General features: G+C 43.7%; 111 protein-coding genes, 2 pseudogenes and 1 other annotated feature (2 of these 114 running past the window's edge). Of the genes and pseudogenes, 84 read left to right on the top strand and 29 right to left on the bottom strand.

Translation table 11 applies throughout. The features are described from left to right. The 6 genes from ACHZES_RS19005 to ACHZES_RS19030 form a co-directional block, all read left to right on the top strand. Window positions 1–406: the 3' portion of a purine-nucleoside phosphorylase gene (locus ACHZES_RS19005; protein WP_154522783.1), read on the top strand. 425 nt of this gene lie to the left of the window's left edge; the window shows 406 of its 831 coding nt (coding positions 426–831); its start codon lies beyond the left edge, outside the window; the stop codon is at window positions 404–406. Between the two features lie 16 nt (window positions 407–422). After that, a complete protein-coding gene (gene ade / locus ACHZES_RS19010) occupies window positions 423–2,174 on the top strand; it encodes an adenine deaminase (RefSeq protein WP_395546252.1) in 1,752 nt (583 codons plus the stop codon). Between the two features lie 109 nt (window positions 2,175–2,283). Next, window positions 2,284–2,523 (top strand): (2Fe-2S) ferredoxin domain-containing protein, encoded by a 240-nt coding sequence (locus ACHZES_RS19015; protein WP_038278606.1) that lies wholly within the window; start codon window positions 2,284–2,286, stop codon window positions 2,521–2,523. A 2-nt stretch (window positions 2,524–2,525) separates the two neighbouring features. Then, window positions 2,526–4,256 carry a [Fe-Fe] hydrogenase large subunit C-terminal domain-containing protein gene (locus tag ACHZES_RS19020; protein WP_395546253.1) on the top strand — a complete coding sequence of 577 codons (1,731 nt, stop codon included), beginning with the start codon at window positions 2,526–2,528 and terminating at the stop codon, window positions 4,254–4,256. Continuing rightward, window positions 4,256–5,437 carry a SpoIIE family protein phosphatase gene (locus ACHZES_RS19025; protein WP_154522789.1) on the top strand — a complete coding sequence of 394 codons (1,182 nt, stop codon included), beginning with the start codon at window positions 4,256–4,258 and terminating at the stop codon, window positions 5,435–5,437. Before ACHZES_RS19020 ends, ACHZES_RS19025 begins: the two co-directional genes overlap by 1 nt. 55 nt (window positions 5,438–5,492) lie before the next feature. Beyond that, on the top strand, window positions 5,493–6,944 hold the full coding sequence (locus ACHZES_RS19030) for a 4Fe-4S dicluster domain-containing protein (RefSeq protein WP_089995257.1): 1,452 nt from the start codon (window positions 5,493–5,495) through the stop codon (window positions 6,942–6,944). A gap of 54 nt (window positions 6,945–6,998) precedes the next feature. On the opposite strand, the gene ACHZES_RS19035 is transcribed toward ACHZES_RS19030, so the two are convergent. Together ACHZES_RS19035 and ACHZES_RS19040 are read right to left on the bottom strand one after the other, a co-directional pair. After that, on the bottom strand, window positions 6,999–7,244 hold the full coding sequence (locus ACHZES_RS19035) for a spore coat protein (protein WP_038278596.1): 246 nt from the start codon (window positions 7,242–7,244) through the stop codon (window positions 6,999–7,001). Window positions 7,245–7,257: 13 nt separating this feature from the next. Continuing rightward, window positions 7,258–7,431, bottom strand: coding sequence for a hypothetical protein (locus ACHZES_RS19040; RefSeq protein ID WP_166429699.1), 174 nt, complete (start codon window positions 7,429–7,431; stop codon window positions 7,258–7,260). Between the two features lie 110 nt (window positions 7,432–7,541). On the opposite strand from ACHZES_RS19040, the gene ACHZES_RS19045 reads away from it, so the two are divergent. Then, window positions 7,542–7,670, top strand: a complete 129-nt coding sequence (locus ACHZES_RS19045; RefSeq protein ID WP_278245560.1) for a hypothetical protein — start codon at window positions 7,542–7,544, stop codon at window positions 7,668–7,670. Window positions 7,671–7,686: 16 nt separating this feature from the next. Further along, the gene (locus ACHZES_RS19050) at window positions 7,687–8,526 is read left to right on the top strand and encodes a sugar phosphate isomerase/epimerase family protein (protein ID WP_395546255.1); all 840 of its coding nucleotides are present in this window, start codon (window positions 7,687–7,689) and stop codon (window positions 8,524–8,526) included. 137 nt (window positions 8,527–8,663) lie between these two features. Here the strand turns inward: ACHZES_RS19050 and ACHZES_RS19055 are convergent, their stop codons facing one another. The 5 genes from ACHZES_RS19055 to ACHZES_RS19075 are packed head-to-tail and all read right to left on the bottom strand — an operon-like array spanning window position 8,664 to window position 13,697. Further along, window positions 8,664–10,409, bottom strand: coding sequence for an NADH-dependent [FeFe] hydrogenase, group A6 (locus ACHZES_RS19055; RefSeq protein ID WP_395546256.1), 1,746 nt, complete (start codon window positions 10,407–10,409; stop codon window positions 8,664–8,666). A gap of 17 nt (window positions 10,410–10,426) precedes the next feature. Beyond that, on the bottom strand, window positions 10,427–12,214 hold the full coding sequence (gene nuoF / locus ACHZES_RS19060; protein WP_154522795.1) for an NADH-quinone oxidoreductase subunit NuoF: 1,788 nt from the start codon (window positions 12,212–12,214) through the stop codon (window positions 10,427–10,429). Between the two features lie 12 nt (window positions 12,215–12,226). Beyond that, window positions 12,227–12,604 carry a ferredoxin gene (locus ACHZES_RS19065; protein WP_038278585.1) on the bottom strand — a complete coding sequence of 126 codons (378 nt, stop codon included), beginning with the start codon at window positions 12,602–12,604 and terminating at the stop codon, window positions 12,227–12,229. A gap of 34 nt (window positions 12,605–12,638) precedes the next feature. Further along, window positions 12,639–13,196: an ATP-binding protein gene (locus ACHZES_RS19070; RefSeq protein WP_154522798.1), complete on the bottom strand. Its 558-nt coding sequence runs from the start codon at window positions 13,194–13,196 to the stop codon at window positions 12,639–12,641. Between the two features lie 6 nt (window positions 13,197–13,202). Next, on the bottom strand, window positions 13,203–13,697 hold the full coding sequence (locus tag ACHZES_RS19075; protein WP_038278583.1) for an NAD(P)H-dependent oxidoreductase subunit E: 495 nt from the start codon (window positions 13,695–13,697) through the stop codon (window positions 13,203–13,205). Between the two features lie 235 nt (window positions 13,698–13,932). Between ACHZES_RS19075 and ACHZES_RS19080 the strand changes: the two genes are divergently transcribed. The 10 genes from ACHZES_RS19080 to ACHZES_RS19125 all read left to right on the top strand — a co-directional run bounded on the left by ACHZES_RS19080 (window position 13,933) and on the right by ACHZES_RS19125 (window position 22,021). Continuing rightward, window positions 13,933–14,280 (top strand): DRTGG domain-containing protein, encoded by a 348-nt coding sequence (locus ACHZES_RS19080; RefSeq protein WP_038278581.1) that lies wholly within the window; start codon window positions 13,933–13,935, stop codon window positions 14,278–14,280. After that, window positions 14,280–14,702, top strand: coding sequence for an ATP-binding protein (locus ACHZES_RS19085; RefSeq protein ID WP_089995274.1), 423 nt, complete (start codon window positions 14,280–14,282; stop codon window positions 14,700–14,702). The genes ACHZES_RS19080 and ACHZES_RS19085 overlap by 1 nt, the downstream gene beginning before the upstream one ends. A gap of 78 nt (window positions 14,703–14,780) precedes the next feature. Further along, window positions 14,781–16,193 carry a [Fe-Fe] hydrogenase large subunit C-terminal domain-containing protein gene (locus ACHZES_RS19090; RefSeq protein ID WP_038278575.1) on the top strand — a complete coding sequence of 471 codons (1,413 nt, stop codon included), beginning with the start codon at window positions 14,781–14,783 and terminating at the stop codon, window positions 16,191–16,193. Beyond that, window positions 16,171–16,521 (top strand): DRTGG domain protein, encoded by a 351-nt coding sequence (locus ACHZES_RS19095; RefSeq protein ID WP_038278573.1) that lies wholly within the window; start codon window positions 16,171–16,173, stop codon window positions 16,519–16,521. Before ACHZES_RS19090 ends, ACHZES_RS19095 begins: the two co-directional genes overlap by 23 nt. Continuing rightward, complete coding sequence (locus tag ACHZES_RS19100; RefSeq protein WP_038278571.1) at window positions 16,502–17,218, top strand: PHP domain-containing protein; 717 nt, start codon at window positions 16,502–16,504, stop codon at window positions 17,216–17,218. Before ACHZES_RS19095 ends, ACHZES_RS19100 begins: the two co-directional genes overlap by 20 nt. A 146-nt stretch (window positions 17,219–17,364) precedes the next feature. Beyond that, window positions 17,365–18,324, top strand: a complete 960-nt coding sequence (locus ACHZES_RS19105; protein WP_395546257.1) for a polysaccharide deacetylase family protein — start codon at window positions 17,365–17,367, stop codon at window positions 18,322–18,324. A 298-nt stretch (window positions 18,325–18,622) separates the two neighbouring features. Then, a complete protein-coding gene (locus ACHZES_RS19110) occupies window positions 18,623–18,997 on the top strand; it encodes a GntR family transcriptional regulator (RefSeq protein ID WP_038278565.1) in 375 nt (124 codons plus the stop codon). After that, window positions 18,994–19,701, top strand: coding sequence for an ABC transporter ATP-binding protein (locus ACHZES_RS19115; protein ID WP_038278563.1), 708 nt, complete (start codon window positions 18,994–18,996; stop codon window positions 19,699–19,701). The genes ACHZES_RS19110 and ACHZES_RS19115 overlap by 4 nt, the downstream gene beginning before the upstream one ends. A 17-nt stretch (window positions 19,702–19,718) precedes the next feature. After that, window positions 19,719–20,591: a hypothetical protein gene (locus tag ACHZES_RS19120; RefSeq protein WP_038278560.1), complete on the top strand. Its 873-nt coding sequence runs from the start codon at window positions 19,719–19,721 to the stop codon at window positions 20,589–20,591. A 290-nt stretch (window positions 20,592–20,881) separates the two neighbouring features. Next, window positions 20,882–22,021, top strand: coding sequence for an aldo/keto reductase (locus ACHZES_RS19125; protein WP_038278558.1), 1,140 nt, complete (start codon window positions 20,882–20,884; stop codon window positions 22,019–22,021). A gap of 67 nt (window positions 22,022–22,088) precedes the next feature. Here the strand turns inward: ACHZES_RS19125 and ACHZES_RS19130 are convergent, their stop codons facing one another. Genes ACHZES_RS19130 through ACHZES_RS19140 form a run of 3 tightly spaced genes read right to left on the bottom strand, consistent with a single transcriptional unit; the run spans window position 22,089 to window position 24,258 of the window. Then, complete coding sequence (locus ACHZES_RS19130; protein WP_154522807.1) at window positions 22,089–23,294, bottom strand: class I SAM-dependent rRNA methyltransferase; 1,206 nt, start codon at window positions 23,292–23,294, stop codon at window positions 22,089–22,091. Window positions 23,295–23,308: 14 nt separating this feature from the next. Further along, entirely contained in the window at window positions 23,309–23,830 is a 522-nt protein-coding gene (locus ACHZES_RS19135) for a hypothetical protein (protein ID WP_038278555.1), read from the bottom strand. Continuing rightward, window positions 23,830–24,258, bottom strand: coding sequence for a DUF4430 domain-containing protein (locus ACHZES_RS19140; RefSeq protein WP_038278710.1), 429 nt, complete (start codon window positions 24,256–24,258; stop codon window positions 23,830–23,832). The genes ACHZES_RS19135 and ACHZES_RS19140 overlap by 1 nt, the downstream gene beginning before the upstream one ends. A gap of 147 nt (window positions 24,259–24,405) precedes the next feature. On the opposite strand from ACHZES_RS19140, the gene ACHZES_RS19145 reads away from it, so the two are divergent. The 5 genes from ACHZES_RS19145 (at window position 24,406) to ACHZES_RS19165 (ending at window position 28,032) form a co-directional block, all read left to right on the top strand. Then, entirely contained in the window at window positions 24,406–25,023 is a 618-nt protein-coding gene (locus tag ACHZES_RS19145; RefSeq protein ID WP_395546258.1) for a hypothetical protein, read from the top strand. A 71-nt stretch (window positions 25,024–25,094) separates the two neighbouring features. Further along, window positions 25,095–25,703 (top strand): imidazole glycerol phosphate synthase subunit HisH, encoded by a 609-nt coding sequence (gene hisH / locus ACHZES_RS19150; RefSeq protein ID WP_154522813.1) that lies wholly within the window; start codon window positions 25,095–25,097, stop codon window positions 25,701–25,703. An 11-nt stretch (window positions 25,704–25,714) separates the two neighbouring features. Continuing rightward, entirely contained in the window at window positions 25,715–26,476 is a 762-nt protein-coding gene (hisF, locus tag ACHZES_RS19155) for an imidazole glycerol phosphate synthase subunit HisF (protein WP_395546260.1), read from the top strand. A 29-nt stretch (window positions 26,477–26,505) separates the two neighbouring features. After that, window positions 26,506–27,180 (top strand): uracil-DNA glycosylase, encoded by a 675-nt coding sequence (gene ung, locus ACHZES_RS19160; RefSeq protein ID WP_038278547.1) that lies wholly within the window; start codon window positions 26,506–26,508, stop codon window positions 27,178–27,180. Between the two features lie 18 nt (window positions 27,181–27,198). Continuing rightward, the gene (locus ACHZES_RS19165) at window positions 27,199–28,032 is read left to right on the top strand and encodes an undecaprenyl-diphosphate phosphatase (protein WP_154522819.1); all 834 of its coding nucleotides are present in this window, start codon (window positions 27,199–27,201) and stop codon (window positions 28,030–28,032) included. A gap of 90 nt (window positions 28,033–28,122) precedes the next feature. Here ACHZES_RS19165 and ACHZES_RS19170 read toward each other — a convergent pair whose 3' ends face one another. Both ACHZES_RS19170 and ACHZES_RS19175 read right to left on the bottom strand, forming a co-directional pair. Next, complete coding sequence (locus ACHZES_RS19170; protein WP_038278542.1) at window positions 28,123–28,368, bottom strand: HPr family phosphocarrier protein; 246 nt, start codon at window positions 28,366–28,368, stop codon at window positions 28,123–28,125. Window positions 28,369–28,634: 266 nt separating this feature from the next. Next, the gene (locus ACHZES_RS19175; protein ID WP_154522822.1) at window positions 28,635–29,663 is read right to left on the bottom strand and encodes a 3-deoxy-7-phosphoheptulonate synthase; all 1,029 of its coding nucleotides are present in this window, start codon (window positions 29,661–29,663) and stop codon (window positions 28,635–28,637) included. Window positions 29,664–29,836: 173 nt separating this feature from the next. On the opposite strand from ACHZES_RS19175, the gene ACHZES_RS19180 reads away from it, so the two are divergent. The 7 genes from ACHZES_RS19180 (at window position 29,837) to ACHZES_RS19210 (ending at window position 37,196) form a co-directional block, all read left to right on the top strand. Further along, window positions 29,837–30,124, top strand: a complete 288-nt coding sequence (locus tag ACHZES_RS19180; RefSeq protein WP_154522825.1) for a hypothetical protein — start codon at window positions 29,837–29,839, stop codon at window positions 30,122–30,124. Window positions 30,125–30,127: 3 nt separating this feature from the next. After that, window positions 30,128–30,937: a MurR/RpiR family transcriptional regulator gene (locus ACHZES_RS19185; RefSeq protein WP_286173348.1), complete on the top strand. Its 810-nt coding sequence runs from the start codon at window positions 30,128–30,130 to the stop codon at window positions 30,935–30,937. Window positions 30,938–31,125: 188 nt separating this feature from the next. After that, on the top strand, window positions 31,126–32,718 hold the full coding sequence (locus ACHZES_RS19190) for a PTS transporter subunit EIIC (protein WP_038278536.1): 1,593 nt from the start codon (window positions 31,126–31,128) through the stop codon (window positions 32,716–32,718). 34 nt (window positions 32,719–32,752) lie between these two features. Then, window positions 32,753–34,078: a 6-phospho-alpha-glucosidase gene (locus tag ACHZES_RS19195; protein ID WP_395546263.1), complete on the top strand. Its 1,326-nt coding sequence runs from the start codon at window positions 32,753–32,755 to the stop codon at window positions 34,076–34,078. Window positions 34,079–34,459: 381 nt separating this feature from the next. After that, complete coding sequence (locus ACHZES_RS19200) at window positions 34,460–35,254, top strand: MurR/RpiR family transcriptional regulator (protein ID WP_395546264.1); 795 nt, start codon at window positions 34,460–34,462, stop codon at window positions 35,252–35,254. A 447-nt stretch (window positions 35,255–35,701) separates the two neighbouring features. Continuing rightward, window positions 35,702–36,601 (top strand): GNAT family N-acetyltransferase, encoded by a 900-nt coding sequence (locus tag ACHZES_RS19205; protein ID WP_395546266.1) that lies wholly within the window; start codon window positions 35,702–35,704, stop codon window positions 36,599–36,601. An 85-nt stretch (window positions 36,602–36,686) separates the two neighbouring features. Further along, window positions 36,687–37,196 carry a GNAT family N-acetyltransferase gene (locus tag ACHZES_RS19210; protein WP_051835045.1) on the top strand — a complete coding sequence of 170 codons (510 nt, stop codon included), beginning with the start codon at window positions 36,687–36,689 and terminating at the stop codon, window positions 37,194–37,196. Window positions 37,197–37,351: 155 nt separating this feature from the next. Here ACHZES_RS19210 and ACHZES_RS19215 read toward each other — a convergent pair whose 3' ends face one another. Then, on the bottom strand, window positions 37,352–38,560 hold the full coding sequence (locus tag ACHZES_RS19215; RefSeq protein ID WP_395546267.1) for a winged helix-turn-helix domain-containing protein: 1,209 nt from the start codon (window positions 38,558–38,560) through the stop codon (window positions 37,352–37,354). A 180-nt stretch (window positions 38,561–38,740) separates the two neighbouring features. Next, window positions 38,741–38,997: a binding site (T-box leader), on the top strand. Between the two features lie 39 nt (window positions 38,998–39,036). On the opposite strand from ACHZES_RS19215, the gene tyrS reads away from it, so the two are divergent. After that, the gene (tyrS, locus tag ACHZES_RS19220; RefSeq protein WP_038278509.1) at window positions 39,037–40,260 is read left to right on the top strand and encodes a tyrosine--tRNA ligase; all 1,224 of its coding nucleotides are present in this window, start codon (window positions 39,037–39,039) and stop codon (window positions 40,258–40,260) included. A gap of 41 nt (window positions 40,261–40,301) precedes the next feature. On the opposite strand, the gene ACHZES_RS19225 is transcribed toward tyrS, so the two are convergent. Next, window positions 40,302–41,633 (bottom strand): HD domain-containing phosphohydrolase, encoded by a 1,332-nt coding sequence (locus ACHZES_RS19225; protein WP_395546268.1) that lies wholly within the window; start codon window positions 41,631–41,633, stop codon window positions 40,302–40,304. Window positions 41,634–41,844: 211 nt separating this feature from the next. On the opposite strand from ACHZES_RS19225, the gene treR reads away from it, so the two are divergent. The 3 genes from treR to treC all read left to right on the top strand — a co-directional run bounded on the left by treR (window position 41,845) and on the right by treC (window position 45,789). Next, complete coding sequence (gene treR, locus ACHZES_RS19230) at window positions 41,845–42,558, top strand: trehalose operon repressor (protein WP_038278507.1); 714 nt, start codon at window positions 41,845–41,847, stop codon at window positions 42,556–42,558. A 162-nt stretch (window positions 42,559–42,720) separates the two neighbouring features. Beyond that, window positions 42,721–44,130 (top strand): PTS system trehalose-specific EIIBC component, encoded by a 1,410-nt coding sequence (gene treP, locus ACHZES_RS19235; RefSeq protein ID WP_038278697.1) that lies wholly within the window; start codon window positions 42,721–42,723, stop codon window positions 44,128–44,130. Continuing rightward, complete coding sequence (treC, locus tag ACHZES_RS19240) at window positions 44,131–45,789, top strand: alpha,alpha-phosphotrehalase (RefSeq protein ID WP_395546269.1); 1,659 nt, start codon at window positions 44,131–44,133, stop codon at window positions 45,787–45,789. Here treC and ACHZES_RS19245 read toward each other — a convergent pair. Genes ACHZES_RS19245 through ACHZES_RS19255 form a run of 3 tightly spaced genes read right to left on the bottom strand, consistent with a single transcriptional unit; the run spans window position 45,786 to window position 48,337 of the window. Further along, the gene (locus ACHZES_RS19245; RefSeq protein ID WP_038278502.1) at window positions 45,786–46,349 is read right to left on the bottom strand and encodes a manganese efflux pump MntP family protein; all 564 of its coding nucleotides are present in this window, start codon (window positions 46,347–46,349) and stop codon (window positions 45,786–45,788) included. The two genes, treC and ACHZES_RS19245, sit on opposite strands and share 4 nt — an antisense overlap. A 39-nt stretch (window positions 46,350–46,388) precedes the next feature. After that, complete coding sequence (locus tag ACHZES_RS19250) at window positions 46,389–46,910, bottom strand: NYN domain-containing protein (RefSeq protein ID WP_038278500.1); 522 nt, start codon at window positions 46,908–46,910, stop codon at window positions 46,389–46,391. A gap of 56 nt (window positions 46,911–46,966) precedes the next feature. Beyond that, window positions 46,967–48,337, bottom strand: a complete 1,371-nt coding sequence (locus ACHZES_RS19255; protein ID WP_038278498.1) for an MATE family efflux transporter — start codon at window positions 48,335–48,337, stop codon at window positions 46,967–46,969. 629 nt (window positions 48,338–48,966) lie between these two features. Between ACHZES_RS19255 and aspS the strand changes: the two genes are divergently transcribed. From aspS to ACHZES_RS19280, 5 genes are all read left to right on the top strand, one after another. Beyond that, on the top strand, window positions 48,967–50,298 hold the full coding sequence (aspS, locus tag ACHZES_RS19260; RefSeq protein WP_395546270.1) for an aspartate--tRNA(Asn) ligase: 1,332 nt from the start codon (window positions 48,967–48,969) through the stop codon (window positions 50,296–50,298). Window positions 50,299–50,423: 125 nt separating this feature from the next. Then, window positions 50,424–50,717: an Asp-tRNA(Asn)/Glu-tRNA(Gln) amidotransferase subunit GatC gene (gatC, locus tag ACHZES_RS19265; RefSeq protein ID WP_395546271.1), complete on the top strand. Its 294-nt coding sequence runs from the start codon at window positions 50,424–50,426 to the stop codon at window positions 50,715–50,717. 12 nt (window positions 50,718–50,729) lie between these two features. Continuing rightward, window positions 50,730–52,226 (top strand): Asp-tRNA(Asn)/Glu-tRNA(Gln) amidotransferase subunit GatA, encoded by a 1,497-nt coding sequence (gene gatA / locus ACHZES_RS19270; protein ID WP_038278493.1) that lies wholly within the window; start codon window positions 50,730–50,732, stop codon window positions 52,224–52,226. Next, on the top strand, window positions 52,227–53,660 hold the full coding sequence (gene gatB, locus ACHZES_RS19275) for an Asp-tRNA(Asn)/Glu-tRNA(Gln) amidotransferase subunit GatB (protein ID WP_038278491.1): 1,434 nt from the start codon (window positions 52,227–52,229) through the stop codon (window positions 53,658–53,660). It abuts the gene before it with no gap. 31 nt (window positions 53,661–53,691) lie between these two features. Then, window positions 53,692–54,978: an aminotransferase class I/II-fold pyridoxal phosphate-dependent enzyme gene (locus ACHZES_RS19280; protein WP_038278488.1), complete on the top strand. Its 1,287-nt coding sequence runs from the start codon at window positions 53,692–53,694 to the stop codon at window positions 54,976–54,978. A 65-nt stretch (window positions 54,979–55,043) separates the two neighbouring features. Here the strand turns inward: ACHZES_RS19280 and apgM are convergent, their stop codons facing one another. The 3 genes from apgM to ACHZES_RS19295 are packed head-to-tail and all read right to left on the bottom strand — an operon-like array spanning window position 55,044 to window position 58,566. Then, window positions 55,044–56,297, bottom strand: coding sequence for a 2,3-bisphosphoglycerate-independent phosphoglycerate mutase (gene apgM, locus ACHZES_RS19285; RefSeq protein WP_395546272.1), 1,254 nt, complete (start codon window positions 56,295–56,297; stop codon window positions 55,044–55,046). Between the two features lie 24 nt (window positions 56,298–56,321). Beyond that, window positions 56,322–57,059: a hypothetical protein gene (locus ACHZES_RS19290; RefSeq protein ID WP_395546273.1), complete on the bottom strand. Its 738-nt coding sequence runs from the start codon at window positions 57,057–57,059 to the stop codon at window positions 56,322–56,324. A 19-nt stretch (window positions 57,060–57,078) separates the two neighbouring features. Beyond that, window positions 57,079–58,566, bottom strand: a complete 1,488-nt coding sequence (locus ACHZES_RS19295) for an SLC13 family permease (RefSeq protein WP_395546274.1) — start codon at window positions 58,564–58,566, stop codon at window positions 57,079–57,081. 242 nt (window positions 58,567–58,808) lie between these two features. Here ACHZES_RS19295 and ACHZES_RS19300 point away from each other — a divergent pair, with 242 nt between their 5' ends. Continuing rightward, window positions 58,809–59,696, top strand: a complete 888-nt coding sequence (locus ACHZES_RS19300) for a LysR family transcriptional regulator (protein ID WP_195841109.1) — start codon at window positions 58,809–58,811, stop codon at window positions 59,694–59,696. Window positions 59,697–59,734: 38 nt separating this feature from the next. Here the strand turns inward: ACHZES_RS19300 and ACHZES_RS19305 are convergent, their stop codons facing one another. The 4 genes from ACHZES_RS19305 to ACHZES_RS19320 all read right to left on the bottom strand — a co-directional run bounded on the left by ACHZES_RS19305 (window position 59,735) and on the right by ACHZES_RS19320 (window position 63,036). After that, window positions 59,735–60,613 (bottom strand): LysR family transcriptional regulator, encoded by an 879-nt coding sequence (locus ACHZES_RS19305; RefSeq protein ID WP_395546275.1) that lies wholly within the window; start codon window positions 60,611–60,613, stop codon window positions 59,735–59,737. 99 nt (window positions 60,614–60,712) lie between these two features. Further along, complete coding sequence (locus ACHZES_RS19310) at window positions 60,713–61,261, bottom strand: GNAT family N-acetyltransferase (RefSeq protein ID WP_154522872.1); 549 nt, start codon at window positions 61,259–61,261, stop codon at window positions 60,713–60,715. Window positions 61,262–61,347: 86 nt separating this feature from the next. Further along, window positions 61,348–62,544 carry an NADP-dependent isocitrate dehydrogenase gene (locus ACHZES_RS19315; RefSeq protein ID WP_154522874.1) on the bottom strand — a complete coding sequence of 399 codons (1,197 nt, stop codon included), beginning with the start codon at window positions 62,542–62,544 and terminating at the stop codon, window positions 61,348–61,350. A 72-nt stretch (window positions 62,545–62,616) separates the two neighbouring features. Continuing rightward, window positions 62,617–63,036, bottom strand: coding sequence for a metal-dependent transcriptional regulator (locus tag ACHZES_RS19320; protein ID WP_395546276.1), 420 nt, complete (start codon window positions 63,034–63,036; stop codon window positions 62,617–62,619). Between the two features lie 187 nt (window positions 63,037–63,223). Between ACHZES_RS19320 and ACHZES_RS19325 the strand changes: the two genes are divergently transcribed. From ACHZES_RS19325 to ACHZES_RS19335, 3 genes are all read left to right on the top strand, one after another. Further along, window positions 63,224–66,064 carry a penicillin-binding transpeptidase domain-containing protein gene (locus tag ACHZES_RS19325; protein ID WP_395546277.1) on the top strand — a complete coding sequence of 947 codons (2,841 nt, stop codon included), beginning with the start codon at window positions 63,224–63,226 and terminating at the stop codon, window positions 66,062–66,064. Between the two features lie 13 nt (window positions 66,065–66,077). Continuing rightward, window positions 66,078–68,195, top strand: a complete 2,118-nt coding sequence (locus ACHZES_RS19330; RefSeq protein ID WP_395546278.1) for a penicillin-binding transpeptidase domain-containing protein — start codon at window positions 66,078–66,080, stop codon at window positions 68,193–68,195. A gap of 395 nt (window positions 68,196–68,590) precedes the next feature. Continuing rightward, window positions 68,591–69,040: a hypothetical protein gene (locus tag ACHZES_RS19335; RefSeq protein ID WP_395546279.1), complete on the top strand. Its 450-nt coding sequence runs from the start codon at window positions 68,591–68,593 to the stop codon at window positions 69,038–69,040. Between the two features lie 14 nt (window positions 69,041–69,054). On the opposite strand, the gene ACHZES_RS19340 is transcribed toward ACHZES_RS19335, so the two are convergent. After that, window positions 69,055–69,348: a hypothetical protein gene (locus tag ACHZES_RS19340; protein WP_395546281.1), complete on the bottom strand. Its 294-nt coding sequence runs from the start codon at window positions 69,346–69,348 to the stop codon at window positions 69,055–69,057. 255 nt (window positions 69,349–69,603) lie between these two features. Between ACHZES_RS19340 and ACHZES_RS19345 the strand changes: the two genes are divergently transcribed. The 12 genes from ACHZES_RS19345 (at window position 69,604) to ACHZES_RS19400 (ending at window position 83,411) form a co-directional block, all read left to right on the top strand. Further along, the gene (locus ACHZES_RS19345; RefSeq protein WP_395546282.1) at window positions 69,604–70,659 is read left to right on the top strand and encodes a cohesin domain-containing protein; all 1,056 of its coding nucleotides are present in this window, start codon (window positions 69,604–69,606) and stop codon (window positions 70,657–70,659) included. A gap of 16 nt (window positions 70,660–70,675) precedes the next feature. After that, window positions 70,676–76,123 carry an RHS repeat-associated core domain-containing protein gene (locus ACHZES_RS19350; protein ID WP_395546283.1) on the top strand — a complete coding sequence of 1,816 codons (5,448 nt, stop codon included), beginning with the start codon at window positions 70,676–70,678 and terminating at the stop codon, window positions 76,121–76,123. Between the two features lie 71 nt (window positions 76,124–76,194). After that, window positions 76,195–76,875, top strand: coding sequence for a hypothetical protein (locus tag ACHZES_RS19355; RefSeq protein WP_395546284.1), 681 nt, complete (start codon window positions 76,195–76,197; stop codon window positions 76,873–76,875). Window positions 76,876–77,194: 319 nt separating this feature from the next. After that, window positions 77,195–77,332 (top strand): hypothetical protein, encoded by a 138-nt coding sequence (locus tag ACHZES_RS19360; protein WP_395546285.1) that lies wholly within the window; start codon window positions 77,195–77,197, stop codon window positions 77,330–77,332. Beyond that, entirely contained in the window at window positions 77,302–77,451 is a 150-nt protein-coding gene (locus ACHZES_RS19365; RefSeq protein WP_395546286.1) for a hypothetical protein, read from the top strand. Before ACHZES_RS19360 ends, ACHZES_RS19365 begins: the two co-directional genes overlap by 31 nt. Window positions 77,452–77,560: 109 nt before the next feature. After that, on the top strand, window positions 77,561–77,776 hold the full coding sequence (locus ACHZES_RS19370; RefSeq protein ID WP_395546287.1) for a hypothetical protein: 216 nt from the start codon (window positions 77,561–77,563) through the stop codon (window positions 77,774–77,776). A 652-nt stretch (window positions 77,777–78,428) separates the two neighbouring features. Further along, window positions 78,429–78,863: a hypothetical protein gene (locus ACHZES_RS19375; protein WP_395546288.1), complete on the top strand. Its 435-nt coding sequence runs from the start codon at window positions 78,429–78,431 to the stop codon at window positions 78,861–78,863. A 1,288-nt stretch (window positions 78,864–80,151) separates the two neighbouring features. Further along, on the top strand, window positions 80,152–80,589 hold the full coding sequence (locus ACHZES_RS19380; protein WP_395546289.1) for a hypothetical protein: 438 nt from the start codon (window positions 80,152–80,154) through the stop codon (window positions 80,587–80,589). A 166-nt stretch (window positions 80,590–80,755) separates the two neighbouring features. After that, a complete protein-coding gene (locus ACHZES_RS19385; RefSeq protein ID WP_395546290.1) occupies window positions 80,756–81,043 on the top strand; it encodes a hypothetical protein in 288 nt (95 codons plus the stop codon). 238 nt (window positions 81,044–81,281) lie between these two features. Then, window positions 81,282–81,542 (top strand): DUF1871 family protein, encoded by a 261-nt coding sequence (locus ACHZES_RS19390; protein ID WP_395546291.1) that lies wholly within the window; start codon window positions 81,282–81,284, stop codon window positions 81,540–81,542. 397 nt (window positions 81,543–81,939) lie between these two features. Next, window positions 81,940–82,419 carry an RNA polymerase sigma factor gene (locus ACHZES_RS19395; RefSeq protein WP_395546292.1) on the top strand — a complete coding sequence of 160 codons (480 nt, stop codon included), beginning with the start codon at window positions 81,940–81,942 and terminating at the stop codon, window positions 82,417–82,419. After that, window positions 82,416–83,411: a zf-HC2 domain-containing protein gene (locus ACHZES_RS19400; protein WP_395546293.1), complete on the top strand. Its 996-nt coding sequence runs from the start codon at window positions 82,416–82,418 to the stop codon at window positions 83,409–83,411. The genes ACHZES_RS19395 and ACHZES_RS19400 overlap by 4 nt, the downstream gene beginning before the upstream one ends. A 157-nt stretch (window positions 83,412–83,568) precedes the next feature. Here the strand turns inward: ACHZES_RS19400 and ACHZES_RS19405 are convergent, their stop codons facing one another. Both ACHZES_RS19405 and ACHZES_RS19410 read right to left on the bottom strand, forming a co-directional pair. Further along, the gene (locus ACHZES_RS19405; protein WP_395546294.1) at window positions 83,569–85,359 is read right to left on the bottom strand and encodes a BlaR1 family beta-lactam sensor/signal transducer; all 1,791 of its coding nucleotides are present in this window, start codon (window positions 85,357–85,359) and stop codon (window positions 83,569–83,571) included. A 2-nt stretch (window positions 85,360–85,361) separates the two neighbouring features. Next, window positions 85,362–85,745, bottom strand: coding sequence for a BlaI/MecI/CopY family transcriptional regulator (locus ACHZES_RS19410; protein ID WP_025234720.1), 384 nt, complete (start codon window positions 85,743–85,745; stop codon window positions 85,362–85,364). Window positions 85,746–85,955: 210 nt separating this feature from the next. On the opposite strand from ACHZES_RS19410, the gene ACHZES_RS19415 reads away from it, so the two are divergent. The 9 genes from ACHZES_RS19415 to ACHZES_RS19455 all read left to right on the top strand — a co-directional run bounded on the left by ACHZES_RS19415 (window position 85,956) and on the right by ACHZES_RS19455 (window position 98,039). Beyond that, entirely contained in the window at window positions 85,956–87,398 is a 1,443-nt protein-coding gene (locus ACHZES_RS19415) for an ABC transporter substrate-binding protein (protein ID WP_395546295.1), read from the top strand. A 109-nt stretch (window positions 87,399–87,507) separates the two neighbouring features. Continuing rightward, window positions 87,508–88,401 (top strand): carbohydrate ABC transporter permease, encoded by an 894-nt coding sequence (locus ACHZES_RS19420; protein ID WP_038278438.1) that lies wholly within the window; start codon window positions 87,508–87,510, stop codon window positions 88,399–88,401. Window positions 88,402–88,413: 12 nt separating this feature from the next. Next, entirely contained in the window at window positions 88,414–89,277 is an 864-nt protein-coding gene (locus ACHZES_RS19425; RefSeq protein ID WP_154522913.1) for a carbohydrate ABC transporter permease, read from the top strand. Window positions 89,278–89,340: 63 nt separating this feature from the next. Further along, window positions 89,341–91,164 carry a histidine kinase gene (locus ACHZES_RS19430; RefSeq protein ID WP_395546296.1) on the top strand — a complete coding sequence of 608 codons (1,824 nt, stop codon included), beginning with the start codon at window positions 89,341–89,343 and terminating at the stop codon, window positions 91,162–91,164. After that, window positions 91,164–92,759, top strand: a complete 1,596-nt coding sequence (locus tag ACHZES_RS19435) for a response regulator (RefSeq protein ID WP_395546297.1) — start codon at window positions 91,164–91,166, stop codon at window positions 92,757–92,759. Before ACHZES_RS19430 ends, ACHZES_RS19435 begins: the two co-directional genes overlap by 1 nt. 14 nt (window positions 92,760–92,773) lie before the next feature. After that, window positions 92,774–94,771, top strand: coding sequence for a heparinase II/III family protein (locus ACHZES_RS19440; RefSeq protein ID WP_395546299.1), 1,998 nt, complete (start codon window positions 92,774–92,776; stop codon window positions 94,769–94,771). A gap of 153 nt (window positions 94,772–94,924) precedes the next feature. Further along, the gene (locus ACHZES_RS19445; protein WP_084719495.1) at window positions 94,925–95,227 is read left to right on the top strand and encodes a FeoA family protein; all 303 of its coding nucleotides are present in this window, start codon (window positions 94,925–94,927) and stop codon (window positions 95,225–95,227) included. 2 nt (window positions 95,228–95,229) lie between these two features. Continuing rightward, window positions 95,230–96,537 carry a FeoB small GTPase domain-containing protein gene (locus ACHZES_RS19450; protein ID WP_395546300.1) on the top strand — a complete coding sequence of 436 codons (1,308 nt, stop codon included), beginning with the start codon at window positions 95,230–95,232 and terminating at the stop codon, window positions 96,535–96,537. A 170-nt stretch (window positions 96,538–96,707) separates the two neighbouring features. Further along, entirely contained in the window at window positions 96,708–98,039 is a 1,332-nt protein-coding gene (locus ACHZES_RS19455) for a cytochrome c biogenesis protein CcdA (RefSeq protein ID WP_038278430.1), read from the top strand. 73 nt (window positions 98,040–98,112) lie between these two features. Here the strand turns inward: ACHZES_RS19455 and ACHZES_RS19460 are convergent, their stop codons facing one another. Next, a complete protein-coding gene (locus ACHZES_RS19460) occupies window positions 98,113–98,820 on the bottom strand; it encodes a FadR/GntR family transcriptional regulator (protein WP_395546301.1) in 708 nt (235 codons plus the stop codon). Window positions 98,821–99,105: 285 nt separating this feature from the next. Between ACHZES_RS19460 and ilvD the strand changes: the two genes are divergently transcribed. The 9 genes and pseudogenes from ilvD to ACHZES_RS19505 all read left to right on the top strand — a co-directional run bounded on the left by ilvD (window position 99,106) and on the right by ACHZES_RS19505 (window position 105,816). After that, window positions 99,106–100,821: a dihydroxy-acid dehydratase gene (gene ilvD / locus ACHZES_RS19465; protein WP_395546302.1), complete on the top strand. Its 1,716-nt coding sequence runs from the start codon at window positions 99,106–99,108 to the stop codon at window positions 100,819–100,821. Window positions 100,822–100,930: 109 nt separating this feature from the next. After that, window positions 100,931–101,074, top strand: a complete 144-nt coding sequence (locus ACHZES_RS19470; protein ID WP_395546303.1) for a hypothetical protein — start codon at window positions 100,931–100,933, stop codon at window positions 101,072–101,074. Next, complete coding sequence (locus ACHZES_RS19475) at window positions 101,071–101,205, top strand: hypothetical protein (RefSeq protein WP_395546304.1); 135 nt, start codon at window positions 101,071–101,073, stop codon at window positions 101,203–101,205. Before ACHZES_RS19470 ends, ACHZES_RS19475 begins: the two co-directional genes overlap by 4 nt. Window positions 101,206–101,274: 69 nt before the next feature. Further along, window positions 101,275–101,745, top strand: coding sequence for a methylated-DNA--[protein]-cysteine S-methyltransferase (locus ACHZES_RS19480; protein WP_395546305.1), 471 nt, complete (start codon window positions 101,275–101,277; stop codon window positions 101,743–101,745). Further along, complete coding sequence (locus ACHZES_RS19485; protein ID WP_395546306.1) at window positions 101,732–102,355, top strand: DNA-3-methyladenine glycosylase family protein; 624 nt, start codon at window positions 101,732–101,734, stop codon at window positions 102,353–102,355. Before ACHZES_RS19480 ends, ACHZES_RS19485 begins: the two co-directional genes overlap by 14 nt. Before the next feature lie 16 nt (window positions 102,356–102,371). Continuing rightward, window positions 102,372–102,935 carry a bifunctional transcriptional activator/DNA repair enzyme AdaA gene (locus ACHZES_RS19490; protein ID WP_154522952.1) on the top strand — a complete coding sequence of 188 codons (564 nt, stop codon included), beginning with the start codon at window positions 102,372–102,374 and terminating at the stop codon, window positions 102,933–102,935. Window positions 102,936–102,999: 64 nt separating this feature from the next. Then, complete coding sequence (locus tag ACHZES_RS19495; RefSeq protein ID WP_395546307.1) at window positions 103,000–104,664, top strand: recombinase family protein; 1,665 nt, start codon at window positions 103,000–103,002, stop codon at window positions 104,662–104,664. A gap of 12 nt (window positions 104,665–104,676) precedes the next feature. Then, window positions 104,677–105,522 (top strand): annotated as a pseudogene (locus ACHZES_RS19500) (nucleoside recognition domain-containing protein); the annotation flags it as partial. Between the two features lie 66 nt (window positions 105,523–105,588). Further along, a complete protein-coding gene (locus tag ACHZES_RS19505) occupies window positions 105,589–105,816 on the top strand; it encodes a hypothetical protein (protein WP_038278404.1) in 228 nt (75 codons plus the stop codon). Between the two features lie 53 nt (window positions 105,817–105,869). Here the strand turns inward: ACHZES_RS19505 and ACHZES_RS19510 are convergent, their stop codons facing one another. After that, window positions 105,870–106,268, bottom strand: a complete 399-nt coding sequence (locus ACHZES_RS19510; RefSeq protein ID WP_038278402.1) for a bacteriohemerythrin — start codon at window positions 106,266–106,268, stop codon at window positions 105,870–105,872. A 240-nt stretch (window positions 106,269–106,508) separates the two neighbouring features. On the opposite strand from ACHZES_RS19510, the gene ACHZES_RS19515 reads away from it, so the two are divergent. The 11 genes and pseudogenes from ACHZES_RS19515 to ACHZES_RS19565 form a co-directional block, all read left to right on the top strand. Beyond that, window positions 106,509–107,297 (top strand): pseudouridine synthase, encoded by a 789-nt coding sequence (locus ACHZES_RS19515; RefSeq protein ID WP_038278400.1) that lies wholly within the window; start codon window positions 106,509–106,511, stop codon window positions 107,295–107,297. Beyond that, complete coding sequence (ligA, locus tag ACHZES_RS19520) at window positions 107,287–109,245, top strand: NAD-dependent DNA ligase LigA (protein WP_395546308.1); 1,959 nt, start codon at window positions 107,287–107,289, stop codon at window positions 109,243–109,245. The genes ACHZES_RS19515 and ligA overlap by 11 nt, the downstream gene beginning before the upstream one ends. A gap of 3 nt (window positions 109,246–109,248) precedes the next feature. Further along, window positions 109,249–110,166, top strand: coding sequence for a homoserine O-succinyltransferase (gene metA / locus ACHZES_RS19525; RefSeq protein WP_154522961.1), 918 nt, complete (start codon window positions 109,249–109,251; stop codon window positions 110,164–110,166). A gap of 359 nt (window positions 110,167–110,525) precedes the next feature. Continuing rightward, entirely contained in the window at window positions 110,526–110,762 is a 237-nt protein-coding gene (locus ACHZES_RS19530) for a hypothetical protein (protein ID WP_154522964.1), read from the top strand. Between the two features lie 122 nt (window positions 110,763–110,884). Next, complete coding sequence (locus ACHZES_RS19535; protein ID WP_395546309.1) at window positions 110,885–111,097, top strand: hypothetical protein; 213 nt, start codon at window positions 110,885–110,887, stop codon at window positions 111,095–111,097. A 240-nt stretch (window positions 111,098–111,337) separates the two neighbouring features. Then, entirely contained in the window at window positions 111,338–111,664 is a 327-nt protein-coding gene (locus tag ACHZES_RS19540) for a hypothetical protein (RefSeq protein WP_395546310.1), read from the top strand. Between the two features lie 352 nt (window positions 111,665–112,016). Beyond that, window positions 112,017–112,574: a class I SAM-dependent methyltransferase gene (locus ACHZES_RS19545; protein WP_395546311.1), complete on the top strand. Its 558-nt coding sequence runs from the start codon at window positions 112,017–112,019 to the stop codon at window positions 112,572–112,574. 158 nt (window positions 112,575–112,732) lie between these two features. After that, window positions 112,733–113,050, top strand: a pseudogene (tnpA, locus tag ACHZES_RS19550) (IS200/IS605 family transposase); the annotation flags it as partial. A 1-nt stretch (window position 113,051) separates the two neighbouring features. Beyond that, window positions 113,052–114,137: an RNA-guided endonuclease TnpB family protein gene (locus ACHZES_RS19555; RefSeq protein ID WP_404820260.1), complete on the top strand. Its 1,086-nt coding sequence runs from the start codon at window positions 113,052–113,054 to the stop codon at window positions 114,135–114,137. Between the two features lie 385 nt (window positions 114,138–114,522). After that, window positions 114,523–115,080 (top strand): DUF3267 domain-containing protein, encoded by a 558-nt coding sequence (locus ACHZES_RS19560; protein ID WP_395546314.1) that lies wholly within the window; start codon window positions 114,523–114,525, stop codon window positions 115,078–115,080. Window positions 115,081–115,168: 88 nt separating this feature from the next. After that, window positions 115,169–115,343, top strand: the 5' portion of a protein-coding gene (locus ACHZES_RS19565; protein WP_395546315.1) for a hypothetical protein. 311 nt of this gene lie beyond the right edge of the window; the window shows 175 of its 486 coding nt (coding positions 1–175); the start codon lies at window positions 115,169–115,171; its stop codon lies beyond the right edge, outside the window.

A 115,343-nucleotide genomic window follows, 5' to 3' on the forward strand; every position in this document is an offset into this window, starting at 1 on the left:
AATTGGGGCAAATTTAGAAGAGCTGGGACCCAGATTCCCGGATATGAGTGATGTTTACAGCAGAGAGCTTCAGCAGATCATCAGAGAGGCAGCAGGAGAAGAAGAGATCGGCCTTAGAGAGGGTATTTACATGCAGCTTTCCGGCCCGGCATATGAATCTCCGGCAGAAGTTCAAATGTGCCGCATTCTGGGAGCTGATGCGGTAGGAATGAGCACAGCTTGTGAAGCGGTTGCGGCAAACCACATGGGGATGAAGGTTTGCGGCATTTCCTGTATTACCAATATGGCCTGCGGCATTACGGACCAGCCATTAAGCCATGGAGAGGTACAAGAGACAGCAGATAGGGTTGCACCTTTGTTTAAAAGGCTGATAACGGCTTCTATCACCAAAATCGCGGGCAAATAAAAGGAGGAGTTTTCTTATGGATCGGATGTTAGCAGAACGGGTTTTGGCAGCATCAGGGGCGAAAAAGGCGTCCCTGGTGCTAAAGAATGCCAGGGTGGTCAATGTCTTTACGGCTGAACTGGAAAATGGAGATATTGCCATCGAGGATGGTTACATAGTAGGAGTGGGAGAATATGAGGGACAGACAGAGATCGAGCTGGGGGGCTCGGTTGTTTGTCCTGGACTGATTGACGGTCATATTCACCTGGAAAGCTCCATGGTTGCTCCGGGAGAGTTTGAGCGTTCTGTGGTGCCTCATGGGACTCAGGCGGTCATTACGGATCCTCACGAGATTGCCAATGTGGCAGGTGCGGAAGGAATCCGGTTTATGATGGAGCGGACTAAGGGACTTACCCTTGACGTATATTTTATGCTCCCTTCCTGTGTACCGGCAACAGGCCTTGATGAATCGGGGGCTGTTCTGGCGGCTGAGAATCTTTCACCGCTCTATGAAGAGGAACGGGTGCTGGGCCTTGCGGAGCTTATGAACTCCTACGGAACCGTAAGGGCAGACAGAGGGATCCTTGATAAGGTAGAGGAGGCCAGGAACAGAAATCTTCTGATCGACGGTCATGCTCCCGGTCTTTCCGGTAAGGAATTAAATGCCTATGTGACCGCTGGAGTGCAGTCGGACCATGAATGCTCCGATTGGGAAGAGGCCGTGGAAAAGCTTAAAAGAGGCCAGTGGATCATGATCCGGGAGGGTACGGCAGCCAGGAATTTAAATGCTCTCATGCCTCTGTTTAAAGAGCCTTATTATCACCGCTGCATGCTGGTCACCGATGATAAGCATCCGGGGGATTTAATCCGGCTGGGTCATTTGGACTATATTATAAAAAAGGCAATTAGCCTGGGAGCTGATCCGGTTCAAGCTGTCATGATGGCATCCTTTCATCCGGCCCAATTTTTTGGACTTCGGGATGTAGGAGCCGTTGCACCGGGATATAAGGCAAACTTCATTGTTGTTTCCGATCTCAATGAATTTGAGGTAAAACAAGTATATAAAAACGGAAAGCTGGTAGCGGAAAACGGAGCAATGAAGGAGGAAATTCTTGCGGCTGAACAGCGAAGTGTGGAAACGCCTGTCAGAGTGGGCGATTCCTTCCATTTAGACGAGATTCATCCGGAAGATTTCCATATAAAGAAAAAAGGCAATACCATCCGGGTACTTTGTCTCACTCCCGGAGAGCTGACTACCAAATCCCTTTTGGCTCCATGGGTAGAAAAGGAAGGGGTCGCTCCCGGCGTCAGCTTAGAGCAGGACATTGTGAAAATGGCAGTGCTGGAACGCCATCACAATACCGGTCATATGGGACTTGGCTTTTTAGGCGGGTATGGCTTAAAACGGGGAGCAGTGGCCACCAGCATTGCCCACGATTCCCATAACCTGATTGTTGCGGGAACCAATGATGAAGATATGGCTCTTGCTACCAACATCGTGAGGAAGAACCGGGGAGGCCTGGCAGTCGTAGCGGAAGGGAAGCTTTTGGGAGAGCTGCCTCTTCCTATCGCAGGACTTATGAGTGAAGAGCCGGCTGAGTGGGTGGATGAAAGGCTTGAGGAGTTAAAAACCCAGACAAGAAGCCTTGGAATTGGGGACAGCATCGATCCTTTCATGACCCTTGCCTTTGCAAGCCTTCCGGTTATTCCGGAGCTGAGGCTGAATACATATGGCCTTATTGATGTAGAGAAGCAGGAGATTGTGGAGACAATTATTTCCTGTATGTGAAAAAGAACAGGAAATCGGTAAAAAAAGATTGATAGAAATATAACGATGTGCGATAATATTTCAAAAGGGCAATCAAATGTAAGGTACAAAATTTGGAGGGAGAATATTCATGAGAGTAACAATATGTATAGGGAGCGCATGCCATTTAAAGGGTTCCAGAGATATCATCGCACAGCTGCAGACCCTTGTGAAGGAAAACCATCTGGAGGATAAGGTGGATTTAAACGGGTCATTTTGCTGCGGTGATTGTGTAAATGGCGTCTGTGTGACCGTGGAGGGTCAATTATACTCGTTAAAACCAGAAGATACAAAGGAGTTTTTTGACAAAGAGATCATGGGGAGGCTGTAATCATGGGGATCATTGATTTCAAGGCTACTAAATGCAAACATTGCTATAAATGTATTCGTAATTGCGAAGTCAAAGCTGTCATGATTAAAGATGAGCGGGCTGAAATTATGCCGGATAAGTGCATTTTATGCGGTAAATGCATGCAGGTATGTCCACAGTCGGCAAAAACTCTCATAAGTGATCTGGATCTGGTGAAGAGTTACATTGACGCAGGGATCCGGACGGTTATTTCCCTGGCACCGTCTTATATGGGACTGTTAAACTATAAGACCATCGGCCAGGTTAACGGTGCACTGCGGAAGCTGGGATTTTATGACGTAAGGGAGACTTCGGAGGGAGCGGCAGTTGTAACAGCGGAATATGCCAGGCTTTTGAGTGAAGGGAAGATGGAGAATATCATCACCACCTGCTGCCCCAGCGTCAATGATTTGATAGAGATTTATTACCCCCAGCTGATTCCATATATGGCTCCTGTGGTATCTCCTATGATTGCCCATGGAAAGATGTTAAAAAAAGAACTGGGACCTGAGGTAAAGGTGGTTTTCCTTGGACCGTGCATTGCTAAGAAAAAGGAGGCCGGAGACCCTCGCCATGATGGCTATATTGATGCTGTCCTGAATTTCAATGATATTTCCAGGTGGCTTTCTGAAGAGGAAATCACCATTGAAGATTGCGAGGATGTCCCATTTGCAAGCGACCCCAAAGTCAACCGCCTTTATCCGGTTACCAATGGAGTGGTAAATTCTGTTCTGGCCACGGAAGAGGAGCGGGATGGATATCGGAAGTTTTATGTTCATGGATGCCTTAACTGTATGGATTTGTGCGAAAGCATGCTGCGGGGAGGCATTAAGGGCTGTTTTATTGAGATGAATATGTGCTCCGGCGGCTGCATCAAGGGTCCCACCGTAGAGGACGAGAACGTATCCAGATTCAAGATCAAGCTGGATATGGAGGAAACCATTGAAAAGGAACCGGTGCCAAAAGAGGCGCTGGCCCCTGTTATGGAGCGTATCTCCTTTCGAAAGCTGTTCCTGGACCGCGCTCCTAAAGATGTTATGCCTACGGAAGCACAGATCCAGGAAATATTAAAAATGACCGGAAAGACCAGGCCGGAGGATGAATTAAACTGCGGCGCCTGTGGTTATTCCACCTGCCGGGAAAAGGCTATAGCCGTTTTTCAGAAAAAGGCAGAGCTTAATATGTGCATTCCATTTATGCATGAAAAATCAGAATCATTATCCAATCTCGTGATGCAGACCTCTCCCAATATTGTTCTTATTGTGGATAAAGATATGAAAATTTTAGAGTATTCTGCTGTGGGAGAAAAATATTTCGGGAAAACCAGGCAGGAAGCTTTAACCATGTATTTATATGAACTCATTGATCCTTCGGATTTCCAGTGGGTTTATAATTCTCACCAAAAGATCCATGGAAAAAAGGTGACTTATGGGGAATACCATATTTCTACTCTGCAAAATATTCTATACATTGAAAAAGAAGATGTGGTATTAGCTACCTTCATCGATATTACCAAAGAAGAAGAACAGGCAATGCAGGACTACGAAAGGAAACTGGAAACCATTGCCCTGGCGCAGAAGGTCATTCACAAGCAGATGATGGTGGCTCAGGAAATTGCCGGTCTCTTAGGGGAAACTACAGCGGAGACCAAGACTACCTTAACAAAGCTTTGCAAATCCTTATTGGATGAGGGAAGTGAAAGTGAGGTTAAGTGATGGGAGTTACCGTAGATGTTGCATACACAAGTCTGAATAAATTCAAAGAAGTTTTATGCGGAGATAAGGTTGAACTTTTGCAGACTGAGGATTCCAATATTATGATTCTTGCCGACGGGATGGGCAGCGGGGTAAAGGCCAATATTCTGGCAACCATGACCTCCAAGATTCTTGGAACCATGTTCCTAAACGGTGCGACCCTGGAAGAGTGTGTGGAAACCATTGTGGAGACCCTTCCGGTATGCCAGGTGCGTCAAGTGGCTTATTCGACCTTCAGCATCCTTCAGGTGTTTCATGACGGTGAAGCTTATCTGGTGGAATTTGATAATCCCGGCTGTATCTTCATCAGGGATGGGAACCTTGTTTCCATACCCCGAAATGTCAGGGTCATCCGGGATAAAAAGATCAATGAGTACCGTTTTAAAGTGAAAAAGGGAGATGCGCTGATTCTCATGAGTGACGGGACCATCCATGCAGGAGTGGGGAAACTTCTGAATTTTGGCTGGTTGTGGGAGGATGTCGCTTCCTATGCAGTGAAGCAGTACCGTCTGACCATATCCGCAGCTCGTCTAGCTACTACATTGACCGGTGCCTGTGATGAACTGTATCAGCACCGTCCCGGCGATGATACCACGGTTGCCGTTATGAGGATCATTGACCGCAAGCCGGTGCATTTGATGACAGGCCCACCCAAAAAGCCAGAGGACGACTGCGTTATGGTGAATGACTTCCTGTCAGGAGATGATACCGCTAAGAAAGTCGTCTGCGGAGGGACCAGTGCCAATATTGTTTCCAGGGTGACTGAAAAGGAGCTGTCGGTTTCCTTAAATTACGATGATCCGGACATTCCGCCAATCGCTTATATTGAAGGAATTGAGCTGGTTACGGAAGGTGTTTTGACTTTAAATAAAGTACTGAAGCTTTTAAGGCGTTATGTGAAGAATGAATCTGTCACAGAGGAGTTTTTCCTGGAGCTGGATAAGCCAAACGGTGCTTCCATGGTAGCGAAGATGATCATTGAGGATTGTACGGAGCTACAATTATACGTGGGAATGGCCATTAACAGCGCTTATCAGAATCCTGGCCTGCCCTTTGATTTGGGGATCCGCCAGAATCTTGTGGAGCAGTTAAAGCATGTAGTGGAAGAAATGGGGAAAAGGGTTACGGTAACCTATTATTGAATTTGGATAGATATTCACACAGCCACGAAACGTGGAAGTTCTAAGGAGGAAAAATATGGCAACAAATGATGCGACATTACTTCGCATAAAGCATCAGGTTTTAAATGAAGTGGCGAAACTTGCATGGGAGGGTAAACTGGAAGAGAAGAGAAATGAGATACCTTATAATATCATTCCAGGTCCCAAGGCCCAGTTCCGCTGCTGCATTTACAGGGAACGGGAAATCATCAGAGAGAGAATCCGCTTAGCGGAAGGTCTCTGCCCCAGCGGAAGGGATACCAAGAACGTGGTCCAGGTAATCAGCTCTGCCTGTGAAGACTGTCCCATCGCCCGGTATGTGGTAACCGATAACTGCCAGCTGTGTATGGGTAAGGCGTGCCAGAGTTCCTGTAATTTTGGTGCCATCAGCATGGGACGTGATCGTGCCTATATTGATCCTGATAAATGCAAGGAATGCGGAAAGTGTTCCCAGGCATGTCCTTATAACGCCATTGCAGATCTGACACGTCCATGTAAGAAAAGCTGTCCTGTGGATGCCATCACCATGGATGAAAACGGCATTGTAGTTATTGACGAGAGCAAATGCATTCAGTGCGGAGCCTGCATTCATGGCTGTCCCTTTGGTGCGATTGATTCCAAGACATTCCTGGTGGATGTCATTAACCTTATTAATGCCGGGAAACGGGTGGTTGCTATGGTCGCTCCGGCTACGGAAGGCCAGTATGGTCCGGAAATCACCATGGCAAGCTGGAGAACTGCTTTAAAGAAAATCGGTTTCCAGGATATGATCGAGGTTGCCTTAGGCGGCGATTTAACCGCTGCCGCTGAAGCAGCGGAATGGGCGGAAGCTTATAAAGAGGGCAGAAAGATGACTACATCCTGCTGTCCGGCATTTGTGAATATGATTAAACAGCATTATCCTATGCTCCTTGAGAATATGTCCACTACCGTATCCCCTATGTGCGCTGTATCCAGGATGCTGAAAGAAAAGGACCCGGAGACAATCACCGTATTCATAGGACCGTGTATTGCAAAGAAAAGCGAAACTCTGGACTTAAATATTAAGGACAATGCAGACTATGCCCTGACCCTTGGAGAAATTCAGGCAATGATGGCATCAAAGGGTGTAGAGCTTGAGCCGGAAGAAAACACCTACCAGGCAGGATCTGTATTTGGTAAGCGTTTTGGTAATGGCGGCGGTGTGACTGCAGCTGTTTTAGAATGTTTAAAAGAGTCTGGAGAAAGTACGGATATCGAAGTCCTTAAATGCAATGGGGCGGCTGAGTGCAAGAAGGCTCTGATGCTTCTTAAGATTGGCAGGCTTCCTGGGGACTTCATAGAAGGAATGGCATGTGTGGGTGGCTGTGTAGGCGGCCCCAGCAGGCATAAGAGTGAGAATGAAGCAAAGAAAGCCCGTGATTTGCTGATCAAACAGGCGGATGGAAGAGAAGTTCATGAGAACTTACGGAACCAGGGCCTTGAAGAAGTGGCAATGCACAGACATTAACAAAAAGGCTATGGATGCTCCCCTTTTTATTGGGAACATCCATAGCTTTTTTATTTACATTCCTGCGAACTGGCTTTTAACTTTCGTAAGTTTCTGCTGTTCTGCCTGATCTGTAGTGTACCATCCCTTTGCGGACATTTTCTTGTAGATATCGCCCTGCATGCACAGGCTGTCGCTTAGTGCGGTATCAAATGCCTGATGTACGTTCATCGTAGGGGATTCGATGGTTCCATGCAGGTATAAGTCACACACACCTTTTGTGGTGTGGAGCAGGTTTTCCATAATACACTTGTCATCCATATGTGATTCCTCCTTACACTAAGTTGTAGAAGCTGTCAAAAATCTGCTGGTGCTTCTGCATAAGCTGCTGCGCACAAGCTTTTAATTCAGGATCCTGTAGATTCTGCGCTGCTTGCTGGCATTGGGTTTTCAAAAATTGCTCATGGCCAAGAGCATCTTCGATATAAGTTAATTCCTTTGGGCTCATATAATATTCCCTCCATTGTTATACTATCTTTCGAAGTGATTTCCCGGAAGACAGTATTAATATGGACGTTTTATGGAAATCCATGCATAACGGCGGAAATAATTGCTGCCATGGCAATTACTTCTTTTGTTTTTGAATGGAATGACTTTATGGCCGCTTATTTATTTAAGTACGACCGAGAAACAGACGATACAACTTATAATAAGGCTCTTATTGCTACCAGCGGTCTGAAGGGCTAGAAGAAGGGAGAGAAACATGAAATATTCCGTATTTACCGTAGAGCTTCCGGATATGACGATAGAGGAAGCTCTCAAAAAAATGAAAGAGTATGGCTATGACGGTGTGGATTTCAGAGTAACGGAAATAAAAGAGGAGTTTGCCAAGGAGCCGCCGTCTTACTGGAAAAACAATTACTGCACCGTGGATATAAACACGGTGGAAGAAAAGGCGGAGGAATTGAAGGCTCTGGCGGACAAATACGGCTTAGAAGTCAATGCGCTTGCTTCTTATCTTACATGTACGGATGACATTGATAAAATTACCTCCGTTATGAGGGCTGCAAAAAAGATGGGAGCTGGGAGGATCCGTGTGAATGCCCCCAAATATGACCCTGAAAAGGGCTATAAGCAGGTGTTTGAAGAAGCGCTCCAGGGCTTTCGGAGAGTAGAAGAAAAAGCAAAGGAAACAGGAATAAAAGCGCACTTTGAAATGCACCACGGAACAATTACTCCTTCCGCATCTGCGGCATACGCACTTGCTAAAAACTTTGATCCAAACTACATAGGCGTTATCTATGATACAGGAAATATCATATACGAAGGCCTGGAAGAATATCAGATGGCTCTGGAAATTCTGGGGGACTACTTGGACCTTGTTCATATTAAAAATGCCTGTTGGCTGAAAAAGGGAGAGAAATACGGAGCAGACTGGGCGTCCTTTTCCGATGGGTATGCGGATTTTCCTAAATTTTTTAAAGCTTTAGAAGCAGTAGGCTATGATGGTTATGTGACTTTTGAGGATTTTTCAGGCAAGGAAAGCTCGGATGAGAAACTTAAAAACAATATTATTTTCATAAAAGAGATCGTCGGCCAATAAATCCAAATTAAGAATAAAGCCCTTTCGGCGGAATGGACCGGAGTAAGGTATAAAAAATGAGCTTTGATAATGGTTTAAAGACCATTCAAAGCTCATTTTTATACATTCATTTGCAGAAGTTCTTTTTATACAACAGTTTAGATTTCGTTGATTCTTCTCTTTACGTAGGTTGTATGAAGCAGGTGATGAGCCTTTTCACTTCCTGGCTCTCCAAGGTAGGTCTCGTACAATTCTTTGATTGCAGGATTCTCGTGAGACTTACGAATGGTCTTGGCAGCATCTTCATCATAAAGAACCTTGGCACGCAGGGCCCGGATATCCGTTGTATTGTGTACAAAGCCAGGCTGCTGAGGCTGGCCGCCGCCGTTTACACATCCGCCGGGGCATCCCATGATTTCGATAAAGTGATAATTTGCCTCTCCGGATTTTACCCGGTTAAGGAGTTCTCTTGCATTGCCGAGGCCGGAGGCTACTGCAACATTTACATCCATATCGTCTACACGGTAGGTAGCTTCCTTAATTCCCTCTGTTCCACGAACATCGGCGAAGTCAGGTCTTTCAAGCTCTTCTCCGGTCAGGGTTTCTACAGCAGTTCTTAAGGCTGCTTCCATAACACCGCCGGTGGCTCCGAAGATAACTGCTGCTCCGGTACCAAGGCCTAAAGGTGTGTCAAATTCTTCGTCAGGAAGCTCTGTGAACCGGATTCCTGCCTGCTTGATCATTCTAGCCAGCTCTCTGGTGGTCATGGAATAATCTACGTCAGGAGAACCGTTGGCATCCTGGTCATCTCTTCCGATTTCGAATTTCTTAGCGGTACATGGCATTACGCTGACGGATACAATATCCTCAGGTTTCAGTCCCATCTTTTCTGCGTAGTAGGATTTAGCAATGGCGCCAAACATCTGCTGCGGAGATTTACAGGAGGATAAATTCTCTGTCATATCCGGGAAGTAGTGCTCACAGTATTTGATCCATCCTGGAGAACAGGAGGTGATCATCGGAAGAACGCCGCCGTTTTGTACACGGTCAATGAATTCATGTGCTTCTTCCATAATGGTTAAATCGGCGCTGAAGTTGGTATCAAATACCTTGTCAAAGCCCAGTCTTCTTAATGCGGCAACCATCTGGCCTTCCACATTGGTTCCGATGGAATAACCGAATTCTTCTCCAAGGGCTGCACGTACAGCAGGAGCGGTCTGAATGATCACATGCTTTGACCGGTCTGCAATGGCAGCAGCCACTTCGTCAATGCTGCTCTTCTCATAGAGAGCGCCTGTAGGACAGACAGCAATACACTGGCCGCAGGATACACAGCTCGTTTCACCCAGTCCCATGTCAAAAGCGGAACCGATAATGGTAGCAAATCCACGCTCATTAGGACCGATTACGCCGATTCCCTGAACCTTTTCACAGACTGCAGAACAGCGGCGGCACAGGATGCATTTGCTGTTGTCACGTACCATATGAGCTGCACTTTCATCAGGGGTAGAAGGTGTTTTTGCTCCATCGTAATAATCATCCACATCAACGCCCAGTTCCTTACATAAGGTCTGTAATTCGCAGTTTCCGCTGCGGACACAGGAGAGACAGGAACGGTCGTGATTGGAAAGGATCAGCTGAAGTGTTTTCTTTCTGTAGTCACGAAGCTTCGGTGTATTGGTCCATACTTCCATGCCCGGATTGATGGGGTATACGCAGGAAGCAGCTAATTTGCCGCCGTTAATCTCAACGGTACAGATACGGCAGGCAGCGATTTCATTCATATCTTTTAAAAAGCATAAAGTCGGTATCTCAACATGGGCCAGTCTGGCAGCTTCCAGGATGGTGGAGCCTGCTGGAGCGCTTACGTCCATGCCATTGATTTTTATTGTGATATTCTCCATGATCCAATTTCCCTCCATTATTTCTTGTAAACAGCGTCAAACTTACATTTCTCCATACATACGCCGCACTTGATACACTTCTCAGGATCAATGACATGTGGGTTCTTAACGGAACCGGAGATCGCGTTAACCGGACAATTTCTTGCACAAAGGGTACAGCCCTTACATTTCTCTGCATCAATGTGGTAGGAGAGAAGCGCTTTGCACACACCGGACGGACATGTCTTATCGATAATATGGGCATTGTATTCGTCGCGGAAGAACTTAAGGGTTGACAGAACCGGGTTTGGTGCTGTCTGGCCAAGGCCGCAGGCTGAGTTTTCTTTTACGTAGTAGCACAGCTCTTCCAGACGGTCTAAATCTTCCAGCTTTGCCTGTCCCTTGGTGATCTTATCGAGAATCTCAAGCATACGCTTTGTTCCGATCCGGCATGGGGTACATTTTCCGCAGGATTCTTCAACGGTGAATTCAAGGAAGAATTTTGCAATATCGACCATACAGTCAGTTTCATCCATAACGATCAGACCGCCGGAACCCATCATGGAGCCGATTGCAATTAAGTTGTCGTAATCAATAGGAATATCGTAATGTTCTACAGGGATACAGCCGCCGGATGGTCCGCCGGTTTGAGCAGCCTTGAACTTCTTGCCGTTTGGAATGCCGCCGCCGATTTCTTCGATGATCTCACGGAGAGTAGTTCCCATAGGAACTTCTACCAGTCCTGTGTTATGGATCTTTCCGCCTAAAGCGAATACCTTTGTTCCCTTGGATTTCTCAGTACCCATGGAAGCAAACCATTCGGATCCGTGTAAGATGATCTGTGGAATATTTGCATAAGTTTCAACATTATTTAAAATGGTTGGTTTGCCGAATAAACCTTTCTGAGCCGGGAACGGAGGACGTGGTCTTGGTTCTCCACGGTTGCCTTCGATGGAAACCATAAGGGCGGTCTCTTCGCCGCATACGAATGCACCGGCACCTAAACGAAGGTCAATGTTAAAGGAGAATCCGGATCCAAAGATATCATCTCCTAAAAGCTCCATCTCTTTGGCCTGGTTAATAGCGATCTTTAAACGCTGCACGGCGATGGGATACTCAGCGCGTACGTAGATGTAACCCTGGGAAGCGCCGATGGCATAGCCGGCAATGGTCATGGCCTCCAAAAGAGCATGAGGATCACCCTCTAATACGGAACGGTCCATGAATGCGCCTGGGTCGCCTTCGTCTGCATTACAACAGACATACTTCTGATCTGCGTCGTTTTGCTTAGCCAGTTTCCATTTGAGGCCGGTGGGGAAGCCTGCGCCGCCTCGTCCTCTTAAGCCGCTGTCTAAGAGAGTCTGGATTACATCGTCGGGAGTCATCTCGGTAAGAACCTTACCTAGAGCCTGATATCCGCCGGTACCAATGTATTCTTCAATTTCTTCCGGGTTGATGACACCACAGTTGCGCAAAGCGATTCTGTGCTGTTTTTTATAGAAATCTGTATCACTTAAGGCCTTGATGCCTGCCGGAGTTACAGTCTCATCATAAAGTAGTCTTTCCACCGGACGTCCTTTTAATAAGTGTTCGGTTACGATTTCAGTAATATCATCTTCCTTTACCATTGCATAGAAGGTGGCATCCGGGTAAATGATCATGATCGGGCCTAATGCACAAAGGCCGTGGCATCCGGTCTGTACAACGGATACTTCCTGGTCCAGACCCTGATTCTTTAACTCATCTCTTAATTTAACCATAATCTGCTGGCTTCCAGAGGAAGTACATCCTGTGCCGCCGCAAACTAATACATGTGAACGATACATCCTGTTTCCTCCTTATTTGATGTCAGCTGAAGCTAACGTATAGTTTTGAACAATGTGGCCACCCAGTAAATGCTCTTTATAAACTTCTTCTGCTTTTTCCGGGGTCATATTGATATAAGTAATTTTTTCTTTACCGGGTTCCAGAATTTCAACGATCGGTTCATACTGACATAAGCCGATGCATCCGGTCTGGGTAACAGAAAAACGATCCGTCATATTGTTTTCCTGAACCAGGTTTGATAATGTATTAAGAACAGGTCTAGCACCGCTGGCAATTCCGCATGTAGCCATGCCGACCAGAATGCGGGTACGTCCGTGATCTTCACCACGCATACTGACTTGACCCTGCATCTTTTCCCGAATTGCTTTTAATTCTTCAAGAGTCTTCATGTTATTCCTCCAATTCAACTTTGATCCGACGGGCCTATATGGCCGCGCCTCCATCTGTTTCCAATTTGTTTTCACTGAGATATTCCTTTATATAAGCCGATACCTCCGGAGTATCAAAGGGGATATCCCCTAAAATTTCGCGGAAAGCTCTGGTATCCAGCTCAAATGACGCTTGATTGTAACGATAGATATAGAGAAAATCTGTGTCTGGATGGCAGGTGATAAGGGTTTCTATGGTACTGTTTATATCACCAAGTGGCATACGGTCGATATGGGATAGTCCGAAAACAGCGGTTACTACCGTGCCGGTACCCAACTCTGACTCAATGGAAAAACTTCCGCCTGTGCTTTCCGCCGCATATTTAAAAAACGGAACGCCAAGGCCCACTTTTCTGGTTCCTCTTGTGGTAAAAAAAGGATCGGTCACTTGAAGTGCCTGCTCCTTTGTCATGCCGCAGCCGTTGTCCTCAATGGTGACAATCAGTTTGTCTGCAGCTGTTTCGACGGAAACAAGAATGGTAACCAGGGTAGCCCCTGCCCGTGTGGAGTTTTCCGCCACGTCCAGGATATTTAAAGAAATCTCTGTCATCATAATTTTCTATTCGTACTTTGCAAGAATGTCATGAATATCGTTTGTGGTCAGCCTACCGTAAACATCCCCGTTCACCATCATGACGGGAGCCAGTCCGCAGGCACCTACGCAGCGGCAGGAATCAAGGGAGAACTTTCCATCCGGTGTACACTCGCCGTTGGTAATCCCAAGGATTTCCTCAAGCTTATGGAAGATGTCTCCGGAACCCTTTACATAGCAAGCAGTTCCTAGACAGACAGATATCTGGTACTTGCCCTTTGGCTGAAGTGCAAACTGGGCATAAAAAGTTGCAACACCATAAATTTTCTCAAGCGGGATACCCGTTTCGTCAGAAATCATGGTCTGGACTTCGATTGGAAGATAGCCATAAATCTCCTGTGCCTTTTGCATGATCGGCATGAGAGATCCTTTTGTGTCTTTGAGCAGGGCGATTGCTTCCTTTAAAGCAGCTTCCTGCTCCTTGGTCCCGTTAAACTGGACGCCTTGTGTTTTACAAGCCATTTTATAACCTCCTTATATGTTGCTTATGCAATGTAACTGATATTTTATCATGTTATGAATGAAAAATCTATAGTTTCGGCAACATTCGATAAAAAAATAACAATCCTTCCGTGGAATCTTTCTATACCTGGCGACCAATTTATGTTATAATGGTCAATAATGATATGAATTGTTTGAATAGTGCGAATCAATGGACCCAAAAGGCATGGTAAGAAGAGGAAAGGGGAGCGTCAATATGACAGTAAGGGATGTAAGAGATAAACTGGGGGCCAAGGTGCTGGCAGGAGAGAATCATCTGGATGAGGAGGTAAGGAGTGCCTGCGGATCTGATATGATGAGTGATGTGCTGGCATTTTCCAAAGATCATTCGGTCCTTCTTACGGGACTTTGCAATCCTCAGGTGATCCGTACAGCAGAGATGCTTGACATTGTCTGTATCGTATTTGTCAGAGGCAAGAAGCCGGATGAGTCCATGCTTTTGATGGCGGAGGAGCGAGGAATCATTATCCTTTCCACCGGACATCGTATGTTCTCGGCCTGCGGCCTGCTTTATGAGGCAGGACTTCACGGAGGTGCGATTTGATGACGGATATGATAACGTTTCACTACAGGATTTCACCTGATGATTTTACAAGAGCAGGAGAAGCCAGCAGTGATGTGAAAAGCAAGCTGAAAAAGATGGGGGTCACCCCGGAAGCGGTGCGCAAGGTGGCCATTGCCATGTATGAAGGGGAGATCAACATGGTGATCCACGCGCAAGGGGGAGAGATAACCGTTAACATAACGACGGACCGGATCGAGATGATCCTGGCTGATGTGGGCCCAGGAATACCAGATGTTGGTCTGGCTATGCAGGCAGGATATTCTACTGCGCCGGATGCAGTGCGTTCCCTGGGCTTTGGAGCTGGAATGGGGCTTCCGAATATGAAAAAATATTCGGACGAGATGGAGATCGATACAGTAATAGGAAAAGGAACGACCATTCATATGATGGTTAATATATAAGATGCTTCTTCTTCTAAAGAAATGGTGCTAAGGCATAGGTAAGTGGAATACGGGTTTACATGGAAATGAGGTAAAAAGGTGGATAAATTTTATCATTCGGTAAGGCTTGATGAAGAGCTTTGCATGGGGTGTATCAATTGCATCAAACGGTGCCCTACTCAGGCCATCAGGGTGAGAAACGGTAAGGCACAGATCAACAGTAAATTCTGCATTGACTGCGGGGAGTGCATCCGGGTATGCCCTCACCATGCAAAACATGCCACATATGACAAGCTGGAGGCTTTAAAACAGTATGAATATACGGTAGCATTGCCGCCGCCATCCCTATACAGCCAGTTTAACAATCTGGATGATGTGAATATTGTCTTAAATGCTCTTCTTATGATGGGGTTTGATGATGTATTTGAAGTAAGCGCGGCGGCGGAACTGGTAAGCGAGGCTACCAGGGAATATTTAAGCGAAAATCCGGACAAACTTCCGGCCATCAGCACCGCCTGCCCTTCCGTGGTACGGCTCATAAGGGTCAAGTTCCCAAACCTGATCCCAAACCTCCTGCCATTAAATCCTCCGGTGGAGGTAGCTGCCATCCTTGCAGCCCAAAAAGCAATGGAAAAAACCGGACTTGATAGGGATAAGATCGGGATCATTTTCATTTCCCCCTGTCCGTCCAAGGTGACCTATGTGAAATCTCCACTGGGCACGGAACATAGTGAAGTGAATAAGGTACTTGCCATAAAGGATTTATATCCCCGGCTTTTAACCTGTATGAAGGCAGTTGGAGATGATCCGCCGGAAATTGGGACTTCGGGCAAAATCGGAGTCAGCTGGGGGCGCAGCGGAGGAGAGGCAAGCGGCCTGTTTACCGAGGATTACCTGGCAGCAGATGGCATTGAAAATGTCATAAGGGTCCTGGAGGATATGGAGGACCAGAAATTCACGAACTTAAAATTTGTGGAACTAAGCGCCTGCAACGGAGGCTGCGTAGGCGGTGTGCTCACGGTAGAAAACCCATATGTCGCGGAGGTAAAGCTGAAACGGCTTCGAAAGTATATGCCTGTGGCAAGGAGCCATATGCAGGCAGGGGCTGAGGAACTGGTAAAGTGGACCAAGGAGGTTCACTATGAGCCGGTATTTAATTTAGGTGAAACTATGATGGAAAGCTTTGCAAGGCTTAATCAGGTGGAACGGCTTTTAAAGAAACTTCCTGGCTTAGATTGCGGTTCCTGCGGTGCACCTACCTGCAAAGCCCTGGCCGAGGACATTGTGCGGGGAGAAGCGGTGGAATCGGACTGTGTTTATTTCCTCAGGGACAATGTGCATAAGCTGGCGGAGGAAGTTTCCAGGCTGGCCTCTGATATCGTGGAAGGCGACAGAGACAGCTATGAGAAATTTAAGGTCATGACAAAATATATCGAGAGAATTTCTGATGAAATGACTCAGCTTGACAGAAAAGAAGGGAGGAAGCGCAATGACAGTAAAGGAACTGATTGACAGTAATTTATTTGAAGTAATAAATATAGGCGAAGCACTTGACCGTGAGATCAAAAAGCCGTTTTGCTGTGATTTATTAAGCATTGCTATGGGAAGAGCAGCAGAGGGGTGCGCATGGGTAACGGTGATGGGAAATGTAAATACCCTTGCGGTAGCTTCACTTGCCGATGCTGCCTGTGTGGTCATGGCAGAAGGAACTGCTCTTGACGAAGCGGCTGTGAAAAAGGCGGCGGACCAGGAGATCACGGTTTTAAAAACAGAGCTGCCCATCTTTGAGGCTGCCCTGTTGATCTATCAAAGGCTTCCCCATGATGAACTTAACCTATGATCTTCACATCCATTCCTGCTTATCACCGTGCGGGGATGATGATATGACTCCGGCAAATATTGTTGGGATGGCTGCCTTAAAAGGGCTTGACGTGATTGCGGTAACGGATCACAATTCCTGTAAAAATTGTCCGGCTGTGTTACATTTTGCAAAGGAATATGGGATTGTTGCCTTGCCGGGTATGGAAGTCTGTACATCGGAGGAAGTGCATGCGGTATGCCTGTTTTCTGACCTTGATAAGGCTATGGCGTTTGATGAATATGTGTATGATCGGTTGATGGCATTTCCAAATAAGGAGGAAATATTTGGAAAGCAGCAGATATATAATAAGGAAGATGTCCTCTGCGGAACCGTGCCTAATCTTCTTATTAACAGCGTGGAAATTTCTTTTGACCAGTTATGGGACTTAGTCCGGTCCTATGGAGGCGCCATGTTTCCGGCCCATATCGACAAGTCTGCCAACAGCCTTCTCTCAAACTTAGGCTTTATTCCTCCAGACAGTCAGTTTGCGACGGCGGAGGTAAAGGACCTTACAAAGCTTCATGAACTTAAGAAAAAGAACCCTTATCTGGAGGGATGCCGGATCATCAGCAATTCCGATGCTCATTATTTGGAGGACATTCATGAGCCAAGGTTAACGATCGAAGCAGAGGAAAAAAGCATGGATGCAGTGGTCCGCGCGCTTCTGTACCGATAGACTTTTTTATTAAGTTTGGAAATTTTCTTCCAATTTTCTCCTATTTCCTGTATAGTAGTGGTTAGTAACAGGAAAAAACCCTACAGGTAGTATATCTGTATGTCCGGAAAGCACGGACAAAATAAAGGGGAAAGGAGAGATGTAACATGAAAAAACTATTACAATTGGGCTTCGGTCTTATGATCGTGGCACTTGTGACAGCGTTCGTACCTGCAACACCGTTTCCTTCCATGGCGGATGAAACGGCATCGGGCCAGGCGGCACCGGAAGTACGGAATGACTGGATAGATGAAAACCTGGGACCAGGTGTGGCCAGGTGGGTAGATGGGAATGGTAATATTTCAGAACAACCGGGAAAGCACACGGAGGATGGAGCCGGTGACGAGAGCCAGAGCAACGCGGAGGGCCAGGACTTAAATACCGGGACTGCACAAGAAGGGCAGCAGGAGTCCGATTCACAGGAGAGCCAGGAACAGGCAGCCGAAGGACGTCAGATCGACCCTTCAAGGCCCATGGTGGCTTTAACCTTTGATGATGGGCCATTTGCTTCCGTGGGAAATCAGATTATGGATTGTCTGGCGCAGTACGGTGGAAAAGCTACATTTTTTGTGGTGGGAAACCGTGTTTCCGCTTATGGGGCGGAACTGCAGCGCATGGTTGCGGAAGGGCATGAAATCGGAAATCACACCTACGAGCACAAAAATTTGACCAAGCTAAGCGCAGCCCAGGTCCAAAGCCAGATCAACCTTTGCAATGATGTGGTACAAGCTGCCAGCGGTGTCAGGCCTTCCCTGGTAAGACCTCCGGGAGGAGCAAGAAACGGCACCGTCCTTGCAAATGTACAAGCTCCTGTGATTATGTGGAGTATAGATACACGGGACTGGAAGACTCGAAATGCCGGTAAAACGGTAAATGCGGTGATGAGCCAGGTACGGGATGGAGACATCGTCCTGATGCATGAGCTCTATTCCCAGACCGGAGCAGCTGCCCTTGAAATAATTCCCAGGCTAACAGAAGCTGGCTACCAGCTGGTTACGGTAAGTGAGATGGCGGCACTTCGGGGAGGAGTTTCTCCGGGTGGAGTTTATTTTCATTTTTATCCGTAATGGCTGAAGGAAGTTTACAGATTTTAATAAGAAAAGCAAAGTGTTTGAGCCCCTCTATGTTTGGGGGGCTCAAACTTTTTTTTTGTTGACTGTCATATCAGATAAATTAAGATAGTATGTGATAAACAAGTTTTGGCAATAGTTTGAAAAACAATATTTTAAAAATACCTATTGACAAATCAGCAAAATAATTGTATTCTTGTATTAAGGCATTAGTACAACAATACAATAGTACAAAGGTACAATAATCCTTAATATTACAACACAATGATACAACAACACAAAAGGAGGCAGTATTATGATCTGGAAACTGACCGATGACCGGCCGATCTGGATACAACTTGTCGATCAGCTCACTTTGCGCATCGTGTCCGGTGTATATGCATCTGGTGCAGCTGTGCCAACTGTGCGTGCGCTGGCCAGTGAGGCGGGTGTAAACCCGAATACGATGCAGCGTGCACTGGCTGAGCTGGAAAGCAGGGGGCTGGTCGAAACTCGCCGCACAGCGGGACGGATCGTTACTGAGGACCAGTCACTTATCCAAAGCGTGCGGGAGGAGCTTGCCTTTGCGCGAATGGATGAATTTCTTGCGTCCATGCGTGCCCTAGGTTATACCGATAAACAAATCCGCGAGCTGCTTGCTGCGTGGGATAAAAAGGAGGAACTTGTATGAATCAGGAACTCATCACCGCGCGTGGCCTGACTAAGAATTATGGATCAAAGTCCGCGCTTGACCATATTGATCTGACGGTCGGCCGCGGCCGCATTGTCGGTCTTCTGGGCCCAAATGGCTCAGGTAAGACTACCTTTATCAAACTTCTGTGCGGACTCTTACAGCCCACCTCCGGCACTCTGGAGGTAAACGGCAATGCGCCCGGTGTGGAAACCAAGTCAGTCATCTCTTACCTGCCGGACCGCATGTACTTTGCCGACTGGATGAAGGCCTGCGATCTGACAGACTTTTTCGCAGACTTTTATGTGGACTTTGACCGTCCAAAGGCAATGGAGATGTTTTCGGCTCTTGGCATTCAGCCAAATGACCGGCTTAAGACCATGTCTAAGGGCACCAAAGAAAAGGTGCAGCTTGCACTCATCATGAGCCGCAAGGCGCAGCTTTATCTGCTTGACGAACCGATCGGCGGGGTTGACCCGGCAGCACGTGACTTTATCTTAAACACGATTCTGACTAACTATAACGAAAATGGCACAGTCATGTTGTCCACACATCTTATATCTGATATCGAGCGCGTGTTGGATGAGGCCATTTTCCTGCAAAACGGCAAGGTTGTCCGCCATGATACCGTGGATAACATCCGTGAGCAGGAAGGCAAGTCAGTCGATCAGCTGTTCCGCGAAATCTTCGCGTACGGCAGCTAGAATAAGGAGGAAATAAGATGTTTGGCAAACTTTGCAAATACGAATTTAAATCCATTGGGCGCACGCTTGTGCCGATTTACCTGGCGGTTATCGCCATATCCATTCTCAATGCATTTTTGGGCATGGGCTCGCTGGCCAATGGTTATTATAACGGCCTGATGTCTGGCTTAAGCTTTGGTCGCGGCTTTCTCAGCCTGATCCAGACGCTCTCTGTGATCGCCTATTTCGGCGTTCTGGTCGCCATGAGTGTACTGACGTTAATCGTCGTGATTCAGCGGTTTTATAAAGGGCTTCTGTGCGATGAAGGTTATTTGATGTTTACCCTGCCAGTAAAGCCTTGGCAGCTGATCACAGCAAAGGGTGTGGTGGCTTTTGTGATGTCAATGGCCAGCTCCCTGGTGGCTTTCGCATCTATTTTTATATTGGTGCTGGGTACCGCAGGTACTAGCAGGGTTTTTACAGCAATTACCGATCCCCAGTTATGGAATGCCATCAACAGCGCACTTGCTCATGTTTCGACCTGGCCTCTGCTGATGTTTGAGTTTATTATTCTTATCATCGTCAGCGGACTGGTCCAGCTTTACCACATGTACTTTTCTATGGCACTTGGCCATTTAGCCAGCAAGAACCGCGTGATGATGTCTGTAATCGCCTTTATTGCAATATCTATGCTTTTTAGCTTTATCAATGGCCTTGTAATGATCATTCTGGGAAACGTACCGTCCTTTCAATCGTTCTTCCGTATGATTGATACGATGCCTGATACACAAGGGATCTCCCTGGTCATGCACTTAACCTTCATCGGTTCGGTTGTTTACAACGCAATTCAGCTTGCAATATTCTTTTTCGGCACGGAGCGTATCCTGTCCAAGCGCCTTAATCTGGAATAAAAGACTAAAAACAACGTATAATTCAATCAAAAAGAATAGCCTCGCAATTAATTATCGATTCATTAATTGCGAGGTATTTTTTTGGAATTGGAATTCCAGACCATATCTTGACTTCTTTGTTTACAAGTGTTGTTATAACAGTTATAATAGGGCAAATGGATGAAATAATGGAAGAATCTGCCATTGTAAAGCTACTGTCCAAACCGGAGATTGGCAGCTTAAGACATGGGAGAAGGCAGATGAATCACAGGGCAAAAATTAAATGATATATAATTTCAGGAGGGAACAAGATGGAATACAGAGAGGTCGGGAAAACCGGAAAGCAAGCAAGCGTGATTGGCCTTGGCTGCGAACACCTTGACGGCAAGTCATACGAGCAGGTAAAGGAGACGATCGATGCCGCACTGGAGTATGGCGTTAATCTCATGGATGTTTTTATGCCTGGCACGGAAGTGCGTGAAAACATCGCAAAAGCACTGGGCAACAAGCGGGATCAGGTGATGATACAGGGGCATATCGGATCCACGAATGTAAATATGCAGTACGATATCAGCCGGGATATGCCTGTGGTTAAGCAGTATTTTGAAGAGCTGCTGCGGATCTTCGGCTACATAGATTTTGGCATGATGTTTTTTATTGACTCAGAGCAGGACTATAAAAATGTTTTCGAGACAGATTTTGTTACATATGTGGAGCGTCTAAAACAAAAAGGGGACATCCGGCACATTGGTTTTAGCTCCCACAACCCTGAAACGGCAATGAAGGTCATTCAAACAGGAGTGCCGGAAATGATGATGTTTAGCATCAATCCTGCATTCGATATGCTTTCATCGAAAGCAAGTATTTTTGATTGTCTTGATAATGGCTTCCAGGCAGGGGTTTATAACGGAATTGATCCTAAGCGTGCGGAATTATATAAGCTGTGTACGCAAAAACAAGTCGGTATTACTGTGATGAAGACCTTTGGCGGCGGCAAACTGCTTTCGCCGGAGCATACACCTTACAGCAAGCCGATGACTTCGCAGCAGTGCGTCCATTATGCTCTCTCGAGGCCGGCTGTTACCAGTGTTCTGACAGGCTGTAAAACCCGGGCTGAAGTAAATGACACCATGAGTTATCTTACGGCATCTGACAGTGATAAGGATTACACATGGATTTATAACGAAGTACATAGTGCTTTTGATGGAAACTGCGTGTACTGCGGACATTGCCAGCCATGTCCATCTGAAATAGATATTGCCGCTGTCAACAAATATTTAGATATCGCACGGCTTGATAAAGAAGCAGTACCGCCGTCCATACGTTCTCATTATCAAAGTCTTTCCCATAGGGGCGATGAGTGTATCGCCTGTGGCAGCTGCGAAAGTCGTTGTCCATTTGGGGTACCGATCATTAAAAATATGATTGAAGCGGATTCACTGCTTGGCTAAAGGGAGTAATAAATAACTGAGGGTGTCCAAAATTATTATTGGGCACCCTCTTTTAATATGAATTGTATTATTTTTCGTCACAAACCTGAAAAATGTAAAATTTCAGATAATAGGAAGTGTCATCTCCCGCCCATAAGATCGGATGATCTGCCGCCTGGGTTCGGTATTCTACCTGGCGGAGTCGTTTGTGGACGTTTGCAGCTGCCTCCCGGATTGTTTTGGTGAAGAGCTCTGGAGTCATGAAATGGGAACAGGAGCAGGTGGCTAAATACCCGCCATCCTTTACCAGCTTCATACCACGGAGATTGATCTCACGGTAGCCTTTTACTGCATTTTTCACGGAGTTCCTGGATTTGGTGAAGGCAGGAGGGTCCAGGATGACAACATCAAAGGTTTCCCCGTCTTTTTCCAGCTGGGGAAGGAGTTCAAAAACATCGGCACACTGAAAGGCCACCCGGTCAGATAAGCCGTTTAATGCAGCGTTTTCATTTGCCTGGGCGATGCCAAGTTCAGAAGCATCCACCCCAAGAACTTCTCTAGCTCCGGCAATACCTGCATTTAAGGCAAAGGAGCCGGTGTGGGTAAAGCAGTCTAAGACCCGCTTGTCCTTACATAAGCGCTGAATGGCAAGGCGGTTGTATTTCTGGTCAAGGAAAAAGCCGGTTTTCTGCCCATCCTGGACGTCGACCTGGTATTTAACTCCGTTTTCCGTGATTTCCACCTTTGTATCAAAGGAAGGGCCGATGAATCCCTTAAAACGTTCCATGCCTTCCTGAAGGCGGACCTTGGCATCGCTTCGTTCGTATATGCCGCGGATTTTTATGCCGTCCTCTTCCAGGACCTTTTTCAGTTTTTCCAGGATAACTGGCTTTAGCCGGTCAATGCCAAGGGCAAGGGATTCCACCACAAGGATATCGTTAAACTTGTCTACTACGATGCCGGGAAGGAAGTCTGCCTCTCCGAAGATGAGACGGCAGCTGGAGGTGTCCACAGTGGCTTTGCGGTATTCCCAGGCGTTTCGGACCCGCATTTCCAGAAAGCTTTCGTTCACTTCATTGTCTTTTTTCCGGGACATTATGCGGACGGTGAGCTTGGAATTGGTATTGATGAAGCCACGACCCAGGAAATAGCCGTCAAAGTCTTCCACGGATACGATATCACCGTTGGTGTAATCACCGGTGATGGTATCGATTTCATTGTCATAGATCCAAGGACCGCCGGCTTTTAATGAGCGTCCTTCTCCTTTTTTTATTCTTACGGTTGCTGATTCCATAAGCATACACTCCTTTATTGATGAGATTGACCTCGTTTTAGTGAGGTGAGCAGCCGGTATAACGGCTGGAACAGAATAAGGGACAGAAAGAAATTACCTGTCCCATGGGCGATATCGTATGGGATTCCTGCCGCCCACCAGGTAAGAGCTGCACCGGGGCCTCCGGTAATTAAATAGAACCCCGCACAGAAGAATCCAAACAACATTCCAAAGATACCTGAAAGCAGGGATATGCCAAAGGGCTTTGGCGTATTGTTCTTGTAAATCAAAAATACGGCGGCCGGGAGAATAGGCCACACATAGAGATAGGAAAACCACCAGAGGCCGAAGCCGTAGACCAACCCTTCCAATATAACAAACACGTATAGGATGAGCCATACGTGTTTGCGGAATACAAGGGTGTATAAAATTAGAAGCAGGGATACCAGTTCTACGTTGGGAAGCCAGGACAAGCTTACCTGGCTGACAAATAAAAGGGCTGAAAGCAGTGCGTCTAATACTAGCTCCCTGGTGGTAAACAGGGAATGGTTTTTCATTATTTTTTTAATTCCTCAGAGGGCAGTGTGTATTGAAAGGTATAGCGCTCTCCATCCTTAATGGCCTGCTGGCTCACTCCGTAGTTGCAAGTTTCCCCGTCGCATAAAAGGGCCCAGTAAGCGCCGTCCTTTTGGTAGTCTGCCCGTTTTCCGTTAATTGTAGTGACCATGAGGCCAAATTCTTCGGTGGTGGTTCCTTCAATTTGAAAATTCGGTATGGATTTTAGCGCTTCTAGCAGAAACTGCGCTTCTGTAGTGATCTGGTAATGTTCATTTACCCCGTTTTCATATTCCACATCAATGGAAATGCTTTTTGTCCCGGCCATGGGAACCGGTTTTGTCAGGGTATATACGACTAAAAGCAGTGCCAGGACCGCAATTGCGGCGCAGCCTCCCAAAAAGGGAGAAAGCCTCTTAAACCTATTCATAATCTGCTGACTTCCTTTTTCATTATTTTCGCATGGATTAGTATAGCATATTTCCATGGCAAGCCGCAAGAACAGAATTTCCTTCTTTTCTTAAAATGGCCTTTGATGTATAATAAATACGTATTGTTTGAAAAAGAAGGTGGTTAGATGACTGTGAATGAGCAGATTTTAGAAGAAATAGCAGCTTGTGAGAAGCTTTTGATTGGAATCGGAGAGGAATGGAAGGCAGAGGGAATACCGGATATGGGAATTCTTTATGAGAAAATGAATGAACTCATAAAGGACAAGGACTTTTTTATTGTAACTACAGTGACCGATGGAGAGATACTTAAATCTCCTCTGGAACAGAGCCGGATGGTAGCACCCTGCGGGAACGTGACATGGAGGCAGTGCTCCAAAACCTGTACAAAGGATATTTGGGAGCCGGGAGAGATTCCTCAGGATGTCTGTCCGCATTGCGGGACACCTCTTACAGGTAATACCATAGAGGCAGAAGATTACATAGAAGAGGGCTACCTTCCTCAGTGGAAGGCTTATACCACGTGGCTGGCTGGAACCCTTAACAAGAAACTGCTGGTTTTGGAACTTGGGGTAGGCTTTCAGACTCCAACGGTTATCCGCTGGCCTTTTGAGAAGACGGTGTCCATAAACAAAAAGTCCCATATGTACCGGATTCACGGTAAATTTGCCCAACTGCCGGATACGGTAAAGGGAAAGGCTGATGCTGTTTTAGAAAATTCTACGGAATTCTTTCGGAAATTATAGGCTTATTTTGCGTTGTACATTACACGTTACTGTGTTAAAATGTTGAAAAAAGACGTAAAGAGGTGACGGCCATGATTGCGATTATCGACTACGATGCTGGAAACTTAAAGAGTGTGGAGAAAGCTCTGACCGCATTGGGGGAAAAACCGGTGGTAAGCCGGGACAAGGAGCTCCTCCTTTCGGCGGACAAGGTGATTCTTCCGGGTGTTGGTTCTTTTGGCGATGCGATGGAAAAGCTTCATCAGTATGAGCTGGTGGATGTGATTCATCAAGTGGTTTCAAGAGGAACGCCTTTTCTCGGGATATGCCTGGGGCTTCAGCTTTTCTTTGAAAGCAGCGGAGAGAGCGAAGGGGTCAGGGGGCTATCCCTGCTTCCGGGTAAGATCGTGAGATTTCCGGACACGCCGGGGCTTAAAGTCCCTCACATGGGCTGGAACCGTCTGGATATAAAGCCTGGTACAAGACTTTTTAAAGGAATTGATTCCGGGGCATATGTGTATTTTGTCCATTCATATTATTTAGAAGCGGGACGGGAATCCGATGTGGCCGCATCTGCATCCTATGGGATCCGGTTTGGGGCATCGGTGGAACGTGAAAATCTTTTTGCCTGCCAGTTTCATCCGGAAAAGAGCGGTGATACAGGTTTAAACATTCTGAAAAATTTCATTGAATTGACTTAAGGAGGTGCCGGATGCTTACAAAGAGGATCATTCCATGTCTGGATGTGATGGACGGTAGAGTAGTAAAAGGTGTTAATTTCGTGAATTTAAAGGATGCCGGGGACCCGGTGGAGATTGCAGCGGCTTATGACAGAGCCGGTGCCGATGAGCTGGTGTTCCTTGATATCACTGCATCTTCTGATAACCGGAATACGGTGGTGGACATAGTGCGCCGGGTGGCAGAAAAGGTATTTATCCCATTTACGGTTGGCGGGGGAATCCGCACGGTTGAGGATTTTAAAATGCTTTTAAGGGAAGGCGCGGATAAGATATCCATTAATTCCTCGGCAATTAATACTCCTCAGCTAATTTCTGACGCAGCAGGTAAATTCGGACGTCAATGTGTGGTGGTCGCCATTGATGCCAGAAGGCGTGTGGATGGAAGCGGCTGGAACGTGTATAAAAACGGAGGTAGGATCGATACCGGACTGGACGCGGTGGAATGGGCCATGAAGGCAGACAGACTTGGAGCAGGGGAGATCCTGCTTACCAGCATGGACTGCGACGGAACAAAGGCCGGATACGATGATGAGTTAAACCGCATCATCGCAGAGAATGTTTCCGTTCCTGTGATCGCATCAGGCGGCGCAGGCACGATGGAGCATTTTTATCATGCCCTGACAGAAGGAAAGGCAGATGCGGCTTTAGCGGCATCCCTGTTCCATTATAAGGAACTGGAGATCATGGAATTAAAGCAGTATTTAAAGGTCATGGGAGTGCCCGTGAGGATTTAAGGTTTATTTTATAATGCAAAGGAGAAAGAATGGGAGCAATTGAGAACGACTGGCTGGAACCCTTAAGCGAAGAGTTTAAAAAGCCATATTACAGGGAACTTTATCAGAAAGTAAAGCATGAATATGAAACGGCCCAGGTCTTTCCTGATCCAAACGATATTTTTAATGCGTTTCAGTTCACGCCTCTTTCCAAAGCCAAGGTAGTGATTTTAGGTCAGGATCCTTATCATAATAATGGGCAGGCCCACGGGCTTTGTTTTTCCGTAAAGCCTGATGTGGATATTCCTCCGTCCCTTGTAAATATTTATCAGGAGCTGCGGGAAGATTTAGGCTTAGAGGTTCCCAATAACGGATATTTAAAAAAGTGGGCGGAGCAGGGGGTCATGCTTCTTAATACGGTGCTTACGGTTCGCGCTCATGCTGCCAACTCCCATCAGGGGATCGGCTGGGAATCCTTTACGGATGCCGCCATTAAGATTTTGAATGAACAGGACCGGCCCATGGTATTCCTTTTATGGGGACGCCCGGCTCAGAATAAGAAGGTCATGCTCACAAACCCCAGGCACCTGATTTTAGAGGCGCCTCACCCAAGCCCTCTTTCCGCATACAGAGGATTCTTTGGCTGTAAACATTTTAGCAGAACCAATGCCTATTTAAAGGAAAATGGGTTGGAGCCTATTGACTGGCAGATTGAAAATATTTAAAAAGACAGGGGAAAAGGAATGAATATCATTGAGATTTTAAAAGTAATTGTTCTTGGAATTGTGGAGGGCTTTACTGAGTGGCTTCCCATAAGCAGTACGGGGCACATGATTCTGGTGGATGAAATCATACACTTGAATCAGCCGTCTGCCTTTAAAAACATGTTTTTGGTGGTAATCCAGCTGGGTGCGATCCTGGCGGTACTGGTACTGTATTTTGACAAGCTCAATCCATTTTCCGTGAGAAAAAAACCAGCACAGAAGCAGGCGACCCTGGTACTCTGGTCAAAGATCATCTTAGCCTGCATCCCGGCAGCAGTGATCGGATTTCTGGTGGATGATATTCTTGATGAGTATCTGATGAACGGCTATGTAGTTGCAGCGACCCTGATCCTCTATGGTGTTCTGTTTATTTTTATTGAGAACAGAAACCAGTATCGGAGTTTTGAAGTTCAGAAGGTGGGAGATATCTCGTATCAGACAGCTCTCTGGATCGGTCTGTTTCAGCTTCTGGCCCTGATTCCGGGTACCTCCCGTTCCGGCGCCACCATTCTCGGCGCCATGATCCTGGGATGTTCCCGTGCGGCTTCCGCTGAGTTTTCCTTTTTCCTTGGAATTCCGGTGATGTTCGGAGCCAGCCTTTTAAAGGTTGTGAAATATGGAATGAATTTTACCGGATCTCAGATCTTCTATCTGATTTTAGGTATGGTGGTGGCTTTTGTAGTTTCTATTTATTCTATTAAGTTCTTAATGGGATATATCAGACAGCATGATTTTAAATTCTTCGGATATTACAGAATTGTATTGGGAGCAGTGGTGCTTTTGTATTTTATCATTACGGCTTTTATTGGCTAAGAAAATAATGAAAAGAGAGTTGATGATCAGCGTTATGCTAATATCAACTCTCTTTTTTATGATAGTTCATAAAGGTTCCTTTCTGACGGATTATGGTTGAAACAGCATCTCGATCCGTCCTTCGGCGGCCAGTTCATCAATGCCGTCGAAATTAAATTGTAAGTTCCGATTCTGCGTATTAAGCCCTTTTTTCATCTCGTCGTAGTCCTTGACATTAACCTTTGTTAAACCGTAGTCAATAAAGATATCACAGTCAAAGGCGTTAGCGGTGTTGATTAAAAGCGCGAGGGGAATGGGGGTGTAACGCAGCTGGATATCGACTTCAATGGTCCGCATACCCATACCTCCTTTTCCTTATCACCGGATAAATCCGGCTTGAACGTGCCAACAACTGCATAGAGGGTTATGTAGGTATCAACTGGATGAAGAGTCATATAACTGACTTCAATTTTATTCTATCATCTCTTGGTAGAAAAACAAGAGAAAGTTGAAAAATAATTGAAAAATGGATAAAATACTAATAATAAACGGAGAATACGAAGAGTAATCAGTAAAAAGCAACATGCCAGAGAATTAAAATGTCTCTGGCATGATTTAAAATATTATGCATTTTCAGCGATTTCATAGATCAGACGCTCGGAATCTTCCCAGCCAAGGCAAGGATCGGTGATGGATTTTCCGTAGACGCCTTCTCCTACCTTCTGGCTGCCCGGCTCAATGTAGCTTTCAATCATCAGGCCTTTAACCAGGGAACGGATTTCCGTGGAATGTTTTCTGCTGTGCAGGACTTCCTTGGAAATACGGATCTGTTCCTTAAATTTTTTGCTGGAATTGGAGTGGTTGGTGTCCACAATGCAGGCCGGGTTCTGGAGATTGCGCCGGCTGTACATCTCATGAAGAAGGAATAAATCTTCAAAGTGGTAGTTGGGGATGCACTGACCGTGCTTATTGACTGCACCTCTTAAGATGGTGTGGGCCAATGGATTACCACTGCTTTTCACTTCCCAACCTCTGTAGGTGAAATCATGGGCCTGTTGTGCGGCCACAACGGAGTTGAGCATAACAGACATGTCTCCGCTGGTAGGATTTTTCATACCTACGGCGACGTCACAGGCACTGGAGGTCAGACGATGCTGCTGATTTTCCACGGAACGGGCACCAATGGCAATGTAAGACATGATATCGTCAAGATATCCCAGGTTTTCCGGATACAGCATCTCATCGGCTGTGGATAAACCAGTTTCCAGAAACACATTCATGTGCATTCTTCGGATGGCAATGAGGCCTTCGTGCATGTCCGGCTTTTTTTCGGGATCAGGCTGGTGAAGCATTCCCTTGTAACCTTCTCCTGTGGTTCTGGGCTTGTTGGTATAGATTCTTGGGATGAGGATCAGACGGTCTTTTGTCTTTTCCTGTACCTTCACAAGCCGGTTCACATAATCAGAAACAGACTCCTCATTATCAGCGGAGCAAGGACCGATAATAACAAGAAATTTATCGCTCTTTCCGGTGAGTACATCGCTGATTGCTTGATCTCGTTCTATTTTAAGGGCTTTAAATTCTGCTGGAAGCGGAAAGCGATCCTTGATCTCTTCCGGGCTTGGCAGGTTGTTTACGTATTGAAATCCCATGGCATCCTCCTGTGTATGTGATTATTCTGTGTTTTTTCTGTTGATTATATAACAGAACCCGTGAAAAATCCAGCATTCATTGAAAATTTAGCAATGTGCCTCCCTGAAGTGTTTCTTTTTGAGGAAAAATGGTGTATGATTGCAGAGAATGAAAAGAGGAAGGATGGATTTCAATGGAACGATATTGGAATTGGCAAGGAAACTATATCGGAGTAAGGCAGAGGGATTACTTGGCCGCCTGTGATGGAAGGATTCTTGGGAAGTTCTATGGAAAAGAAATCTACGACCAGAACGGGAATTACATCGGAGAAGTGGGCAGGGGTGGCCGACTGATAAAAAATAAGAACAAGGAAGATTTTCGCCGTCAGGGATTCAGCACCTATGTGAAGGGAACCATAACTGCACCGTTAAAGGACTGCGCCCCTTATCCCATGATCCAGGGGTATGAAGATTTTTTATAATGGATGAGAGACGAGAATGAGGAAAGAAGGGTAGCAGGAATGGTGGATTTAAGCAAGCTGACAGCGGGAAAGAACCTGACTGAGGTGGAGGATAGTGTTCTCCATTATATCATAGAACACATGGATTCCATGCTTAAAATGGGGGTAAGGGGAGTTGCAAAGGAAAATTACACCTCCACCTCAACCATTATGCGCCTGACAAAAAAGCTGGGCTACAGCGGATTTGTGGACATGTATTACAAATTGCTTCCCCTTGTTAACCGGGCTAAGGACAATGAGGATGCCGGAATGCAGTTTATCAACAGCTTTTGCTCCAACTCTCTTCTAAAGTATAATTCCTATGAGGACATCCGGGAATTTGCCAGGCGGCTTGGCCGTCTGGAAGGGGGTTACGTATTTTTATACGCAACGGGATTTTCCGCTATTCCTGTGGAATATTTAACAAAAAAGCTTCTTGTCCTTGGGATAAAATGCATTTATTCCAATGGAATGGATTCCATCGGTGTTTTTGAAAACAATCTGGAGAATATGAAAATGCTCATTGTAGTATCCAGATCAGGAGAAACCGACTGGGTAGCAGACCGGGTGAAGACTGCCAGAGAGAACGGCATATTTACTGTGTCCTTTACCAATGAGGCGGAAAACCGGGTCAGCTCCATAACAGATATGCAGTTTCGCATAGAGGACAGCAATAAGCTGGATGACAGAAATATGATGGCAAATACATTTTTCCCCAATGTGTTCATGCTGATGGAGTTTTTAATTTACGAATATCATAAAGTGCTTCAAAATATGGATAAAAAAGAAGAATAAAGGTTCCGGATGACGTTTAAAATAGCGGCATCCGGACTTTTTTTGAAACCTGTTACCACTTGGAATAACAGGTTCCTATTCTTTCCCAAAGTATATACAAAGGGGGACATGGCGGCTATAATACGGATATGAATTTCACGTGAAATGAAAAATAGAAAACCATTTTTTAATAGTTGGAGGAAAAGAGAATGAAAGATAAAGTGATGGATCAGTTGCAGCGCTTTTCAAAAGCAATGTTCATCCCGGTTTTGATCCTGCCCATCGCAGGTATTTTAATCGCTGTGGGGAACTTATTTACCAATGCAAAATTGCTGGAGCTTCTGCCCTTTATGGACAATCCTGTGACAAAGGGCTTTGGCACCATTTTATCTGGTTCCCTGGTTTCGATCTTAAATAACCTGGGGCTGATCTTCTGTGTGGGACTTGCGGCAGGCCTTGCCAATAAGAAGAAATATGAGGCCGGTTTTACCGCCCTTTTGGGATTTTTAGTATTCATTAACGCCATGAACAAGTTTATGGCCCTGACGGGGATCCTGTTTACAGGGGAATCTTTAAGGGGAACGGGTCAGGCCTTAGTGCTTGGCGTGCAGATTCTGGATATGGGCGTGTTCCTTGGAATTATTCTGGGAATCGTAACAGCCATGGTTCATAACCGGTTTTGTGAAACAGAATTTCAAAACGCGTTTCAGATTTACGGAGGTTCCAGGTTTGTATTCATCGTATTGATTCCTGTGACCGTAATACTGGCTGTGCTCCTTACTTACGTATGGCCCTTTGTACAGATGGGAATCACCAGTCTTGGAGGATTCATAAATCGTTCCGGGAATTTCGGTATCTTTATTTACGGCGCGCTGGAACGTCTTTTAATACCAACAGGCCTTCATCACCTGGTCTATACTCCATTTTTATATACCTCTCTTGGAGGTGTTGAAACCATAGGGGGACAGGTATTTGAGGGTGCAAGAAACATTTATTATGCAGAAATTGCAGACCCTGCCATTCAGGTATTGTCCCGGTCAGTGATTTGGGATGCGAGAGGAATTTCCAAGATGTTCGGACTTATGGGTGCCTGTCTTGCTATGTATCATACGGCCAGACCGGAAAACCGCAATACGATAAAAGCCATTTTGATTCCTGCTGCATTTACTTCTTTCATCGCAGGTGTTACGGAGCCTATAGAATTTTCCTTTATGTTCGTGGCACCGGTCCTGTTTGTTGTTCATGCGGGGTTAAGCGGACTGAGTATGGTGGTTCTTAATATATTAAATGTTCGTGCTATCGGTCCTAACGGCTTTTTGGACTTCCTGCTTTTCAATGTACCTTTGGGAATTCATAAAACCGGCTGGCCCATGTACATTGTCACAGGCCTTATATTTTTTGTGGTTTATTACGCCATATTCCGCCTTCTCATTACAAAACTGAATTTAAAAACTCTGGGACGTGAAACAGAAGGCATGGAAATGAAGCTTCATACCAAGGCGGAGTATAAAGAAAAGGTTGCTTCTGTAAAAGAGGGAAAAGACGCCGACGATGTGGATGCCCCACTGATTATAAAAGCCCTGGGCGGCGCCGGTAATATTGAAAAGGTGGATAACTGCTTCACCCGTCTTCGTCTGATTATTACAGATCCGGACCTGGTAGAAGAGGATGTGCTGAAAAACGGCACCGGAGCCAATGGTGTGGTGAAAAAGGGCAATAACGTTCAGGTAATCTATGGTTTAAAGGTGACTGCCGTAAGAAAGGCTGTCGATGAGGAGCTGGGAAACGGCGAAAGCAACTAACTAATAAACCAGACAAAGCAAGGAGGTAAAATAAATGAAAAAATTCTCAATCGTAATCGCAGGCGGCGGGAGCACTTACACGCCAGGTATTGTAATGATGCTGATGGATAACCTGCATCGATTTCCCATACGTTCTTTAAAGCTTTATGACAATGACGGAGAGCGCCAGGAAACCCTGGCAAAGGCCATAGGCATCGTTATGAAGGAAATTGCACCGGAGGTGGAGTTTTCCTATACAACAGATCCCAAGGAAGCCTTTACTGATGTGGATTTCTGTATGGCTCATATCCGGGTGGGTAAATATGCCATGCGGGAGCTGGATGAAAAGATTCCAATGAAATATCATGTGGTGGGACAGGAGACCTGCGGTCCCGGCGGAATTGCATATGGGATGAGAAGCATCGGCGGTATGATGGAGTTAATTGATTTTATGGAAAAATATTCTCCGGTCTGCTGGATGCTTAATTACTCCAATCCTGCTTCTATCGTGGCAGAGGCCTGCCGTGTGCTGAAGCCCCATTCCAAGGTACTGAATATCTGCGACATGCCGGTAGGAACCAAGAGACGCATGGGATACATCGTAGGCAGAGACCCTAAGGATATGGATGTAAAATATTTTGGTCTGAACCATTTCGGCTGGTGGACCAGCGTAAAGGATAAGGATGGGACAGACTTGATGCCGCAGCTTTTGGATTATGTGTCTAAAAACGGGTATCTGACGGAAAAGGCCGTGGAGACTCAGCATATGGATGCAAGCTGGCAGCTGACCCATAAAAAGGCGGCCGATTTATTAAAGCTGGAGCCTGATTTTCTTCCCAATACCTATTTAAAATATTACCTTTACCCAGATTATGTAGTAGAACACACCGATCCCAATCATACCAGAGCCAATGAGGTGATGGAGGGAAGAGAAAAAGAAGTGTTTAGCGCTGCTAGAGCCATCATTCAGGCAGAGACTGCAAAAGGCGGAGAGTTCTCCATAGACAATCACGCTTCCTTTATTGTGGATCTGGCCTGCGCGATTGGGTTCAATACCCGGGAACAGATGCTTTGCATCGTGGAAAATAAAGGAGCCATCTCTAATTTTGACCCTACCGCCATGGTAGAAGTGCCTTGTCTGGTAGGAAATGAAGGACCGGAGCCATTGTGCCAGGGGAACATTCCAACCTTTGAAAAGGGCATGATGGAAGAGCAGCTTGCAGTGGAGCGACTGGTGGTAGAGGCCTGGACCGAAGGAAGCTATTTAAAGCTGTGGCAGGCTCTGACCTTATCAAAGACTGTACCAAGCGCCTCTGTTGCAAAACAGATTTTAGATGATCTGATAGAGGCCAATAAAGAATATTGGCCGGAATTAAAGTAGCATTTAACGAGATTTTAGCCTCGTCCTTTTGATAGGACGGGGCTTATTTTTATTTATACATTAACATTGTGTTTCATCAATAAGCAGCCATTTAAATGTTAGAAGTAAAAATAAAGTAAAAATATTTGAAATTAAACTTAAACAATGCCGCAGGTATGTATGAATAGTTAGGACTTTAAATTTACTTAAAAGTAGAGAATGCTTAGTTAAAATAAAGAGAAAAAGTTTCCCTGAATTTTCAGCTATCATGACTTTCTTAGAAAATTTACTTTCATTTTACTGCAGTTTGATGGTTAAGTTTACATTGTGCATTTATACTGGAAGTGACACAATAAGGCTGCATGATTAAGAAGTATCCGCAGTGCAAAAGGAGGTGGCTTTATGCAGCTGAATTTTCCGGCGTTGCCGGAAGAACTGACCAGCGCAGATCAAAAGATTATAGAATATATCAGCAGCCATACCGACGTATTTTTGTTTATGACCATCGGACAATTGTCCTCCTGTCTAGGGCTTTCGGATGCAACGGTTTCCCGTTTTGCACGTCATGTAGGCTGCAAGGACTTTAAGCAGCTTAAACAGGTAGTAATACAGCAAAGTACGAGGCATGAACCGGTGAAGAAAATAGCCGCACCTTTGATGCAGGAGGCGGAATTCACGCTGCAAAATTGGCTCATGCGACAGCAGCATTGCTTACAAAAAACCCTGGAGCAGCTGGATACATCAGAATTTGATCGTGCTATTAAATCTATTTTGGAGGCAAAGTGTATCTTTATCTATGCTAAAAATGCCTCTTCCTCGCTGGGACAGCTTCTATTTTTCCGCCTGCGCCGCCTGGGGCTTTCCGTGGTGCTTCTCCCCTCCAGTGGCGCTGAGGTGCTAGAAGGATTGGCAAAGGCAGGAGCAGGAGATCTTGTCATCCTGTTTAATATTACTAAAGTTTCCCGGGAGGGGCATATGATTCTTAAGTATCAGAAGATAGCTTCTTACCATACGATGGCCTTTACCAGCAGGTTATACGTACCGGATAAGCAAAAAGCTGATATGCATTTGTATATTTACCAAGGTGAGGAAAAGGAATACCGTTCCATGTCAGCCCCTATTGCTGTAGTAGATGGGCTGGTTTTGGCATTGTCGGAAAGAATGGGGGCTGAATCTGCCCAATGGTTGGATAAATAAAGATGCTTAATTGGTTTGATTCTTATCAGCCATATAATACTTAATAATAAAAGTGAGGATGCATGCAAAGGAACCCGTTGCATGCATCCTCACTTTTGGAAACAGACGATTTCTTTGCCAGGTTTCCAGAAGTAAAGAGATATAAATGTTGCAGGTTATGTCTCATCTGATTTTTGCTCTGCACAAATATTCCTTAATAAAGCTTGTGTGTTCATGCGAATAAAGCTTTCACTATCCACCTGATACTTATGCTGAAAGCTTTTTTCCACCTTTGCAGCAAGGAGTATAATGGAGATAACCCCATAGGCAAACGACACTGCCGTGGTTACAGGAGGCAAATATGTCATTTAAATACGATAAGTAATGCGGTAAAATGGAGATATAAAGAAAAGGTAATAGTTCCAATACAGCAGCAGTTAATCCGTTATGTAAATAGGGAGGGATACTATGGGTGTAATTATTAGAAGCTACACGAATGAATGGGGATACACGGAAGATTTTAAAAAAGTATGTGATTTTTTAATACGCATGAATAACGACAAAGTCATTACCCCCAACTACTTATGGGCAAGGTGGGTATGGCAATTTGGCCCATATATGAATATGGAACATCTATCACATATAGGCATTGTAGAGGATAATGGAATAATAGTTGGTTTAGCAACTTATGAAGGCGATCTCGGCGAATCTTATTTTTGTTTGGATGAGAAGTACGATTACATGAAACCACAACTCATTGAATATGCATTACGAAACCTGAATTTACACGGAGAAATAAAAATTACATTACCAGACGGCGATTTTGAATATCAGCGAGCTGCTGCTCAAAGGGACTTTACCCCAACTACGCAAAAGTCTTCAGTTGCAATGATTGATATTAGCAATCATAGTTACACGCTTCCAGAAGGATATAGAATAATTAGTTTTGATGATAAGGGCTTTGATATTGAACGGTATTACAATGCAATATGGAGAGGCTTTAACAACCAACGGCAGCGTAATGAACGAGAAAAAGAATCCATGAAAAAGCAGGAAGGCTTTGATGCACCGCATTTAGATTTGAATTTGCGAATATTAGTTGTAGCTCCGAACGGAGATTATGCAGCCCATTGCGGAATGTGGTGCATTCCAAACAGCAGATATGCTTATGTTGAACCAGTTTTTACTCTTCCAGAATATCGTAAAATGGGGTTGGGTAAAGCTGCTGTCCTTGAAGGTGTTAATAGATGTGGAAAACTTGGCGCAAAGCAGGCTTATGTTCTTTCATCACAACAATTCTATTATAGCATTGGTTTTTATCCGATCCAAAACGAAACATGGTGGATACATAAAAACAAAACTTTGTAAAAGAAGGAAATGGATACCGGGTAGTGTTGCTCATTGCTTGTATCATTTACATTGAAGATTATTTATATTTTCGGAGGATAACATAATGGGAATTATTATTCGTAAAGCTTTACCCCAAGATGCTTACAATTATACTGTCTGCCATATTTCTTGCTGGCAATCAGCTTATAAAGGAATCGTTCCTGATGAATTCTTAAAAAGTATGTTAACAGAAAAAGAAAGACGATTTGAAAAGTACAAAAAAGCTTTAACAACCGTTGGTGATATCGAATATTATTGTGTAACATATGCGGAAAGAATGATAGGATTTATTATTATAAACAAAAGCTACGAGGAAGATAAGAGTGGCGTAGGTGAAATATGGGCGATATACTTAATTGAGGAATTTTGTGGTAAAGGTTATGGGAAAGAAATGTTGGATTTTGCATTAAAGGAGTTAAAGCGTTTAAAGCCAAAAGAAATATTCCTTTGGGTATTTGAAGAAAACAATAGAGCAAGGCGATTTTATGAAAAATTTAATTTTAGTTTTGACGGTACTAAAAGGGAAGTCAATTATGGTAAGCCGTTAGTTCAATTAAGATATGTAAAAGGCTGAAATATGTCCGTTGGTCATGAATTTAACTTTATACAATATAAGGCGATAGTATAATTACAGCTGATAACAAACTGCGATATGCTCCCGGGGTGGGCAGCATATCGCAGTTTGTTGTTTATGATAAAGCAGATATTCAATTTCTCATTGGAAATCTGTCATACATCCAGATATGCGAAATCAATCACATCACATTCATTAAATTTAGCAAACCGTTTCATACAGCCGTTAACAGCTGCCTGAATCTTTTTTGTTTGTCTTATTCCATCCTCATACCAGATGTTTTTTACAATCAGCGTACGTTTCTTTGTGTCGGCAACTGCTTCCACACGTCCGATAAAACTGCTGCCATAAAGCATTGGTAAAACATAAAAACCATATTTGCGTTTCTCTGCCGGAGTATAGATTTCCCAGGTGTATTCAAAGCCAAATAATGCTTGGATCAGTTTTCTGTCCCACATCATACAGTCAAGTGGTGCAATTAATTCACAGCGGGGTATAAAGGTATCGGTTTGTAATACTGCTTCTATTAGAAATAAATCCCCTGCCTGGCAGTAAAGGTCATCCTTTAAGCCTTCCACCCTGACTTGCAAAATTTTCCCTTCGTCAAGCAATTCCTTGAACATTTCAGTTCTTTGTGGAGTTTTAAGTCCCCAAATATTTAACCATGCATCGGATGGACGATTCCATAGAAACCCTACTGCGCCTATCCGCCGGAGAATGCGCCATTTTTGATGCTCAAATTCATCAGGCAGCGGGTCAGGAATTTCCAACAGTTCGGCAGGTAAATACTTATGAGTGAGGTCGTAATACTTACGAGATCCCTTTTTATGGTGAATGATTAGTTCACCGGTAGAATATAACTGCTCAAGCACCGCCCGTGAAGCATTGGTACCGCCGCTCCAATTTCCGCTCCAATGAATGGATGAGTGCCAGTGTATGCTGCCCTCTATGGGTAAGTTGTCAGAACCGACCGCTCCGTTTGCCTGAATGTAATCCTTTGTGCTTGCTTCCAGTTCCTCCAGTTCTTTGAAACGCCGCCCGCCTTCCCGTGCAGCAATCCGATAGCGTTCAAAATACGGCCAGTCTTCTGTGGGAATGATGGAAAGGTTTTTATCAGGATAATCCACAAGTTTGCGGTCGCTATATAGCAGTTCGTATAGCGTTTGCTTTTTAAATCCTTTGACACGGGATTGCAGCGTAAGCTCCGCATTCTTTCCGCAGGAATCAACCGGATCAAACTGAATACAACCTGCCTGGCGCACAAAATCGAAGGCGCCCTGTTTCCCGTTAAATTTGTGTTTGCCCAGCAGCCCGTGTTTGAGAAGCATAAAATGTCTTGCCTGTTTGTTGGTTAAAGTGATCATAGGTTTTCTCCCAGTATGTTTCCGGATTCGTTTTTGTGCTCTCTTTTTGATGCAGTGATGTTCGTAATTCTAGATGCATCCATTTTACCACAATTAAAAAAAATTTGCTATCTTCCATGAAAAACCCCTCTTGACAAATAAAACAAAACAACATATACTAATCTATAACTTCATAAACAAGTAAAAGCGTTGATAAGAACAAGTAGCATTACGATGGACCACACAGAAAGCAGCCGGCAGATGAGAGGCGCGTGGAATACGGATTGCGAATACATCTTTGAGCTTCGCACCAAACGGCTAAGATGCCAAGTAGGCTGCGACGGATTCCCGCACCCGTTATTGTGCTAGAGTATCGCATCAGGTACTCAAAGAGGTAGACAGCGTGAGCTGTTTATAAACTTAAGGTGGTAACACGAGACTACAGCCTCGTCCTTTTGATAGGACGAGGCTTATTTTTATGAAAAAGGAGAATAATGATGAAGATTTATGAAGAATTGAAAGCCCGCGGCTTGATTGCCCAGGTGACGAATGAAGAAGAAATCAGCAAAATGGTAAATGAAGGAAAAGCCATATTCTATATCGGATTTGATCCAACGGCAGACAGCCTTCACGTAGGTCACTTTATGGCCCTGTGCTTAATGAAGCGCCTTCAGGAGGCAGGCAATAAGCCCATCGCCCTGATCGGAGGCGGAACCGGTATGGTTGGAGATCCTTCCGGAAGAAGCGACCTTCGGCAGGTGATGACAGTGGAAACAATCCAGCATAACTGTGACTGCTTTAAAAAGCAGATGAGCCGTTTTATCGATTTCTCAGAAGGAAAGGCTCTTATGGTTAATAACGCAGACTGGCTGCTGAACTTAAATTATATCGAATTCCTCAGGGAGGTTGGCCCCCATTTTTCCGTTAACCGCATGCTGACCGCGGAATGCTATAAGCAGCGTATGGAAAAGGGCTTAAGTTTCCTGGAATTCAACTACATGATTATGCAGAGCTATGACTTCTATGAGCTGTTTAACCGTTATGGCTGCAACATGCAGTTTGGAGGAGATGATCAGTGGAGCAATATGCTTGGCGGAACAGAATTGATTCGTCGGAAGCTTGGAAAAGATGCTCATGCCATGACCATCACCCTGCTTTTAAATTCCGAAGGAAATAAGATGGGTAAAACCCAGTCCGGCGCTGTATGGCTTGATCCGGAAAAGACTTCTCCTTTTGATTTCTTCCAGTACTGGAGAAACATTGCCGATGCAGATGTGTTAAAATGCCTGCGCATGCTCACCTTCCTTCCTATCGAACAGATTAATGAGATGGACAGCTGGGAAGGCAGCCAGTTAAATGAAGCAAAAGAAATTCTTGCCTATGAGCTGACCAATCTGGTTCATGGAAAAGAGGAAGCGGAAAGGGCAAGAGAGAGTGCCAGAGCGCTGTTTACCGGCGGCAATACAGCAGATATGCCAACCTGTGAGTTGGAAGAGGCAGATTTTACAGACGGAAGCATTGACATCCTGGCTATTCTTCAAAAGTCCGGTCTGGCTCCTACCCGTTCTGAAGCAAGGCGCAATGTGGAACAAGGAGGCGTAACCGTAGAAGGTGAAGCTGTTTCTGATGTGAAAGCCGTTTTCGCGAAAGAGCAATTTTCCGGAGATGGGATGATCGTAAAACGCGGAAAGAAAAAATTTGTAAGAGTTATCTTAAAATAAGAAAAGAAAATCCGGCTGGTTCCAGCCGGATTTTTTACGTTTCATGGCCATGAGGGCATAATCTCCGGGTCTCTTAAGGTAAGTGCAAAGTGAAGCTTTTCATCGTAGGATTCCAATTGAGGCAGAGATTCATATTCTTTTCTCAGTTTTTCGTAAATGCTTAGGATAGGCTGACATCGGATGAAAGTCGTATCAAGGATATCATCAAGATGTTCCGTTGCCAGATCAACGATGGATTCATCCAGAAGACCGTCATTCTTCATCTTGGTAAGGATGGTCAGAATATCGTCTGTTGGAAAAGAAGCCTTATAGCTTCTGGTACCGGTTAAGGCGCTGATGATATCGGCTATGGCCACGAGACGTTCTTCCGTAGTTAAATCCTCGGCTTTCAGCCTTTTTGGATATCCGGAACCATTTAGTTTTTCATGATGGCGCAGTGCGATGCGCTCAATGGCTTGATCAATGCTTCCCCCGAATATTTTCTCCGTGAAGTTTACATGGGTCCGCATGATTCCCATGGCCTTTTGGCTTAATTTTCCCGGATACTCAAGAATTTCAACAGGAATTGCAATTTTACCCAGATCGTGCAGCAGTGAGCCGCAGAGAACCTGGTTTAATTGTTCCTCATTTAAGGACAGGAGTTTTCCAAGTTCGTAGCTGATGCTTGTGGTGGTTATGGTATGGGTTACGGTATGATGGCTTCTAAAATCAATGATAAAGACCAGCATTTTCAAATATTCCGTAGACTCTTCTTCGGAAAGTGGAATGCTGGTTAGAGAGTCGAAGTATTCTGAATCTTTTCTCCATTCATTTTCAATGGAGTCTTTAAAATCAAGCCTGGCTGCAAGATCTACGATGTGAGGGGCAAAAATGTTATTCGTTCCTTGGGTGATCAGTTTAAGTGTTTCCTTCCAGGAACGTTTTTCCAGTGACATGGAGACATCGATTCGGTCTGCAATATGGAGAATCTGCGACAGATCTTTTAATTTTGTGCTGGGCACATCTCCTTGTTCCAGGAAATTCCATGTGATGTGGTGTAAGAGTACTGCAGGAGCTAATTCCTTGAGTGGAGAAAAATATCGTATGAAAAGATATCCATAGAAGGAGTGATCCCAAATATCATCGGTTTCGAATTGAAGCATCCTGGAAATTTCTTCTGTCTTATATGCTCCGATATCATGAAGCTGAGCCAGAAAACAGATATCCCGAAGTTCTTGCTTTGTATATTGCCCGGTATCCTTTAGCATACGGGAAATGATATAAGCTACGTGGGAACCGTGTTCTGTCAGCCGTGGATCAATATAATTACAGAAGCGGCGGATAATGCCTAAGACGCCTTTATTGTTTGAATTTTTTGTATATTGTATTTGCATGTGGGTCCTCCTATGTAGTCTTTGCTCTAAAAACAGTTTACCATATCAATCCATATATGGAAAGAAAAGAAAGGGACGATTGCATAGTTGTATGCTTATTTTTTTGTATAAATCCGAATTATTTGACTAAGGTATACGTATATGTTAAAATAAAAACTGATATGCAAATGTAAATCAATGGAAAAGATAAGTAAAGTGAGGATATTGGCCTATGGAAAGTAAATACAGGCGTCTTTATAAGGAACTGCTGGAAAAAATAGAAAAGCGGGAATACCGTCCGGGAGATAAGCTTCCGGCGGAAGGGGAGCTGATGGAAATATATGGTGCATCCCGTGACACGGTCCGTAAAGCTCTGGGGCTCTTGGAGGAGGATGGCTGCATCCGCAAAGCCAGAGGAAAGGCCGCCGAGGTGCTTGATAAGAGCAAATTTAATTTCCCGGTATCGGAGATAGCGAGCTTCAAAGAAATCTACCGCTATTCCGATTCCAGGCCCAGAACCTTTGTGGAGAATTTAGAAATTGTAAAAAATGATAAAAAGCTGATGGAAGCGCTTCAGATCGGTCCTGAAGATGAGGCCTTTGTGCTGGAACGGGTACGGGAAATCGATGGGGAAAAGATCATTATTGATAAGGACTATTTTTCAAGGAAAGTCGTGGAGAATCTGCCTTTGCGTGCTGCCCAGGACTCTGTTTATGAATATTTAGAGAATGAACAGGGCCTTAAAATCGGTTTTGCCATGAAGGAGATCACGGTCCATATGGCTTCGGATGAGGATTACCGGCTCCTTGATATGGGGCGCTACGATATGGTGGTGGTGGTGAAGAGTTATACGTATCTGGAAGATTCTACCCTGTTCCAGTACACGGAATCGCGCCACAGGCCGGACAAGTTTAAATTCGTGGATTTTGCCCGCCGGAAGTTGTAACTTATCCGGTTCATACAAATACCACTTACTGCGTCCATATACGGACAAGTTAAATAATCTTTCCTGCATATTGACAAAGATATACGTATATGTTATAGTATAATCACAAAATGAACGTATAGGTTTGGGAGTGTCCAAAACATGTATGAAGGGAGTATGAATATGGGTAAGTATGAGAGTGACGCAAGGAAACTATTAGAGTATGTGGGGGGAAAGGAAAATATCGGGGCAGTAACCCACTGCATGACGAGAATGCGTTTTGCCCTGGTTGACCCGGCAAAAGCAGATACCAAACAGATTGAAGCGCTTTCAAGTGTCAAAGGTACCTTTACACAGGCCGGACAGTTTCAGGTAATCATTGGAAATGATGTACAGTCCTTTTACAATGACTTTGTATCCATATCCGGTGTGGAAGGAGTATCCAAGGACGAAGTAAAGAAAGAGGCGAAAGGGAATTTAAACCTTTTGCAGCGGGCGGTGGCTGATATCGCAGAGATTTTTGCTCCGCTAATTCCGGCGATCATCGTAGGAGGTCTGATTCTTGGATTCCGTAACATCATAGGAGAGATCAATCTTATGAATGGGGGTACCCAGACTCTCGTTTCTGTGTCACAGTTCTGGGCAGGTGTTCATAGCTTTCTCTGGCTCCTTGGCGAGGCAATCTTCCATTTCCTGCCGGTAGGAATCACTTGGTCTGTTACAAGAAAAATGGGAACCACTCAGATCCTTGGAATTGTTCTGGGGCTTACCCTCGTATCTCCCCAGCTTTTAAACGCCTATGCCATGGCATCAGGCGCAGAGGTTCCTGTCTGGGACTTTGGTTTTGTGAAAATGGAGATGATCGGCTACCAGGCTCAGGTCATTCCGGCCATTTTAGCTGGTTTTGTATTAGTCTATCTGGAGAGGTTCTTTAAGAAAATTACGCCTCAGGCAATCTCCATGATCGTGGTTCCGTTCTGTTCCCTGCTTTTAGCGGTAATCGCTGCCCACGCAGTGGTAGGCCCCATTGGCTGGGCCATTGGATCATGGATTTCAAAAGTTGTTTATGCAGGGCTTACCTCCAGCTTCCGCTGGCTGTTTGCAACCTTATTTGGTTTTATATATGCTCCGCTTGTTATTACCGGCCTTCATCATATGACCAATGCCATAGACTTACAGCTCATGGCAGAGTTTGGAGGAACGATGCTGTGGCCTATGATTGCTTTATCCAATATTGCTCAGGGTTCTGCAGTTCTTGGCATGATGTACCTTCAGAAAAAGGATGAGGAAGCAAAGCAGATTTCCATTCCTGCCTGCATTTCCTGCTATCTGGGAGTTACGGAGCCGGCTATGTTCGGTGTGAATTTAAAGAGGGGCTTCCCGTTCCTTTCTGCCATGATTGGTTCCGCCATAGCTGCTACGGTTTCCGTAGGAATGAATGTTATGGCAAATTCCATCGGCGTGGGCGGTATTCCCGGAATCCTGTCTATCCAGCCTCAGTATATGGGAATATTCGGTTTGTGCATGCTGATTGCTATTGCAGTGCCCTTTACACTGACAGTTATGGTTGGAAAAAAGAAAGGGATTGAATAAATGAAGAGCTTTAAGAAATCATGTGTTTATCAGATCTACCCAAAATCATTCCGGGACAGCAACGGTGACGGGATCGGAGATTTAAAGGGAGTGATGGAAAAACTGGATTACTTAAAAATGCTGGGAGTGGATTACCTCTGGCTGACCCCGTTTTTCCTGTCTCCTCAGAATGACAATGGGTATGATATCCAGGATTACTGCCGGATCGATCCCTTGTTCGGAACCATGGAGGATTTGGAGCGGTTGATCGCAAAAGCCGGAGAACTGGGTATGGGACTGATGTTTGATATGGTTTTTAACCATACCTCCACGAGTCATGAATGGTTTCAAAAGGCTCTTAACGGTGATAAGAAATTCCAGGATTACTATTTCTTTAAGGAAGGAACTCCGGGTAATCCGCCAACCAACTGGCAGTCAAAGTTCGGTGGCAGTGTATGGGAATATTCGGAGGAAGTCGGGAAATATTACCTTCATTTGTTTGATAAAACCCAGGCAGACTTAAACTGGGAGAATCCCATGGTTCGGGAAGAGATAAAAAAGGTGATTCGGTTCTGGAAGGAAAAAGGGATCAAGGGATTCCGCTTTGATGTGATTAATCTGGTTTCTAAGCCTTCCGCCTGGGAGGATGATGAGGAAGGGGACGGCCGCCGGTTTTACACCGATGGCCCCCGGATTCATGAGTATTTAAGGGAAATCGTAGTGGATACGGGGTTAGATGCGGATGATATCATTACGGTAGGAGAGATGTCCTCTACCACCATTGATCACTGCATCCGATATACCAATCCCGATGAAAAGCAGTTTAAGATGTGTTTTAATTTTCATCATTTAAAGGTGGATTATAAGGACGGAGATAAATGGTCTTTCATGCCCTTTGATTTTGAAAAACTGAAAAAGATTTTTCACACATGGCAGACTTCCATGGCCGAAGAGAACGGTTGGAATGCAGTGTTCTGGTGCAATCATGACCAGCCCAGGGCCGTGTCCAGGTTTGGCGATGATGGAATGTACAGAAAGCGTACCGCAAAGATGCTGGCTACTGTTATACACGGGATGCGGGGTACGCCCTACATTTACCAGGGAGAAGAAATCGGCATGACCAATGCGAATTTCACCCATATTTCCCAGTACCGTGATGTGGAAAGCCTTCATTACTTTGAAATATTGAAAGAACAGGGAAGAAACGAAGAAGACATTTACCGGGTATTAAGAGAACGGTCCAGAGATAATAGCAGGACCCCTATGCAGTGGGAGGCAGAAGAGCAGGCCGGATTTACCACAGGCACCCCCTGGATCGGTGTCAATGAAAATTGTGAAAAGATCAATGTGAGGGAGAGCCTTGCTGATCCTGATTCGGTCTTTTTCTACTATCAGAAGCTTATCCAACTGAGGAAACACTATAGCGTGATCAGTGAAGGAAGCTATGAGCCTGTTCCACTTAAGCAGAAAGGGATATTTGCCTATCAGAGAAACTGGAAGAAAGAAAAGCTGCTGGTCTTTGCTAATTTTACCGGAAAGCACCAGGAGATAGTAGGAAGGGAAGCCTTGGACAACTGGGAGATCCTGTTATCCAATGACAGCGCTCCAAAGATCAACGGAAAAAAGTTTGTGCTGGATCCCTTTGGCGCAGTCATGCTGTATTCCAGTGAGAGGGCTTAAAGCCCAAACAGATGCTGCACCAGAATTTTGAATCCCATGAAGATCAGGATCAGTCCGCCGGCAAATTCTGCTTTTGATTTAAAGCGTGTTCCAAAGACATTTCCTACTTTAACTCCCAGGATAGACAGGGAAAAGGTGGTAACTCCAATAAAGGAAACAGCGGGAACGATCTGTACCTGCAGGAATGCAAAGGTAACCCCCACTGCCAGAGCATCAATGCTGGTTGCGATTGCCAGGGGGATCATGTTTTGGGGAGCCATGGGGGAAACCTCACATTCTTCCATTTCATTGTTAAAGGATTCCTTTATCATGCTGATGCCAATGGCGCCAAGCAGGATAAAAGCGATCCAGTGGTCAATGGAAGTAATGGCTTCCTTAAACTGCGATCCCAGCAGGTAGCCCAAAAGCGGCATACCGGATTGGAATCCCCCGAAATATAAGCCTGCGATAACTGCATTGTTCCAGTTCATCTTTGGCATGCATAATCCTTTGCAGATGGAGACGGCAAAGGCATCCATGGATAAGGCTACCGCGATGATGAACAATTCAAGTAATGACATGTGATGTTCCTCCTATGTATAGGCTTAATAAATATATGCTTAATCCTTTTTATTCAGTCGTATTTTCTCCAGATATTCAAAAAGCTCCGGGTCTACATTATCGAAGAGGCGGTTTTTCTTTGAGGGAATTCTCTCTAAATGTTCCTTCTTAATCTCAAAATTCGTCTCTTCGATTTCTTTTTTTAAATCCCTGGCGGAGAGGCGTGTGCTGCCAGTTCCCAGGATGATGATCTGCTCTAACTTGTCCGAGGTGGCTACCCGAACCTGATACTGCCTGCCGATCTGCTGGGAGACTTTTTCAATGTACTGGTCTGCGGTTTCAGCTTCCTTGGTGAAAATCACATGAATGTTGTGGTAATTTAAGACTGTGCCTGGGTTTCCCTTGACTTTATAGCCGTCAAAAACCAGAATGACATTGCATTTTTTATAACCCTGGTAATTGCATAGAATATCCTGAAGTTTCGTTCTGGCGGAGTCCATATTGGTCTCCGCCAGTTCCTTTAGCTCAGGCCAGGCAAATATGATGTTGTAGCCGTCTATTAAAAGATATTCGGAACTCATTGTTTGCCTCCTATTAAAGCAAGCGGAATGCTTGCATATTCCGTTGCGTGGGAAACCTATAGTTTCTTAATGCAGTTTTCATAAATTCGTTTAAATAGTATGGTGGTTAAAACTAAAGACATAATTTCAGCCAGAGGGAAGGCATACCAGATTGCATGAAGTCCAAAGACTTTCGCGAAAATATATGCAAGTGGCAAAATACAAACAAGCTGTCTGGCAATGGATACAATCAGGCTGTAGATGCCGTTTCCAAGAGCCTGAAAAACAGAACCGATAATGATGCTGTAGCCGGCAAAAAGGAATCCCAAGCTGATGATGCGAAGGGCAGGTACGCCGATGGAAATCATATGCTCGGAGGCATCGAACAGGAGTAAAAGCTGTTTCGGAAACACCTGGAAGATGATGACCCCCAGAAACATGATGGAGACAGATCCTATGACGCTGGAGCGTATGGTTTTCATAATACGTTCCTTGTTTTTTGCACCCCAGTTATAAGCGACTATGGGCACCATACCGTTATTAAGTCCGAACACGGGCATGAAGATGAAGCTTTGCAGCTTAAAGAATATGCCGAATACGGAGACTGCGGTTTCGGAAAACAAAAGAAGGATCTTATTCACACCAAAGGTCATGACAGAACCAATGGACTGCATGATAATAGAGGGAAGTCCTACCTTATAAATATCAATAATTGTTTCTTTATGTGGGCGAAAACCCCGCATATTTAAATTTACATCAGGATTTCTGGTTAAATTAAAATACAAAAGGAGCATCATGGCAATGATCTGGCCGATGATGGTTGCAATAGCGGCTCCGGCAATACCAAGGCGTGGAAATCCGAATAGTCCGAATATGAGAATTGGATCCAGAATGATGTTGATGATGGCTCCAAGCCCCTGGGTGATCATGTTATAGATGGTGCGTCCGGTGGACTGCATGATTCGTTCAAAAGCAATTTGCAGGTATACGCCAAAGGAAAAGATGGTGCAGATAGAAAGATAGATGGTCCCCTGGTTGATGATCTCTTCATTGCTTGTCTGCACCGTAAAATAAAACCGGGAAAAGAAAATTCCAAACAGAGCAGAAACAAGATAGCTGAGAATAAAAATAAATATTCCATTGACTGCGGCCAGATTTGCCTTTTCCGGATTCTTTTCCCCAAGGGAGCGGGAAAGGAGAGCATTGACTCCCACACCGGTTCCCACGGCGATGGCGATGATTAAATTTTGTATAGGAAATGCCAGAGAAACTGCAGTAAGAGCTGTTTCACTGATCTGTGCCACGAAAATACTGTCAACTACATTATAAAGTGCCTGTATCAGCATGGAAATAACCATGGGAAGAGACATGGTCAGTAAAAGCTTGTTGACCGGCATGGTTCCCATTTTATTCTCTTCAGGTCTAATAGCATCCAATGTTTCAGACATAAAAAAAGGCCCTCCTGATTCTTTAGTAAGCGTGTTCATAATTGTAACTGCTTCGACAGGAAAAGTCAATATTGTATGATTTATTAGGTTCTATTTCCCAATGCTGGGGATAATTTGTGAAAAATAAGTATTGCAGGTTAAAATAGATTATGATATTATAAGTGAAATTCATTGTAGTGAAGTGATAAACTGTTATTTAACAGGCCTGTACAGGGAATCATGAATCTGCAGGAGTTTATATTGTAAAAGGCAGAGAAGGAGACTCTGGCCTATGGACCTCAACAGGAAGAGGGCGTCACCGACTGAGAGCGCCGTCACGTGGGACTTGGCTAAGGGAACACTCCGGAGCCGATATGCCGAAGCGGCGGTCAATTCTTAAAGTGATTGATTGTGACATGAGTAGGCCTATCCGTACACATGCGTTAAATGTTTGAGTGGGGGCATTTGCTTATCCGACTGTCATATCTGCGGTCGGAGGAAGAAGCAGCTGTCTCAATGCGGGTGGTACCGCGGGAACTTATAGCCATATAAATCCCGTCCCGGAATATGTAACTGTATTCCGGGACGGGATATTTTTATACCCTTTACCGGAATCAAAACAATTACATTCAGGTAAGGAGAATGCAGATATGGAATTTATCAGTGGTGTAAAAGAAAAGGAGACGGTCACAATTGACCGCATCAAATCCGGCGGCTATGAGGGCCGGACCGTAAAAGTGGAAGGCAGTGTCCATACCATAAGGGATATGGGAGAGGTTGCTTTTGTGATCCTTCGGAAAGCAGAAGGCCTGGTACAGTGTGTGTACGAGGAAGGGAAAACGGATTTTGACTTAAGTCTTTTAAAAGAAGAGTCATCAGTCCGGGTCACTGGAATCGTAACAAAGGAAGAGAGGGCTCCTCATGGGTTTGAGATCCGTCTTTTAGAGATTGACTTATTGTCCCAGCCGGCAGATGCCCTTCCTGTGGCAATCAGCAAGTGGAAATTAAACACTTCCCTTGAGACAAAGCTGACGCTGCGCCCCATTACCCTTCGAAACCCCATGGAAAGGGCAAAGTTCCGTATTCAGGAAGGAATTGTAAGAGGATTCCGGGACTTTCTTCACAGCCAGGGTTTTACGGAGATCCGAACACCTAAGATCGTAGCCCGCGGAGCAGAAGGCGGCTCCAACGTATTTAAACTGGATTACTTTAATAAAAAAGCAGAACTGGGTCAAAGTCCCCAGTTTTATAAGCAGACCATGGTAGGCGTATACGACCGGGTATTTGAGGTCGCTCCCGTCTTCCGTGCGGAAAAGCATAATACAACAAGACATTTGAATGAATATACCAGTATGGACTTTGAAATGGGATACATTGACAGCTTTGAGGAGATCATGGAAATGGAGACAGCTATGCTCCAGTATACCTTTGGACTTCTTTGTGAGGAATATGAAACAGAGCTTAACATGCTTAAGGTCACACTCCCCAATGTATCCAATATTCCAACGGTCCGTTTTGCAGATGCTAAAGAACTGGTTGCCGGGAAATACAACCGGAAGATCAGAAACCCCTATGATCTGGAACCAGAGGAGGAAGTGCTTATCGGCCGGTTCTTTAAAGAAGAGTACGGCAGTGATTTCGTATTTGTTACCCATTATCCGTCAAAGAAGCGTCCTTTCTATGCCATGGACGATCCCTCAGACCCTAAGTTTACCTTAAGCTTTGATTTATTGTTTAAGGGACTGGAAGTAACGACCGGAGGCCAGAGAATCCATGATTATGCTGCGATCCTCAACAAAATGGAGGCCAGAGGCATGAATCCCGAAGATATTTCTTCCTATTTAATGATATTCCAATATGGTATGCCGCCTCACGGAGGCCTTGGAATCGGCCTGGAGCGCCTTACTATGCGTCTTCTTGACGAAGGGAACATAAGGGAAACTACCCTTTTTCCAAGAGATGTAACGAGACTGGAACCATAATAAAGAGGAATCACCCTGCGGGTATACCTTTACGCCCGGTACCCGATAAAGCGGGGCAGGCTCTAAAACGGGGCGGGCTCTGCCCAAAAAACATGGGCAGGAAAAAGGAAAGGAGTAAGAAATAGATGGCACACATGATCGATGATGCGACAATCGAATACGTAGGAATCCTGGCACAGCTTGAACTTGACCAGACGGAAAAGGAAGCGGCAAAAAATGATATGGGCCGTATGCTGGATTATATTGATAAATTAAATGAACTGGATACCGATGGCGTGGAACCCATGTCCCATGTATTCCCGGTACACAACGTTTTTCGTGAAGATGTAGTAGAAAACGGTGACGACAGAGAAAACATCTTAAAAAATGCTCCGGAACGCAAAGATGGAGCTTTTAAGGTGCCAAAAACAGTGGAATAGGGGGAGCCTCGTATGACAGCGAAAGAAATATTATCCCTCACAGCGGTACAGTTAGGGAAAAAAATTAAAGACGGAGAGGTTACCTCCGTAGAAGCAGTAAAAGCAGTTCTGGATCAGATAAAGGCCATGGAGCCGTTGCTTAACAGCTTTGTGACCATAGAGGAAGAAAAAGCACTGGAACAGGCGGAAGAGGTACAGAAGCGGATTGAAGCCGGTGAGCTGACCGGTCCTCTGGCAGGAGTTCCGGTGGCGGTAAAGGATAACATCTGCATCGATGGAATGAAGACCACCTGCAGCTCCAAAATCCTCTGGGACTTCGTTCCCACTTATACGGCCACAGCAGTGGAGAATTTAAAAAGATCTGGAGCGGTGATTCTTGGAAAAACCAATATGGATGAGTTTGCTATGGGTAGCACCACAGAAACTTCGGCATATGGAGCTACGAGAAATCCATGGAACCCGGATCACGTACCCGGTGGTTCCTCAGGAGGTTCCTGTGCGGCAGTTGCGGCGGCGGAATGCTTTTATGCCTTGGGTTCGGATACAGGAGGTTCCATCAGACAACCGGCTTCCTTCTGCGGAGTTACCGGATTAAAGCCTACTTACGGAACCATTTCCAGGTATGGGCTGATTGCCTATGGGTCTTCCTTAGACCAGATCGGCCCCGTTGCAAAAGATGTAACGGATTGTGCTGCGGTTCTGGAAGTTCTTGCTTCCCACGATGAGAAGGACAGCACATCCGTGGAGCGGAAAGACTGTGACTTTACGGAAGCTTTAAGAGATGATGTAAAGGGAATGCGGATTGGCATTCCGGCGGATTACCTGGGCGAAGGGCTTGATTTAGAGGTAAGGGAAGCGGTTTTAAAAGCCGCCAGGATCCTGGAGGAAAAGGGCGCAATTCTGGAGACCTTTGATTTAGGGATGGTGGAATATGCGATTCCGGCATACTATGTGATTGCATCCGCAGAGGCCAGTTCCAACTTATCCAGGTTTGACGGTGTCAAATACGGCTATCGAGCAAAAGAATACGACGGACTTCACGGCATGTATAAAAAGAGCCGTTCCCAGGGCTTTGGCCCGGAGGTAAAACGACGCATCATGCTGGGGTCCTTTGTATTAAGCTCCGGTTATTACGACGCTTACTATTTAAAGGCTTTAAAAACTAAGGCTTTGATCAAGAAAGCATTTGACGAGGCGTTTTCAAAATACGATGTGATTCTTGGTCCTGCATCTCCATCCACGGCACCTAAGCTTGGAGAGAGCTTAAGCGATCCTTTAAAGATGTATCTGGGCGATATCTATACCATTTCCGTGAACCTTGCCGGATTACCAGGTCTTACGGTTCCCTGCGGCAAGGATTCTAAGGGACTGCCCATAGGAGTTCAGTTTATTGGGGACTGTTTTAAGGAAAAGAACATCATCCGGGCAGGCTTTGCTTTTGAGCAGAACAGAAGCTATGAGATGCCCCAAATGGCAGCAGATGCCATGGCAGGAAAGGAGGAGAAGTAGATGAGCAAACAGTATGAGACGGTCATAGGACTGGAAGTCCATGTGGAACTTGCTACGAAAACGAAAATCTTCTGCGCCTGCTCAACGGAATTCGGCGGAGCGCCCAATACTCACACCTGTCCGGTCTGCACTGGTATGCCAGGTTCCCTTCCGGTCCTTAATAAGCAGGTGGTGGAATATGCTCTTGCGGTAGGCCTTGCGGTAAACTGTCAGATCAACCAGTACTGTAAGTTTGACCGGAAAAATTACTTCTACCCTGATAATCCTCAGAACTATCAGATATCTCAGCTTTATCTTCCCATCTGCCATGACGGCCATGTGGAGATTGATACGCCGGCAGGAAAGAAGAAAATCGGAATCCATGAGATCCATATGGAAGAAGATGCGGGAAAACTCATTCATGATGAATGGGAAGACTGTTCCCTGGTGGACTATAACCGAAGCGGGGTTCCTCTCATTGAAATCGTATCAGAGCCTGATATGAGAAGCGGGGATGAGGTGATCGCCTATCTGGAAAAGCTGAGACTCATCATTCAGTATCTGGGCGCTTCGGACTGCAAGCTTCAGGAAGGCTCCATGAGAGCCGATGTGAACTTATCTGTCCGTGAGGCCGGTTCCTCCGAATTGGGAACCAGAACGGAAATGAAGAATTTAAATTCCTTTAAAGCCATTGCCCGTGCCATTGAAGGAGAGCGGAAACGCCAGATCGAATTGATCGAAGAAGGGAAACCGGTTGTTCAGGAAACAAGGCGTTGGGATGACAACAAGGAATCATCCTATGCCATGCGTTCCAAAGAGGATGCCAGGGATTACCGTTATTTCCCGGACCCGGATTTGCCTCCTGTGGTCATAAGTGATGAATGGATCGGGAATATAAAGTCCAGACAGCCGGAGCTGCGGACGGAGAAAATGGCCCGCTATCAGGAGGAGTTTAAGCTTTCTGAATATGATGCGGATATCATCACCGGCTCGAAGCATATGGCGGATATATTTGAGGCAGTCACCGCAATCTGCGGTAAGGCAAAAGAGGCCGCAAACTGGCTGATGGTGGAGGCCATGCGGCTTTTAAAAGAGCACGACATGGATCCAGAAGAAATGACATTTTCTGCGGAAAACCTTGCAAAATTAATTCATTTAGTAGATAATGGTACCATTAACCGTACCGTTGGCAAGGAAGTCTTTGAAAAGATCTTCGCAGAAAACATTGATCCGGAACAGTATGTGGAAGAAAAAGGATTAAGGGTTGTGAATGACGAAGAGGAACTGCGCAGGGTAATTGAGGGAATCGTTTCCGCAAATCCACAGTCTGTGGAGGATTATCATAGTGGGAAAGAGAAAGCTTTTGGGTTTTTGGTAGGCCAGACCATGAGGTCCATGAAGGGTAAAGCCGATCCGGGAGCGGTCAACAGGATTCTTAAAGAACTATTAGGTTAAAGGAGTCTATATGAGGAGGAAAATGAAATCTATGAAGCCATATGTTGAGATGACAAAGGAAGAGTTACAGGAACTGAGAAAACAGCTTCACGTGCAGTATAAGGAGTTTCAGGGCAAGGACTTAAGGCTTGATATGTCCAGAGGAAAGCCCAGCACAGAACAGCTGGATATATCCATGGGAATGATGGATGTATTAAGCAGCAACGACGATTTAACCTGTGATGACGGTACCGACTGCCGTAACTATGGGGTGCTTGATGGAATCAAGGAGGCAAAGGAGCTTCTTGCCGATATGATGGAAGTTGCGCCTGACCACATTATTATTTACGGCAATTCCAGCTTAAATGTCATGTATGATACGGTTTCCCGTTCTATGACTCACGGCGTTATGGGAAGCACTCCCTGGAGTAAGCTGGATAAAGTGAAATTCTTATGCCCTGTTCCTGGATACGACAGGCATTTCTCCATAACCGAATATTTTGGGATCGAGATGGTGAATGTCCCCATGACCCCAACCGGTCCGGATATGGATATGGTGGAAGAGCTGGTGGCAAACGATGATTCCATTAAAGGAATCTGGTGCGTTCCAAAGTATTCTAATCCTCAGGGAATTTCCTATTCCGATGATACCGTACGCCGTTTTGCCCGTTTAAAACCGGCTGCCAAAGACTTCCGTATCTACTGGGACAATGCGTATACCATTCATCATTTATATGACAGGGACCAGGATCATCTCATTGAAATCCTTGCTGAGTGTAAGAGAGCCGGAAATCCGGATATGGTTTATAAATTCGCCTCCACCTCAAAGGTCAGCTTCCCAGGCTCCGGTATCGCAACCATCGCGGCCAGCCAGAACAACCTGGTTGACATTATGAAGCAGTTAAAGATCCAGACCATCGGCCATGACAAGGTGAACCAGCTGCGTCATGTACGCTTCTTTGGAGATATTCACGGCATGGTAGAGCATATGAGAAAGCATGCAGACATCATGAGACCGAAATTCGAAGCAGTGAACCAGATCTTAGAGAGAGAGCTTGGCGGACTTGGAATCGGAGAATGGACCAGTCCCAAAGGAGGCTATTTCATTTCCTTTGATTCTCTTAACGGATGTGCAAAAGCCATTGTAGCAAGGTGTAAGAAATCCGGTCTGGTCATGACCGGAGCAGGAGCCACTTACCCATATGGTAAGGATCCAAGGGATAATAATATCCGCATTGCGCCTTCTTATCCTCCTTTATCTGATCTTATCCTTGCGATGGAATTATTCGCTCTTTGTGTGAAGATCGTAAGCATTGATAAGATTTTAAAAGAATCATAAAACAAAAAGTGCCGAAAATGACAGCAGTTTCATCATTTTCCGGCGCTTTTTTTTATTTTTCTGGATCAGGCTCCTCTTTTTTTGGTAAAGCCCATTAGGTCCATTTGCATGGTAAATATATCCCTTGCCTTAAGGTTTTGTAAGGCTCCTTCCATAAAAAAGGTTTCTCCCGCCTTTTCTGTCTTATCCCGTCTTACATCCCCTCCCCATATAATGGTGGGGACGCCGTCTCCTGTATGGTCTCTTGCTTCACAGGGGGTGGAATGGTCTGCTGTGAAAGCGATGTAACATTGTTCTCCGCTAATGTGATCCATGATATAGCCTGCCAAGCCGTCGATCTCTTCTATGATCCGGACCTTTTCCAAAGGCTGGTTGTCATGACCAGCCAGATCGGTGCCCTTTATATGGACGATGACCCAGTCGTAGCCTTCCTTTATAGAATCCACAGCCTTGCGGGCTTTTCCCATGATGTCTGTGTTAAATCCACCGGTAAAGGAATCCTGTACGTAATAATCGAAACCAACCAGCCGGGCGATCCCTCCTACGGTGATATCGCCTGCAATGCAGAGGGCACGGATGCCAAGCTGCCGGGCCGTACTCGGTATGGTGCTTAGCTGCCCCGGTCCCCTGGTTATGATTACGTTGGCCGGCAGCAGTCCGTTCCTGACCCGTTCCTGGTTGACAGGATGGTTTTTTAGGATCTCCATAGCATTCAGGGTAAATTCCCACAGGTTTTCAGCAGTTTTTGCAGCCTCTTTACAGGCAGGATCCTCTGGGCAGGGGATCACCAGCTTAGCACCTTCGTTGGCAGTGCCGACATCTGTGGGTACAATAGCCGCAGACAGTTCCTTCCCACGAAGCACCACTGCGACCCTGTGCTGGGTCAGCTCCTTTACGAGAACTGTGGTGCCGTCTTTAAGCTTCATACCGGATAAGGCTTCGGCAAGTTCCCTGGTCCCATCCTGAATCCGTCCGGCTCTCCGGTCGATCACCGTATATTCCTCGTCAATGGTTCCGAAATTCCCGCGAAAGGCAACATCCCCTTCCCTGATTTCGATTCCTCCGCTTAAAGCTTCCAGAGGACCCCTGCCGGGGTAGTACTTATTGGAATCGCAGCCAAAGATCTCCATATGGCCCACATCAGTGCCAACGGGTATCCCTGGGGCGATGGGGTAGACGTTCCCTGTGCAGCCTTCCCTTGCCAGGCGGTCCAGGTTTGGCGTGTTTGCATATTCTAACGGGGTTAAACCGCCCAGCGCCTTTATCGGCCGGTCTCCCAGGCCATCAGAAATAATCAGTATTCCCTGTCTTTTCCTCATATGATCACTCATCCTCTTTTCGATTTATTCATTGACTGGCTTTTTTAGCAGGTCTAAATTGCGGTACATGAATCCGGCTGACAGCAGGATAATGATGATCCATAGGAAAACAGAGGAACCGCTTTTCTTGTCAAACACGTTAATGGCAAGCTTTGATTCTTTTCCCGGGGAAACCTTTCCGAAATCAAATCCTCCGAACGTATATTCGCCCTCGCTGGTGATGGTGAAAGGCTTTTTGTCGGAATAATCCACAATATTAAGAAGCTCTTTTCCCTTTGGAACGGCAATTTTCATCTGATAAGAACCGATGGAAATTGGGGTGGTGTTTTTGGCCTTAAATGAGAGTTCTTTTGCATTGCCGGGATAGGTATCGCCTAAATCCGCAGCTTCTCCTGCGTAAAATCCTTCCCCCCGTAAAATCACCTGAAAAGAAACCTCCTTTTCTTTTTCAGCAAACACCGCCAGATAATAGGACTGATCGCCATCTATTTTTTCAGTTACTTCTTCTGCTGTCAGAGTACCGGAGATGGTTTTTATGGATTCGATGGCGGCATCTTTCCAAATGGGAAAGATGACTTCCCCGGATTCATTGGTTTTGGCATTTATGGTCTGGGTAATGATACCATCTTGCCCATCAGGCGTTATCCGGTCTTCCATGGATACCACTTTACCGGCATCGCCTGCGTAAGAGGTCTGTACCGCCGCCAATGAGACAAACAGGCAGAGGCATGAGATATATGATAATTTTTTTATTTTGTTCATATGATATATTTCCTTTCTCTTATACCAGTCCGATGAATCGGAACCAGGTCAGGGAGGCGATGATCATTAAGCCCCATTTGGCAAGCAGAACCAGTGTGCCGTAAAGCATTTGTTCAAGTACATTGAAAAAACCGGTATTGTAATAGATTAAGTTGACTTTGCTGTGAGGCGGCAAAGTTATGGTATCGGAAATGCAAAATGCAGCCGGAAGGGCCAGGGCAACAGGATTGATCCCGGTTGCATTGGCGATGCCGATGATTGTGGGAATAAGAATAATGGTCCGCACCGTCTTGGAGGTGAAGATAAAGTGGCTGAAGCTGGCAATCAGCATGATGACAGCAAATATTACAGTAAAGCTCATATTCTCAATGCCTAAGTGGGCGAACAGAGCGTTAAGCCCCCATGCGGCTACTCCGGTTTCATCCAAAGCCACTCCTGCGGCATAAGCCCCGCAGGCGAAAATCAGAAGATTCCAGGAAATTTTGGCCTCTTTCCATTTCAGTATGCCGAGATAGGGCATGAAGAATAATGCTGCTGATAAAATAGCTACCATTACAAGGCTGAGCTGGAATCCGAATAAATGAATCTGCCTGGTATCAATGGCCCATAAGGCAATGGTGATACCAAAGATGACCAATGCTTTCTTTTCTACCAGACTCATTTTACCAAGATTTTTACGTTCCTCTTCCAGAAGGCTTAAGTTTATTTTTGCATTGGAAGCAGGTATTTTAAATAATAATTTTCCAATGAAAAATGATGCCAGCAATGTGAGTATGGTGACCGGGGCGGATGCAATAAACCAGTAGGTCCATGAAATGTTCTGTCCGGTTAAATCCTTAATAAAGCCGATGGCCATGATCTGGGCACTGGTTGCGGTTACGATGGCCCCTGTGGATAAGTTATTGGACTGAATTCCCTGTAAGGCCAGAAGTTTTCCCAGATTATTCTTCGGGTCGTTCAATGTAGTTCCGAATGCTTCGATTACCAGCATGACAATGGGAAACATCATTGCCGCCCGGGCCGTGGTGGAGGGAACGACAAAAGCAATCAGGAAGTTGGTTGCCATCAGGAGAAGCAGAATGCTGTTCGCGCTTTTTCCGAACCTGGTTATGAGATTTAGGGCAAGCCGTTTTGCAAGACCGCTTTTTTCCATGCCTGAGGCAATGATAAAGGCTGCAAAGGTCAGCCAGATAACCTCATAGCCCAACACGCCCATGGCTTTTTCTTCTTCCCAGACGCCAAGTAGGGGAAGGGCCACAATGACAAGAAGGGAGACCGTATAATTCGGAATGCTTTCCGTGACCCATAAAATAAGGGCAGTTAAGAATACCCCCAGAGCCATCTTTCCTGCATAAGAAAGTCCTACAGGGACCGGGGTGGAATAGAATAGGCCGAATACGATCAGTGCGGCCGGAAGCCCGAAAAATTGCATTTTCAGTTCAAAAGGGCTTTTGACTTTTTTTACTTTGATTTCTGGTGCTGACAATGTTGCTTTTGCTTCATTCATGGCAGCATCTCCTTTCTTACAATATCTTATTGTAGCCTAAGTGTAAAATTTCTGTAGAGAAAAGTACAACGATAGATTTTTATATTTATTTCATTCTTAGGGGAGGAATCCTTGACTTTATAAAATAATCTTATAGGGTTGGAAGAAATGTTTATTAAGAATAGAATATTTGACATAATTTTGTGAGTTTGCTATAATCTCCATAAATATATTTTATGCAAAAGACTTTAAGGAGAATGATTATGAATCTGGAAACCTTGGAAACCTTTTTAAAAGTCGCCGGAAACCATAGTTTTACCCAGACTGCTTCAGAGATGTTCTGCTCCCAGGCGGCTGTTTCCATACGCATGAAAAGCTTGGAAAAACATTTTGAGACTATATTATTTGAACGGGATAATAACAGGATAGGATTGACAAAGGAAGGGAAGCTGCTTCTGCCTTATGTGGAGACGGTCTTAGAAACCATGAGAGGAGCGGAAAAGGAGATATACGCCTCCCAGAATCTAAAAAACAAGGAAATACGCTTAGCATGCTCCGGTACGCCCGGAACTTATATCTTTCCGCCGATCATTCATGCTTTTTCCGCCAAATATCCGTCTGTGACCGTGGTTAATCACGTAGAGTACACTCAGAATGTTTTTGAGGATATTGAAGCTAAGGTTTTTCCTCTGGGTTTTGTGAGCCAGCCTTTCCCACCGCAAAGAGAGTCACTGATGTATGAGGAGCTGATGGACGATCCGCTGGTCTTTTTTGCATCCGTAGAAAACCCATTAAGCCGGAAAGATGAGGTTACGCTGGAAGATCTGGTAGGAGAAACCCTCATGACCACCAATCACCGCTCATCCATTGTGAAATATTTAGAGTCAGCTGGAAGCCTGAACTTCCCGAAGAGGAACATCCAGGCCATCGGCAACATCGAAGCGGTAAAAAAATGTGTGGTGGATAATCAGGGAATCGGAATATTATCGGTCCTTGCTATTGAGACAGAACGTAAATACGGAGTAATAAAAGAGTTAAAGCTTAAGGATCCCATAAATCTCACCAGAAAGATATACGCGCTGTATCATAAGGATCAGCCTTTATCTCTTCCTGATGAAGTGTTTCTTGATTTTGTTAAGAATTATATATGACGCTCCATAGAGGGATAAAATCCCCCATGGAGCGCCTTTTATTCGAACAGCACCAGGTTAATAAATGCCTGGAATGCTTCTGTCTGAAATTTATCCTTATGAAACACCACATGATTCATACAGCTGATGTCTAAGTTTTTCACTTCTATCTCAGTAATTTCCCCTCTTTTTATAGATTCATCGGCAAAAATCCTGGGAACAATGCCGATTCCGATATTTTCCTTTACTGCCTGCAGGATTACATCCGAATTGGTGCTGGACCAGAGTGGTTCGGCCGATAAATTGTTTAATGCCAGGGCACAGTCGAAAGTATACCGGATGGTACAGCCCTGTTCTCTCAAAAGCAGTGGCTCCTCAATCAGCCGTTCCAATGCCACCGGCTGTGCAAGGCGATCTGCAAAAGGATGGCCGGGGGCGCAGATCACTGCGATAGGATAGGAAGAAAAAGGTATCTTCTCCAACTGTTCATCACCTATGACACCTTCGATCAGACCGATATCCAGTTCATTTTTTAATAGCTTACTTGTGATTTCAAGGGAATTATTAACAGTGACCTTTAGCTGGGTATCAGGGTTTGTCAGGGTAAAGCGGGACACCACTTTGGGAAGTAAGTAGCTGGCAAGGGTTACACAGGAGCCGATCCGTAAGGGGGCCTGCAGATGCAGGGTGCCGGAGTAGTTTTCCAGATCCTGATACAATTCCAGGAGAGGAATGACCTTAGACAAATAAAATTTACCGTTTTCATTGATGACCACTCTTCTGGATACACGGTTAAACAGAGGAGAACCAACGGATTCTTCCAGTTCGTTGATGGCGTGGGAGATGGCTGGCTGGGTCATGGACAGCGCTTTGGCTGCTCCGGTGATGCTGCCTTCTTCACACACCGTTTTAAAGATAGTAAGATGTCTTAAGTTCATATCAGGGATCCTTCCATTACCAAGATGTTATATAATAATCTTCATTATATCATTTTGATAATGATATGAACAGAGATTTAGGAAAAATATGTAAATTTTTTAAAGCCTTACCATCATCAGATGGGCGGATGCATAACTTCCATCCCGGTATTTAAAACAGTACTCCCTGGTACCGTAAATTTCAAAACCGAACTTTTTATAAAGAGCCAGACCTCGTTCGTTTTCACTTACTACTTCAAGTTCCAGCTGCTCATAGCCCATTTCCCGGGCACCCCTTATGATGGCTGAAAGGAGATGGGAACCGATCCCAAGCCCCCAGTATGCCTTGCATATGGAGATGCCAAAGGTGGCCCGGTGGGCGTAACGTTCATATAATGCAATGGGGTTGATTCCGGCATTTGCAATGATCTTCCCGTCTACCACGGCGCAGATCATCAAATCTTTTTGGCTTCTAAGGAGGGAGGAGAGAAAATCCTGTTCATGGTGGATGGAGATTTTAATCTCATCTGCGTACCTGGACATATAACTGGTTTCCTCTGAGGTCTGGCTCATGAGTCTTAAGATAGCGGATGCGTCGCCCGGACCGGGACTTTTTAAGAGGCAGGGGGTCCCGTTTTTTAACAGGACTTCTTTTGGTTTATATTCCATAATTATATACCTCCTGAAAGGAAAAAGAAAGCAGCTGATTATGCGGCTTTCTTTTTCTGTCTTAGTTTATTTGAAACCAGGTATTTTTACAGCCGTTTTGCAATGGCCTTTATAAATTCCTCACTGTTTAATGTTATTGGATTAGGAATGGTAGTAATGAGTGCCAGATCTTTTGTCATTTCACCGGCTTCGATGGTATCAATGGTCGCCTTCTCCAGTTTATCTGCAAACGCAGCCAGTTCTGCGTTTCCATCCAGTTCTCCCCGCTTTCTTAATGCCCCGGTCCATGCAAAGATGGTGGCAACGGAGTTTGTGGAAGTTTCTTCTCCCTTTAAGTGCTTGTAGTAATGGCGCTGTACGGTTCCGTGAGCGGCCTCGTATTCATAGTCCCCATCCGGAGATACCAGGACAGAGGTCATCATGGCCAGAGATCCGAATGCAGATGATATCATATCGCTCATTACATCGCCGTCATAGTTTTTGCATGCCCAGATATAGCCGCCTTCTGATTTCATGACTCGGGCGACTGCGTCATCGATCAGGGTGTAGAAATAGGTAATACCGGCCTCTTTAAATTTGTCCGCATAGTCGGCTTCAAAGATTTCCTGGAAAATATCCTTAAAGGTATGGTCGTATTTCTTTGAAATGGTATCCTTAGTGGCAAACCATACATCCTGACGGGTGTCAAGCGCGTAATTGAAACAGCTTCTGGCAAAGCTTTCAATGGAATCATTTAAGTTGTGCATTCCCTGTACGATTCCAGGACCATTAAAGGAATGGACCAGCTCCCGTGTTTCGCTTCCATCCTCTGCGGTATAGACAAGTTCTACTTTACCGGTTCCGGGGATCTTCATTTCAGATCCTTTATATACATCGCCGTAAGCATGCCTTGCTATGGTAATAGGTTTTTTCCAGTTCATCACACATGGTTCGATTCCCTTGACAACAATGGGAGCGCGGAACACGGTTCCGTCTAAGATTGCCCGGATGGTGCCGTTGGGACTTTTCCACATCTCTTTTAAGCTGTATTCCTTTACACGGTCTGCGTTGGGAGTGATGGTGGCACACTTGACGGCGACCTTATATTTTTTGGTGGCATTGGCGGAGTCAACGGTCACCTGGTCGTTTGTCTTGTCACGGTATTCCAGGCCCAGGTCGTAGTATTCTGTATTTAAATCAATAAATGGCAGCAGAAGGTGGTCTTTGATCATCTGCCAGAGAATCCTGGTCATCTCATCGCCATCCATTTCGACGATGGGGGTTGTCATCTTAATCTTATCCATGTGTTTGTCCTCCTTAGAAATGTTCGTGTTATGCTATAGTATACGATGAATTATAAAATCACACAAGCGTTTCTATGTAAACTTATCCAGCCATTTTTCAATATTATACACAGTTTTCGGCTCAATGAAATGTTCCACCTTTTCCACCTGCTCCAGCTCATTGGAATTTTGGTTGATGTAGCAGAAAAAACGGCGGAGGACATCGTGACGGAATAATAAATATTCTCCCAGCTCCAGGCCCTCCTCCGTCAAGGAAACGGTGCCGTATTTCTCAAAGCACACCAGTCCCTGCTTCCTTAAGTTTCCAACCATTTTTGATGCGGAGGATGGCTTTACATGCAGGCATTCCGCCAGCTCCTTGATGCGGACAGGCTGGCCGTCACGATGGATCCTGCATATCATTTCCAGATAATCTTCCATGGAAGAGGTGATTTGCGTATGCTCCAAAAGGGAGTAGCCCTTCAGGGTATAGAAATTATCGGTTTGGGCCATGGTTCGATCCTTTCTTTTAACCTACAATATTACTTATATTTATTCTCATATGCAAGGTTCTATGAGTGGGGAGGATAAAAGGAGGTGCTGAAACTGATCAGATGTGATTTTATAAAAAAAAGTTTACATCAGAACTAAATCCGTGTATAATGAAATCTTACAAATGTAAGATTAAAGGAGAACCATTTTGCTTAATCATAAATTATGGAAAAAGGATGACCGGATTCCAAGACTGGCGATCCTGGGTGTTTTTTTCGGATTTCTGTTTCTGGTGCTTATTACACGGTTGTACCGTCTTCAGATCCTGGAGGGGGCAGCAAATCAGGAAGAGTTTATGAGTTCCATTATGAAGACCCAGAGACTTGCCGGAAGCCGCGGAAATATCTATGACAGGAATGGAAATTTACTGGCTTCTAATCGGCTTTCCTATGATATTACCTTGGAAGATTCTCAGAATTACAGGTCCAACAAAGAACGTCAGCGGTCCTTAAATGGGATTGCCTATCAGTTAATCCGCCTGGTTCAGGACGAAAACAAACTGAATACCATTTTGCCGATATCTGTGGACGAACAGGGAAACTATGAGTTTATAGAAGATGGGTGGAAGCTTAGCCGTTTCAAAGCTGATTTTTATGGGAAGAGTACGGTAGATGAATTAACGGAAGAACAAAAAGCCGGAACAGCGGAAGAACTCATGAAAAAATTTTGCAGCAAGGAAAAGTACCTGATTGAGAATACTTATACAGATGAGGAACAGGATCAATACGGACTGCCTCATTCCCTTACCCCTAAGGAGATTTTGCAGATAGCAAACATTCGCTACGGCCTTTCCTTAAATTCATACCGCAAATATCTTCCATATCTGGTCGCCTCGGATGTGTCTGAGGAAACGATGGTGGCGGTGTTGGAAAAGAAACGCAGCCTGCCGGGGGCAGATATCCAGGAAGGCAGCATCCGTGTTTACTATGGAGGGGATAGCCTTTCTTCCATATTAGGGTATACCGGACCAATTTCTGCCGATGAACTGGAAGCAGGGAATCGGGAAGGTACCGTCTACACGAACCAGTCTACCATAGGAAAAGGTGGAATTGAGAAGTCCATGGAAGACCGGCTTCGGGGCCAGGATGGTATGGAACAGTTTTATACGGATGTCGTTGGAAACAGGAAATCGGACCCGGAAATTACCAGTGAGCCCGAAAGCGGAAACGATATTTACTTAACCATTGACATGGATTTGCAGAATGCAGTTTATCAGATGCTGGAACAGCAGATTGCCGGTATTCTCCTTGCCAATATGTCAGAGAGCAAAAGGGCAGATATGCCAAAAGCATCCGATGCCTCCCAGATCCGGATTTCTTCGGATGAAGTGTATTTTGCATTAATAAAGAATCATGTCATTGATACCGGACGGTTACAGGAAGATGATGCAACGGATCTGGAGAAAGCTGTCTATGAAAGGTTTATGAATAAGAAAGAGCAGGTCTTTAGGGAGTTTTCTGATTCCTTTGATGTTTCTGGCTCCGGGTATGACTCCTTAAGCAGTGAGATGAAAGGCTATTATGACTATCTGCTGGATACAGTAAGAAAGAAAAAGATTCTTTCCGAAAAAAGTGGGAACTGGGATCGGGAGGAAAAAAGCTTCCGCCAGTATCTTTCCGATTGCATTGCAAATGGCTGGATTGATTTAAACCAGGTGGATTCCACTGAAAAATATATGACGCTTGAAAACAGCAGACGCCTGACGGAAGAAATGATCCTTAACAGTTTAAAGAAAGATTCCGGTTTTGATTTACTGATATTTCAGACAATGTTAACGGAAGGTACGTTATCCGGGGAGGATGTGGAAAAACTCCTTTATGAGCAGGGAATCCTATCAAAAGAGGATCCGGATTATGCCCTTCTGTTCAATGGGCAGCTGAATGCCTGGCAGTTTATCCGTAAGAAGATAAAAAATCTGGAGATCACCCCGGCACAGCTTGCATTAAATCCCTGTTCCGGATCGGCTGTAGTGGTTAACCCCAAGGACGGACAGGTGCTGGCCTGCGTAAGCTACCCGGGCTATGATAACAACCGGCTGGCAAATCAGATGGATACGGATTACTATCAGAAGCTTGCAGCAGATTTATCCCTTCCCCTGTTTAACCGGGCCACCAGCCAGCTGACGGCTCCAGGATCCACCTTTAAACCGATAACGGTAATTGCAGGACTAAATGAAGGAGCTATCAGTACAGATACCAGTATCGTATGCACCGGTGTATTTGATAAGGTACAGCCTCCTCTGCGCTGTTGGAAACGGTCAGGACACGGTCCGATTCTCTCCAGTGCCGATGCCTTAAAAAATTCCTGTAATGTCTATCTGTCCGAAATCACATACCGGCTGGGAACGGGAGAGGATGGGGTGTTTTCGGAAGAAAAGGGATTAGATAAGCTTCGGGAATATGCAGGTTTGATGGATCTGGATAAAAAGACAGGTATTGAAATCGGAGAAGCGGAACCACATGTTACGGACCGGTTTGCCATACCTTCTTCCATCGGACAGGGAACCCATAACTATACGACGACACAGATTGCACGGTTTACTTCGACACTGGCCAACCATGGGAATAGCTATAATCTTTCCCTGATTGATAAAGTGACAGATTCAGATGGCAATATGATTCAGTCTTTTAAGCCTGTGCTTCAGTCTAATGTTTCAATTCCGGACTATATATGGAATGACGTGGCTAAGGGTATGAATGAGCTGGTAAAAACCAATGCAACCTTAAAAGACTTGAAAGTGAATGCTGCCGGAAAGACCGGAACAGCAGAGGAATCCAAGACTCGGCCAAACCACGGACTTTTCATAGGATATGCCCCATTTGAAGACCCACAGATAGCCGTAACTGTGAGGGTCGCCAATGGCTACAGTTCCGGCAATGTGGTCGGGGTAGGAAAAGAGATATTCAATTATTACTTTCATCTGGAAGATCCTGCTAATATTCTTACCGGGACCGCTTCCGGCGTTTCCAATAATCTGCGGACAGATTAACAGGAGGTATGCTATGAGACGTAGAAAAAGGAGATTTTTATTCAGTACTGTTTGCACTCTTTTTATATTACTGGCTGGTTTAGCAGGGGCGGCTCTGTTCTTTCGAATTCATGGGAAAATCGGAGCATCAAGGAAAACGCCGGATGCGTTGTTCCTGGAATACGTGGAATGCCTTTCTAAGGCAGACTATACGGATATGTACGGGATGTTAGATGAGCAGAGCCATCTAAATATCAGTGAAGAGGATTTTATTACCAGGCATAAAAATATTTACGAGGGAATTGAGGCTTCCGGAATAACCGCCCAGATCGGGCAGGTAGCAGAAAAAGACGGGGAAGTAGTGGTCAGCTACAATATGAGCCTTGGCAGTATTGCCGGAGAAATAAACTTCAGCAATCAGGTAAAGTTCCGAAAGGAAAAGAAAAAAGGCTATCAGATGGTGTGGGACGACAGTGTGATTTTTCCGGAGCTTGGCCGTTCCGATAAGGTGAGAGTATCAACGGACAAGGCAAAAAGAGGAAGTGTTTTTGACAGGAATGGGCTGCTTCTTGCTGGAAAAGGCACTGCTTCCTCCGTAGGACTGGTTCCCGGAAAAATGAGTGAGGATTCTGCCGGAGATCTGGAGACTCTTGGGAACCTTCTTGGAATATCTGCGGATGCAATCGGGAAGAAACTGTCAGCCAAGTGGGTGAAAGAAGATTCTTTTGTACCTCTAAAAACCATTAAAAAAGTAGATGAGCTTAATTTGAATTCCATGGAGCCCCGGGAGGATAATGTTAAAAATAAAGAATTCCAGGATGAACTACTGGCGGTTCCGGGAGTCCTGATCACAGACACGGAAGTACGCTATTACCCGTTGGGAGAGAGTGGAGCCCATCTGGTGGGATATGTCCAGAATGTGACGGCAGAGGATCTTGAAAAGCATTCGGGTGAGGATTATCTTTCGGACAGTGTGATTGGAAGGAGTGGGATGGAGGCCTTATTTGAGAAGGAACTGAAAGGAACCAATGGACGGACCATTACCATTACTGACTCCTACGGAACCGTTAAGAAAACCCTGGCTGCAAAGCCGAGGGTAGATGGAAAGGATATAACCCTTACCATTGACAGCACCCTTCAGGATGAGATTTATCAAACCTTCAAAGAGGATAAGAGCTGTACGGTCGCCATGAATCCTTATACAGGAGAAGTGCTGGCTCTTGTCAGCACGCCATCCTACGATGACAATGATTTTATCCTTGGAATGTCTGAGGAGAAATGGGCTTCTTTAAATGATGATGATAGAAAACCCATGTTCAACCGGTTCCGCCAGAGGTTTGCCCCGGGATCTTCTTTTAAGCCCATAACTGGTGCCATCGGACTTTCTACCGGAGCGATTGACCCTAACGAGGATTTTGGAGGGGAAGGATTAAGCTGGAGAAAGGATGAAAGCTGGGGGAATTACTATGTCACTACCCTTCATGATTACAGCCCAGTTATATTGGAAAACGCATTTATTTATTCGGATAACATTTATTTTGCAAAGGCTGCCTTAAAAATCGGCTATGATGATTTCATGTCCGGCCTGGATAAATTGGGATTTAATCAGGAGATTCCTTTTGATATATCTGTAACAAAGTCTCAATACTCCAATACAGATCGGATCGAAACTGAGGTTCAGCTGGCGGACAGTGGATACGGGCAGGGTCAGATGTTAGTTAATCCCATACACTTAGCCTCGCTTTATACCATGTTTGCCAATCAAGGAAACGTCATGAAACCGTATCTGCAGTATAAAGAGGAGCCAAAGTCGGAAGTCTGGCTGCCAGGGGCATGTTCCCCGGAGATTGCAGATAGGATACAGACTGCTCTCGGCAAAGTGATCAGTTCCGAACACGGGACCGGGCACGCGGCTTACCGAAATGATATAGAGCTTGCGGGAAAGACGGGAACGGCTGAAATTAAAGCATCAAAAGACGACAGAACCGGGACGGAGCTTGGATGGTTTGCTGTCTTTACAACGGATCCAAATTTGGAGACTCCCATTCTTCTTGTTAGTATGACTGAGGATGTGAAGGATCGGGGAGGGAGCGGATATGTGGTGAGAAAGGACAAAGCTATATTGAATTCTTATATTCCAGGAGGGCGGTGAAAAGAGGGTTGGTGTAATGGTTTGAATTTGGGATGTTCTTTTCTTTTTTTAGTTAGGATTCGTTTTTATTATTGATTTGTTATTAGAAGACTATGCATAAGCATACACAAAAGGTCCCTAAGAGTATAAAAGCTGGGGTTTTTAGTGTGTGTTTATGCATTTTATTTTATCTGGGTGAGTGGGAAGTTTAACTTTTAATACATAAAAATAGAACATATGTTCGAATGAGTATTGACAATAGGATTTAAGAGTATTATAATCTAGTTGTCGACAAGAGAACGTATGTTCGAAAAAACAGTATGAAATTAGAGATTGTTTCATGGAAATATGTATGTAACAGTTAAATAATTAGAAGAAATTTCAAGCAAAAATCAAATTAAAAGAGGAGAAATAATATGTCAAGTACAAATAAAACATCATTAGGATTAAATATGTGGGAAGCATCGGATAAGCCGGTGAGACAAGATTTTGTCAATGATAATGTTATCATTAATGAAAAGATAACTAAATTAAATAGTGATTTAACCACGTTAAGCGGAAATGTAACTGCGCTAAATGGTGGTGTGAAATGGAAACTCTATAGTAGTATAGAGCAGATCGGACTTCTCCAGACAAATGCAACACTTGACAACATTTTGGCCGGTCTTAGCAACTACGCAATACTAGAATTTCCTGCATGGTATACTTCATATACAAAATTTACATTTGCGTCAACATCAACAAGACATATCATAAAAGTGGTATCAAGTACGTCTGGATATGCCTACGCCATGGACTTTGATCTTATGGTCGGCAAAACCTATACTAATTTTTATAACGGTAGTGTATGGAGTGGGTGGAAATAAATGATCATTTTGTATTACTTGGGAAGCAAATAAAAAACACGCACACCAAAATTACCGGTATTAGCCACATTAGTAAGTATATTCCATTTGCTCCCAGAAGCCATAAACGTACCGATAACTACAGGGCTGTCTGTGGTATTATGCTGTATACAATAAGCTATACTTGCATTAACAGGGATTCTATCACTGATATCAAAAACAGTAGTTGAGGTTTGAGTAGGAATTGTGAAATAAGTGTATCCCATCTGGTATTTAATTCCCCCAATTTGGATAATGCCAGAGGCTAAATCACTATTTACTTGAGTCAAACGGAACTGATACTCCTTCTTCCCTTCAATATAGAAGGATGAGTATCAGCATAACAAACAATTTTTATATCATAAAGTAGTTTACCATTGGCAATAAAGAAATATGGCAAGCAACCATACGGTACTGAAACAGGAAACATCATAACCGCGACGGGATGCAGGTGAGGAGTACCAGATGAAAAACTCCAAATACAATTAATTATGAAATTAAAACTAAAATTAACAATAGAAAATGAAAGGAGGAACCTATTATTTATGAACCGACCAGAATGTTTACATATCCCTACCCTCTACGAGGGAGAACAAGCAAAAATCAGCTGGGGAGTGGTGGAAGCAGATAAAAATTATATTGTAGAGCGAGTATTTAATGAATCTTTTTTACAGGCCCTGTCTGGATACACCTGGGACAATTTTGACAGTACCAATGAACCATGGAGCAGGTATGATCAGGAAGCCCTTAACTGGCATCAAATCGAAACCAGAACTGGCAAAGGACAGTACTGGGAACGCCTGGATTATGAGCAGTTAAGCTGGTCACAGTTTGAGAATCATTCGCATACCTGGCAGCAGTTAGAAAGCCGGGAAATAAGCTTTGAAATATTTAAAGGCTCCGGCGATGAACGTCCTGGAATTGAGCGGGGGTGTACCTGGCTGGAACTGGACGAACTTAATAAAACCTGGGGCAACCTGGAAAATTACGGACATTCATGGGATGAAGGAGAAAAGGTGACGCTTCCAGGCATCTCGTGGGAGAGTTTTGACTCCAGATGGCTGACATTTAACGAATGGGAAGGCAAAGGATTGACCTTCCATGAATTAGATACACAGAAACATGTAGAGGAACACCGGGGAATGAAAGATTCCATCCCAATTGGGGCGTCCAACGCTATGTACCGGATCAAAGCATATGATTCTAAAAGTGATGAATCTGATTATTTGACAACAGCACAATTGACGATTATACCTATATTTTATCGCAACAGCACCATGGAATACCCGGTAAAGACAGGCAATCGTTACGTTGTCCTGCTAAAAGCCCATGAGGTCAGCGGTCTGGATAAGATCCGCATGAACCTCCGATATAATCCGTACTTATTAGAATTAACAAACCTCACAGCTGGCAGCCTAAAAAGCATAACAGTACCAGGAAATTATCCGGAAGAAAATTTAAGAATATATTCCAGTATTCCGGGAAAGCTGTGGTTTCAATCAACCAGACAGTTAAGTCAGAATGAATGCTTTAGCGGTTCCATTGCATTGGTAGAATTTATCGCCAAGGGAACCGGAAGCGCAGCAGTATCATTATTTTAAGATAAGAAGGGAATAGATGGACGATAAAAAAATTATAGAGGATAATATGAATAAAAATGAATGGGATGCGCCTGATACAAATACGGTTGAGGACGTATCAAACGTAGAAGAAAGGGAAGAACAAAGCCCGAAAATACAGTTGAGCCGAGCGGCACTATCTTCGGAGTATGAATTTATCGAAACAAAACAGTATCCGGAATCCCCATTTAACTACTTTGAAACAAATCATATTAATGTCCAGTTAAATACTGGCAATGTCCAATATGATACAACCGATTTTGTACTGCCCGGCAGGGATGGCTTCGATGTATCCATAGCCAGACGCTATGATTCTGGCTGTGCAAATTTAGTGGATATGGCTCCACATGTCCTCAGTTCAGGTGTAAGAACAGGTTCTATAAAGAACACATTTTATACCTCTACCTATGGACTAGGACACGGATGGTCTTTTATTCTGCCGTCCATTGAGACTGTGCAGAATTTTGGTTGGACTTGGTGGCCCAAATTAACAACAACTCTCGGTTATGATTATATTCTACATCTTGAAGATGGAAGAAGTTTAAGAATGAACCGGGATTTCGATGTATTTGAAAATTATAATTTAAAAGATGTGGAAATTGATACCAAATCAGGTGAGATTCGGCACCCTTATAAGGCTGATCCTCCAAAATCTTATCATCTCATAATTAAATACAAAAATGGAAACAGTGATTATTTTAATTCTAATACAGGTGATGGTGATCGAAATATGGGCCGAGTAGATTTTAAGCTGGTCGCACGCCAGGATAGGTTTGGAAATACCATTCTTTATAATCTTAGGGGCTCCCAAGGTATGGAGATTGTGGACACCTGGGGGCGTTCAATCACACTGAATAGAACCAATGACGGATTTATCTGGGATTTACCGAAAAGTCCGAAAGGAGAGGCATGCGAAATTGCCTATCATATCAAAAGGCAAGGTACCCAAACACTCACCACAGTAATAGACCCTGTAGGTAGCTTGACCGAGTATAACTACGAAACTTCCAAGGGTTATATGAAATGTGCCTCCTCTGGAGTAGTAGGAAACAACCCCGAAACGCAAGATCGCGAGTATCTGCTGCTAAAGAGCGTCACATACCCCAATCATGCATCTACACATTTTACCTATGACAGGAAAGTTAGAATTAATAATAGTACTGGTGGATATATTGACCATTTTGCATTGACAATGAAAAAAGAAATTGTTGACGGAGCCGAATACAACAAGGGAGAATATAACTTCACGCTTGATTCTGAACTCCAAAATGGTAAGTATATAGAATATGCAGAAGTAACAAATCACCAGGACATTCACGAAACCCATAAGTTCTATAGTGATGGGCAGCTAGATATAAAGGAGGTAAAACATCATGATAACCTTATTTCGAAGAGCGATTATATATATAGCAATAAACTACTGGTAAAAGCAGTTGTCCAGGTATTTGACAGAAACGATCACTCAAAATTTCTGGAAAAGGAAACCAAATGGACTTATTCCTCCGATCAAAAAGCTAATGTCATTAAGTTTAAGGAAACCTATACGGATGACTCTTCCTGCGACCAGGAAATCATTACAGAGTATGGAGACTACAGCATCATTCTTAAAACAGAAAGAATAAATGGCTCTGGCCTGATCATAGAAAAAAATGAGCTTCATAAGGATTTGGGAAATAGGGTCATAAAATATCATAAGGTCTATGAAAATGGAGTCTTAAAAGAAAAGACAGAATATAATTATAAGGATAATGCCAATCCCTATTGCATGACCAACGAAAGAAGGTATTTCCTGACAGACAGCGGGAACCTGGAACAGTCAGGTGAATATGCGGAAACCATTTATAAATACAGCTCTCCTTCCAGTACTGACAGCAGATACACACATAGTGTGATATCAAAAGAACAGACTGTTATCCGAGATACAGACGGCAAGCTCTGCGATCCAATCAAGGAAGAATTCAAATATGACAATTGGGGACGGCTAATTTACAAAAAGAATTCCAGGAATCAGATAACTACCTACTGCTATGACCAGCTGGGACGGATGGTTGTAGAGACGCTCCCTCCGATAGACGGCTCGCAGACAGTAAATGAAACCGATTATAATGACAGCTTAAACTATATCACGACAACCGATGGAAACCACCAGAAAAAGCGAATTCAATACACACCCTTTGGACAGATTCAGCAGGTCTGCCTAGCCGTATCCAAGGAACCGGCCTCCGGTGATGTGGTGCTCCAAGATTTCCGGTATAATTCATGGGGAGAGCTGACTGAAGCAGTCACATATGATGGGAACGGCACAGCAGCGGATAATATAAGAAAAACTGAACGTTATACTTACGATTCTTTTGGCCGGGTGCTGTCCTGCACGATTCCACAGGTGGGCTATGAGGAAAAGTATGAATACCATGAGGTATTTACCGATCCGGCAGATGGAATAAAATACTTTCGCGAGATAAAAAAAGTCATAGGAGACGCTTCCACTCCGGATATCGTGACAGAATGTTATAAAGACCAAAAAGACCAGGTCAGGAAGGAATTTTTAGCCGGAGAACGGTTGTTTACCTATAAATATGACAATGCAGGAAACAATATCAGTAAAATTGATGCCAGGAACAATACAGAACGCTTTGAGTACGATTATGCAGGTCGCGTAGTAAAATCCATACGGATAGACTCCGGTCAGGAGAGAATTACCCGCATTCAATATGATGCGTTAGGCAATAAACGGTTCCAATGGGATGAAGCCGGAAAGAAAACCGAATTCCAATACGATAAGGCAGGACGTCTTGTTCAAACCATAGTGCCGTTTGACCACCGCAGCCAGAAAGTAAAATATTACTATGATGGAGCCGGTAATATCATATGGGAAAAGAAAGCTCAAAAGGATGGCTGGCAGGAGACTCAGTATGTGTATGACGCCAGGAACCGTTTGACTGATACCTACCAGTACTTAAGCCCAGGTGATTGGATCAAAACCACCTGTCAGTATGATGGAATCAATCAGGTTATTCTAAGGAGAACCGGGGATACCCCATCTGGCAAAGGGCGGGAGGTGACAAAATACACCTATGACCGCCTTGGAAATGTCACGGCAATGACGGATGCCCGTGGTTGTACGGAATACTATGAGTATGACAAAGCTGGAAGACTGCAGAAGAAAACAGACAGGAACAAAGACCAGACCATTTATCAGCATGATGCCCTGGAACATCTTATAAAGGAAACCGTGCAAAAGAGAACTCCTGATGGAATGGCAGTCAGTGAGCGGGAGTACGCCTATAGTAAGAGCGGCAAGCGGATTCGGGAAGTCAGCCGGGAATCCGTGGGAGGAAAACAAACCGTCCTTCTTGAGACGAAGTACCAATACAATAATAAAGGTCAGCTAACACACCAGGAGGATCCGGGAAATGTAAGCAAAGATTATACTTATGACATATATGGAAACCGTCAGTCCTTTCAACTGATTTTTAAAGGAAAAGCAAGTCCGGATGTCAGTCTGTATTATGCGTATGATGATTTATATCGTCTAAAGCAGGTAAGGAAAAGTAACGCAGCCGGGGTGATACTGGCAGAGTACGAATATGATGAAAAAGGAAACCGTAAAATTCTCCGCTATCCGCAGTCCGGTATGGAAACCAGTTATAAGTATAATGAAGGCAACCAGGTAATTTCTTTAGAGAATAAACGGCAGGGAACCGTAATTTCTGCATGGGAATACGGCTATGATGTGGATAGTAACATTCTAAACAAGATTAACAAAGCCGGTTCTGCCCCAGTCACCATATCATATCAATTTGACCGGCTGGGTCGTCTGACAGAAGAAGATTATTCCGGCTGGAAGCGGACGCTTTATACCTATGACGCTTATTCCAACCGTATGAAAATGATGGTGGAAGGAAGAAGAAAGGATGAGCTGGTCAGTGTAACCAGCTATGAGTACGGTTTGAACAACCGGCTGGAAAAGGAGATAAAAAAGCAAGGGAAAACAACGGAAACGTATAGGTACCGTTATGATGATAATGGGAATGAAACCTTCCGGATTTGGGAGAAAACAGCACCAACGCCGGACTATCCGGGAAATGTCAAGTTATCGGGGAACTATCAGAAGGAGGTTCCGACCGTTTATGAGTGGAGACATTATGATGGTTTCAACCAACTGATCCGGATCAATCAGGACGAGAAAGAGATTACATATCAGTACCGTGGAGATGGCCTGCACCACAGCACCCAGGTGAGGAAACTGACCGAAAGCCAAGGTAAAACGAATTTGCATTACTGGGATGGAGCCGATATCGTGGCAGAACAGACTGACGGCGAACAGATTAAAACGTATTTAAGAGGAATCAATTTAATTGCCAGAGAAATAGACCGTATGGTATACTACTATATATTGAATGAACATGGGGATGTAACCAATCTTTGGAGTCAAAGCGGAACGTGTAAAGCCTCGTATGAGTATGATGCTTTTGGTGTTGAGAGAACCCTTGATAAGGAGGAGGAGAATCCATTTCGGTATTGTGGAGAGTATTTTTCTATAGAGGACGGGACTTATTACCTTAGAAACCGCAATTATGATCTAAGAACTGGAAGATTCACACAAGAAGACCCCATTGGAGCAGGATTAAATTATTATACGTATTGTGGAAATAATCCGATTTCATTTGTTGATCCGTATGGATTGGAACGGATTGTTGTATCCGGCGGAAGTGACGGCAAGGAACAAATGCGATATAATTTTATTGAAACTGCTATAAAATGTATTATTGATTGGCAAGCCAACTCGGACGAAGCAATTATGTGGATTATTGCAAACTGGCGCTATAAGGAGGATGATATAGACAATTTTAGAACAGTAGCGGGCGATTATGGCGTTGGTATAATGGTAATTGACGATAAACAAGTACTTTTTGACTATATGAATGACAAAAAAGGCGACAGAGCAAGTGACCCAATAACTCAGATGGCTTTCTTTGCGCACGGAACAGCCTTTGATGTACCCGGTACAATTTCCAATTCCGGTCATAAAAATGATTATGCAATAGCTATGGGATATAGTGCAAAAAAGGGCGTTGGTCATAATAATGCTTTGAATATTTTTGGTTCTGACCTTAGCAGTATTAATTCTTCCGCTTTTGCGACAGGTAGTTTTACGTACTTTGGTGCTTGCAGGACAGGAGCTGAATTTAATGGAGTTACTTTTGCACAAAGTTGGGTTGATTTGACTGGCGGTACTGCATTGGCGGCAGTCAGTAGAACGCAATACTATAATATCTATCCTGATGAAAGGGGTTTTTGGGCAAGACAGTGGGGGAAAACTCCGTTTGGTGCAAAAGCTGCAAGAGAAGTAGCAAGAGCTAAATATGGATTTTCTACGAAAGGTAGTCTGTATTATCCAGATGTTGTTAGTGGAGGTTCTTGGAAGATGTTTTCAGCAAATTAAACACTTTATATTATTTACTTACTACCGCCTATTCTAAAAAGAATGGGTGGTAGTAAAAGGAGTGCTACGCTATGAACGAAAAAAAGATTATTATTTTAACATCAATTATTATTTTTACATTTATTTGTGTAGGTGTATATTTTATGTTGAATTATAACCCCTGTAGTTTGAGATATGTTATGCGCAAGCTGGATTCCTATTTGGAAATAGAGTATAAGTATGTTTCTACATATAGGGCTGGCGAACCAAATATAGAAGGCATAAAACCTGTAACATATCTCTTTGAAGATATTAACGGTTTAGGGTTTGAAGTTGTCACCTTTCCTCCTTTTGGGGATTATGACAGTTCTCAGCCGGGGTATCCTCGATGTGATTATTTAACGGCTTATTATGAGTCAAAAAAAGAATCCGTTGAAAAAGCTCTTCAACACGGAATACCAATTACTTGTGTTAATAATGGTATACAATCTTTGTTTCAGGTAGAAGTTTCCAATTATGACGAACTCGAAATAATTGCCCTCGCAATCGAAAAAGCGTTAAAAACACTTGAACCTGTACTTTCGGAAAAATATTCCGCATCAGCATCGGATAAATTTGAATTTGACACTCCAGAAATATCCGTATGTACAGCCGATAAAAAGCATACAATTTCTGTATTTAATTTCCGGCTCATAAAGGGACAAACGTCATGGACACAGGAAGAAATATTAGATAAGTTGCAAAAAGACTACAAAGAAAATGTTGTAGAGTAAGTTTTTCAAATTGTGGACTACGAAAATAAATAAGTGCCATAGATGACCGGCGTGTCAAGAACTAAAACTCTTGATGCGCTTTTTGTTGTTAGGCCAAGGGCATGTTTCTAATGTGGAGTTTTTCGTGTTCCGAAAAACGGAACTTTAGAAACAAATAAACCACCTGCTATGCGCAACATCATAAACTTAAGATTAGCAATACCGTATGATCCAATTCTAAACCATATCATATCAATATGATCGGCTGGACCGTCTGAATGAAGAAGATTATTCCAGCTGGAAGCGGACGCTTTATACCTATGACGCTTATTCCAACCGTATGAAAATAATGGTGGAAGGAAGAACAAAGGATAATCTGGTCAGTGTTACCAGTTATGAATATGGTTTGAACAACCGCTTGGAAAAGGAGACCAGGGGAAAACGAATTTGTATTGCTGGGATGGAAGCGATATCGTAACAGAACAGGCTGACGGCAGCAAGATTAAAACCTATTTAAGGGGAATCAATTTAATTGCCAGTGAAATAGATCGTGTGGTATACTACTATATATTGAATGAACATGGGGAAGTAACCTAGCTGTGGAGTCAAAGTGGAACGTGTAAAACCTCATATGAGTAGGATGCTTTTGGAGTTGAGAGAAGTCTAGATAAGAGGGTTGAGAATCCGTTCCGGGAGTATCTGGACTTTGGCGGTAGTGGGTGCAGTAGTTGGTGGCTTCATTGGAAATCACTTTGCTAATAAAGTTAACGCAGTAAACCAAGATCGGTGGAAATATATTGCTGACGGAGTAGTTGCCGGAGCAGCGGTTGGTGCTACAGTGGGATATTTAGCGGGACCAGCAATAGCATCTGCCACAGGGGTCGTGGTATATCAGTTACAAGTTCTGGCATTTCTACCGTAGCAGCGGTAGCAGGTAGTAGAAAAGACTGTAAATGGCGTGGGAGAGTATGCCGGTAAAGCATTTGATGGTACACGCAATATGGCATCAGATTTTGTAAACGGTAAAGGGAACAGTACATTAGCTAAGCATTCAGTTTTTTAGTTGATGATGCTTCGCTTGAACTATTTCAAAATGGAGCAGAATTCGAGCTCCGCGAGGGTTCTAAACTTGTTGCCACAGGGAAGATTTGTACGGAATAGAAGCTTTTAAAACAGCAGAAAATCATGATACTACCGAGCTTTTCTGCTACTAATATCGGAGACAAAACTGTCATATTTGTTTCTGGTGAGTTTAGTAATAGTGTTTATGGGTTTTATGTAAAAGAATGAAGAATAACAAAAACCCGATTATTCGGATATTTTATGGCACATAAGTTTTATAATGGCTTAAATTCTCGACATTTGCAAAAAGCAAATGAATTAATTACGCGATTAGATAATTTTATTTTAGACAATGCTGCGAAAATGTCTATTAATGATTTGTTTATAGCAGAGTGTCTATACTCATGTAAAAAAACTATGGATAATGAAATTAACTTTGAGCCTCCATATTGTAAACCTTGGCATAAATCTAAATGTCATGAGCTTGTTATAAAAGGACGGTGTTATGTGTTATGGATTATAATGACTTAATAAAAGAAGCTATTAGCGTATTTCCGGAATTTTTAAAGGAATATAATAGTATTATTAACAGCTCGGAGTCTGATTTGTCTATATTAACGTTTTATATGAATGACTTTCAGCAAAAAATTCAAGAGCAAATTAATCACAGTAAAACTATTATGCCGGTATATCAATTTTATGAAGATATTGTTCGTCAACAGTTTATTAAGTTGATTGATGAATACTACCTTGACAGAGATGATGATGTTTTAAAAAAAATTAGTAAAATGACCGACTTTTTCGAGAGATTGGCAATGTCTGAAAATATGGATGTTCAAAATGTATTAGTAGTGGGAATATTAGAGGGCATTACAGAAGACAAGGAAAAAGAAAAATTGATCAAATCTTTGCTAAAAGAAAGAAGCCGCATATTATATGAATTGTAAAACTGTATTCATCAACAGTTTTAATAAGGTTATGAATACAGTTTAGTGTAAATGGAATAATTACCCAATGATCTGCTAATGATTTTATTGTAGCATCATTTTGGCAACGCTGAGGAGCGACCTTACCTTTGCTACGGCTTATGCGATGGACGGTAGATTAAAAGCCTGCCGTTTTTTCATTCATCGGTAAGTCTTTAGATCATGGAGACTGAGAATAGCATTAGGCATAAACAATAATACGCCTATTCCAACCGTGTGAAAATGATGGTGGTAGGATTCGTTTCTTGACGTAAGATCCTGTTAGGCCATCTTTGAACTGGTATATATATTGCGAAAATAACCCCGTATTGTCAATTGATCCGCTTGGATTGGAAAGCCACTATATTTTTTATAATGACAGTGACAAATCTAATTATAGTTTATTTGACAGAGCCAAAGCGGAGTATCAATATTTACTGTCAATCGGGATTGACAAGAGTGAAATCATGTTGAAATCCATAAGTACAGAAGCTGAATTTATAGATACATGGAATGGTATGAAGCCAAGGTCAATATATGAGAGTAGCTCAAGTTAGCAAGCCAAACGAACAAAATGTGTTACAAACTACAAATAGCTGATAACTGATTTAGATTCACAAAACATCCTTGCAATGGAAATATATGGATGTAACACAGCTCACCAAGATTATAAAAACAGTAATGTCGCATATGAGTTTTTTACCACTCAGAATATCTTAGCTGTAACAGGTTGGGATGGGAGAATGAGATGGGGACGGATTTACGGCGAGCCTCGGTTGGCCGGCGGCCAACATTATTTTGAAAGTTGGCTGAAAGATCAACAAGCATTTGCTTAGTATGGGGAGGGCTAGAATTGTTGCACCTTAATTTGAAAAATACCCAGAATTCCCATATAGGAATAGATCCTTCGTCCATACTATAATGTCAAAGAATTGTAAGAAAAATATGATTTATGTTTATTTAATTCCAAAATATGACGTGCTGGAAAATGAAGAAGAAAATACAGTCACTCGTACTCGTATTGAGGATTGATTTCGTACTGTATTGAAATGAAAAAAATAAAACGGAACAATCAAAATTATGTTACCGAAGCTCTTTTCGAATTAATTCTGATGTTCGATGGCGAAAAGAATTTTGAACTGAATTTTAAATTTTTTGAAGAGTATTTAGCGATAAAATTCAGTTTGCGGCACTGAGAACCTTTTGCGGAGAGATGATTTGATACACGGGATCAAAAAGCTTATAGAACTTGGTTTATGAGGAGCAATAAATGGCTAACGCATTATCATTAAATTTAAAACTGGATTCTAAAGAGGTAATTCATTCAAAAGATATTATTAATTTATTAATTAATGGTGGATGGAGTATAGTTAAAGATGAAAAAATCATACTATTACCATTGCATGATGACGACTTGTTTGAATGGACAGAAACAAAAATTTCCATTAATGAATTTTTCAAATTAATAGATGAAAAAGAGAATTTTAAAGAAATAATCGGTGTAGAACTAGCTTGGTCTAATACTGAAATAGGTGGCCATATATTGCTATATAGTGGAAGGGAATTTTCGTTTGAATTTAATATTAATACTCAATACGTGCAAAAGGAATTGAGAATTCCAGACTTTAATTGGTATGCGGAAAGAATTTTTGCAATTTTGAAGTCAAAGTATCAGATAGTTGAATATAGCTATGAATTTACATATTAATATTTTTGAAGATTATACTTTAAATCAAAACACAGCTTAAAAATAATAAGCTGTGCTTTGACTTACTATAATGTTCTTAAAAAGGCCGATGAATAATAAGTGAGATGGAGTTATTCAATCCTGGTATAATTCCACTACAAAAAACGTTAGAAACGGCGTGGCCAAAATGATTGAATTAAAGACTGTTATTCAAGAAGAAATATTTACATCCAATATTACAACAAACCTTGTCTTACCTTTGTTTCTTGATTATGATGTGACATATTTTCCTAATAAGCAATGGACAGACTTTGCTGATATTTTGAATATGTGGACATACACACTTCTCAAGCACTATGGTGAAAATGAGGCAAAATTTATACTATATTTCATGAATGGACCTTACAGGTTGGATGTTAATATAAAGCTGTCAATAAATTTAACAAAATATTGCATGATAAAGAAATGCATATAGGTAGATATGAAACAGTCTATAAGCAGTCCCTCATAGCCAGCAAAGAGCTTAAGGTTACTATAGGCCGACTTAAATGATTTGATCCTATATTTATGAGAAACCGCTCTCTGCATTGCTTTTGGCTTTCCATCAGCTTGCTGCCACCAGGCATTTTGCGACGCGTAGCGTCGAAAGTGTCCGAATGGGTCAGACGCTTCCTTGAAAGATATAGTTAAGAAATTATCGGAGGGTGATAAATGTGACAATTTCATATGCTGACATCAAAATGGCAATTGACGAATGGGATCCCATTGGGTTATTAGTTATACATTCTCCCGCAGATGAATATGACAGCGAATCGAAAGGAATCTTTGATAGGTTAAGTGAGTTGACCTTTACAAGCATTGAAGCTTTAGCTAACCTTATTTTTGAGGTTTTTGTAAAGAGCTTTGGTGATGATGTTTTTATTTCGGGGCTTGATGAATGTAAAAAAATAGCTGAGAAAATATTAACTAAATAGCTAATGCAACAACCGCTTATCTGCGTTGATAGGCGGTTGTTACATTTAAAAAGTAATGTATGAATGATATTTTCCTAAGTTAGAAGCATTGGTAAATAAAGGATATTAAAACTAAAGAAGAAAGAGAACCTAATTTTTTTAATGTTATAATTAGAACGATTAGATAGGGCAGCAGACGATATGATAAAGCGGTTTGGTACAGATGCTATCGTAAGAACAAGTTTTATCGAAAGCAATAAAATTGTTCATACTCGTGTAATAGGCTTTGGAAAAACCCCATGATTTACAGGCACATTCACAAATAAGGAAAAGCGGTATTATTGATGAAAAAATCTTGTAACGAAATTAAATCTGCTCCGTCTAACCATTGAAGTTAAAAAGAAGGGAGGGCGATGATATGGACATAGATTATGAACAACTATACAACACCTATTACATGAAAGTCTTTTCTTTCGTTATGACTTTGGCTAAAAATCGAGATATTGCAGAAGAGATAACGCAAAAGTCTTTTTTTAAGGCAATGACTGCCAATAAAAAATATCGTGGTGGCTCGTCTGAATTAACTTGGCTGTGTGCTATCGCAAAAAATCTATTTATAGATGAGCAAAGGGCACATAAACGCACGGGTGAACTTGATATAGAAGTTGTTTCAGGTACGAACTTAGAAAAGGCATTTTTTGATGAAGATACCGCTTTTCGTATTCATCAAGTTTTGCATAATTTGGACGAACCATATAAAGAAGTATTCCAACTGCGTGTATTTGGTGAATTGTCATTTCAGAAAATTGGCGAACTATTCGCAAAAACAGAAAACTGGGCTCGCGTCACATATTATCGCGCCCGTCTTAAAATTCAAGAAAGGATGGATGAAGAATGAAAATTTCATGTGATGTCATTATGGATTTACTCCCGCTTTATTATGACGGTGTTTGTAACGAGGACAGCAAAAAGATTGTAGAGGAACACTTAGCGGAATGTGAATCGTGCAAAAGTGCGCTTGAAAAAATCAAGAACGCCACAGTTGATAATTTTCTGAAAATAGAACGAGAGGAAGTTGTTAGTCATCATGCACAGGCGGTTAAAAGAAAATCTTTCATTACGGGCATCAGTATAGCTTCGGTTATGGCAGTCCCTATACTGGTATCTCTGATTGTCAACCTTGCAACTGGTCGTGCGTTGGATTGGTTCTTTATTGTTTTGACTGCTCTTATGACGATGGCTTCGGTTACGGTTGTACCGTTGGTTTTTGAAAAAGAAAAAGCACTATGGACTCTAGGAAGTTTCACAGCCAGCCTAACCCTGTTGTTACTCACTTGCTCTATATACAGTGGTGGAGATTGGTTTTTTGTTGCGATAATCCCTATACTTTTTGGATTATCCATTCTGTTTGCGCCTTATGTGATAAGCCGATTGCCACTAACAGGGTTTATGGCACGGCATAAGGGCTTGCTTGCAATGTTAATAGATACGCTACTTTTATATGCAACGATTGTTGATAGTGGGTTGTATTTGCAAGGAAGCACTTGGTTGGGTTACTGGCGGCCTGCATTATTGATTACATCTGTGAGCGTACTGTTTCCGTGGGGGCTGTTTCTAATCATTCGTTATATCAAAGCAAACGCATTTACAAAAGCAGGAATTTGCGTAATATTCGGCGGTATGTTCCTCTCTGTGATTGAGAATGTTATTTATTGGATTACAGATGGTATTCTGCGCTTCCAATTTAGAAACGCAAATCTGTTTGTTTGGAATGATAGTGTCATAAATGGTGTCATAGATGCGAATGTCTTTCTGCTGATTTTGCTTACTGGCTTTTTAATCGGCGGTGTCTTACTTGTCATTGGATTATTACGAAAAAAGAAAAATTAAACTCAAAGTAAGCGCAGTGGCATAGTAAACTATCCCGCTGCGCTTGCTTAATTCTCCGACCTGATACTATATACAGCAGCAGATGCATTATCTCCATTTCTGGCAGGCTGGTAATCAAGGGAGCATACCAATAGCCGGTACAGCATCCCTTTTATGATCATTGGGCATAAATTTCTTTATCATTTAAAATATTCAATGTAATTTTTCCTGCCGTACTTCCATTCGCCTGAGTCCCGCCCTGAATGTTTGTCGCAAACACATAGGTTTCATCTCCGGTTTCCACAAAGCCGATGAACCAGCCGTTTACATTTTCCCCTTCCACGTTCCCGGTCCCGGTTTTCCCATACAGGAAAGCACCATTGGAAGAAGAAAGGAGTAAGGACTCTTTTACCGCCTTTATATTTTCCTGCCTAAATGGAAGTTCATCCTGATAGAAACGAGCTAAAAGCTTCACTTGCTCCACCGGTGAAATCTTTAACGAAGATTGGAGCCAATAACGCCCTATTCCGCCGGATAAGTCCCTGTTTCCATAGCCGATGGCATCTAAATATTGTTTCAACCTGGGCAGCCCGGTCATTTCATCCAAGGAAGTGAAATACCAGTTAACCGAACGCTTCATGGCAGTGTCAAGAGTTTGGTCCTGGTTCCAGGCTTCAAAAGGGTAACTGGTCCCGTCCCAGGAAAGCAGGGAAGCTTCCGGAGTTATGGCTCCAGTTTCCAGAGCGGCTAAGGCGCTGTAAATCTTATAAGTGGAATCTGGGGAAACCCTCCTTGTTCCGACTTCCCGGTTATAGATGCAGTACTGTCCCGAATCTAGGCAATACAGAACAAAGCAGCCATTGTATCCTTTGAAATAAGAGGATAAATCCAGCGTGGTTACATTTTCAGCTGTAAAGTCGTATTCTGTACCAGTATAAGCATCTGCAGACAATACCGGAATACACCCCAGCACCAATGCTGTAATCACAGTAAAGAGGATTCTGCTTTTCACCACACGCCACCTGGATTCTTTGTGGTAACCGGCAATGTTCAGAATGCGCTTTTTTATCTCTTTCCTCGAACCGCTGATTCTCGCGGCGGAATAAGAAAATAAGGATATCTTTTCCGCAAAATTTATGAGCGTACTTCCATAATCCAGATAGCTGTCCGAATCCAGGAGAGACAGGACTGATGAATCGCATGCAATCTCCCGATCGCTTCTCATTTCCTTAAAAGCAAACCAGACAAAGGGATGGAACCAGTAGATAATCTGAGCCAAAGCCATAAGCCTGTTTACCAGGAGATCCTTATGTTTGCAGTGTAAAATCTCATGGAGAAGGATATACCGGATTTCTTTTTTAGAAAGCTCCGAAAGCATATTAATAGGAACAATGATGCAAGGGTTCCATAATCCGGCCGCAATAGGAGACGAGATATAAGCGCTGCTATAAATCGGTATTTCTTTTTTAATACCAGATTCCTTCCTGCATGCTGTAAATAACTCCCGTATCTCCTTATTCTGAAGGGGAAGAGAGGACTTTTTCAGCTGCCTGATTTTCCTGCTGGAATGGATATGAAAACCAGCCATTAATACCATGCCGGTGATCCAGATACCAGTTAAAACATTAGGAAGGCCCGTATGCGCTGCACGGCTTACGGAAACAGAAAAATCCTGAAGGAAATATTCAGTAGCTGCCGCGGTCTTATAGGCAGCCCCTAAGGCACCTGCATGCTCAGGCGAAAAGGAGCCGCCCAAAAACCGCAGCAGGTTAAATGCATATCCGGGAAAGAGAAAAGAGCAGGGCAGAAATGGGGCGGCCAGCACAACCAGAAACAGGAACCACAGATTGTACCGGATTCTTGCAGTCAGCTGTTGGTTTAATAATTTCCTGCCCAGCAGGATTGCAGCAAGCAAAATGATCAGGACCACGCTGTTAAGACAAAGGCGTGTCATAAAAGAATCGGGCATAATCAGCGTTCCTCCTCCTGTCCGCCCAGAAGTAGCTTTCTCAGCTCTGCCAGGTCTTCGCTTGATACATAATCACTGTTTAAATAGTTGGTCACCATGCTTGATATCTTTCCGTTGTAGAAGCGGTTTAAAAAATGATCATTTTCCTTTGTTAAATATTCCTTTTTTTCCACGAGCGGGGTATAGACGAAAACACGGCCTTCCTTCCGGTAGGTGGCAGCCCCCTTTTGGACCAGTCTTTTTAAGAGTGTGTGAATGGTTTTTGGGTTCCAGTTGGTGGTCTTCACCAGTTTGTCCGTCACTTCGTTGGTACTGATGGGGGCATCATTCCATAGCACCTTCATTACCTCATATTCTGCTTCGGATATTTGCGGCAGTTGATTCATATGCGGTCTCCTGTTCTTACAATTGTAATAATATTATTATAAGAGCACGATGCCGGCATGTCAATGAGTTCTATGACTCTGTCAGTTTGCGATCAGCATAACATGAAGAACATAAACAGATTTTAAACATGGGACCGTCAGATATTGCATTTACTTAACAGCCATTTTTTCGTAAAATGAGTCCATAAATAAACACGGGAGGTTAAAGGGATGAAATTAAGGAGATTAAGCGGCATTCTGATGGCAGGACTAATGGCGGCAGGAACGTTGACCGGATGTTCAGGGGCTAAAACAGATGCCACAACAGCGGCAGCAGGTGGGCAGACGGTTGCTCAGACAGAAGCGGAAAAGGCTCCGTCAACAGGTGGGGAGAAAACTATCATTAAGGTCTGGTCCAAAGACCGGCACGACGCCACTTATGTTCAGAATAAGGTTGACGAATACAATGCAAGTAACACGGATAACATCCAGGTCGATTATCAGCTTTATACGGATAATTATGCTCAGGCCATTGATATGGCGTTACAAAGCGGAGAGCTTCCTGATATTTTGGTACAGCAGGAACAGATGTTTGATAAATATGTAAACGAGGGGCAATGGGCAGACTTTTATGATTACATGGATTCTGACATGAAAGAATATTTCAAATCCGTGATTTATCCCGGCTATAATGAACTGGATGGAAAGCTGTATTTCATACCAACCACCGGAACTACCTGCCGTCTTTTCTATAACAAAGAAATCTTTGACCGTGTAGGGATCACAGAGCCACCAAAAACACTGGAAGAGGTGGTAGAGTATGCAAAAAAAATCAATACGGAATTGTCCAAAGAAGGAATTTATGGATTTGCAGAGAATATGAAAAGTGCCAGCTCCGGCTTGCAGCGTTCCATGTGCATAGGACTGGAGAGAGAGACCGGACTGGTACGTGGATACGACTTCGTAAAGGGAGAGTATGACTTTACACAGTGGGGAGATACTTTAAAGCTTTGGAAGGAACTACTGTCTGACGAATGTGCTTTTCCTGGCTGTGAATCTCTGGATATCGATCCATTAAGAACCCAGTTTGCAGCCGGAAAGATTGGTATGTACATGTCTTACAGCCATGCAGAGCCAGGGGTATACCAGAATCAGTTCCCCATGGATTCCTCCAAATGGGACTGCGTTCCCATTCCAACGGTGGGTGGAAAGACCACAGGAAAGCAGTATTTTACCGGTACAGGTGGTTATGTTATAAATGCGAAAAGCCCTAACGTGGAAAAGGCATTCAAAGTATATAAGGATATCTTTGCAAACGAGGATTATTTAATCGGATATTACGAAGGCGGATTTGGAGTGAGCATTCTTCCAAGCGTTATTGCAAAGGCAAAGCCAGCTCAGGATTTCCAGGATAAGAAATGGCTGCTTATCAATGATATTGACGCCCTCCTTCCAAAGCCTCCTCACACAGCCTTCGCATCTGGTATGGTGGTGGAAGGTGAGGATATGTACAAGACCTGCGAATCCATTTATTATGGAAATGCGGATATAGATTCTACCTTAAAGGATCTGACAGACCGTTACAATAAAGCGTATCAGGAAGCAGTGAAAAACGGAAGCGGTCATGAAGTAAAGATTGCAAACTATGACCCGATGAATCCAACTTTACAGTAATATCTGAAAGAGGGGCGCAAAATCAGCGAGGCCCCTCTTTCTTTGAAAAGAAAGGAGTAAGCAGATGAAAGACTGGAATAGCAAAAGTGCCTTGCCAAGGAGTAAGACTATGAAAAAAAACCTGCAGGCCTATTCATTTATGCTGCCTAACTTGATTTTGTTCACCGTCTGTTCCTTATATCCGGTGATGTGGACTTTGAAATATGTGTTTTTCCAGTATGGGGGATATGGGACAGGAACGCCGAGATTTGTCGGCCTTGCTAATTTTGCCAGGGTGTTCCGGGATAAAGTTTATTGGGAAAGTGTGATCCATACTTTTACATACGGTTTCGGGAAGGTGATTTTTATCATTCCTCTGGCCTTTTTTCTGGCATTTCTCTTAAATCAGCAAAAGCGAGGGAATGGAGCAGCCCAGAGCATTGTATTCTTGCCTACCATTATGAGCTCTGCGGTCATGGGTCTGGTGTTTTATCTGTTATTCAACGCTTACAATGGAGAGGTTAACCAGTATTTGATGGCAGCAGGCTTGATACAAAGGCCCATAAACTGGCTTGGGAAAGAACATGCCATGAAAACCCTGATCTTAACAGCGGTCTGGGGCGGTGTGGGAAATTACATGGTGTATTTTATAGCTGGAATCCAACAGGTATCCGGGGAGGCCATAGAAAGTGCCAGGATCGACGGAGCAGGCAGGCTTCAGACCATCTGGTACATCATCATTCCAATGCTGGGACCAATATTAAAAATTATACTTATGTTAGCTATCACCTCAGCTTTTCACGACATCACCAACGTGATGGTATTGACTGAGGGCGGCCCCACCAATGCTACCATGGTCATGTCCTTATACGGGTACCGCTATTTCTTCCCCATATCAGCGGCTGAGGCAACGGTTCCCCAATATGGCTACGGTGCTGCGGTCAGCGTCATATCTGCAGCGATTGCTGGTCTGGTAACCGTAGGTTATTTGCGGATATCTAAAAAACTGGATGAAATTTATTAAGGAGGCGGCAGCATGAAAAACGGGAATAAGAAACACATATCAAAAGCCGCCTGGCTTCCTTTGGTTGGGAAATGGGTATTTCTGGGCATTATGATTATATTTACGCTATATCCGGTCATTTATACAGTTCTAGGGTCTTTGAAAACCAATGCAGAACTTACCCAGGGCGGCGGATTTTTTCCGGAGACATGGCATTTTGAGAATTACTACCGGGCTTTTGTTCAGGCAGACTTTACTAGATATACGCTCAACAGCATCGTGGTCAGTGTTTCCGTCACACTTCTGGCTGTGGTTACCTGCTCGCTCGCTGGTTTTATTCTGGCCAGAAGAGAATTTGCCGGGAAAAAGGTGCTCCTTGCCCTTTACTTATCCATGATGTTCGTATCCTTAGGTTCGGTTACCCTCTATCCGATCTACGAATTGCTGAGGGCATTAAAGTTAAATAAGTCTATATTTGCCCTTATTGTGGCCCTTACGGGAGGGCAGGCCACCAATGTTTTTCTGGTCATGGGTTTTACAAAGGGAATTCCCAAAGAGCTTGATGAGGCAGCCATCATTGACGGCTGCAGCCTGTATGGGGTTTATTCCCGGGTCGTTCTGCCCCTAAGTAAGCCGATTTTGGCGGTAGTAGCTCTATTTTCTTTCCGGAATGCATGGAATGATTATATCACCAGCATGATCATGACAATTTCTATGCCAAAGCTTCAGACTCTTACTGTGGCGGTGGTCCAGCTAAAATATTCCGTTAATGCTGCAGCCGAGTGGCACATCATGCTGGCGGGAGCTTCCATCGCCATCATCCCGATCCTGATTGTCTATTTGTTTGCCAACAAGCAGTTCATTGCAGGCCTTACGGCAGGGGCAGTAAAAGGATAGGAAAAAGGGTAGGGCCTGTGATATACTGTAAAAAAGCAGAAGAGCAGGAAAACGAGGGAAAGCATGAAGAAATTTATAAATAATTTAAGATTCCGCAGTAAAATCATCTGGCTGTTCGGAGTCATGTTTTTCTTTACTACCACCATCAGTGGATTGTCCTATTACCAGTATGCATCCAATGATATTGAAGAGAACTTCAAAGTAGGGGCGGAGGACGTTCTGGCTCAGATTGTGGACACTCTAGGCCTGCGCCTGGGTATCATTAATCAGAGGGCAAAGGGAATGCTTGCTAATTATACCTTTATGGTGACTCTTTCCGATTACCTGAATAATCCCAATGACATCAATTTGGTAAAAGCCCTGGGGACCATTCCGGATTTCATGAGAGACTTTGAGACAGGGGAGGGGCTGATCCACTCCACCTATATTTATACGGATAAAGGGAGCTTTGATAATTTTGTCCGCATGAGAAATTGGAAGTTTGATTTTAAAGATTCTATTTTTTACAAAAGCTATCAGACACAAGCAGGCGGTGCCATCCGCTGGTTCCCGGTATGGAAAGATGAGATATTTCAGGATAATGACCAGGTTATTCCCTGCGTATGGCAGTTCAGTGTTCAGGGCTATGTGGGAAATGAATACCTGGTGATCCAGTTAAAGAAAACAGAGCTGGAACGTCTTTTAGAAGGAAAATATGAATTTTTTGACAAAATACTTATTCTTGATGAGGCAGGAAATGTAATGGTAGGTTCCCCGGATATGGATCCGGCTGAACTGAGAAAGCTTTCAGAGGCAAGGGAAGGTGGGAGCAATGTCATTACCAGCGACTTTCAGTACGAAGGAGATTCCTATTTGGTCACCTTTGAACGGCTTAAGGAAAACGGCTGGCAGATCTATGGGCTGAAATCAAGGCAGAGCTTATTGGGAAGTCTGAAAATTCTTAGAAATATAATTTTTGAGATCATGGGAGTTGTTTTCTTAATCGGAGTAGCGGTCATCTTGTTGTTATCCCACCAGTTGACAAATTCCTTAAGACGGTTGGAAAAGCGCATGAGCTGCGTGGAAAATGGAGACTTGGGAGTTCGCTTTTTCTACCCCTATAAGGATGAAGTGGGCAGCCTGGCAAAGTCATTTAACTATATGATCGGAGAGATCCAGAGCCTGGTCCGGAAACAGGAGGAGACCATTGAGGAACTGAAACGGGAGCGGGATTATGTAGCCGAAGTTCAAAAGCAGAAGCGGAAAGCGGAATTGAAGGCCCTTCAGGCTCAGATTAATCCTCATTTCCTCTATAATACCTTAAATGCCATCACCTGGCAGGCCGCCGATCAGGGAGCGGAAGAGATCAGCATCCTATCGAATTCCCTGGGAAAGTTTTTCAGGATCGGTCTAAGCAAGGGAGCAGAGGTGATCACCCTCCGGGAAGAACTGGAACATGTGTCGAGTTATCTGGACATACAAAGCATCCGCTATCATTCCCGTTTAAGCTATGAAATCCATGTGGATGACAGATGTCTGGATTTTCGGATGATCAAACTGATTCTGCAGCCCCTGGCTGAAAATTCCATTTATCATGGAATCAAAGAGAAACAGGGGCCCGGTATCATAAAAATCTCAGTTAGTGAAGAAGAATCAGGAAAAGGAAGGATCACAGAGCTTACCGTGTGGGACAACGGGGCAGGGATTCCGGAAGAAAAGCTTGCTTTTATTAATGAGACCTTAAAAAGGGGCGGAACGGACTGTGAAGCTGGCTATGGCATTTATAATGTCAATGAAAGGATCCGGCTCTTTTACGGAAATGATTATGGACTGTATTATGAAAGCAGCTTCGGCCATTGGACTAAAGCGGTTCTTAGGATTCCGGCAATGTCAGAGGAGGTGGAGTGATGTACCGCATATTAATCGTAGATGATGAAGACTATGTAAGAGACTTACTGGTCAGAAACATTCAAAATTCCGGCCTGGAAGTGGATGTGGTTGCGGTGGCAGGAGACGGAGAAGAAGGGCTTAGAGAAGCTTTGCAATACAAGCCGGATATTGTTATTACGGACATTGCCATGCCTTTCATGAATGGCCTGGAATTGATCCGCAGGCTTCAGGACGCAGGACTTTACAGTAAAAATGTGGTCATAAGTGGATACGATGAATTTGATTATGCAAAACAAGCCATATCACTTGGGGTTAAGGATTATCTGTTAAAGCCCTTTCTGCCCAGGGAAATGATTGATGTTTTAACAAAGGTGATACAGGAACTGGACAGCCAGAAGGTGCTTTTGCAAAATATGAGTCTGTTAAAGGAACAGGCCGTGAGCCGGGCCGGACTTGCCAGAGAAAAGGCGCTGAAGGCTCTCTTAAGGGGGAAGGAGTGCGGCGAAGAACCGGATTTCATACTAGAAGGCAGGTTTTACGCGGCAGGAGTGATCCGTATGGAAGGCGGAGCATGGGAATTTGGCAAGCAGGAGCATGTGGAGGAATTTCTGATGCTGATACGTAACGGTTATCTTTCAGCCGGGATCAGCCTATATGCGGTCAGCTTTGACGGGATCCAGCTGGCGGCTATCTGGTGCGGCGATGGGGAAGGTGAAGAACATTTCCTTAAAAAGATCCGGGAAAGCCTTGAAAAGATACGGCTGAGCCTGGAAAAATATTACCATATACAGATGAATGGTGCCCTTGGTCGCCCTTATAGGAGTCAGACAGAGCTGGCACATTCTTACCGCGAGGCCATGGCTGTGTGGCGGGGAAACTTAGACGCAGATAAGAAATTCCTGTTTTATGGTGAGGAAGGCATCCGAAAGGAGGAAACCAGCAGCAGCCAGATCCGGGAATGGAAAAACCAGATCCGGCTTTCTGTGCGTGCAGGACAAGAGACCGAGGCTCTTATTGGACTATCCGGCCTTATGAAATGTTATGCTTCCATGTCTAACAGGAAGAACGATTATGTAGGTGTCTCTGTGGGAGAACTAATTTATGCAATTCAGAATGATATGGAGCAGGAGGGATATGACCGGGCGGACTCCGAGCCTCTATCCTTCATGCAGGACAGGATCAATTACGGAAGCCTGATGGATATGAATCATATGCTGGCCACCTATATTGAAAAATGTTGCCGGGTGGTACGGGAAAACTCTGAGGAAACCAGGGCGGATGCAGTTGTGAAGCAAATGAAGCAGATCGTTGAAAATGATCTGCATAAGACGGATCTGGATCTGGAGGGAGTGGCTTTCAAGGTACATTTCAGCTCCAGTTATGTCAGACAGATTTTCAAACAGTACACAGGAGAGTGTTTTGGAGAATACTTAATCCGAAAGCGCATGGAACGAGCCGGCAGGCTGCTCCAGAAAACAAGCATGAAAATCCAGGAGGTGGCGGACCAATGCGGGTATGAAAACCAGCGGTACTTTGCCAGCAGCTTTAAGAAATTTTATGGCTGCACTCCTACGGAATTTAAAAAACTGGTAGATGAAGAGAATTTATATTAGGAGGGTTAGGAGAAATGATTCAATTTACAGAACAGGAAATCCGGCACTTGAAAGAAAAATTCCAAAGGCAGCAGTCAGCCGTTAATCGTATCATGGAAGATGTGAAAGAAATCATGGCAGAGCCTGTTTTGGTTCCCAAAACAGGAATCGCCAACTGGACTCTTTTTTATTACTGCCCGGATTGTTCTGTGCAGCTGACTTTTGACAGGAACGATATGTATCATCACAGCTGCCCCTCCTGTGGACGGGTGTATTCCGGTGAGCCTTATGACAGTACCTGGTGGGGATTCATTAACAGCAGAAATTACACGGCGGCATTCCAGATGGGACTGATCCATCTGATCACAGGGGAAAGTGACTATGCTAGAAAGGCCGTAGATATTATGATGGAATATTCCAGATACTATAAGGAATATGAGGTCCACGGCAATATTCCTTATAACGGTCCCGGTAAGTCCGGCGCTCAGACTCTTGATGAGGCTAATTTTCTTAGAAACTTTGTAATGAGCTATGATCTGCTGTCTGATTTCATGACGGAAGAGGAAAAAGAGTTCATTGGAAAGGAAATGCTCATACCTGGAGCTGAATTTTTGATGGAACACCGCCATAACCAATTGCACAATCATGAAGTGATCATCAACTCAGCCATTGCAATCATTGGACTGATCTTCGGAATTGACCGGTATGTCCAGTTTGCCGTTTATGAGCCTTACGGGATCCTATATCAGCTGGAGTACGGGGTACTTTCGGATCACATGTGGTTTGAAGGGGCACTTGGCTATCATTTTTATGCCCTGACCAGTTTCTTTGCTTATGAAAAATTCGCACTTCATAGCCCACACAGCCATATCAGTCATCCAAATTATAAAGCCATGATGGAGCTGCTGGCATCCTATCTGGAGCCGGGATTCCGTATTCCCATGCTGAATGATACCAATTACGGACATACATCCTCGAGCCTGTATTTATATGAATTTGCATACCGGGAACTGGGAGGGGAAAAGCTTCTTTATATACTGAACCGGCTGTATGAAGAAGAAAAGAGAGACAATCTGGAAGCCTTTATTTATGGGGTTGATGTGCTGCAAAAGTGCAGTATGGAGATTGGGAATTACCATGTGGAAGCAGGGCAGTCAGGGAGCACGATTTTAAGAGGGAAGGATGAAAGATATCTGCTTATAAAGCATGACCGTTATGGTGGGGAGCATGATCATTATGATCGCTTGGGCATCAGTTATCTGGCTCATGGAAAGAGGATATCTCCTGATCTTGGAACTACCGGATACGGTGCGGTTATGCACTATGATTTTTATAAGAATACAGGTTCCCACAATACAGTAAACATCGGCGGAGAAAATCAGTCGCCGGTTAATGCAAGGCTTACCCGTTATGAAGAACGGGATGGGGGCGTATATGTGGAAGCGGAAGCGGATTGGACCATACCTTATGAAATGCCGGACAGTTTTACCATCGTTCAGTGGAAGGAAGAAACTTACCGACCTGTAAAAATGGTGAGAAAGATTGCTTGGGAGGAAGATTATTTTGCGGAAGTATTCCAGGTAAAGGGGGCAGGGAATGATCTGCCTGTTGACTGGGTCATGCATTTTTCCGGAAATCGGATAAGACAGCCTGAGGGTATGGAAATAGAAACGTTTTCTGACAAGAAACCATATAGCTATCTTCATCATATGAAAAAGGCCGTACTGTCAGAAGATCAAACCAATATGATTCATGATTATGAGGATGGAGATATACATACTCGGGTATTTACCTGGAACAATGGGAAGGAATTGTATGATGGAATTGGGCCGGATAACCCCTCTATATCTGATATCAATTATCAGATCGAACGCGGGTATGGACCGGATCTTGTGTTTGCCCATGTGATTACCAGCAGCAATGGGCCTTGTCTGATTAAGAATGTAAACTTTTCTGAAGATGGGGACTGCATTGTGATTGAAGTGGAAGGGGAAAAGGACGGAAGGAAATGGAGTAAGACCCATAAGATGTAACGAATAAAAATAGGGCGGCTCAAAAGTTGGTAATCGACTTTTTGGCTGCCCTATTCACATAGAAAAAAGCAGTGTAAATAAATTGGAACCTGATTTTTATTTCCTGCATATGTTAGGATATGGAAACTTTTTTAGATGAATGGAGGCAGAAGAATGTCAGAAAATATTTGTTTAGCAGATTTAAAAAGGGGTCAGAAAGCAGTGATCGCAAAGCTGGCCGCCTATGATGATATGAGAAGGCGTTTACAGGATATTGGAATTATAGAGGGTACTACTGTGGAGTGTCTTGGAAAAAGCCCTTTGGGAGATCCTACGGCATTTTTAATACGGGGTGCGGTGATCGCTCTCAGAAGTGAGGATTCCGGCCGTGTCCTGGTGCAGTCAAATGGAGAGGAAAAAGCGAATCGTCATTTTGGAAAAGAAATGGTGGCTGCCGCCGTTTCGCTGGAGGAATAGGTATGGGATTAAGCAGGGAATCAATGGGAATAAAGTCTGTGGACTGTGGTCTGGAAATTAAGAAACGCAAGGAAGACGATAAGGTCATTGCGCTGGCCGGAAATCCCAATGTGGGTAAGAGCACGGTATTTAACCAGCTTACTGGGATGAACCAGCATACAGGAAATTGGCCGGGAAAAACCGTTGCCAACGCCCAGGGCTGGTGTTCGGATGGACAGCAGGGATACGTGATGGTGGATATTCCGGGATGCTATTCCCTGATGGCACATTCCACGGAAGAAGAGGTAGCCAGAGATTTTATTTGCTTTGAAAACCCGGATGCAGTAGTCGTAGTCTGTGATGCCACATGCTTGGAGAGGAACCTAAACCTGGTGCTGCAGATCATGGAGGCCACGACTAATGTGGTGGTGTGTGTAAACCTTATGGATGAGGCGAAAAAGAAGAAAATTTCCCTGCACCTTGATATGCTGGAACAGCGCCTGGGGGTCCCGGTTGCAGGGACTGCAGCCAGGAGCAATCAGGGACTGGATCAGATCTATACCGGCTTAAAACGCTGCCTGGAACAAACAGAGGAGGAAGGGGAAAAACCTGCTCTCATCCAATATCCCCAATACATTGAAGATGCCATTGCCAGACTCCTGCCTGCAATAGAACAAGTGGCCAAAGGAAAGGAAGAGGCCCGCTGGCTGTGTGCCAGACTGCTCGATGCCAATGATAACTTGATGGAAGCTGTAAGAAAATATCGAAAGCCGGTGGCTGAGACAGAAGAAGTGACTTCCTGTCTAGCTGAAATATGGGAAGAATGGAAGGCTGCCGGGATCACCCAGGAACAGGTAAGCGACGATATGGCAGCTGTTTTCATAAATAAGGCGGAAGATTTATGTAAGGGTATCGTGGAATACGAAAACCAGACCTATAACCGGAAAGACCGGAAGCTGGATTGGATTTTTACCAGTAAGGCTACGGGCTTTCCCATTATGTTCCTGGTTTTACTTGGAATCTTCTGGATTACTATAACAGGAGCCAATTATCCGTCAGAATTAATCAGCAACGTGTTGTTTAAGTTAGAAGCGTGGCTAGTCGGGCTGGCTGACGCCTCCGGTGTGCCGGTGATTATCACTGAACTGCTGATCCATGGCGTTTACCGGGTTCTTGCCTGGGTCGTATCGGTAATGCTTCCTCCTATGGCAATCTTTTTCCCGTTGTTTACTCTTTTGGAGGATTTTGGATACCTTCCCAGAGTGGCATTTAATTTAGACCGATGCTTTAAAAAGTGTTCCGCTTGCGGAAAGCAGGCGCTTACCATGTGACAAAGGAAATCTATGCTTTTTTTGATTCTTCCATGTTTGACTTGACACTTTTTCTTTGAGATGGTATATTTATTTACACGCAAAACTGTAACTGAAAATAATACAGAATCACAACTAAAAACGCCGGAAATCAGTAACATATGGCACAACCTTAAAAGGAGGTACAGTATTTGGGCTTTTCTATCGACGTAAGTATTCCAGTTATGACCGTGTTTCTTCAGGGGATTATCAGCTTCTTTTCTCCCTGTGTGCTGCCACTCATTCCGCTTTACATAGGGTATCTGTCGGGAGGGACGGGAGTCCGGGGGGAAGACGGGCGGATTTATTATAAACGCAGCAAGGTTATGATTCACACTGTCTGCTTTGTTATCGGGGTCAGCTTCGCATTCTTCCTGCTGGGGCTGGGATTCTCAGCTCTTGGAAGCTTTTTTAAATCAAACCAGCTTATTTTTGCAAGAGTGGGAGGTATCCTGGTAGTTTTATTCGGTTTATACCAATTAGGAGTATTTGGGACTTCTTCTGTATTGGGAAGGGAACGCAGACTGCCATTCTCCCTTAATACCCTGGCCATGTCTCCCTTAACCGCGTTAATCATGGGCTTTACGTTCAGCTTTGCCTGGACGCCCTGTGTGGGACCGGCCCTAGCCAGCGTCCTGCTTATGGCAGCCTCAGCCTCCACAAAGGCAATGGGCTTTGTCCTGATCGGAGTATACACACTGGGGTTTGTTCTGCCGTTTCTGGCAGTGGGATTCTTTACCACCACAGTGCTTGAATTCTTTAAGGCTCACGGCAATATTGCAAAGAATGGGGTAAAAGTCGGAGGAGTTCTCATGGTATTTATGGGAATTTTAATGTTCACCGGAAAGATGAATGCAGTGACCGGATACCTTTCAACTATTCCATCTCCTACGGTAACAGAATCAAGGGAGACACCACAGCCGGAAACAGCTACAGAAGCATCGGAAGAAGAACCCATATCGGAAGAAGAGTCTGCATTGGAAGAAGAATCTGCATCGGAACCGGGAAATACTGATGAGTCAGATGAAGCAAATCAGCCTCTTCCGGCAGTTGATTTTACTTTAACCGATCAGTACGGCAATACCCATTCTCTTTCTGATTATAAAGGAAAGACGATCTTTTTAAACTTCTGGGCGACCTGGTGCCCTCCATGCAGGGCAGAGATGCCGGACATCCAGAAAATATATGAAACCGCCGACACAGAGGGAGATAATGCACTAGTCGTTCTGGGTGTGGCAGCTCCTAATTATGGGAATGAAAAAGACGAAGAGGGAATTAAACAATTCCTGAAAGATAATGGATACACGTATCCGGTTCTGATGGACACGAATGCGGATTTATTTGAATCTTACGGAGTATTCTCTTATCCGACCACGTTTATGATTGATAAGGATGGCAATGTATTTGGTTATGCAAGCGGTCAGCTTTCTGAAGATACAATGCGCAGTATTATAGAGCAAACCATGAAGGGGCAACGGAAATAATCCTCCGATTTTATTAATAATAAAGAGTAATTTAGGGCATTCCAAAGGTAAAAGAATCTTTGGAATGCCCCTTTTATTGATGGGAATTATTAAGAGAATTTTTTTCATTGGCCTTGCGCAAACGATCCCGGTTATAAATGAGATGAAGAGTCATGGCATCCTGTGCGGCAATGGGATCGTTTTTTTGTATGGCATTTACAATCGCCATATGTGTTTTTATGGTTTCTTCTTTTAATTCGGAATGGGTAATGTCAATCAGCATATCAATGGCATGCATAATAAGAGGCTCAAGCTGTGGTACGATGACATTCCCGCTGATTTCTGCAATCTTAGCGTGGAAAATGGCATCGGCTTCTGAGTGGGATTTTCCTAAGTCGTAGCATTCGGCTACCCGTTCCGCCAGGTGGAGAAGCTCCTCGGCCTGATCTGGAGTGGCCTTTGAAGCAGCCAAAGCGGCTACCCTTGGCTCGATCATCATACGGAATTCTAAAAGATCAGCCACCAGTTTTTCCTTATTCTCTATAAATGTGAATCCAAGGGGATCATCAGCCACACCGGTATTGTGACAGACGTAGATTCCGGATCCCTGCTGAACCGTAAGAATATTACGTGAAACAAGAGCCCGTATGGCTTCCCGCAGAGTGCTCCGCCCGACTCCCATAAGAGAGGAAAGCGTAGTTTCATTGGGAAGCTGAGCTCCTTCTTTTAATTTATTATCAATGATATATTTAATGATTCCTTCTGCTGTTGTATCGGCAAGCGATTTATGTGATGGAGTCATGGCAAAGTCCTTTCCGCTGGTTAATCGTCTTATATGATTATAAAGGCAATTTCTGATTCCTTCAAGTGTAAATGGATCAGATGAGTAAGAAGTATTTAAATATTGGTCTGATGAATTATTGTAGAAAACACATGTTGTATAGTAGTATGCATGATAATTTTAGGAAAATACATGAAATAATGAAGTTAATCAAACAGGATAGTTGACAATCATATGATGAATTATTATAATTAAGATATAAATGCAAAATTAAAAATACAAGATAAATAGGAAAGGGGCATTATTATGGTTAGTCAGGATATTCGGAAACTGGCTCCGGAAATGGACCCGCTTCGGATGGGTATGGGCTGGAAGGTAGAGGACCTTTCTAAAATGCAGATCATGGTAGAGAGTACCTTTGGTGACAGCCATCCGGGAAGCGCTCATCTGCTGGAGCTGGTGAATAAGACCGTGGATGGGGTAAGAGATAAGGGAGGAAAAGCAGCCAGATATTTTACAACGGATATCTGCGATGGAATGGCACAGGGCCATGACGGCATTAATTATTCTCTGGTCTCCCGTGATACGATCTGCAATATGATTGAAATTCATGCGGGCGCAACTCCCTTTGACGGCGGAGTATATATTTCAAGCTGCGATAAGGCGGTGCCTGCTCATCTTATGGCAATCGGCCGGGTGAATATGCCCTCCATTCTGGTAACTGGTGGTGTTATGGATGCCGGTCCGGATCTTCTTACCTTGGAACAGATTGGTAAGTATAGTGCGATGTGTCAGAGAGGGGAACTGGAACCGGAAAAACTGGAATATTATAAGCAGCACGCCTGCCCTTCCTGTGGAGCCTGTTCCTTTATGGGAACGGCATCAACCATGCAGGTCATGGGAGAGGCCCTTGGCCTTATGCTTCCAGGTTCCGCGCTTATGCCCGCAACCTGCCCGGATTTAAAGGATGTGGCTGAAAGAGCCGGACACCAGATTATAGAACTTGCGAAAAGTGGAATAAGACCAAGAGATATTGTCACAATGAAATCCTTTGAAAATGCGATTATGGTGCATGCCGCCATATCCGGCTCTACCAATTCCCTGATTCATATGCCGGCTATTGCCCATGAATTCGGACTGGAAATAGATTCTGAGATGTTTGACCGGCTGCACAGAGGCGCCCATTATCTGCTTGATATCCGGCCTGCAGGAAAATGGCCGGCCCAGTACTTCTACTATGCAGGTGGTGTGCCCAGGATTATGGAAGAGATTAAATCCGTGCTTCACTTAGATGCAATGACAGTGACAGGAAAGACTCTGGGTGAAAATCTTGATATGCTGAAGCAAAATGGTTTTTATGACAAATGCGACGAATATTGTGCCAGGGTTGGGGTTAAAAAAGAAGAAATAATCCGGCCGTTTCATGATGCCATCGGTACAGATGGGGCTATTGCTATTTTAAAAGGAAATCTGGCACCGGAGGGTGCGGTCATTAAGCATACCGCATGTCCAAAGGAGATGTTTCACGCGGTGTTAAATGCACGCCCCTTTGACAGCGAGGAAGAGGCGATTGATGCAGTCTTAAAACACCGTGTAAAACCTGGCGATGCTGTATTTATCCGGTATGAAGGTCCTAAGGGAAGCGGAATGCCGGAAATGTTCTACACCTCTGAGGCGATCTCATCAGATAAAGAGCTTGGAAGCACCATCGCCTTGATCACAGACGGGCGTTTCTCAGGAGCATCCACCGGTCCATCCATCGGGCATGTTTCACCGGAAGCGGCAGAAGGCGGACCGATTGCGCTGGTGGAGGAAGGGGATATGATCCAAATTGATATTCCTAACCGGATCCTTGCAATTGTAGGCGTAAAGGGCCAGCGAAAGACAGAAGATGAGATGGAAAAGATTCTTAAGGAACGGCGGGGGAAGTGGCAGCCAAGACCTTCAAAATACCAGTCGGGAGTATTGAAAATATTCAGTGAACGTGCAGTATCGCCAATGAAGGGCGGATATATGGAGTAATGAAAGGATAAGAAAAAGGGTATGGTAGGGGAGCTGCCATGCCCTTTTTCTACTACTTAGGATATATAGTACAAACCTGCCTGAATAGGATTTCTAGGGAGGTGGAGAAATGGATTCAGCAGATCAGGTAACTTATAAGGAAAAAAACATGGCTGTAAAGGTGGAACGGGTTTATATTGGTGATAAGGCAGTGAAGGAGCAGGTTTTGGATTTGTTGAAGAAACGTCGGGGGGCCGGGGAGGTTCGGTCATGACAAGAGCAGCCATGATCGTTTCGGAGTCCGGCTTAGGATGCTGTGCACATATGCCAGGGAAAACAGTTTTGGAAATTACTAGAGGGCCGGAATTCATAGTGATACTGGTCCTTATTTTATATAAAAATTAAATGGTGCAAAATAGGAGGACACGCAGACCGATTTCGGATATATTAATAATAGAAAAGGAGGCAAATCTTATGAAACATACAGCATATATTAAAACCGTCCTAGGACCGATTAAAATATCCGAAGTGGATGGTTTTATAACGGAGCTGCTTTTTGTAAAAGATACCAATGAAATCTCCGATAAACAAAAGACACCCTTGTTGGAAGAAGCGGAAAAGCAGATTAAGGAATATTTAGACGGGACAAGCAAGGGATTCGATTTGCCGCTTGCTGCAAAAGGAACGGAGTTTCAAAAGACCGTATGGGAAGCCCTGCACAGAATTCCGTACGGAGAGACGCGAAGCTATAAACAGATTGCTGCAATGATCGGGAGACCGGATGCAGCCCGGGCGGTTGGTTTGGCAAATGGTAAAAATCCCATATTGCTTCTGACACCGTGTCACAGGGTAGTGGGTTCAGATGGCAAATTGACAGGCTATGCGGCAGGCCTGGAAATCAAGGAGAAGCTACTGGAATTGGAAGTGACATATGGCAGCCGTTGAGACAAAGTTTTTTGATTACGATAGGAAGGAAGTAGAATACCTCTCCCAGTCTGACCCTGTGCTAGGTGCTGCGATGGCACGGTTCGGACGGGTGGAGAGGGAGATAATTCCTGATCTCTTTGCTGCTCTGGTTAATGCAATTATAGGCCAGCTGGTATCTGTAGGTTCTGCCAAAACCGTATGGAACCGAATGCAGGAAAGCCTGGGAGATATTACCCCGGAAAATTTATCAGCCGTTTCAGCGGATGATATTCAGCGCTGCGGCATGATCATGAAAAAGGCTGTTACCATCTCTGAGCTGTCAAAGGACATTTTACAGGGCAAGATCCGTCTGGGTGATTTGCGGGAACTGCCGGACCAGGAGGTTATCCGGTACTTAACAACGATAAAAGGGGTTGGACTTTGGACAGCTGAAATGCTTCTCATTAATTGTATGGAGCGTCCTGACGTGGTTAGCTGGGGTGACATCGCCATTCGCCGGGGAATGGAAAAGCTATATGGATTTCCTAAGCTGACAAAGGAACAATTCGAAGTATGCAAGAGCCGGTATTCGCCCTATGGCTCGGTAGCTTCCATTTATTTATGGAAGATTAGTACGTTAAATGAATGAAAGGAGGTGTATTACCATGCTGACAGAGGAGGAAAAATGGAAGGCAGCGCTGGAATGTGATGCGTCTTATGACGGCAGATTTTATTACGGAGTAAAAACAACAGGTATTTTCTGCCGTCCTTCCTGTAAATCAAAAAGCCCTAAACGAGAAAATGTTGAATTCTTTGATACGGCGGAACAGGCACGTGAAAGCGGGCTTCGCCCATGTAAGCGCTGCCGCCCTGATTTGCTGGAATTTTACCCCCAGAGAGAAAACGCGGAAAAAATTAAAGATGTCTATGACCTTTATTTTTCAGACCATGATCGCTTAAGGGAAGAATTAAGTAAGCTTGGACTCAGCAGAAACAGAATCCTCCAATTGTTTCAGAACCAATATGAAAAGACTCCGGCGGAGTATTTAAATGCCTTACGGGTAGCCAGTGCAAAAAAGCTTCTGGCTGATACTTCAGATAATATTTTGCCGATTGCTTTACAAAGTGGTTTTGAGAGCCTTTCAGCTTTTTACACACAGTTTCGGCGTGTAACAGGTCTTTCTCCCAATGAATATCGGGAGAGCCTTACAGGAAAGAAGACTGATTAGGAAGCAGCCTCTAAAGTATATGGTACAAACCTGCTGGAATAAGATTTTCCAGGAGGTGTAAGAGATGGATCGATTAACTCAGTCATCCTATGAGAAAAAGAACGTCTTTGCAAGGGCACCAGTCTGCTACAAGGCGGCGCTTTATATGCGCCTGTCAAAAGACGACGATGGTACAGGGGAAAGCTCCAGCATTGGTACTCAGCGGAAAATGCTTCGTTCCTACGCGATAGAAAATGACTTTGAAATATACGAGGAGTACGTGGATGACGGCTACAGCGGAACCAATTTTGACCGCCCGGCCTGGAAACGGCTGCTGGAAGATATCGATGCAAGGAAGGTAAACCTGGTGATCACCAAGGATCTGTCCCGTCTTGGAAGGGATTATATCATGACAGGACAGCTTACCGAAATTTATTTCCCCTCCAAAGGAATCCGATACATAGCGGTCAATGACGGATATGATTCTGATAGTCCGTGGAGTGATATTGCACCGTTTAAGAACATTGTAAATGAGATGTATGCCAGGGATACTTCTAAAAAGATCCGCAGTGCATTTCAGACCAAAATAAAAGAGGGGGCATTTATCGGGAATTTTGCTCCCTACGGCTACCAAAAGGACCCACAAAATAAAAACCACCTTCTCGTTGATCCTGTAGCAGCTTCCATTGTCCGGGAGATATTTGAATGGGCGGAGCAGGGAGCGGCTCCATCCCGGATCGCTGATATGTTAAATAAGAGAAAGGTGCTGACTCCAGCCATGTACCGCTGCGCCGGGCGGCCTTATTTGAATCCAGATGATTATTCTAATAGAAAGGAATGGACCTCAGGTACGGTCTGTAAGCTGTTAAGTAATCCCGTTTATTTAGGTCATATTGCCCAGGGAAAGACCGTAAAAGTTTCCTTTAAAAGTAGCGTGACCCTTCGGAAGTCCAGGAAAGAATGGGTGGTCGTTGAGAATATGCATGAGCCACTTATTTCCGAGGAGATTTTTGAACGGGTAAGAAGGCGGAGCATTTCCCGTAAAAACACGCCCAAAACCGGTTTTACCAATATTTTTTCCGGAATTGCCATATGCGGGGACTGTGGCAGAAATATGTCGTCCACAGGAACCGGAAGTAAAGCGCAATCCCGCAAACTGGTATGCGGGGGGTATAAGCTATACGGAAAGAAAGAGTGTACAAATCACTTTATGGATTACGAGCTTCTTTATCATGTGGTACTTCAGGAAATCCGAAGCCTGCTTTCTTTTCCTGAAAGTGAAAAGGAAGAGATGGAAGAAGCCCTTCGGGAGCCTGTTTTCCCTGGCGTAATGCATGGTGAAGAAAAGGCGGCTGATTCATTCAAAAAAAGGGAAATAGAGCTTGGACACATAATTGAAAAGCTTTATGAAGACCGGGTAAACGGAAGGATCGGTGAGGACCGGTTTTATAAAATGCTAAATTCCTGTGAAAATGAGGAAAAGAAGATTGCAGAAAGCCTGGCCTTGATGGAAAGACCCTGTTCTTTGGCTCAGGAAGTGCCTGCTTTTGGCGGCCTAATTTCCAGCCTGTTAGAAGAAATAAGCCAGGAAAAAGGGCTTTCCTCTGATTTGCTTGGAAAATTTATAGACAGAATTGAGATTTTCCAAAGCTGTGAAGGGGAAGGGGGGAGAGCAGGCTGTAAATACCAGACGATCCGAATCTATTACAAAGTGTTGCCTCCTGCAGAAGAAAGGAATGGTTTTGCATAAATTTCCGCTGTCATGTGCATGGGGTTTGGATGCAATGCAGCAGGTATTATTGGCTGTAGAATCATCGATTCTCCAAGAGAGCGGCTGATTGCCATGATTACCAATAATTTTGTGCCATGTAACGGACGTTTTCCCACCATGATCGCCATTATTACCATGTTCTTCGTGGGAGGGGCCTCGGGCGCCTTTTCCTCCATATTGTCAGCAGCCATTTTATCAGGCGTGATCATCCTTGGGATTATTATGACGCTTGTCATATCGAAGCTACTATCAGCCACCATATTAAAGGGGGTCCCCTCATCCTTTACTTTGGAGCTGCCGCCATACCGGAGGCCACAGATCGGCAAAGTCATCGTGCGTTCTATATTTGACCGTACCCTGTTTGTATTAGGCCGTGCTATTTCCGTAGCGGCTCCGGCTGGGCTGGTCATCTGGCTTCTGGCCAATATATCGGTTGGAGATGCAACCCTGCTGGCTCACTGTTCCGGCTTTCTGGATCCTTTTGCCAGGCTCATGGGCTTAGACGGAGTTATTCTTCTGGCTTTTATCCTGGGTTTTCCGGCCAATGAAATCGTGGTTCCCATCATTATCATGTCCTATATGGCAGAGGGAAGCATTCGGGATATCAGCGATCTGTCCGTCTTAAAAGAGCTTCTTGTAGCCAATGGCTGGACCTGGATTACTGCGATCAGTACCATGCTGTTCTCCCTGATGCACTGGCCTTGTTCCACCACTTGCCTTACCATCCGGAAAGAGACACAGAGCATGAAATGGACGGCTATATCCTGGCTGGTACCCACGGTAACCGGATTTGTCATATGCTTTTTATTCACAACCATTGCAAGGGTTTTCCTCTGATGTTTAAATTTCCCTGTGATTGTCTACAATAGGAGTAGAATACCAAATGGGAAAGGAGGGTGAAGCGTGAGCAGGATCTACCACGTTTACGCCCTGTCAGACCGGTTGAAAGCCAGAAAAATCGAGGGCGAGATTGCCAAGGTTGACGGGGTGAAAGGTATTAGAATCTCGGAAGACTTAAAAGAAATGAATATTGAAATGGACACAGGAAAAATATCCGCTGTCATGGAGCGGGTGGTAAACATCTGCAGCCGGGTATCCTACGGATGTGAAGTGAAATATAAGTTTATTTAAACCGGACATTGAAAAAGGCGGCCAACGGGGCCGCCCTTTTTCATCTGAAATAATTAGTGAGCATTCTTTGCATAATCACCAATTTTTTTATCCATGTTGGAAATATGTTTTGTGAGCCAATCTACTACCATTTGATTTGCGTTTAAGATCACCAGAAGATTTCCTCCGGAAGATTTATAATCATTCCTTAATTTTTCCAGCTGTGCAATGAATGCAGTATGAGCCTGCTTTTGCTCCGCATAGCCGGGATAGTGGATGCTCATCATGTATTTTTCTTCGTCTGAAAAATGCTTTTTTGTGTAATCATCCAAAAAATCAAGAAGCTCTCCAACGTATTCCTTTGCGCGGTTATTTTTTCCTGCTTCAAACAGCGCTTCTGCTTTCTCAAACCACATTTTATGCTGATCGTCAATCATTGATATCCCTACGGATAAATTTTGTGTCCATGGCATAGCAATTCCTCCTAAAGTTTTAAAATTTATAATCTTCTTCCATTTTATAACAAATTTTTCAAAAGTTCAACCGTTGATATGAGTTAGATTCAAAGGACAGGAAAACCACGTTCAAAATATCCGGATGAATTGACGTACCTTCCTGGTAATGTTATAATTTTTATTTAGTATGAAGTAAGGTAGAAAGACCCCCCATGGGGATACCATTATGCCTAAACGTATAGGCAGGAAAGAGGAAACATGGAGACAGAAGGAATCCGTCTGAACAAATTTTTAAGTGAAGCAGGGGTATGTTCCCGAAGGGAGGCGGATCGCTTCATCGAGGCTGGTAAAGTCTGTATTAATGGACAAGCGGCTACGCCCGGCCAGAGAGTTATTCCAGGTCAGTCCGTTACAGTAAACGGACGCACCATTCAATCAGGAAACGGAGATAATAGCCATAAGGATAAACAGGTTCTTTTAGCTGTTCATAAACCCAAAGGCATTGTATGCACCACTTCGGATAAAGACCGCGCCCCAAATATTGTGGACATGGTGGATTATCCTGTAAGAATTTACCCCATCGGCCGTCTGGACAAGGATTCCGAGGGTCTGATTCTCATGACCAACCAGGGTTCTCTGGTAAATAAGATGATGCGCAGCGGAAATGCTCATGAAAAAGAATATCTGGTAAAGGTTAACCGCCCGATAACCGATGAATTTATCCGGAAGATGAAAAAGGGAGTATTCCTGCCGGAGTTAAATGTGACCACCAAGCCCTGCGTTGTAAAGAAAGCCGGTGAAAAAGCATTCCGGATCATCCTGACCCAGGGGCTAAACCGCCAGATCCGTCGAATGTGCGGACAGCTGGGCTTTGAAGTACGGATGTTAAAACGATTGCGAATCATGAATGTTGAACTTGGAGAGTTAAAGCCCGGAGCTTACCGGGAGCTTTCAAAAAAAGAGTACCACCAGATGAAAGAGGCCTTAAACGGCTCCACGAATCATTCCTATAAAGAACAGAAAAAGGAGATATCTGATGGACGTTAAAATAAGCAGAATGAAAGAATTGATTGCCGTTCTAACGGCAGCAGGAAAGGCTTATTATCAGGAAAGCCGGGAAATCATGAGCAATTTTGAATATGACAGGCTCTATGATGAGTTAAAGGAGCTGGAAGAGGAGACTGGAATCATACTTTCCCAAAGCCCCACGCAGTATGTAGGGTACCAGGCTTTAAGTGAGCTTCCCAAAGAGGCCCATGAGACCCCCATGCTTTCCCTGGATAAGACCAAAAGCACGGAAAGCCTGCAGGAGTGGCTGGGTAGCCAGACTGGAGTGCTGTCCTGGAAGCTTGACGGTTTGACCGTAGTTCTTTCCTATAACCACGGAACCCTTCAAAAGGCCGTGACCCGGGGAAACGGAGAGATCGGCGAGGTCATCACAAATAATGCAAGAGTATTTTCTAACATTCCTTTAAATATATCCCATCAGGGAGAGTTGGTTTTACGTGGAGAGGCAGTGATCAAGTATTCGGATTTTAACCGGATCAATGAGGAGATCGAAGACGTAGCTGCCAAATACAAAAATCCAAGGAATTTATGCAGCGGATCCGTAAGGCAGTTAAACAACCAGATCACGGCTAAGAGAAATGTGAACTTTAAAGCATTTGGCCTTGTGACGGCTGAGGGCGTTGACTTTAAAAACTCCAGAAAAGAGCAGTTTGAATGGTTAAAGAGGCAGGGCTTTGATGTAGTGGATTATAAAATGGTGTCCAGAGATTCCCTGCCTGAGGCAGTAGAGGAGTTTTCCAAAGCCATATCCAGCTATGATATTCCTTCAGACGGCCTGGTGCTTCTATTGGATAATATCGCTTATGGTGAATCCCTTGGCCGCACGTCTAAATTCCCCCGTAATGCCATTGCATTTAAATGGGCCGATGAAATCAAAGAAACAAAACTTGACCACATCGAATGGAGCCCGTCAAGAACCGGGCTCATCAACCCGGTAGCAATCTTTGACCCGGTGGAGTTAGAAGGAACCACGGTTAGCCGGGCCAGCGTCCATAATCTAAGTATTATGGAGGCATTGGAACTGGGAGAGGGAGATGAAATTACGGTTTATAAAGCTAACATGATCATTCCTCAGATTGCCGATAACCTGACAAGAAGCAAAAAGATACAGATTCCAGAGCAATGTCCTGTCTGCGGCGGAAAGACGGAGATCCGCAGGATGAATGATGTCAAGAGCTTATATTGCACCAACCCGGACTGCCAGGCCAAACGGCTGAAAGGCTTTACTCTTTTTACGAGCAGGGATGCATTAAATATTGACGGCCTATCAGAGGCAACCTTAGAAAAATTCATCGGAGCCGGGTTCATCCGGGAGTTTGCAGATATTTTCCATTTGGAGCAGCATGAGGAAGTCATCACCCAGATGGAAGGTTTTGGGAAAAAATCCTACGACAACCTGATAAAAGCGGTGAAAAAGGCTTCCCACACCACCCTTCCAAGGCTGATCTATGGCCTGGGGATCGCGGGAATCGGATTGGCAAATGCCAAGATGCTGTGCCAGGAATTTAAGTTTGATTTCGAGAAGATGCGCACCGCAGGAGAAGAGGAACTGACTGCAGTCCCGGGAATCGGAAAGGTGTTAGCAGATGCCTGGATCACTTATTTTAAGGAAGAGAAGAATAACGAAATGGTGGACCGCCTGATGTCTGAAGTAAGCATCGAGGGCGATACGGAGGCCAGTGGGGACGGAATCTTTGATGGTATGGTATTTGTCATAACCGGTTCCGTAAACCACTATGAGAACCGGAAAGCCCTTCAGGAGGCCATAGAAGCTCATGGAGGCAAGGCTACCGGTTCGGTAACCTCCAAGACAACCTATTTGATCAACAATGATACTACGTCCAATTCTTCCAAAAATAAAAAGGCAAAGGAACTTGGGGTGCCCATTATTTCAGAAGAGGATTTCATAAAAATGTTGGAGGAATAAATTATGCCGATTAAAGTACAAAAGGATTTACCTGCAAAAGTCATACTGGAAAAAGAGAACATTTTCATGATGGATGAGGACCGTGCTTTAAGCCAGGATATCCGTCCTCTTCAGATCTTGATCATTAATCTCATGCCTGTTAAGGAAGAGACAGAGACTCAGCTTCTCCGGGCCCTATCCAACACTCCGCTGCAGGTGGACTGTACCTTTTTGATGCTGGAGAGCCATACCTCCAAGAATACGTCAGCCAGCCATTTAAATAAATTTTATGTTTATTTTGATGAGGTAAAGAAAAAGAAATTCGATGGAATGATCATCACCGGAGCACCGGTGGAAAACATGGAATTCGAAGAGGTTAACTACTGGGAAGAGTTAAAAAAGATCATGGAATGGAGCAAAACCCATGTGACCAGTTCTCTCCACATTTGCTGGGGGGCCCAGGCAGGTCTTTATTACCATTATGGCATACAGAAATATAAAAGAGAGAGTAAGCTGTCAGGCATCTACCGGCACAAGGTTTTGGACCGGAAGGTCCCCCTTGTACGCAGTCTGGACGATTATGTGATGGCTCCTCATTCCCGTTATACGGAGGTAAGGAGAGAGGATATAGAAAAGCAGCCGGAACTTGTGATTCTTGCGGAATCAAAAGAGGCCGGGATTTTTCTGGTGATGAGCCGGGATGGAAAGCAGGTATTTGTCCAGGGCCATCCGGAATACGACCGTATGACTTTAGACGGGGAATATCATAGGGACTTGGGGAAGGGATTGGAGCCTGAAATACCTTGTAATTATTATGAAAATGATGACCCGGATACGGTGCCGATACTTAATTGGAGGAATGGGGCAAATACCCTGTATGGGAATTGGCTGAACTTCTATGTATATCAGATCACTCCTTATTTACTGGAGGCGGAGGAATAAAAATCCTTTATTTTACAAGGTTTTCCGCATTTTAAAATAATTTAAATGTAATTTATATAGTATCGTAAACTATCGTATTATAACAGGATCTATCATGGAAATGGAAGTAGAAATAGGGGTAGATTTACATGTAAAATGGGGGTAGATTTTCAAGACCAATCAATAATGTTTTTATCATATAAATAAGCTCTTTATTAATTGTAATAGCACAATTGATGGAGGGCTTATTTATATGATAAAACTGTAAAGCTATATTCCACATATAATAAACTCCAAGTATTTTCCATAATTATCCATTGTATATATTTGGCAATATGTAGTATAATTTACATATTAATATTTATAGAGGAGGAGATACTATGCCCCGTGGAGTTCGTAAATCACCTACTGAAAAATTACAAGAACAATTATTGAATACAAAAGAAGAAATAGCCACACATAAATCAGCAATAAAAATGCTGGAAGAGAAAGAAAAACAGTTAATTGACGAATTGAAAATGGAAGAACTCAAAGAGTTATCGGATGTTCTTAAGGAAAACAATATGTCTATAACAGATATAAAAGATATTATTGCTGAAAAAACTAAAACAGTATAACTTACGAATAAGTCGTTGCCGTATTTGGCTACGGCTTATTTTTTTTGAACAATAAGCAGAACATATGTTTTCATTTTAGAATTACATATGGTATAGTACCATATAGAAAGGTGGGCATACCTATGAGAAATGTAAGAATGAGTAAAATACAAACAGTTTCCAGAGCTTCAATTTTACTATTTGAGTCAATCTCTTTAGCATCAACTTTTAACTTTGCTATTGTAGCAATCGTACCCTTCATTCCATCAGATAACGTAGAAATAATTTTGATGATCTGTTTTGCCTCTTCATTAAAAATTGTATCAATGTTCTCTGGTGTAAATACATTGGCATAATATTTTGTAACCTTTAAGAAGCCATAAACCTGCTTAGCTTTATAATCTTCGGTATCTTCGCAAATGACCCAATTATCCTCAATTCATTGAGACTAATTCCGAAAATCCATATATTCAGTTGCACCATACTCATCCCATTCAACAACGGTACAAAATACTTTTCTTTTTTTAAAACCTTAAGAATTTATCGGTAAGGTCGATTATAAATATGTAGTTTATAAAAAAGAAAGAGGTAATAAAATGAATGAAGAAGCAATAGTATTTGGTAAAGGTATTAAAATCTGGAGTATCATTTGCATCGTTTTTAGCGCTCTTGCTATAATTGCCAATTGTACAATAGGATCTTTTGATTTGGCTGTTATAGGTGTCGCTGGCTGCGTAGCTTATATACTGTTATTAATTAAGAAAAGAAAGATTGCTTTTTATGCCATTATAGTTCTTACAATAATTACAATGGTACTAAATGTGGCAATACATGATATAGGTATTATAACCTCATTATCCGGATTAATAAATCCTATTATTACTTTTGCTTTTCTATCAAAATACTGGAAACAGATGAAATAGGTTGATTGAAGCGAAGAGTAATAAGGTGAATTTATTGAAGCAACTATCTAAATTGGTAGTTGCTTTTTTATTATATTCGAAAGAGATATTTTGTGGTGAAGAAAGCCAATGGTAAATATTAGCTATGTACATTGGAAATTCATTATTGATAGTTAGAAGGGGTTGTTGTATTATTAAACAAAGTATATTGGAATTTAGTCGGAGGGTTAACACAATGAAAGAGCATTTGGAGTTAGTTGCCAAATCGTATGATAAAGGAATTGATTTAGGACGAAAAGGGATTGATTCTTAAGAGAGCCTTCCACCACATATTACAAATAATCCTAATTATACTTTGTATCTGAAAATGCGGATGAATGAAACACTCTCAGACAGCGGTCAAAAAGAAATAGTGGAATATCTATCCCCCAAAAAAGGCATGAACTTTATTGACCTTGGGTGTTGTTTGAACTTAATGTTTCGAGGATATAATGAATGGCCATCAACATATTATGGAGTTGATATAAGTGAAAAGAGCATAGAGCTGCTGCAAGAATTTGTTCACAAGAATCACGTTACGATTGGCTCTTTATATTGCGGCAGTATGCATGTAACACCATATGCTGAAAGCTTTTTTGATATTGGTGCTTGTATTGGTTCGTTGGAATATTTTGAAAAGGACTTTGTAAAGCAGGCAATTGCAGAAGCTCATAGGATAATGAAACCGGAAGGTAAATATATACTTGATATCCCAGATATAGGAAGTCCTGAATTTCAAATTACAGCACTTATTGAAGATTATCTGGACCGAACTGATCGATATAATATATCGAATAATGAATTTGAGACAATATTGATGCCATATTTTAAAGTAGTAAAGAAAGAGAAGATGGGGCCGATGATTCAATATTTTCTCACTTGCACCAAATAAACAATAGAAAAAAATCCTTAATTCCAATTTAACATATATTAGCGAGAATTCCCCCACCTCTAAGGTGGTGGGATGAATCGCTATAATCTCTTAATACAAATCAATTTTTGCGATATAACATATTCAGTCGAATAGAATGAAAGGCTGGTGATACTATGGTTTTAGATAACCTTATATCGTCTCGTGCGAAGGAGATTTTTGAGTACATCGCACCGAACTACCATATAACACTTATGGAATGGAATCATGATGCAGACCATATCCATATTTTATTTCGTGCCCATCCCAAAACCGAAATCAGTAAGTTTATCAATGCTTATAAAAGTGCCAGCAGCCGACTGATTAAGAAAGAGTTTCCGGAAGTTCGTCAGAAACTGTGGAACGAATATTTCTGGAGTCAAAGCTTTTGTCTGATAACCGCTGGTGGAGCTCCCTTAACTGTCCTTAAGCAGTATATCGAAAGCCAGGGTGAGTAGAGTGAATAAAGCTTATAAATTCAGACTTTATCCTAATGCAGAACAAATGAATTTACTGACCAGGACCTTTGGATGTGTCAGATTTATCTATAATAAAATGCTTGGTGATAAAATTGACTATTATCATGAGACAGGGAAAACACTGAGTAATACGCCTGCACAGTATAAAGAAGAATTCCCATGGCTGAAAGAAGTAGACAGTCTGGCACTCGCCAATGCCCAGCTCCATCTACAAGCAGCGTATCGTAATTTCTTCCGTTCCCCCAAGTCAGGATTTCCTAAGTTCAAAAGCAAACATCGACATCAGGACAGTTATACGACCAATAATCAAAAAGGCAGTATTCGTATGGAGGAAGGGCGTATCAAACTTCCAAAAGTCGGATTTGTAAAGTTGAAACAGCATAGACCTGTACCAAATAACTATGCTATTAAATCTGCGACAGTATCAAAAACACCCACAGGAAAATATTTTATTTCTGTTCTTTTTGAATATGAGGAGGTAATCCAGCCAGTAAAGGCAGAAAATGTTGTAGGACTGGATTTTTCCATGAAAGAGCTATTTGTTTCTTCTGACGGAGTGACTGCAGCATATCCCCGCTACTATCGTCAAAGCATGGAGCAGTTACAAAAGGAACAGAGAAGGTTATCGAAATGCCGGATTGGAAGTAAAAACCGTAATAAACAGCGAATCAGGGTAGCCAGATTGCATGAAAAGGTATCACATCAACGAAAAGACTTTTTACATAAGCTGTCAAGACAGATAACCAATGTCTACGATGCGGTGTGTATTGAGGACCTAAATATGCAGGGAATGTCCCAGAGCTTGAATTTCGGAAAGAGCGTTCACGATAATGGCTGGGGAATATTCACTTCATTGCTAGACTACAAGCTGTCTGAACAGGGAAAGAAACTGATAAAAATTAGTAAATGGTATCCAAGCAGTAAAACCTGTTCTTGCTGTGGAAACGTAAAAGAAGAATTATCTCTGTCGGAACGCACTTATCGATGTGAATGCGGTTTCGTTTGTGACAGAGATGTAAATGCTGCACGCAATATCAAGAAACAAGGAATATTAGTATTGGCATAAACATCTAAGAGAAACCGTGGGGCACACGGGGATAGCTTGTTGATACTGTAACCGTTAGGTTACTTGAGCAAGAAGCCCTCACTTCTAGCATAAGCATTTGGTAGATCCCAAATGTGGTGCTAAGTGGTGGGAGTATGTCACTAGTGTTAATTACGAACTACTAACTATCAGTATTGAGCTGGTAGTTTTTTATTGCGGTATGAGATAATCTATAAGACATAAATTAAAATATCTAATAGGTTGCAAAATTAGTTGGTGCGGAGAAGAAGCCATTGTAATTAGTGGATAAAATAAGTGTTTGAAACTTAAATATTGATAGCCAGTAGGAAGTGCTGTATACTAGAGCAATACGCATGAGATCTAAGGCTTAAAAGGAGTAACAAATATGAATCAATTACCAGAAGGATATAATGAAATAAGAAAGGTAGATTTGACAGAAGATAAAAAAACATTTTTTGTTATAAATATCTTTTCATTTATAATTTTTATCTCTATGGCAGTTTTATGCGCCATTAATAAACCAATAAGCTTTACAGTTGATTCAGAATTTTTGTACCTATTAATTCTTGCTGTATTTTTGTATATAATCTATATTATTTTACATGAAGCGATACACAAATATTTTATGAATAAATTTAGTGGGTTAAAAGCATATTACGGCCATGCTCGGTTCTGTGCATATGCAGGTAGTGATGCTTATTTCAATAAAAAACATTACATCGTAATATTACTTGCTCCTGTTGTAATTCTCGGTACTGTTTTATTTATAATTAATGCTATGGTACAACAGAGTTATTTTTGGATAATATATTTTGTACAGATCGGAAACTTAACGGGTGCAGTCGGCGACTTATATGTAACTTTTTTAATTAGTAAGATGCCTGACGATACTTTAATACAGGACACAGGGGTGTCTATGACAATGCATTCAAAACAATTATAATCTAAATTATTTAAAACTATTAAAGTATTTTTGAAATTAGTTTAGCAATTGTAACTGTATATTATTTAAATTTGAGGAGGTAAATGAAATGGACAAAAATATTTATAGCGAAATCAGAACCGTTACACTTGAAAGATTTAAAGTAGCTAGATATGTTGTTATTAGCCCCGCTCCCGAAATGGATGTTATTGCCTATTTGGATAAGTGGGCAGAAAAAAGCGGCTTATCTGATATTGAAGGCTACAAAAGAAAACAGATTGGTT

Origin of the sequence: Lacrimispora sanguinis (assembly GCF_044987295.1) — a bacterium.
GTDB lineage: Bacteria > Bacillota > Clostridia > Lachnospirales > Lachnospiraceae > Lacrimispora > Lacrimispora celerecrescens_B.

What these genes read in the sequence shown, in the direction of transcription:
- ACHZES_RS19125 (WP_038278558.1), top strand. Translation starts at nt 20,882, where the DNA reads ATGGAATACAGAGAGGTCGGGAAAACCGGAAAGCAAGCAAGCGTGATT.
- ACHZES_RS19145 (WP_395546258.1), top strand. Translation starts at nt 24,406, where the DNA reads ATGACTGTGAATGAGCAGATTTTAGAAGAAATAGCAGCTTGTGAGAAG.
- ACHZES_RS19385 (WP_395546290.1), top strand. Translation starts at nt 80,756, where the DNA reads ATGATTGAATTAAAGACTGTTATTCAAGAAGAAATATTTACATCCAAT.
- ACHZES_RS19310 (WP_154522872.1), bottom strand. Translation starts at nt 61,261, where the DNA reads ATGGAATATAAACCAAAAGAAGTCCTGTTAAAAAACGGGACCCCCTGC.
- ACHZES_RS19185 (WP_286173348.1), top strand. Translation starts at nt 30,128, where the DNA reads ATGAGAGACGAGAATGAGGAAAGAAGGGTAGCAGGAATGGTGGATTTA.
- ACHZES_RS19420 (WP_038278438.1), top strand. Translation starts at nt 87,508, where the DNA reads ATGAAAAAAAACCTGCAGGCCTATTCATTTATGCTGCCTAACTTGATT.
- ACHZES_RS19130 (WP_154522807.1), bottom strand. Translation starts at nt 23,294, where the DNA reads ATGGAATCAGCAACCGTAAGAATAAAAAAAGGAGAAGGACGCTCATTA.
- ACHZES_RS19190 (WP_038278536.1), top strand. Translation starts at nt 31,126, where the DNA reads ATGAAAGATAAAGTGATGGATCAGTTGCAGCGCTTTTCAAAAGCAATG.
- ACHZES_RS19135 (WP_038278555.1), bottom strand. Translation starts at nt 23,830, where the DNA reads ATGAAAAACCATTCCCTGTTTACCACCAGGGAGCTAGTATTAGACGCA.
- ACHZES_RS19225 (WP_395546268.1), bottom strand. Translation starts at nt 41,633, where the DNA reads ATGCAAATACAATATACAAAAAATTCAAACAATAAAGGCGTCTTAGGC.
- nuoF (WP_154522795.1), bottom strand. Translation starts at nt 12,214, where the DNA reads ATGTATCGTTCACATGTATTAGTTTGCGGCGGCACAGGATGTACTTCC.
- treP (WP_038278697.1), top strand. Translation starts at nt 42,721, where the DNA reads ATGGGTAAGTATGAGAGTGACGCAAGGAAACTATTAGAGTATGTGGGG.
- ung (WP_038278547.1), top strand. Translation starts at nt 26,506, where the DNA reads ATGGGAGCAATTGAGAACGACTGGCTGGAACCCTTAAGCGAAGAGTTT.
- ligA (WP_395546308.1), top strand. Translation starts at nt 107,287, where the DNA reads ATGGACGTTAAAATAAGCAGAATGAAAGAATTGATTGCCGTTCTAACG.
- ACHZES_RS19400 (WP_395546293.1), top strand. Translation starts at nt 82,416, where the DNA reads ATGAAAATTTCATGTGATGTCATTATGGATTTACTCCCGCTTTATTAT.
- ACHZES_RS19245 (WP_038278502.1), bottom strand. Translation starts at nt 46,349, where the DNA reads ATGTCATTACTTGAATTGTTCATCATCGCGGTAGCCTTATCCATGGAT.
- ACHZES_RS19515 (WP_038278400.1), top strand. Translation starts at nt 106,509, where the DNA reads ATGGAGACAGAAGGAATCCGTCTGAACAAATTTTTAAGTGAAGCAGGG.
- treR (WP_038278507.1), top strand. Translation starts at nt 41,845, where the DNA reads ATGGAAAGTAAATACAGGCGTCTTTATAAGGAACTGCTGGAAAAAATA.
- ACHZES_RS19055 (WP_395546256.1), bottom strand. Translation starts at nt 10,409, where the DNA reads ATGGAGAATATCACAATAAAAATCAATGGCATGGACGTAAGCGCTCCA.
- ACHZES_RS19470 (WP_395546303.1), top strand. Translation starts at nt 100,931, where the DNA reads ATGGATTCAGCAGATCAGGTAACTTATAAGGAAAAAAACATGGCTGTA.
- ACHZES_RS19065 (WP_038278585.1), bottom strand. Translation starts at nt 12,604, where the DNA reads ATGAAGACTCTTGAAGAATTAAAAGCAATTCGGGAAAAGATGCAGGGT.
- ACHZES_RS19120 (WP_038278560.1), top strand. Translation starts at nt 19,719, where the DNA reads ATGTTTGGCAAACTTTGCAAATACGAATTTAAATCCATTGGGCGCACG.
- ACHZES_RS19480 (WP_395546305.1), top strand. Translation starts at nt 101,275, where the DNA reads ATGAAACATACAGCATATATTAAAACCGTCCTAGGACCGATTAAAATA.
- ACHZES_RS19540 (WP_395546310.1), top strand. Translation starts at nt 111,338, where the DNA reads ATGAATGAAGAAGCAATAGTATTTGGTAAAGGTATTAAAATCTGGAGT.
- ACHZES_RS19410 (WP_025234720.1), bottom strand. Translation starts at nt 85,745, where the DNA reads ATGAATCAACTGCCGCAAATATCCGAAGCAGAATATGAGGTAATGAAG.
- ACHZES_RS19295 (WP_395546274.1), bottom strand. Translation starts at nt 58,566, where the DNA reads ATGAATGAAGCAAAAGCAACATTGTCAGCACCAGAAATCAAAGTAAAA.
- ACHZES_RS19315 (WP_154522874.1), bottom strand. Translation starts at nt 62,544, where the DNA reads ATGGATAAGATTAAGATGACAACCCCCATCGTCGAAATGGATGGCGAT.
- ACHZES_RS19350 (WP_395546283.1), top strand. Translation starts at nt 70,676, where the DNA reads ATGGACGATAAAAAAATTATAGAGGATAATATGAATAAAAATGAATGG.
- ACHZES_RS19330 (WP_395546278.1), top strand. Translation starts at nt 66,078, where the DNA reads ATGAGACGTAGAAAAAGGAGATTTTTATTCAGTACTGTTTGCACTCTT.
- ACHZES_RS19535 (WP_395546309.1), top strand. Translation starts at nt 110,885, where the DNA reads ATGAGAAATGTAAGAATGAGTAAAATACAAACAGTTTCCAGAGCTTCA.
- ACHZES_RS19380 (WP_395546289.1), top strand. Translation starts at nt 80,152, where the DNA reads ATGGCTAACGCATTATCATTAAATTTAAAACTGGATTCTAAAGAGGTA.
- ACHZES_RS19510 (WP_038278402.1), bottom strand. Translation starts at nt 106,268, where the DNA reads ATGCCATGGACACAAAATTTATCCGTAGGGATATCAATGATTGACGAT.
- ACHZES_RS19300 (WP_195841109.1), top strand. Translation starts at nt 58,809, where the DNA reads ATGAATCTGGAAACCTTGGAAACCTTTTTAAAAGTCGCCGGAAACCAT.
- ACHZES_RS19335 (WP_395546279.1), top strand. Translation starts at nt 68,591, where the DNA reads ATGTCAAGTACAAATAAAACATCATTAGGATTAAATATGTGGGAAGCA.
- ACHZES_RS19445 (WP_084719495.1), top strand. Translation starts at nt 94,925, where the DNA reads ATGTCAGAAAATATTTGTTTAGCAGATTTAAAAAGGGGTCAGAAAGCA.
- ACHZES_RS19025 (WP_154522789.1), top strand. Translation starts at nt 4,256, where the DNA reads ATGGGAGTTACCGTAGATGTTGCATACACAAGTCTGAATAAATTCAAA.
- ACHZES_RS19345 (WP_395546282.1), top strand. Translation starts at nt 69,604, where the DNA reads ATGAACCGACCAGAATGTTTACATATCCCTACCCTCTACGAGGGAGAA.
- gatB (WP_038278491.1), top strand. Translation starts at nt 52,227, where the DNA reads ATGAGCAAACAGTATGAGACGGTCATAGGACTGGAAGTCCATGTGGAA.
- ACHZES_RS19110 (WP_038278565.1), top strand. Translation starts at nt 18,623, where the DNA reads ATGATCTGGAAACTGACCGATGACCGGCCGATCTGGATACAACTTGTC.
- ACHZES_RS19045 (WP_278245560.1), top strand. Translation starts at nt 7,542, where the DNA reads ATGGCAATTACTTCTTTTGTTTTTGAATGGAATGACTTTATGGCCGCT.
- ACHZES_RS19100 (WP_038278571.1), top strand. Translation starts at nt 16,502, where the DNA reads ATGATGAACTTAACCTATGATCTTCACATCCATTCCTGCTTATCACCG.
- metA (WP_154522961.1), top strand. Translation starts at nt 109,249, where the DNA reads ATGCCGATTAAAGTACAAAAGGATTTACCTGCAAAAGTCATACTGGAA.
- ACHZES_RS19255 (WP_038278498.1), bottom strand. Translation starts at nt 48,337, where the DNA reads ATGTCTGAAACATTGGATGCTATTAGACCTGAAGAGAATAAAATGGGA.
- treC (WP_395546269.1), top strand. Translation starts at nt 44,131, where the DNA reads ATGAAGAGCTTTAAGAAATCATGTGTTTATCAGATCTACCCAAAATCA.
- ACHZES_RS19360 (WP_395546285.1), top strand. Translation starts at nt 77,195, where the DNA reads ATGAAAATAATGGTGGAAGGAAGAACAAAGGATAATCTGGTCAGTGTT.
- ACHZES_RS19200 (WP_395546264.1), top strand. Translation starts at nt 34,460, where the DNA reads ATGCAGCTGAATTTTCCGGCGTTGCCGGAAGAACTGACCAGCGCAGAT.
- ACHZES_RS19075 (WP_038278583.1), bottom strand. Translation starts at nt 13,697, where the DNA reads ATGGCTTGTAAAACACAAGGCGTCCAGTTTAACGGGACCAAGGAGCAG.
- ACHZES_RS19435 (WP_395546297.1), top strand. Translation starts at nt 91,164, where the DNA reads ATGTACCGCATATTAATCGTAGATGATGAAGACTATGTAAGAGACTTA.
- ACHZES_RS19450 (WP_395546300.1), top strand. Translation starts at nt 95,230, where the DNA reads ATGGGATTAAGCAGGGAATCAATGGGAATAAAGTCTGTGGACTGTGGT.
- ACHZES_RS19035 (WP_038278596.1), bottom strand. Translation starts at nt 7,244, where the DNA reads ATGGATGACAAGTGTATTATGGAAAACCTGCTCCACACCACAAAAGGT.
- ACHZES_RS19040 (WP_166429699.1), bottom strand. Translation starts at nt 7,431, where the DNA reads ATGAGCCCAAAGGAATTAACTTATATCGAAGATGCTCTTGGCCATGAG.
- ACHZES_RS19460 (WP_395546301.1), bottom strand. Translation starts at nt 98,820, where the DNA reads ATGACTCCATCACATAAATCGCTTGCCGATACAACAGCAGAAGGAATC.
- ACHZES_RS19495 (WP_395546307.1), top strand. Translation starts at nt 103,000, where the DNA reads ATGGATCGATTAACTCAGTCATCCTATGAGAAAAAGAACGTCTTTGCA.
- ACHZES_RS19395 (WP_395546292.1), top strand. Translation starts at nt 81,940, where the DNA reads ATGGACATAGATTATGAACAACTATACAACACCTATTACATGAAAGTC.
- ACHZES_RS19320 (WP_395546276.1), bottom strand. Translation starts at nt 63,036, where the DNA reads ATGGCCCAAACCGATAATTTCTATACCCTGAAGGGCTACTCCCTTTTG.
- ACHZES_RS19105 (WP_395546257.1), top strand. Translation starts at nt 17,365, where the DNA reads ATGAAAAAACTATTACAATTGGGCTTCGGTCTTATGATCGTGGCACTT.
- ACHZES_RS19015 (WP_038278606.1), top strand. Translation starts at nt 2,284, where the DNA reads ATGAGAGTAACAATATGTATAGGGAGCGCATGCCATTTAAAGGGTTCC.
- ACHZES_RS19030 (WP_089995257.1), top strand. Translation starts at nt 5,493, where the DNA reads ATGGCAACAAATGATGCGACATTACTTCGCATAAAGCATCAGGTTTTA.
- ACHZES_RS19375 (WP_395546288.1), top strand. Translation starts at nt 78,429, where the DNA reads ATGGATTATAATGACTTAATAAAAGAAGCTATTAGCGTATTTCCGGAA.
- ACHZES_RS19280 (WP_038278488.1), top strand. Translation starts at nt 53,692, where the DNA reads ATGAAGCCATATGTTGAGATGACAAAGGAAGAGTTACAGGAACTGAGA.
- ACHZES_RS19545 (WP_395546311.1), top strand. Translation starts at nt 112,017, where the DNA reads ATGAATGAAACACTCTCAGACAGCGGTCAAAAAGAAATAGTGGAATAT.
- apgM (WP_395546272.1), bottom strand. Translation starts at nt 56,297, where the DNA reads ATGAGGAAAAGACAGGGAATACTGATTATTTCTGATGGCCTGGGAGAC.
- ACHZES_RS19415 (WP_395546295.1), top strand. Translation starts at nt 85,956, where the DNA reads ATGAAATTAAGGAGATTAAGCGGCATTCTGATGGCAGGACTAATGGCG.
- ACHZES_RS19305 (WP_395546275.1), bottom strand. Translation starts at nt 60,613, where the DNA reads ATGAACTTAAGACATCTTACTATCTTTAAAACGGTGTGTGAAGAAGGC.
- ACHZES_RS19560 (WP_395546314.1), top strand. Translation starts at nt 114,523, where the DNA reads ATGAATCAATTACCAGAAGGATATAATGAAATAAGAAAGGTAGATTTG.
- ACHZES_RS19440 (WP_395546299.1), top strand. Translation starts at nt 92,774, where the DNA reads ATGATTCAATTTACAGAACAGGAAATCCGGCACTTGAAAGAAAAATTC.
- gatC (WP_395546271.1), top strand. Translation starts at nt 50,424, where the DNA reads ATGGCACACATGATCGATGATGCGACAATCGAATACGTAGGAATCCTG.
- hisH (WP_154522813.1), top strand. Translation starts at nt 25,095, where the DNA reads ATGATTGCGATTATCGACTACGATGCTGGAAACTTAAAGAGTGTGGAG.
- ACHZES_RS19080 (WP_038278581.1), top strand. Translation starts at nt 13,933, where the DNA reads ATGACAGTAAGGGATGTAAGAGATAAACTGGGGGCCAAGGTGCTGGCA.
- ACHZES_RS19020 (WP_395546253.1), top strand. Translation starts at nt 2,526, where the DNA reads ATGGGGATCATTGATTTCAAGGCTACTAAATGCAAACATTGCTATAAA.
- ACHZES_RS19530 (WP_154522964.1), top strand. Translation starts at nt 110,526, where the DNA reads ATGCCCCGTGGAGTTCGTAAATCACCTACTGAAAAATTACAAGAACAA.
- hisF (WP_395546260.1), top strand. Translation starts at nt 25,715, where the DNA reads ATGCTTACAAAGAGGATCATTCCATGTCTGGATGTGATGGACGGTAGA.
- gatA (WP_038278493.1), top strand. Translation starts at nt 50,730, where the DNA reads ATGACAGCGAAAGAAATATTATCCCTCACAGCGGTACAGTTAGGGAAA.
- ilvD (WP_395546302.1), top strand. Translation starts at nt 99,106, where the DNA reads ATGGTTAGTCAGGATATTCGGAAACTGGCTCCGGAAATGGACCCGCTT.
- ACHZES_RS19070 (WP_154522798.1), bottom strand. Translation starts at nt 13,196, where the DNA reads ATGATGACAGAGATTTCTTTAAATATCCTGGACGTGGCGGAAAACTCC.
- ACHZES_RS19095 (WP_038278573.1), top strand. Translation starts at nt 16,171, where the DNA reads ATGACAGTAAAGGAACTGATTGACAGTAATTTATTTGAAGTAATAAAT.
- ACHZES_RS19290 (WP_395546273.1), bottom strand. Translation starts at nt 57,059, where the DNA reads ATGAACAAAATAAAAAAATTATCATATATCTCATGCCTCTGCCTGTTT.
- ACHZES_RS19180 (WP_154522825.1), top strand. Translation starts at nt 29,837, where the DNA reads ATGGAACGATATTGGAATTGGCAAGGAAACTATATCGGAGTAAGGCAG.
- ACHZES_RS19250 (WP_038278500.1), bottom strand. Translation starts at nt 46,910, where the DNA reads ATGAGTTCCGAATATCTTTTAATAGACGGCTACAACATCATATTTGCC.
- ACHZES_RS19355 (WP_395546284.1), top strand. Translation starts at nt 76,195, where the DNA reads ATGAACGAAAAAAAGATTATTATTTTAACATCAATTATTATTTTTACA.
- ACHZES_RS19425 (WP_154522913.1), top strand. Translation starts at nt 88,414, where the DNA reads ATGAAAAACGGGAATAAGAAACACATATCAAAAGCCGCCTGGCTTCCT.
- ACHZES_RS19215 (WP_395546267.1), bottom strand. Translation starts at nt 38,560, where the DNA reads ATGATCACTTTAACCAACAAACAGGCAAGACATTTTATGCTTCTCAAA.
- ACHZES_RS19405 (WP_395546294.1), bottom strand. Translation starts at nt 85,359, where the DNA reads ATGCCCGATTCTTTTATGACACGCCTTTGTCTTAACAGCGTGGTCCTG.
- ade (WP_395546252.1), top strand. Translation starts at nt 423, where the DNA reads ATGGATCGGATGTTAGCAGAACGGGTTTTGGCAGCATCAGGGGCGAAA.
- ACHZES_RS19115 (WP_038278563.1), top strand. Translation starts at nt 18,994, where the DNA reads ATGAATCAGGAACTCATCACCGCGCGTGGCCTGACTAAGAATTATGGA.
- ACHZES_RS19050 (WP_395546255.1), top strand. Translation starts at nt 7,687, where the DNA reads ATGAAATATTCCGTATTTACCGTAGAGCTTCCGGATATGACGATAGAG.
- ACHZES_RS19205 (WP_395546266.1), top strand. Translation starts at nt 35,702, where the DNA reads ATGGGTGTAATTATTAGAAGCTACACGAATGAATGGGGATACACGGAA.
- ACHZES_RS19140 (WP_038278710.1), bottom strand. Translation starts at nt 24,258, where the DNA reads ATGAATAGGTTTAAGAGGCTTTCTCCCTTTTTGGGAGGCTGCGCCGCA.
- ACHZES_RS19475 (WP_395546304.1), top strand. Translation starts at nt 101,071, where the DNA reads ATGACAAGAGCAGCCATGATCGTTTCGGAGTCCGGCTTAGGATGCTGT.
- ACHZES_RS19485 (WP_395546306.1), top strand. Translation starts at nt 101,732, where the DNA reads ATGGCAGCCGTTGAGACAAAGTTTTTTGATTACGATAGGAAGGAAGTA.
- tyrS (WP_038278509.1), top strand. Translation starts at nt 39,037, where the DNA reads ATGAAGATTTATGAAGAATTGAAAGCCCGCGGCTTGATTGCCCAGGTG.
- ACHZES_RS19170 (WP_038278542.1), bottom strand. Translation starts at nt 28,368, where the DNA reads ATGCGGACCATTGAAGTCGATATCCAGCTGCGTTACACCCCCATTCCC.
- ACHZES_RS19195 (WP_395546263.1), top strand. Translation starts at nt 32,753, where the DNA reads ATGAAAAAATTCTCAATCGTAATCGCAGGCGGCGGGAGCACTTACACG.
- ACHZES_RS19175 (WP_154522822.1), bottom strand. Translation starts at nt 29,663, where the DNA reads ATGGGATTTCAATACGTAAACAACCTGCCAAGCCCGGAAGAGATCAAG.
- ACHZES_RS19490 (WP_154522952.1), top strand. Translation starts at nt 102,372, where the DNA reads ATGCTGACAGAGGAGGAAAAATGGAAGGCAGCGCTGGAATGTGATGCG.
- ACHZES_RS19430 (WP_395546296.1), top strand. Translation starts at nt 89,341, where the DNA reads ATGAAGAAATTTATAAATAATTTAAGATTCCGCAGTAAAATCATCTGG.
- ACHZES_RS19210 (WP_051835045.1), top strand. Translation starts at nt 36,687, where the DNA reads ATGGGAATTATTATTCGTAAAGCTTTACCCCAAGATGCTTACAATTAT.
- ACHZES_RS19165 (WP_154522819.1), top strand. Translation starts at nt 27,199, where the DNA reads ATGAATATCATTGAGATTTTAAAAGTAATTGTTCTTGGAATTGTGGAG.
- ACHZES_RS19085 (WP_089995274.1), top strand. Translation starts at nt 14,280, where the DNA reads ATGACGGATATGATAACGTTTCACTACAGGATTTCACCTGATGATTTT.
- aspS (WP_395546270.1), top strand. Translation starts at nt 48,967, where the DNA reads ATGGAATTTATCAGTGGTGTAAAAGAAAAGGAGACGGTCACAATTGAC.